We start from the raw sequence: 115,343 nt of genomic DNA on the forward strand, positions 1-115,343 counted from the left end.
TCTGTAGCATTGGTCGGCGCGCCGTGGGTGCGTCTTTGCTTTATCAGATGGAGAGCGCTATGGCTTGGAATGAGCCGGGTGGCAACTCGAATAATCAGGATCCTTGGGGTGGCAAGCGCCGCAATAACGGCGACCGCAAGGGACCACCGGATCTCGACGAGGCCTTCCGAAAGCTGCAGGAAAGCCTGAACGGGTTGTTCGGTGGTGGTAAGAAACGCGGTGATGACGGTGGCGGTTCGGGCAGGAGCAGCGGCTTCGGCGGTCTGCTCGGCATCGGCCTGGTCGTGTTGGCGGCCGTATGGCTGTACAGCGCGGTCTATGTAGTCGACGAACAGGAGCAAGCCGTGGTGCTGCGCTTCGGCAAGTACTACGAAACCGTTGGCCCGGGCCTGAACATCTATTTCCCGCCGATCGATCGCAAGTACCTGGAAAACGTCACGCGTGAGCGTGCCTATACCAAGCAGGGTCAAATGCTGACTGAAGACGAGAACATCGTCGAAGTGCCGTTGACCGTGCAGTACAAGATCAGCAACCTGCAGGACTTCGTGCTGAGCGTTGATCAGCCGGAAATCAGCCTGCAGCACGCGACCGAAAGTGCCTTGCGCCACGTGGTGGGTTCCACCGCTATGGATCAGGTGCTGACCGAAGGTCGTGAATTGATGGCCAGCGAAATCAAGGAGCGTCTGCAACGCTTCATGGATACCTATCGCACCGGTATCACCGTTACTCAGGTCAACGTACAGAGCGCAGCCGCACCGCGTGAAGTGCAGGAAGCCTTTGATGACGTGATCCGCGCCCGTGAAGACGAGCAGCGTTCGCGTAACCAGGCTGAAACCTACGCCAACGGCGTCGTGCCGGAAGCCCGTGGTCAGGCCCAGCGCATCATCGAAGATGCCAATGGTTACCGTGACGAAACCGTCTCGCGCGCCAAGGGTGAGGCTGATCGCTTCACCAAGCTGGTGAGCGAGTATCGCAAGGCACCTGAAGTGACCCGTCAGCGTCTGTACCTGGACACCATGCAGGAAGTCTTCAGCAATACCAGCAAGGTTCTCGTGACCGGCAACAAGAATGGCCAGAGCAATCTGCTGTACTTGCCGCTGGACAAGATGGTCGAAGGTGGTCGCAACCCCAGCACTCCTGTGACCGGCGCTGCAGCCACCAGCAATGAAGCGAATGTGCGTGCAGCCGATCTGCAGCAACAGCAAGCACGTACCAGGGAGAGTCGCTGATGAGCAATAAATCGCTGATCGCCCTTATTGTCGGCGTCGTCGTGGCGATCGCTGCCTGGAACTGCTTCTACATCGTGGCTCAGACCGAGCGTGCGGTGCTGCTGCAGTTCGGTCGTGTGGTCCAGACTGATGTTCAGCCAGGCCTGCATGTGAAAGTGCCTTACGTTAACCAGGTGCGTAAATTCGACGCACGCCTGATGACGCTGGATGCACCGACACAACGTTTCCTGACGCTGGAAAAGAAAGCCGTCATGGTCGATGCCTACGCCAAGTGGCGCGTGAAAGATGCCGAGCGCTTCTACACCGCGACTTCCGGCCTCAAGCAGATTGCTGACGAGCGTCTTTCCCGTCGTCTGGAGTCGGGCCTGCGTGACCAGTTCGGTAAGCGCACGCTGCACGAAGTGGTTTCCGGTGAGCGCGATGCGCTGATGACCGATATCACGGCTTCGCTGAACAAGATGGCGGAAAAAGAGCTGGGCATCGAAGTTGTCGATGTTCGGGTCAAGGCCATCGATCTGCCGAAAGAAGTGAACCGCAGCGTTTTCGAGCGCATGAGTTCCGAGCGTGAGCGTGAAGCTCGCGAGCACCGCGCCAAGGGTAACGAACTGTCAGAAGGCATCCGTGCCGACGCCGATCGTCAACGCCGCGTGTTGCTGGCTGAAGCCTATCGTGAATCTGAAGAGGTTCGCGGTGACGGTGACGCCCAGGCCGCTGCGATCTACTCCAAGGCCTACGGCCAGGATCAGGAGTTCTACGGTTTCTACCGTAGCCTGCGTGCCTACCGTGAAAGCTTCGCGAACAAATCCGACGTCATGGTCCTGGACCCAAGCAGCGACTTCTTCCGTTACCTGGAAAAAGCCAAGCCTTGATACGACGTTGACCTGAATCATCCCCCGCCTGGCGGCTAACACCTCGGGCGGGGTGATCCTTTGGGAAAACGTGTGTATGATGCGGCAGCCGGGAAATTCCCGGCTTTTTTGCGTCTGCACGTTTGATTGCTGTTTTTTATGCAGGCGCCCGAGTTGAATGACTCGACAGGTTTTTCGAGGAAAGTGGTTGGCGAAGCCGATTTCAGGCTTTTCGCCGCGTTGTTCATGCGCGTGGTTTGTGCGCATGAACCGATCATTTTCTGCTTCACTCAAGGCTCGCCCAAAGGCTTGCCGCCCGGATCATAGGGGAATGGCGTAATGGCAACGGTAGACCGCTGGCTGCTGCCAGATGGCATCGAAGAAGTACTGCCACCAGAAGCGGCGCGCATTGAAGTCGCGCGTCGTCAGGTGTTGGATCTGTTCCAGAGCTGGGGTTACGAGTTTGTCGTAACTCCCCATATCGAGTACCTGGAATCCCTGCTGACCGGCGCGGGCCAGGACCTCGATCTGCGTACCTTCAAGGTCATCGACCCGCAATCGGGCCGGCAGATGGGTTTCCGTGCTGACATCACGCCGCAAGTGGCGCGCATCGATGCGCACACCTTGCGTCGCGAAGGCCCGAGCCGTCTGTGCTATGCCGGTAGCGTGCTGCACGCTCAGCCGCGCGCCTTGTCGTCCTCGCGCAGCCCGATCCAGCTGGGTGCCGAGTTGTACGGCGATGCCAGTCCGAGCAGCGACGTGGAAGTCATCAGCCTGATGTTGGCTATGCTGCAACTGGCCGATGTGCCGGATGTGCACATGGACCTCGGTCATGTTGGTATCTACCGCGGCCTGGCTCGCGCCGCCGGTTTGTCCGGTGAGGTCGAGCAGCAGTTGTTCGATGCGTTGCAGCGTAAAGCCATCGACGAGGTCATTACCTTGACCGAAGGCTTGCCTGCCGATCTGTCGGGCATGTTGCGGGCGCTGGTCGACCTGTGTGGCGGCCGTGAAGTATTGAGTGCTGCCCGCGAGCGTCTGGCGAATGCGCCGGCGCCGGTACTGGCAGCTCTGGACGACTTGCTGGCGATTGCCGAGCGTCTGTCCACGCGTTTCCCTGAGTTGCCGTTGTATTTCGACCTGGGTGAGTTGCGCGGCTACCACTACCACACTGGTGTGGTGTTCGCGGTGTTCGTACCGGGTGTTGGCCAGTCCATTGCTCAGGGCGGTCGTTACGACGACATTGGTGCCGACTTCGGTCGTGCCCGTCCGGCAACCGGCTTCTCTACCGATTTGAAAACCCTAGTGACCCTGGGGCGTGCTGAGATCGAGTTACCGTCTGGCGGTATCTGGATGCCTGACAGTACGGATGCGGCACTCTGGCAGCAGGTTTGCCAGTTGCGCAGTGAGGGTCAGCGTGTCGTTCAGGCGTTGCCTGGGCAACCTTTGGCCGCCGCCCGTGAAGCGGACTGCGACCGGCAATTGATTCAGCAGAACGGGCTTTGGCAAGTATCGCCACTGGCTTCTTGAGTTTTCCTGTCGGCCGCGGCCGGCACCAAGTTTGCGCGAATGAGGACAAGTGTTATGGGTAAGAATGTCGTAGTCCTGGGCACCCAATGGGGTGATGAGGGCAAAGGCAAGATCGTTGATCTGCTGACCGAACATGCTGCCGCCGTAGTGCGCTACCAAGGTGGCCACAACGCAGGCCACACCCTGGTGATCGACGGCGAAAAAACCGTCTTGCACCTGATCCCGTCGGGCGTGCTGCGCGAAGGCGTGCAGTGCCTGATCGGCAACGGCGTGGTGGTTGCACCGGACGCCTTGCTGCGCGAGATCGTCAAGCTGGAAGAGAAAGGCGTACCGGTGCGTGAGCGCCTGCGTATCAGCCCGTCCTGCCCGCTGATCCTGTCCTTCCACGTTGCGCTGGACCAGGCCCGTGAAAAGGCCCGTGGCGAGCTGAAGATCGGTACGACCGGTCGCGGCATCGGCCCGGCCTACGAAGACAAGGTTGCGCGTCGTGGCCTGCGTGTTGGCGACCTGCTCAATATGCCGCGCTTTGAAGACAAGCTGCGTGAACTGGTGGATTACCACAACTTCATGCTGGTGGGTTACTACAAAGAGCCGGCTATCGAGTTCGAAAAGACCCTGGCTGAGTGCAAGGAATACGCTGAGCTGCTCAAGCCGCTGATGCTGGACGTGACGGCCGAGCTGCACGACCTGCGTCGCGCCGGCAAAGACATCATGTTCGAAGGCGCCCAGGGCTCCCTGCTGGACATCGACCACGGTACCTACCCGTACGTGACCAGCTCTAACACCACCGCTGGCGGCGTTGCTACCGGTTCGGGTGTTGGCCCGATGTTCCTGGACTACATCCTGGGCATCACCAAGGCTTACACCACGCGTGTAGGTTCGGGTCCATTCCCGACTGAACTGTTCGACGAAGTCGGTGCACACCTGGCCAAACAAGGTCACGAGTTCGGCGCAACGACTGGCCGTGCCCGTCGTTGTGGCTGGTTCGACGCCGTTATCCTGCGTCGCGCTATCGATGTGAACAGCATCTCGGGCATCTGCCTGACCAAGCTGGACGTACTCGACGGTCTGGAAACCATCAACATCTGCGTCGGCTACAAAGATGCCGAAGGTAACGATGTTGCCCCGACTGACGCTGACAGCTACGTGGGCCTGCAGCCTGTGTACGAAGAAGTGCCGGGCTGGACCGAGTCGACCGTGGGTGCCAAAACCCTGGAAGAGCTGCCAGCCAACGCGCGCGCCTACATCAAACGCGTCGAAGCGCTGATCGGTGCGCCGATTGACATTATTTCGACGGGCCCGGACCGCAACGAAACCATCGTTCTGCGTCACCCGTTCGCCTAATAAGTCGTTGATGTAAAACACAAAGGCCCCTCATTTGGGGCCTTTGTCGTTTCTGTCTGTCGGACGGCACGACCCTTGCTGTGAACTTCATTAAGCGCATCGCTTCTAGCGTGCCATCAATTTAATGGCGTTAAAGCAGAGGGATTCTAAGTGTCGGCCGTTCTCTCATTGTTACAAAGCCGTTTATTGCGGCCCGTGTTCGTTACCCTTGGTATCGCACTGTTGGTGCAGGTGCTGGTGGCCGTTGCCCTGACTCGGAGCACAGTGACCGCACTGGAAGCCGACCTGGGTGTGCGCCTGGGTGCCGATAGTCAAAAACTCTCCGGGGAACTTGAGCAGGCAGGGCGTGAAGTCACGTCGAGCCTCGACAACCTCTCCACCAGCACGCGTCAGCGTCTTACGGCGGGCTTGTCCTCGCGATTGAAGGACGAGCAGGCACAGCTGCGTGCGACGCTGGAGAAGGATCTGAAGGACTCCGCCAATGATATGGCGCAGCTTCTGGCTTCGGTCGCACCCCGCGCCATGTGGGACAGCGACGTTCCAACCCTGTCCGAATTCGCCCGCCGGGCCCAGCGCAATCCCAACGTGCTGTTCGTGATCTACGACGACGCTACCGGGCAGCACCTGACGCGCTATTTGAATCGCGAGAACCCGATCAACAAAGCGCTGCTGGAGAAAGGCCAGGGCGAGCGCGCATTGGACAAAGTGCTGGATGCGGCGAAGAACGATCCATCGGTCTACTACCTCGAAGCCTCAATCAGCCCCAATGGCGTGGAAATCGGCAAGGTCTTGATGGGTGTCTCCACCGCTTCCGTGGAAGTCGATCTGGCAGCCCTCGACAAGCGCTTTTCGGCGCTGATCGCCAGCAGTGATCAACTGGTCGGCGACAGCCTCAAAGGCGCGGCGGCTGATAGTGCAGCAGCGATGGGCGCGCGCCTGAAGTCGGCGCAGTCCACGGCTTCAGAGATGCAGGCCAACACCACCAGCACCGTTCAGGAAGCGGCGGGTACTTTGCGCTGGCGCATCGGCATGGGTCTGGCGGTGGTGGGCTTCGGTGTGTTGCTGTTGCTGGCCGTAGTCCTGGGTCGTCGAGTGGTCAATCGCTTGAAATTGCTGATTGCGGCCATGGACGACCTGGCTGCGGGCGAGGGCGATCTGACCAAGCGCGTGCAGATCAACAGCAAGGACGAAATCGGCGACATGGCCTCGGCGGTCAATCGCTTTGTGGATAAGTTGCAGCCGATCGTGCGCGAAGCGGGCGATGTGGCTCAACGCACTGGCGTGGAAATCGGCGCCATGACTTTACGCAATGCCGGGGCCGATAAAGCGGCGGGCATGCAGCGTGATGAAGTGGCGGAGAGCCTGCGTGCGTTGTCGCAGATGGCGGATGACGCTCAGTCTGAAAGCCACGCTATGCAGGCGGCCTTGCAGCAAGTGGTGGATATTCGTTCGGCCACGGATGAAAACACGCGGACCTCCGCAAAAGTCGGCAGCCTGATCGAGGCGTTGGCCGGGCAGGTCGATACCGGAGCGAAAGTCATCGAGCGGCTGGCGCAGCAGAGTGAGCAGATTGAAGTGGTGCTGACGGTGATTCACGGGATCGCCGAGCAAACCAACCTGCTGGCGCTGAACGCCGCCATCGAAGCGGCGCGTGCGGGCGAGACCGGTCGCGGGTTTGCTGTGGTGGCCGATGAAGTGCGGGCACTGGCGAGCAAGACGCAAAGCTCTACAGGCGACATTCAGGCGCACATCGTTGCCTTGCAGCAAGGTGCGCGTGAGGCGGTGGCCGCGATCGGTCAGGCTGGGCGTCAGGCCAGCGAAGGTTTGCTGGTGCTGCGCGACAGTGCGCGGTTGCAGCAATCGGTGCAGGCGTCGGTCGAGCAAGTGCATGCGGCGATAGGTCTGGCAACGCAGGCAGCGGCGCATCAGGCGCAAGGCGCACAGGCGGTGCGCGGTCGGGTTGAAACCATTCATGTGCAGGCTGAGAAGGCGGCTCAAGCGGTGGTGGAAACCACGGCCAGCGGCAAGGTGCTGGATGGATTGGCGGCGCAGTTGAAGGCGAGCCTGGGGCAGTTCAGGGCTTGATGTGTTGTCTGAGCTTCCGCTATCGCGAGCAAGCTCGCTCCCACAGTGATTGTTGGTGGACACAAATTTTGTGAGCGCCTCGGATCAAATGTGGGAGCGAGCTTGCTCGCGATGGCGATCTCAGCGACTCAGATACATCCGCGTCGTAAGAAGATAGACGGGCAACCCCGACACCAAAATCAACAACGCCGCATAAGGCGCCGCCGCCGCAAACTCCACATTCGCGGTATGCGCCCACACTTCAGTAGCCAAGGTATTGAGCCCGGTCGGACTCAGCAGCAACGTCGCCGTCAATTCCTTCATCGCATCCAGAAACACCAGCGCAAACGCCGCGCCCAATGCGGGGAAGATGATCGGCAATGTCACCCGGCAAAACGCACTGAAAGACGATGCCCCCAGCGTGCGTGCAGCCTCTTCCAGTTGCGGCGCAGCCTTGTTCAATGCCGTACGAATCGGCGCCTGTGCCAGCGGCAAAAACAACAGCGCATAAGCAATCAGCAACAATGCCGAAGTCTGGTACAGCGCCGGCACATAGTGCAGGGCGAAATACACCAGCGTCAGCGCGATCACCAGTCCTGGCAGCGCATGCAGCAGATACGGCAAGCGTTCGGCCCAGATCGCCAATTGGCCCTTGTGGCGCACCACCAGCAATCCCACCGGCACTGCCAGCACCAGGCACAGCGCCGCGCCGCCCAGTGACAACGCCAGTGAGGAGAGCAGCGCCTCGCTGATCGCAGCTACCGGGAACGCAGCCGACGAACCCACTGCCAGCCAGTACGCCAGCATCCCGAGCGGAATACCGCTACCGATAATCGCCAGCGCCAGGCAATAAAGTTGTCCGGCAGCAGCCCAAGGTCCCAGCCGAACCTGTTCCGCATGCCGCGCCGCGCCCTGACCGGTACGCACGTGTCGGCCCTTGCCGCGCACTCGCAGCTCCAGCCACAACAGCATCAGACACAGCGCAAGCAATACGGCGGAAAGCATCGCAGCATTCGCGTTACTGAATTCCAGTTCGAACTGTTGGTAGATCGCGGTGGTAAAGGTTTGCAGTCCGATGATCGACAGCGCACCGAATTCCACCAGCATGTGCAGTGCGATCAGCAGCGAACCGGCGAGCAGTGACGGCCAGAGCAGCGGCAGAGTAATTCTGAAAAACACGCCCCAGCGATTCTGCCCCAGTGTGCGGGCGGACTCTTCGAGGGAGGGATCGAGATTGCGCAGGGTCGCCGCGACCGGCAGAAAGATCAGCGGATACTTGGACAGGGTCATCACCAGGATCGCCCCGCCCAAGCCTTCGAAATGAGCGCTCAGCGAGACCCAGGTAAAGCTGCTGACAAATGCCGGTACCGCGAACGGCAGGCACAGAACCACGCCCCACAAGCGCCGCCCCGGCAAGTTGCTGCGCTCAAGCAGCCAAGCCAGCGACAGGCCGATCACGCCACAGGCGAGCGTCACACCGACCATCAGCGCCAGGGTGTTGCGCAGCAGGCCAAGCACATAAGGACGCCACAACAAATGCAGCGCCTCGGCCCAACCGGCCTGCCAGGTTTTGAGCCCGACATACGCCAGCGGCAGCAGGCTGAGCACTACCAGCAGCAAAACCGGTAGCAACAGCCAGATAGATGGACGCTTGCGCCGTGGCACATAACCCCCGCGCGGGGCGGGGGCGGATAACGATGCGCTCATCAGTTCAAGCCAACGTCACGTTCCAGGTCCAGGGCTTCTTCGGCATTGCCGAGATCGGCGGGCGTGACCTTCGGTGCCTCAAGTTCGCTGAACGGCTTGAGTCCGCGATCCGACGCCATGCCTTTGTGCAGCGGGTACTCGGCGGTGGTCTGGGTGATCACGCGCTGACCTTCTTCGCTGGCCATGTAAGCGAGGAATTGCTGGGCTTCTTTTGGATGTTTGCTGGATTTCAGCACGGCCGCACTGGAAACAGTGATCAGCCCGCCGACGTCGCCGCCGGTGAAATAATGAAGTTTCGAATCGAGCTGGCCTTTTTCACGCTGCAAGGCGAACCAGTAATAGTTGTTCACCAGCACGGTAGCGACTTCGCCGTTTTCCACCGCCTTCAGTGCAACCATGTTGTTGCTGTAGGTCTTGCCGAAAGCACGCAGACCGGTCAGCCATTCTTCGGCCGCGTCCATGCCGTGCACTTTGATGATTGCCACGGCTTGTTCCTGAAACGCGCCGCTGGTGGGCACGAAGCCGACCTTGCCTTGCCATTTCGGATCGGAAAATTCCATCACAGACTTTGGCAGGTCTTTTTCATCGATCAGTTTCGGGTTGAAGGCGACCACGCGGACTCGCGCGGTGATGCCGATCCAGGTGCCGTTGCCGGCGACGTAGTCTTTCGGCAGAACGGCCAGGGTGGCGGCATCGGTCTGTGCCAGCAGGCCTTGTTCGCCGAGCTTGTTCAGTGGTGGCGATTCTTCGGTGTAGATCACGTCGGCAGGGGAGCGATCACCTTCTTCGACGACCTGGCTGGCGAGCTGGTTGCTGCTGCCTTTACGCACATTGACGTGAATCCCGGTCTTGGCTTCGAAGGCTTTGGCGATAGCGTCGCCGACTTCTTTGTGTTGACCGTTATAGAGTGTCAGGGAAACCGGTTCGGCGGCTTGGGTGAGGGGAGTGGCGAGTGCCAGGCCGAGCAGGGTAAAGGTCAGGCCGCGGCGCAGGGTATTTCGAAACATCATTCGCAGGGTTCCTCACTGTTGCATTGCAATAACTTGCAACAATGATAAACGATATTGTTTCTCAAGTGCGCCTTGCAGGGCTGACGGTGTTTGCTAGAGGGGCCGGTGCCGAACTCTGTGGCGAGGGAGCTTGCTCCCGCTCGGCTGCGAAGCAGTCGCAAGTCTGACAATGGTGTTGCCAGGAAGATTGAAGAGGGCTGCTTCGCACCCCAGCGGGAGCAAGCTCCCTCGCCACAGGGTGCGATGTATGTTTGAGGTTTTTGAAAGCCAGAAACGCAAAAACCCGCTTTCGCGGGTTTTTGTGAAATTTCAGATCGACTCTGAAATTTGAATTGGTGCCCAGAAGAAGACTCGAACTTCCACGACCTTGCGGTCACCAGCACCTGAAGCTGGCGTGTCTACCAATTTCACCATCTGGGCATTATCTTCAGCGTTGCCGCTGTTGATGTGGCGCACTATACGGAGAGCTTTTTGATCTGTAAACCCCTGATTTAGTTTTAATAAATCGGAGGCTTAGAATGCAAAAAACCCGCTTTCGCGGGTTTTTGTGTGAGCCTTGAAATTGAACTAATCTCAAGCTCGAAATTGGTGCCCAGAAGAAGACTCGAACTTCCACGACCTTGCGGTCACCAGCACCTGAAGCTGGCGTGTCTACCAATTTCACCATCTGGGCATTATCGGCAATGCGTCTGCGTCGTCGATGGCGCGCACTATACGGAGCGTCTTTTTAACTGTAAACCCCTGAGGTCGAAAAAACCTGGAAAATTTTACCAGTGGCATTTAATTCAGCTTCGCGCTGTCGATAAAGGGCTTTAGATGGGCTGTCATAGCCTGAAATTTCCCGTTTCATTACGCCTATGCCAAACTAACCCGCATATAGACAAGGTGAAAACTCTCTAATGGCCGATTGGCAGTCCCTCGATCCCGAGGCCGCTCGTGAAGCGGAAAAATATGAAAACCCTATTCCTAGCCGCGAACTGATCCTTCAGCACCTTGCTGATCGAGGTTCGCCTGCTAATCGCGAGCAGCTGGTCGAGGAGTTTGGTCTTACCACAGAAGACCAGATCGAAGCCCTGCGTCGCCGCCTGCGCGCCATGGAGCGCGACGCTCAACTCATCTATACCCGTCGCGGCACGTATGCGCCGGTGGACAAGCTCGACCTGATACTGGGCCGCATCAGCGGTCACCGTGACGGCTTCGGCTTCCTGGTTCCGGACGACGGCAGTGACGACCTGTTCATGAGCCCTGCGCAAATGCGTCTGGTGTTCGATGGCGACCGTGCGCTGGCCCGTGTTGCCGGCCTCGACCGTCGCGGTCGCCGCGAAGGCATGATCGTCGAAGTGGTGTCCCGTGCCCACGAGACCATCGTCGGTCGCTACTTCGAAGAAGGCGGTATCGGCTTCGTCGTCGCGGATAACCCGAAGATCCAGCAAGAAGTGCTGGTCACCCCGGGCCGCAACGCCAACGCGCAGATCGGTCAGTTCGTCGAAGTGAAGATCACTCACTGGCCGACGCCACGCTTCCAGCCGCAAGGCGACGTGGTCGAAGTCGTGGGTAACTACATGGCGCCGGGCATGGAAATCGATGTCGCCCTGCGCGCGTACGATATCCCCCACGTATGGCCTGAGGCGGTGTTGAAAGAAGCCGCCAAGCTCAAGCCTGAAGTCGAAGAGAAAGACAAAGAGAAGCGCATCGACCTGCGCCATCTGCCGTTCGTGACCATCGACGGTGAAGATGCGCGCGACTTCGATGACGCGGTTTACTGCGAATCCAAACCAGGCAAGCTGCGCCTGTTCTCCGGTGGCTGGAAGTTGTACGTGGCGATCGCCGACGTTTCCAGCTACGTGAAAATCGGTTCGGCGCTGGACAACGAGTCCCAGGTTCGTGGCAACTCGGTGTACTTCCCAGAGCGCGTCGTGCCGATGTTGCCTGAGCAATTGTCCAATGGCCTGTGCTCGCTGAACCCGCACGTCGATCGCCTGGCCATGGTTTGCGAGATGACCATCTCCAAATCCGGCGAGATGACCGACTACTGCTTCTACGAAGCGGTGATTCACTCCCATGCTCGCCTGACCTACAACAAAGTCAGCGCGATGCTCGAAACGCCGAAACTCACCGAAGCACGTCAGCTTCGCGGCGAGTACACCGACGTTCTGCCACACCTCAAGCAGCTTTACGCACTGTACAAAGTGCTGCTGGGCGCTCGTCACGTACGTGGCGCGATCGATTTCGAAACCCAGGAAACCCGGATCATCTTCGGCACCGAGCGCAAGATTGCTGAAATCCGTCCGACCGTGCGTAACGATGCGCACAAGCTGATCGAGGAATGCATGCTGGCGGCCAACGTGGCCACTGCTGAATTCCTGAAGAAGCACGAAATTCCTGCGCTGTATCGCGTGCACAACGGTCCGCCACCGGAGCGTCTGGAAAAACTGCGCGCCTTCCTGGGCGAGCTCGGCCTGTCCCTGCACAAAGGCAAGGACGGCCCGTCGCCGAAGGACTACCAGGCATTGCTGGCGAGCATCAAGGACCGTCCGGATTTCCATCTGATCCAGACCGTTATGCTGCGTTCGTTGAGCCAAGCGGTGTATAGCGCTGATAACCAGGGCCACTTCGGCCTGAACTACGAAGCCTATACCCACTTCACTTCGCCGATCCGCCGCTACCCGGACTTGCTCACGCACCGGGCGATTCGCAGCGTCATCCATTCGAAAATGGACACCCCGCACGTTCGCCGTGCTGGCGCGATGACCATTCCGAAAGCGCGCATCTATCCGTACGACGAGGCGATCCTTGAGCAGCTCGGCGAGCAGTGCTCGATGAGCGAGCGCCGTGCCGACGAAGCGACCCGCGACGTCGTGAACTGGCTCAAGTGCGAGTTCATGAAAGATCGTGTGGGCGAGTCGTTCCCGGGTGTGATCACTGCCGTGACCGGTTTTGGTCTGTTCGTCGAGCTGACCGATATCTACGTCGAAGGCCTGGTGCATGTCACCGCGCTGCCGGGCGATTACTACCACTTCGATCCTGTGCACCACCGCCTGGCCGGTGAGCGTACCGGTCGCAGCTTCCGTCTTGGCGATACCGTAGAAGTGCGGGTCATGCGCGTCGATCTCGACGAGCGCAAGATCGACTTCGAGATGGCTGAAAAAACCATCAGCGCGCCGATCGGCCGCAAGAAGCGCGGAACTGAAACCGCTGCACCAGCTACCAAAACGGCTGCAGAGCCGGCCCCGGCGAAAACCGGTCGTCGTCCTGCCAAGGAAAAAGCCGTAGAAGCCTATCGCCCGAGCGATGCCGCGGCGAAAAATGCCGAATTGCGCAAAAGTCGTGAGATGAAGCAGGCGTTGCTGTCTGAAGCGAAAAGCGGCGGTAAAGCGGCGTCTGGGGGAAAGACCGGACGGTCGGCGCCTGACAAGGCTCCCGGCGGCAAACCAGCCAAACCGAGCAAACACCGTAAAGGCCCGCCAAAAGCGGGTTCTGCTCCAGCCGCCAAAAGCGGCGGGGCGCGTAAACCGAAGGCCAAGTCATGAGTCAGTTGGAAAAGATCTACGGCGTGCATGCGGTAGAAGCGTTGCTGCGTCACCACCCGAAACGCGTCAAGCAGATCTGGCTGGCTGAAGGTCGCAGCGATCCGCGGGTTCAGACGCTGATCGCGTTGGCAGCCGAAAATCGCGTCGCCGTCGGCAACGCTGAGCGTCGTGAGCTCGACGCCTGGGTTGATGGCGTGCACCAGGGCGTGGTGGCGGACGTGAGTCCGAGCCAGGTCTGGGGCGAGGCAATGCTCGACGAACTGCTCGATCGATCTGAAGGCGCACCGCTGTTGCTGGTGCTCGACGGCGTTACCGACCCGCACAACCTCGGCGCTTGCCTGCGTTCGGCTGATGCGGCCGGTGCGCTGGCTGTGATCGTTCCGAAGGACAAGTCAGCCACGCTGACCCCGACGGTCCGTAAAGTGGCCTGCGGCGCGGCGGAAGTGATTCCGTTGGTTGCGGTGACCAACCTGGCGCGCACGCTTGAGAAACTCAAGCAGCGCGGCTTGTGGGTCGTCGGTACGGCGGGCGAGGCTGAGCAGAGTCTGTATCAGCAAGACATGACCGGCCCGACCATCCTGATCATGGGTGCTGAAGGCAGCGGCATGCGTCGCCTGACTCGCGATCTTTGCGATTATCTGGTGCACCTGCCGATGACCGGTAGCGTCAGCAGCCTCAACGTGTCTGTGGCGACTGGCGTTTGCCTGTTCGAAGCCCAGCGCCAGCGTAGCGTCAAGGCTGCCGGAACCGCCAAGAAGTCCTAAGCCAGTTGTAATCCCTGTGGGAGCGAGCTTGCTCGCGATAGCGGAGTAACATTCAGCATTAATGTTGAATGTTGCACCCTCATCGCGAGCAAGCTCGCTCCCACAGTAGTTTGTGGTGAGGCAAAATTTGGCGTGTGAACGAACTGTTCAAATAATCACCAATTGCCTTGCACCTCTTCTGTCCCTTCTCTACAATTGCGCCCCTTGCTGTGACGGCAGGCACGCATGTGTCTATCGCAAGCAAGTCCATAAGTGTCATTCACTCCTTGTCTGACCGCTTTTGAGCGGCAGGCTACAACCCGTAAGGAGCATTCATGCGTCATTACGAAATCATCTTTTTGGTCCACCCGGATCAAAGCGAGCAAGTCGGCGGCATGGTAGAGCGTTACACCAAGCTGATCGAAGAAGACGGCGGCAAAATCCACCGTCTGGAAGATTGGGGCCGTCGTCAACTGGCCTACGCAATCAACAATGTTCACAAGGCTCACTACGTGATGCTGAACGTTGAGTGCACTGGCAAGGCCCTGGCCGAGCTGGAAGACAACTTCCGCTACAACGATGCAGTGATCCGTAACCTGGTCATCCGTCGCGAAGAAGCCGTTACCGGCCAATCCGAGATGCTCAAGGCTGAAGAAAACCGCAGTGAGCGCCGTGAGCGTCGCGACCGTCCTGAGCACGAAGGCGCTGAAAGCGCTGATAGTGATGACAGCGACAACAGCGATAACGCTGACGAGTAATCCACGGACCTTTTGAGGAGCCTATTACATGGCACGTTTCTTCCGTCGTCGTAAATTCTGCCGCTTCACCGCTGAAGACGTGAAAGAGATCGATTACAAAGATCTCAACACTCTGAAAGCTTATGTATCCGAGACCGGCAAAATCGTTCCAAGCCGCATCACCGGTACCAAAGCACGTTATCAGCGTCAGCTGGCCACCGCTATCAAGCGCGCCCGCTTCCTGGCCCTGCTGGCCTACACCGACAGCCACGGCCGCTGAGACCGGGCAGTCGACACGTAGCAAAGGATTGAAAGCATGCGTGCCATAGCTGAGTTCATCATGCGCGGCCGTATGCAGGCCACTCTCGTAGTGGCCGGATGCGCAATATTGCCGTTGTTGTATTGGTTGGGCGCTGCCGCTGGTTGCCTTGTGCTCCTGCGGCGCGGATTGAAGGACGCCCTGGGCGTTCTTGCTCTGGGACTGCTGCCGGCGTTGATCTGGTGGCTTTACTCCGATGACCCACGGGCACTTCTGGTGCTGCTGGGTTCTTGGGGCCTTGCGTTGGTTTTACGCGCAAGCGAGTCCTGGAACCGCGTGCTGCTGGTCAGCATAGCGATGGGAGTGGTGTTTTCAGTGGTGCTGGGGACGGCTTTTGGTCCCCAAATCGAGATGCTGGCGCAGGCTTTGATAAAAGTCATGCCGTCGCTACTCGGTGATGTCTACCAGAAGTTGTCGGTAGACGAGCAAGCGCATTTTGCGTCCCTGATCGCACCGGTCCTGACCGGCCTGATTGCGGCTTTGTTGCAAATCGTCAGTGTGCTGAGCCTGCTTGTCGGGCGCTACTGGCAGGCGTTGTTGTACAACCCGGGTGGTTTTGGTCGCGAGTTTCGCGCCATCCGATTCCCGCTGGGGCTGGCGATGTTACTGCTGGCGTTCATGCTTCTGGGGCCGAACATCGGTCCGCAGATGGCCATGTTGACGCCGTTGTGCAGTGTACCGCTGGTGTTCGCCGGGCTGGCCCTGATTCATGGGCTGGTGGCGCAAAAGCGACTGGCCAGGTTTTGGCTGGTGGGGTTGTACGTCACGCTGTTGCTGTTCATGCAGCTGATCTATCCGTTGCTGGTGGTCTTGGCCATCGTCGACAGCCTGATTGATTTTCGCGGTCGTTCGACGCCGAAAGACGTCGATAGCGCGAACGGTGAAGGTTAAAAGTTAAGAGGATTTTCACATGCAACTGATCCTTCTGGAAAAAGTCACCAACCTGGGCAACCTGGGTGACAAAGTGAACGTTAAGGCTGGTTACGGCCGTAACTACCTGCTGCCTTACGGCAAAGCTACCGCTGCGACCGCTGCCAACCTGGCTGCGTTCGAAGAGCGTCGCGCTGAGCTGGAAAAAGCCGCAGCAGATCGTAAAATTTCGGCTGAAAGCCGCGCTGCCCAACTGGCTGAGCTGGAAGTGACTATCACTGCCACCGCTGGCGACGAAGGCAAGCTGTTCGGTTCGATCGGTACTCACGACATCGCTGATGCACTGACCGCCTCTGGCGTTGAAGTTGCAAAAAGCGAAGTTCGTCTGCCGAACGGCACTATCCGCAACGTAGGCGAATTCGACGTAGCCGTGCACCTGCACGCCGAAGTTGAAGCCACCGTACGCGTTGTCGTGGTAGCAGCTTAAGCAGCACTTGTCGGCTGGCACCCTCGGGTGCTTGCCGGTAACATCGGGCACGATCCTGTTTACAGGTCGTGCCCTTTGTCTTTCTGCAGTTCCTGATTTTCACAACTATTCAAGTGGCCATGAACGATATCTCCGCACCCGAGCAATACGATCTGCAAACCGCTGCCTTGAAGGTGCCGCCGCATTCCATCGAGGCCGAACAGGCCGTGCTCGGTGGTTTGATGCTGGACAACAACGCCTGGGAACGCGTGTTGGATCAGGTCTCGGACGGCGATTTCTATCGACATGACCACCGCCTGATCTTCCGTGCGATCGCCAAGCTCGCCGACCAGAACTCGCCGATCGACGTCGTGACCCTTGCCGAGCAACTGGACAAGGAAGGTCAGACCTCGCAAGTCGGCGGCCTCGGATACCTTGGCGAACTGGCAAAAAACACGCCGTCCGTCGCCAACATCAAGGCGTATGCCCAGATTGTCCGCGCGCGGGCGACCTTGCGCCAACTGATTGGCATTGCCTCCGAGATTGCCGACAGCGCCTTCAACCCGGAAGGCCGCTCGGCTGAAGAGATTCTCGACGAAGCCGAACGCCAAATCTTCCAGATCGCCGAGGCCCGGCCAAAAACCGGCGGCCCGGTGAGCGTGAATGACCTGTTGACCAAGGCCATCGACCGCATCGACACCTTGTTCAACACTGACAACGCCATTACCGGCCTGTCCACCGGTTATACCGATCTCGACGGTATGACCAGCGGACTGCAACCGTCTGACCTGATCATCGTCGCCGGTCGTCCATCCATGGGTAAAACCACCTTTGCGATGAACCTGGTGGAAAACGCCGTGCTGCGCAGCGACAAATGCGTATTGGTCTACTCGCTGGAGATGCCAGGCGAATCGCTGATCATGCGTATGTTGTCGTCCCTCGGCCGTATCGACCAGACCAAGGTCCGTGCCGGTCGCCTGGAAGACGACGATTGGCCGCGCCTGACATCGGCGGTCAACTTGCTCAACGATCGCAAGCTGTTTATTGACGATACGGCCGGTATCAGCCCGTCGGAAATGCGCGCACGGACCCGGCGTCTGGTGCGTGAACACGGCGATATCGCCCTGATCATGATCGACTACCTGCAATTGATGCAGATCCCGGGTTCTGGCGGTGACAACCGGACCAACGAGATTTCCGAGATCTCCCGTTCCTTGAAAGCCCTGGCCAAGGAATTCAACTGCCCGGTGGTGGCGTTGTCCCAGCTCAACCGCTCCCTGGAGCAGCGACCGAACAAACGCCCGATCAACTCCGACCTCCGGGAATCCGGAGCGATCGAGCAGGATGCCGACGTCATCATGTTCGTGTACCGGGACGAGGTGTATCACCCGGAAACCGAACACAAAGGCATCGCCGAGATCATCATCGGCAAGCAGCGGAACGGCCCGATCGGCACGTCACGACTGGCGTTCATCGGTAAGTACACCCGCTTCGAAAACCTGGCGCCGGGCAGCTACAACTTCGACGACGAGTAACGTCGAGGGTGTCGACGGTTGATAGCTGTGTTTCAGGCGAACAGGGCTCTGATCGCTTGCTCGGTGTAGCCATAGTTCCAACGTAGCTCGTTGTCGACGGGAATGTCGTCGATGGCAAAAAATGCATACAGCAGGTATTTTTGCCTGCCCCCGCCTTGGGCTTGAGCCTCCACATCAAACGGCACGGCTTCGACGTTGTAACCCGTTGTTGCCTGTCGTGCCGGCTTGCCCTGTTCGTACTCGAAGATGGTATTCATTCGGGACAGCACATTGTCTCCGGACAACAGAACGGTAGTAGACCTGGCGTGGGTGAACAGCTTCCCAGGCAGTACATCGATGAGGAACGGGTCCTTTCTTGCGATACCGACATAGCCGGGTATCAATCCTCCACCATAGACCCCAAGAATCTCCCCTTTAACCAGCGGCTTTTTGCTGCTCACCATGTCTTGCCCGATCAAGGCCCGTTCCTCAGGCACCTTGCAGTCGGCGGCAGTGAATGTGCGTAGCGCCAGTTTTTCTTCGTACAGGTTGGCAACGCCTTCCAGGCCCTCCCATTGAATGTAAGGTTTGATTGCCTCGGCCTCATAGCGGGTACCGCCATCAGCAGATTTGACCTTCTGCTGAATTTTTTTGATGCGTAACGGTTGCCCTTTCAGGTCCCTGAGGGGGTAGCGGCCGTTGTTGGCACGATCATAGTTACCGCGTGTGTTGGGGGCCTGTTGAAAGGATCTGATGCTGGACATGCGTTCGCGTTCGGCGGCAGTGAATGGCACCGGCATGACGTATTCGGTGGCGCTGTGATAGGTGCCGCTTGCCTCCTCCGGGATATCGAGGTGTGTTGACGAGCCAGCGCCCGGCGTACCTCCCGGTAACCCGCTATCGGTATCGATCTCCCAACCACCTCCAGTCTTTTGCCGCACGTAGGGCTTGTACGCTCGATAGGGGGTGCGCGCATCAATGACTTGCCAACCCGGTTTGGCGTATTGCACTTGATAGTACAGGCGGTTTTCCAGCACGTAATACATGTACGTGCCACCTTGTAGGGGGCGCTGTTCATAAACGCCGTCTGCGCGCAAAGACAGGTTCGTCGGTGTTTCTTGCCGGGCAAAATGGGTATCAAGGGGGAAGCCTGAGGTTACGGGCTCGCTAGCCCATGACGCACCAGCTACCCGAATAGCCAGAGGTTGTTTGTGCAAACGCTCTATGACGCTGTTGAGCGCGGTTTTTACACGGTCAGACCAACTATTGGCCACGGCAAAACGCTCGGCGTCAGGCAGGACCGCTTTGATCGAGGTGTAGAGGTCGGCCGGTCCATTAAGCGAATTTCCCGCTGTATCGTAAGCCCTGTACTGCGCGCCTTCTCGAACCAGAACTCTGCGATGAACGGCAGTGTCACTGCCAACGCTGCTCAGCAATGTGCCGTTGAGCGTTGCATCACGCATTTCGATGCGCGCCGAGTCGGCCCAGTTGGGCAAGTGCCTGAGGTTCGTGAGGATGAGTTGGTCGGTGTCAAGAGGGCGGGCGGAATCAAGATAAAGCCCCTCATAAGTACGTGCTGTTTCAACTTCTTTGGAATATTCGGCTGCTTCCTTTTCCATGAGTGGCAGCAACTGCTTTTCCCGCACGATTTGCCGTTTTTCCAGTGCGCTGAGGCTGAGTGTCAACTGCTGCAGATAGCTTTTTGGCAGCGTTGGATACTTCGTGCGAATGTGTTCCTCTATCGGGTTTTCCGGTTGATCGGTCAGCGCATAAATTTTTGGGAACAACAGGTCTTTTGTGGCCGCAAGGTGGGTCTCAAGACGCTGCGCCAGGCGCACTGCGATAGAGGCAGTGGATGGCACCAGCCCTTTGAACAGCTCACTGAGCTCTTCAGCTCTCAACTTCTCGACAACAGCGTCTGTCAGTTCACCGTTTCTGAGTTGGGCGTAGGTCAATCTAAGTTCGGGCAGTGCTGCATTGGCGGAGTCACCAAAAGCAAAGAGCGTTTCAGGCCCATCGACGACGGTCAGGCGTCGAGTGGTTGGCCAGCCGCTCAGTGTGGTGAGCAGGTGCGGCAAGATGAACGGTGAGTAAGGGCCGGTTTTAGTGCCTTTGCTACGTTCTATCTTGAAATCTTTTATTTCCTGCCTCAAATCAAAGCGCTTCAATACATCGGTCAGCAGGGCCGGCGGACGTTGGGTGCTCACATGAAGTTCAATGAGAGCCGATCTGTCTAATCCGCTGACCAGCAGAATAGGCTCGACGGCTTCTTGGCGGATATTGCGTGCGACAGGGCCAAGACGCCTGATCAGTTTCAACCCATCCCAAGTGCTTGGGTCCTCGTGCAGGTGGCGCCATCCTCCGACATTGTTTTGTAGCATCTGTGGGGCATACCCGTTTGGGTCAGAAGGGTGTTGCAGCTCCCACTGCTGGGTGGCGATGTCGACCTTTACTTCATAGAAATGGTCTTCCAGTGCTACATAGGTTTTTGCGTTGTGGTTATACAACCCTTGAGCGTTGGGGTGGATATTTTCAGGGAGTTGAAGTGCCTTCCGATAGGGCGTCAGATCGGGGTGCCAGAGTCGTTCGCTATTGTCGCGCAACCTGATTTTCACCAGGTTGGTGGCGATCCCGGTGGTTTTTATTGCGCCGGCCGTGATGATGCCCAGGGCAGCGACGTCTGCAACATCCAGCAGATCGTTCAGAGCTTCATCGGTATCGCCACGACTCCAGGCGGCAACGCCGTGATAGACCGAGTGGAGTAACTGCAAGGCTGTTGCCGCCAGCATCACTTCACCGATGATCGGTATGAAGGACGTGGCGAAAAATAATAGCGACTCTCCTGTTGCCTCGAGCTCCTGACGTTTTTTCAAACTGCCGGCGGTGTTGGCATCTGCCGTGGGGACCGCCAGCAAACGTGCGTCAGCCTTCAGGTGGGCAATGCGTTGCTTGAAGACCGTTTCATAGAAGTCACCGGCAATTTCCACACGCACCAAGGGTTTGGCAAAAGACGGATTACTAAGGCGGTTTGCGCCTGACCACAAAGTGCCTGTGGTCAGCGGCGTTCCCTGGCGCTCAAACGGAATGAAGCGATTGAAGAATTTCCGGTAGGAGGGTGTGTCCAGCTTAATTGCCAAGGCTGTTTGAAGATCGTTATACGAGTCATATCGTTTGATCGCGTCATCGGGATCATCGGGAATGTAAAGAACGTGTTTAATCTGAGGCCATTTATCCCGAAGTGCCATGATGCCCGGAAGGGCTATGCCGTCCAGGGTCAGGTGTGAACAGATCAAGTCCTTGTGGCTGCCGGCGTGGCTCAGTTCGAGTAATAGTGCGTAAAGATCTGTGCTGATGGATTTCTTCATCAGGGCGATGTGGATCGCCGTCTCAAAGGTATTTTGGTCGTCGTTCCTGATCAGGGCTTTTATCTGGTTTGCCGAGCGAGTGGCGGTTGTTCCCGCAGTCGCAGACGGTTCCAGTATTTCGCTGATGTGTCTCTGGTACTGCATGCCGATGTCCAACTCGCGACAAACCCCGGCGAAGCGCTCTGGGCTGACAGCGCTTTTTTTCTTTTCGTCGTACCCGGACAAATAGATGGCCGATCCCGCTTCAAAACCACCGCTCAGGGCTTCGGAAGGTTCGAAGTTCTGCAGCGCGGCGTCTACAAGCGTTTGTTCGGTGGTTTTATGGTGTGTTTTGATCAGCCCCAAGAGGTGGGAGTTCTTCCACTCGCGTAGCAGTGTGGATTTTTCAGCGTCCAGCGATCCCAGGTCTCCTGTGAGCTTTTCGCTCAACAAGGTTCGGGCAACGTTCAAGGGGTTTTCCATATCTTCGAAGACAGGGGCCAACGCCTGCCTGGCTGCATTGCTTTTGAGCAGGCAGGCGCGAAACGTTTTGCGCTGTTCAGGTGATCCCTTGACTAGCCAGCCAGGCAGCTTGCTCTGGATGAAGCTTGCATGAGCAGATAGGGGCGGCGGGGGCGGGGGCGGGGGCGGTGCGGGGACTGTATTGAGTAAAGTCGAATCGTTCAAGGGAGCTCCGTGGCTCTGGATAAGCCAGTCTGGTAGTTGAAGCACCAGACTACTCGCGGGTTTTTTTCTTGAAGAATATCTATGTAGTGACCTGTGCTCAGCGAAATGTGATGTATCGGTCGGGGGCAGAGCTGATGGTAAAAGCCGACCGCTGTTGTCGGAATTGGTTAATTTTTGTGCTATATTCCGCGCCCGCGATTTTTCATCTCAACACCGGTCATCGTCATGCAAACAGCCAAGCCGTTATTTGACTATCCCAAGTACTGGGCCGAATGTTTCGGTCCTGCGCCATTCCTGCCGATGAGCAGGGAGGAGATGGATCAGCTTGGCTGGGATTCATGCGACATCATCATCGTCACCGGTGATGCGTACGTTGACCATCCGTCGTTCGGCATGGCAATTATCGGCCGGCTGCTGGAGTCGCAAGGCTTCCGCGTCGGGATCATTGCCCAGCCAAACTGGCAGTCCAAAGACGACTTCATGAAGCTCGGCGAGCCGAACCTGTTCTTCGGCGTCGCGGCCGGCAACATGGACTCGATGATCAACCGCTACACCGCCGACAAAAAAATCCGTTCCGATGACGCCTACACCCCCGGTGGCATGGCGGGCAAACGTCCGGACCGCGCGAGCCTGGTTTACAGCCAGCGTTGCAAGGAAGCCTACAAGAACGTGCCGATCGTTCTCGGTGGCATCGAAGCCTCCCTGCGCCGCATCGCCCACTACGATTACTGGCAGGACCGGGTTCGCAACTCGATCCTGATCGACGCCTGCGCCGACATCCTGCTCTACGGCAACGCCGAGCGTGCGATCGTCGAAGTCGCCCAGCGTCTGTCCTACGGTCACAAGATCGAAGACATTACCGATGTGCGCGGCACCGCGTTCATCCGTCGCGACACCCCGAAAGACTGGTACGAAGTCGATTCCACGCGCATCGACCGTCCGGGCAAGGTCGACAAGATCATCAACCCGTACGTGAACACTCAGGACACCCAGGCTTGCGCTATCGAGCAGGAAAAGGGTCCGGTGGAAGATCCGAGCGAAGCCAAGGTCGTGCAGATCCTGGCCAGCCCGAAGATGACTCGCGACAAGACCGTGATTCGTCTGCCGTCGGTTGAAAAGGTCCGTGGTGACGCGGTTCTTTATGCTCACGCCAACCGCGTCCTGCATTTGGAAACCAACCCGGGCAACGCCCGTGCGCTGGTGCAGAAGCACGGCGAAGTCGATGTCTGGTTCAACCCGCCTCCGATTCCGATGACCACCGAAGAAATGGACTACGTGTTCGGCATGCCCTATGCGCGCATTCCGCACCCGGCGTACGGCAAGGAAAAGATCCCTGCCTACGACATGATCCGCTTCTCGGTGAACATCATGCGTGGCTGCTTCGGCGGCTGCACCTTCTGCTCGATCACCGAGCACGAAGGCCGGATCATCCAGAACCGTTCCGAAGAGTCGATCATTCGCGAAATCGAAGAGATCCGCGACAAGGTGCCAGGCTTCACCGGCGTCATTTCCGACCTCGGCGGCCCGACCGCGAACATGTACCGCATCGCCTGCAAGACCCCGGAAATCGAATCCGCGTGCCGCAAGCCTTCGTGCGTGTTCCCGGGCATTTGCCCGAACCTGAACACCGATCACTCGTCGCTGATTCAGCTGTACCGCAGCGCCCGTGCCTTGCCGGGTGTGAAGAAGATCCTGATCGCTTCCGGTCTGCGCTACGACCTCGCGGTCGAGTCGCCGGAGTACGTCAAAGAGCTGGTGACTCACCACGTCGGTGGTTACCTGAAGATCGCCCCGGAACACACCGAGGAAGGTCCGCTCAATCAGATGATGAAACCGGGCATCGGCAGCTATGACAAGTTCAAGCGCATGTTCGAGAAGTACTCCAAGGAAGCCGGGAAAGAGCAGTACCTGATTCCTTATTTCATCGCCGCCCACCCGGGCACCACCGACGAAGACATGATGAACCTGGCCTTGTGGCTCAAGGGCAACGGCTTCCGTGCCGACCAGGTGCAAGCGTTCTACCCGTCGCCGATGGCCACCGCCACCGCGATGTACCACTCGGGCAAGAACCCGCTGCGTAAGGTCACTTACAAGAGCGACGCCGTGACCATCGTCAAGAGCGAAGAGCAGCGTCGTCTGCACAAGGCGTTCTTGCGTTATCACGACCCGAAAGGCTGGCCAATGCTGCGTGAAGCACTGACCCGCATGGGCCGCGCCGACCTGATCGGGCCGGGAAAAACCCAGTTGATCCCGCTGCACCAGCCAGCGACCGACAGCTACCAGAGCGCCCGTCGCAAGAACTCGACACCGGCTGGCAGCCACAAAGTCGCGGGTGAGAAGACCACCAAAATCCTGACCCAACACACCGGCCTGCCACCGCGCGCCAGTGATGGCGGTAACCCGTGGGACAAGCGTGAACAGGCCAAGGCAGCGGCGTTCGCCCGCAACCAGCAGGCGGCCAAGGATCGCAAGGACGCGGCCAAAGGCAAGGGGCCCAAGCCTACGCGTAAGCCGGTAGTGCCGCGCTAAACGCTGACCGCTGATAACAGAACGCCAACCTTCGGGTTGGCGTTTTGCGTTTCTGGCAGAGCAAAAACGTGTATCGAAGTCAGAAGGTGGGTTGTGGCGACTGGCCCCATCGCGAGCAAGCTCGCTCCCACAGTTTGTCCGGGTCGTCCGCTAAATGTGTATTCGGCAACGGTCCCCTGTGGGAGCGAGCTTGCTCGCGATGAGGCCAGTGCAGCCGCAGCAAAGTCAGGCTATCGCAACATTTCCGTGCAACTCCCCCTAACCAAATTCCCGCGTCGCCCGATTTTGGTGCTGTACTGCCTCAAGCAACCGGAGAAAGCGCCAGCGCTGCTGGATGGCATAAGTCTTGCGCGCTTTCCAATACGCTTAAGGCTCGCAGGAGGCACGCCGTGTCGATTCATGTCGCATTGCACCACGTCACGCATTACCGCTATGACCGCGCTGTCGAGCTCGGTCCGCAGATCGTTCGCCTGCGCCCGGCTGCCCACAGTCGCACGCGGATACTGTCCTACGCGCTGAAAGTGTCGCCCGAGCAGCACTTCATCAACTGGCAGCAAGACCCCCAGGGCAATTACCTGGCGCGGTTGGTGTTTCCGGAGAAAACCGATGAGCTGCGGATCGAAGTCGATTTGCTGGCAGAGATGGCGGTCTTCAATCCGTTCGACTTCTTCCTTGAGCCCTACGCGGAAAAAATCCCGTTCGCCTACGCCGCGGATGAGCGCAAGGAACTGGCGCCGTACCTGGAAACCTTGCCCCTGACGCCGAAATTCAAGGCGTACCTGGAAGGCATCGACCGCACGCCGCTGCCTAGCGTCGATTTCCTCGTCGCACTCAATCAGCGCCTGAGCGAAGACATTGGCTACCTGATTCGCATGGAGCCGGGCGTGCAAACGCCCGAACACACTTTGGAACATGCCTCCGGTTCCTGCCGCGACTCTGCGTGGTTGCTGGTGCAGCTGTTGCGCAACCTCGGTCTGGCGGCGCGTTTCGTCTCCGGCTACCTGATTCAACTGACCGCCGACGTCAAAAGCCTCGACGGCCCGTCGGGCACTGACGTGGACTTCACTGATCTGCACGCCTGGTGCGAGGTCTATTTGCCCGGTGCAGGCTGGATCGGCCTGGACGCGACGTCAGGGCTGTTTGCCGGTGAAGGACACATTCCGTTGGCGTGTAGTCCCGATCCGGGCTCTGCGGCACCGATCAGTGGCTTGGTTGAACCGTGCGAGTGTGAATTCACCCATGAAATGTCCGTGGAGCGAATTTGGGAGGCGCCACGGGTAACGAAGCCCTACACCGAAGACCAATGGCTGGCGATCCAGGCGTTGGGTCGGCAGATCGATGCCGACCTGTTGGAGGGGGACGTACGCCTGACCATGGGCGGCGAACCGACCTTCGTATCCATCGATGATCCGGACGGCGCCGAATGGAACACCGCAGCGCTCGGGCCAGACAAGCGACGTCTGTCCGCCGAACTGTTCCAGCGCATGCGCAAGCACTACGCGCCCCAAGGCCTGGTGCATTTCGGTCAGGGCAAGTGGTACCCCGGCGAGCAATTGCCGCGCTGGTCGCTGAACTGCTACTGGCGCCGCGACGATGTGCCGATCTGGCACAACAGCGCGCTGATTGCCGATGAGCAGGAAGACTACGGTGCCAATGGCGAGCTGGCCGGACGTTTTCTGGCGAGTGTCGCCGAACGCCTGAAAATTCCGACACGCTTTGTATTTCCGGCCTACGAAGACAATTTCTATTACCTCTGGCGCGAAGGCACTTTGCCGCAGAACGTCAGCGCCGAAGACTCGCGTCTTGAAGAACCTCTGGAGCGTGCGCGCCTGCGCAAAGTCTTCAGCCAGGGCTTGGACAAAGTCATCGGTCAGGTCCTGCCGCTGGCGCGCACCGCCAAGGGTGATCAGTGGCAAAGCGGCCGCTGGTATCTGCGCGATGAGCATTGCCGACTGGTGCCGGGGGATTCGCCGCTGGGCTATCGCTTGCCGCTCGGCTCGCAGCCTTGGGTGAAAGCGGCGGAGTACCCGTTTATTCACCCTGTGGACCCGAATCAGGATTTCCCTGCACTGCCCGACACAGCACAACTTCGGAGCCAAGGCGAACCTGCGGTTGCTGATGAACGCGCGCCAAAGATCGACGAATCCGCCGACTGGCTGACCCGCACGGCGTTCTGCGCCGAAGCGCGAGAAGGGCGGTTGTACCTGTTCATGCCGCCGCTGGAGCGGGTCGAGGATTATCTGGAACTGGTCAGCGCCATCGAAGCCACCGCCGAGGAATTGCATTGCCCGGTGTTGCTGGAAGGCTATGAGCCGCCGAGCGATCCGCGCCTGAGCAACTTCCGCATCACGCCCGATCCGGGTGTGATCGAGGTCAACGTGCAGCCGTCCGCCACGTGGGATGAACTGGTCGAACGCACCGAGTTTCTTTACGAAGAGGCACGCCAGACTCGACTGACCACCGAGAAATTCATGATCGACGGCCGGCATACCGGCACCGGCGGCGGTAACCATTTCGTACTGGGTGGCGCGACACCGGCTGACTCACCGTTTCTACGCCGCCCCGATCTGCTGCGCAGCCTGATCAGCTACTGGCATAACCACCCGTCCTTGTCCTACCTGTTTTCCGGATTGTTCATCGGCCCGACGTCTCAGGCGCCACGGGTCGACGAAGCACGCAACGATGCCTTGTATGAACTGGAAATCGCCTTCGCCCAGATGCCTGAGCCGGGCGAGGAGTGCGCGCCGTGGCTGGTGGATCGGCTGCTGCGCAACTTGCTGATCGACGTGACCGGCAACACTCACCGTGCCGAATTTTGCATCGACAAACTGTATTCACCGGACGGTGCTACCGGTCGCCTTGGATTGCTCGAATTGCGCGCCTTCGAAATGCCGCCCCATGCGCGCATGAGCCTGGCGCAGCAATTGTTGCTGCGGGCGCTGGTGGCTCGGTTCTGGCGCGAGCCTTATGCGCCGCCGAAACTGGCACGCTGGGGCACAGAGCTGCACGATCGTTTCCTGTTGCCGCACTTTATCGAACAGGATTTCGCCGACGTCATCGTCGACCTGAATGCCGCCGGTTATCCCGTGCGCGCCGAGTGGTTCGCGGCGCATCTGGAATTCCGTTTTCCCAAGGTCGGCGATTACGCCGTCAGCGGGATCGAGCTGGAATTGCGTCAGGCGCTGGAGCCCTGGCATGTGCTGGGCGAGGAGGGCGCAGTCGGTGGCACGGTGCGTTATGTGGATTCGTCGCTGGAACGCTTGCAGGTCAAACTCACGGGCTTGCCGCCGCAGCGTTATCTGCTGACGTGCAATGGCATTCCGGTGCCATTGCAACCCACCGGGCGAGTCGGCGAGTTTGTCGCTGGCGTGCGTTTCCGCGCCTGGCAACCGGCCAACTGCCTGCAGCCGACCATCCCGGTCCACGCGCCGTTGGTGTTCGACCTGCTCGACACCTGGATGCAACGTTCTCTGGGTGGCTGTCAGTACCACGTCGCCCACCCGGGCGGGCGCAACTACGACAGCTTGCCGGTGAACGCCAATGAGGCAGAGAGCCGGCGCATGGCGCGTTTTTTCCGCATCGGACATACGCCGGGGAAACTTCCTATACCCAATATGGAAATTAACGACGAGCTACCGATGACTCTCGATTTACGACGCTTCTAAACCGTACGCGACGCTCGGACTTTTCGTATATCCGGGCGTCATGAGCCTGCGTTAGTCTGACCGTTCTTTGCTGTCTGCCGAGCTTTCCATGCCTGACCTGCTTGACCGCTACCCGCTGACGGCGGGCACTTATCACGAACTGCTCGACGACAGTGGCGCTGTACGCCCGCACTGGCGTCGGTTGTTCGACCAATTGCAACGCAGCACGCCAACGCAATTGGTGCAGCGTCAGGCGCTGCTGACCCGGCAGATCCAGGAAAACGGCGTGACGTACAACGTCTACGCCGACCCCAAGGGTGCCGATCGGCCGTGGGAACTCGATCTGCTACCGCATGTGATTGCTGCTGATGAATGGCAGCAGTTATCGGCCGGGATCGCTCAGCGGGCACGTTTGCTCAATGCTGTGCTGGCGGATCTGTACGGCCCGCAACGCTTGATCGCCGAGGGCCTGCTGCCTGCTGAGCTGGTCTTCGGTCACAACAACTTCCTCTGGCCCTGTCAGGGCATCACACCGCCCGACGGGGCTTTTCTGCATCTGTACGCCGTGGATCTGGCGCGTACACCCGACGGTCGCTGGTGGGTGACGGCGGATCGGACTCAAGCACCGTCCGGTGCCGGTTATGCGCTGGAAAACCGCACCATCGTGTCCCGGGCCTTTCCCGAGCTGTACCGCGATTTGAAAGTGCAGCACCTGGCCGGATTCTTCCGCACGCTTCAGGAAACCCTGGCCCGTCAGGCGCCGAGTGATGACGAAGCGCCGCTGATCGTGCTGCTCACACCGGGACGTTTCAACGAAAGCTATTTCGAACACCTCTATCTGGCGCGTCAGCTCGGTTATCCACTGGTAGAGGGCGGCGACCTGACCGTCCGGGATGCCACGGTCTACCTGAAAACCTTGAGCGGACTGCGCCGGGTCCACGCGATCATGCGGCGGCTCGACGATGACTTCTGCGATCCGCTGGAGCTGCGCACTGACTCGGCCCTTGGCGTGCCGGGATTGCTGGAAGCGGTGCGCCAGGGGCGAGTGCTGGTGGCTAATGCCCTCGGCAGCGGCGTACTGGAGTCGCCGGGATTGTTGGGCTTCCTGCCGAGGATCAATCAATTCCTGTTTGGCGAAGATTTGATCCTGCCATCCATCGCAACCTGGTGGTGCGGTGAAGCACCGGTGCTGGCTCAGGCCCTGGAAAAATTGCCGGAGTTGTTGATCAAACCGGCTTTCCCGTCACAGAGCTTCACGCCAGTATTTGGCCGTGATTTGAGTGAAAAACAGCGTCAGGAGCTGGCCGAGCGCATGCAGGCCCGGCCTTACGCCTATGTCGCGCAAGAATTGGCTCAGCTCTCTCAAGCCCCGATCTGGCAGGCTGAAGACGGTCATCTGCAACCCCGGGCAATTGGCATGCGCGTGTACGCCGTGGCCAGCCGTGAGGGTTATCGGGTTCTGCCCGGCGGCCTTACCCGGGTTGCCGCCGAGGCTGACGCCGAAGTGGTGTCGATGCAGCGCGGTGGCGCGAGCAAAGATACCTGGGTGTTGGGCGATCGCCCGCCGAGCGGTGAGCAATGGAAAACCCAGCGTACGATCGGTGTGCACGACCTGGTAAGACGCGATCCGTATCTGCCGTCGCGGGTGGTGGAAAACCTGTTCTGGTTCGGGCGCTATTGCGAGCGCTGCGATGACAGTGCGCGGCTGCTGCGAATCATGCTGGCGCGGTATGTCGATGGCGATGACCCGCAAGCCCTGGAGGCGGCGGTCGATCTGGGCGAACGGTTGATGTTGTTGCCCGATGAAGGCGAGTTGCCGGAGCGTTTGCTGGCGGCATTGCTCGGCGATGACTGGTCGTTCAGTCTGCGCTCCAACCTGCAGCGTTTGCAGTGGGCGGCATCGCAAGTGCGTGGCAAGCTCTCGCGGGAAAACTGGCAAGCGCTGGTGGAGCTGCAGCGCGAAGCCATGGAGCTGGAAGCCGAAGAGCCGGATTTCGGCGAATTGCTGGATTTCCTCAACCGTCTGGTGATGTCCCTGGCGGCGTTATCCGGTTTCGCCCTCGACGACATGACCCGGGACGAAGGCTGGCGCTTCCTGATGATCGGCCGCCGGATCGAACGCCTGCAGTTTCTCAGCGCCAGCTTGGCGGCATTTCTGCGCGGTGCCGGTGCTTTCGATCAGGCCGGACTGGAGTGGCTGCTGGAGCTGGGCAACAGCAGCATCACTTACCGTTCGCGGTATCTGGCGGTGGCGCAACTGATCCCGGTGCTTGACCTGCTGCTGCTCGACGAGCAGAACCCCCACGCCGTGCTGTTCCAGTTGAAACTGGTAACTCGTACCTTGAAACGCTTGAATGACGACTTCGGTGTGCCTCGCGAAGCGGGCTTGCCGCAGTTGGTGGAACGCTTGGCACAGTTCGATCTGGGATGCCTGGAGAACTCGCTGTTCGGCGAAGCCAGCGTTCGGGCAGCCATTGAGGGGTTGGCCGACCTGTTGCAGGAAATCGCCGATGCCAGCGGGCAAGTGTCGGATCGTCTGGCCTTGCGCCATTTCGCCCACGTCGATGACGTCAGCCAGCGCACGGTGTCCGTCTGATGAGCGCCCACTACCAGATTCTCCACGACACCCATTATCACTACGACAGCCCGGTGTCCCTGGCTCAGCAGCTCGCGCACCTGTGGCCGCGGGCGTGTGCCTGGCAGCGCTGCACCGAGCAGCAACTGCAGATCAGTCCCGACCCGACTTCGCGCCGCGATGAACTGGATGTGTTCGGTAATCCGCTGACCCGGTTGGCGTTCGAGCGGCCGCACGATGAATTGCTGGTCAACGCCCGACTCACCGTCGAAGTGCTGGCCCGGCCTGCACTGGATTTCAGTCAGTCCCCCGCGTGGGAAGAAACCCGCAACGCGCTGACCTACAGCAGTCAGCCGCTTTCCCCCGAATTGCTGGAAGCGTGTCGTTACCGGTTCGAATCGCCCTACGTGCATTTGAAGCGCAACTTCGTCGAGTTTTCCGAAAGCTGTTTTCCACCGGGCCGGCCGCTGCTGTTGGGTGTTCAGGCACTGATGGAGAAGATTTTCAGCGAATTCACCTTCGACGCTGAAGCGACCCAAGTGGCGACGCCGCTGGTGGAAGTGCTGGAGCGCCGGCGCGGTGTTTGTCAGGACTTCGCTCACCTGATGCTCGCCTGCGTACGCTCCCGTGGGTTGGCGGCGCGGTACATCAGTGGCTACCTGCTGACCCAGCCACCGCCCGGGCAGCCTCGATTGATCGGCGCGGACGCGTCTCACGCCTGGGTCTCGGTGTTTTGCCCTGTGCTGGGCTGGGTCGATTTTGACCCGACCAACAACGTACAACCGGCACTCGAACACATAACCCTGGCCTGGGGTCGGGATTTTTCCGATGTCTCGCCGTTGCGTGGGGTGATTTTGGGCGGCGGCAACCATGATCCCGAGGTTCGGGTGACGGTGATGCCCTTGGAGTAATGCAGAATCAATGTGGGAGCGAGCTTGCTCGCGATGGCGGCGGCACATCCAACATTAATGTGACTGGGAGTTTGCTATCGTCGGAACGCCGCCCGGAGCAAGCTCGCTCCCACAGGGGAATGTGCATAAATTCGGGAGGGGTATTTCAGATGGGGCTGTGAGGGTCAGCAAAGTAACTGCTGACCCTGGACACAGATCCGGTGGGCCTGATCAGATCATCGGGCCCTGAGGGTCTCAGGCGTCGGGCGCCTGATCTTTCGGTGCTTCAACATCATCTTCTGCGGCCACTTCACCTTCTGCATCCGGGTTCAGTGCGGCGGCTTCTTCTTCAGCTGTAGCTTTCTTGCGCTGAAGCTTTTCCTCTTTCTTCTGCTCCTTGGCCAAGTCTCTCTGACGTTTGGCGAAGGAATAATTGGGTTTAGCCATGGGCGATCCTCTGGGGTCGAAGGTGAGGTTGAGCGGCGCGTATTCTGCCCTGTATCGATGCCCAGCCGTTAGCTGGGTTTTTGCTCGATCCACTTTGGCACCACTGTCGGCTGCCAGGCGTCCAGCGCATCAATCAGGGTTTGCGGCGATTCGCTCACTTGCAGCATGTCACGGTGCGGTTCACGAACGAAGCCTTCGCCGACGATATGATCGAGAAAAGACGTCAATTTGCTGTAGAAACCGTTCACTTCCAGCAGCCCGAGCGGTTTGCCATGGTAGCCGAGCTGGCCCCAGGTCCAGACTTCGAACAGTTCTTCCAGCGTGCCCAGGCCGCCGGGCAGGGCGATAAAGGCGTCACTGAGCTCGGCCATCCGCGCCTTGCGCGCATGCATGCCGTCGACCACTTCCAGACGAGTCAGGCCGCTGTGGCCGATTTCCTTGTCTTTGAGGCTTTGCGGGATGATCCCGATCACTTCACCGCCGGCCGCCAGCGCAGCATCGGCGACGATGCCCATCAGCCCGACGGCGCCGCCGCCATAGACGAGGGTCAGCTTACGCTCGGCCAATGCTCGCCCCAAGGCGACAGCCGCTTCACGATAAGCCGGGTTGGTGCCAGTGCTGGCACCGCAAAATACACAAACGGACGCTAAAGACATGCCTTACTCCATGGTCAGGATAGCCACAGAGTAAAGGCAGGCACGCGGCGTTCCAAGGTCTACACTTCGCGTTCAGGTGTTTCAAAGGTTCCGCTGGCGCCACAGGCGTAGGCGGCGAACAAACTGCGCAACAGGCTGTTAAGGGACATGACTGACGCTCCAGATGAGTGAGTACGACCTGATGATAGGGCCGCCCCAGACGTCTGGCTGGTAGATTGTTTCGATAGGTGTCATAGCCCGAAAGTTGTATACAATTTTTGATTCAGGTCATAGGAACTTGCGAAGTTTTCAGGCAGTCTTCTGTCCATTCGCACTTTTGTTAACCCTGCCTTGGAGATTCACCATGTTTGCCAAACTTGTTGCGGTATCCCTGCTGACGCTGGCCAGCAGCCAATTGATGGCTGCCGAGTGCAAGGTCACTGTCGACTCGACTGACCAGATGTCCTTCGATACCAAGGAAATCAGCATCGACAAGAGCTGCAAGACGTTCACCGTGGAGCTGAAGCACTCCGGCAACCTGCCGAAAAACGTCATGGGTCATAACTGGGTGCTGAGTAAAGAGGCTGATATGCAGCCGATCGCCACCGCAGGCCTGGCCGCAGGCATCGAAAAGAACTACCTGCCGGAAGGTGACGCGCGCATCATCGCCCACACCAAAATCATCGGCGCCAAGGAAACCGACTCGGTGACCTTCGACGTGTCGAAGCTCGATGCTGCCGAGAAGTACGGTTTCTTCTGCTCGTTCCCTGGCCATATCTCGATGATGAAAGGCACTGTTGTCCTGAAGTAATCGAATCGAACGCATAAAAAAAGCGTCCACTAGGGACGCTTTTTTTTTGCTCATTTTTGGGCCCGCCCGAACCCTTGTAGGAGCTGTCGAGTGAAACGAGGCTGCGATCTTTTGATCTTGCTTTTAAGATCACAATCAAAGATCGCAGCCTCGTTTTACTCGACAGCTCCTACAACTTTCTACAGGGGCAGAGTCAAGGCGCGAACGGCATCACTCGCTTGTGATGAGTCTTTTTATACGTGTCACAAATGATCTTGAACGCTTCCTCACGCACCGGCTCGCCGTGCAAGAACGCGTCGATCTCGGCATAGGTCACGCCGTGGGACGCTTCGTCCGGTTTGCCGGGCGACAGGTCTTCAAGGTCGGCCGTCGGGATTTTTTCCACCAGCGACTCCGGCGCGCCAAAGCTGCGGGCGATGTCCCGGACCTGGTTTTTCACCAGGCCGCTCAGTGGCGCCAGATCGCACGCGCCATCACCGAATTTGGTGAAGAAACCCATTACCGCTTCCGCCGCGTGGTCGGTACCGATCACCAGCCCTTGGGCCGCGCCGGCGATGGTGTACTGGGCGACCATGCGCATCCGCGCCTTGGTGTTGCCGAGTACGAAATCCACCGAGACTGCGTGCTTGCCTTCAAAGGCCGCTACTTCACTGGCCAGGGCTTTGACCGCCGGGCCGATGTTCACGGTGTGGCGCTCGTCCGGGGCGATGAAATCCACCGAGGCTTGGGCGTCGTGTTCGTCGAACTGGGTTTCGTATGGCAGGCGCACGGCGATGAACTTGTAGCTGTTGTCGCCTGTGTGTGTGCGCAGTTCGCGCATCGCACGCTGGGCCAGCAGGCCGGCGGTCAGGGAATCGACGCCGCCGCTGATGCCGAGTACCAGGGTCTTGAGCCCGGAATTGACCAGGCAGTCCTGGATGAAGGTAATCCGCCGGGCGACTTCAGCCTCGAGGGCGGCCTGGTCAGCGAACGGCGGCTGGACCTTGAGCTGTTCAGCAATCTCACGCTGTTCGGCTTGCATGAATTCACTCCTTGCTAGATGTGCTTGATGTACTGGAAGGGGCGGCAGGTACTTTGAAAACGTGTCGCAAGTAGGCGACAAAATTCGGGTCTTTGCAGTGAGTCTTGCCAGGCTCATCGGAAATCTTTGCCACGGGCTGGCCGTTGCAGGCGGCCATTTTAAGCACGATGCTCATCGGTTCAACACCCGGAATATCGCACGTCAGGTTGGTGCCGATGCCAAAGCTGACATTGATCCGACCGCGCAACGCCCGGAATATTTCCAGAGACTTGGGCAGCGTCAGGCTGTCGGAGAACACCAGCGTCTTGCTCATCGGGTCGATGCCGAGCTTGTGGTAATGGGCAATGGCCTTTTCCGCCCAGAGCACCGGATCACCGGAATCATGGCGCAGGCCGTCAAACAGCTTGGCGAAGTACAGGTCGAAATCGCTGAGAAAGGCATCGGTGGTGATGCAGTCGGTGAGGGCGATCCCCAACAGGCCGCGGTACTCGCGGACCCAGCAATCGAGGGCGGCAATCTGACTGTCGATCAGCCGCGGGCCGAGTTGTTGGTGGGCCATGATCCATTCGTGGGCCATGGTACCCAACGGCTTCATATCCAGCTCACGTGAAAGGTGCACGTTGCTGGTGCCGACAAAACGACCGGGGAAATCGTGCTTGAGCACGTTCACTACTTCTTCCTGAACGCGGTACGAGAAGCGACGGCGAGTGCCGAAATCGGCGACCTGCAATTCGGACAATTCCTCCGCGCTTGCGTTGGCGGTGAGCCAGTCGAACTTGCGGTAGAGCTGCTCGCGCGCCTGTTCCAGGACGATCTCACGGTAGCGATAGCGATTGCGCACTTCGCTGACGATGGACAGCAGCGGCACTTCGAACAGGATCACGTGCAGCCATGGCCCGCGCAGGCGGATGAACAGCTCGCCGTTTTCGATGCCGGTGTGGACGTAGCGCAGATTGAAGCGGAACAACCCGAGAAAGCGCAGGAAATCCGGTTTCATGAAGCTGATGCGCTCCATGAAACTCAATTGGTCGGCGCTCAGGCTCAATTCGGCAAGGCGCTCGATCTGGAAGCGGATTTCCGCCAGGTACGGGCGCAAATCTTCACTGTTACGGCAACGAAACTCCCATTCGACTTCCACATTCGGGTAGTTGTGCAGCACCGCCTGCATCATCGTCAGTTTGTAGAAGTCGGTGTCGAGCAGGTTCTGCACGATGCGATCGCCAAACACGCTCTCGCTCATAACGGGGTTCTCCAGGCTGGCCGCGGCCCGTGGCAGCGACGTTGCAGCTGTTTCAATGAATGGGGCTAGTGGCGCATATCAATGGCCCGGTTTGCCAGCCTTTTTTGCAGTAGCATCGATTTCTGGCGGATTTCATGGGCTGTCGAAGGCTGCGATCTTTTCGGGTGCATCGTAATGCCTTCCGTTCACGTGGAACAAAAATTGAAGAGTGGCAGCCCTCGACAGCACTTGTTTGAACAATTCGGAGGGGGCTCAACTATCGGGGTAGCGTCAACCGCGGCTTGGACGACCAACGCAAGGCTTTCCCAGCTTCTTAAATATCCAAGGTGCGAGTAACTAGGGATAAGGCCGGTTTCAATTGCTTTTCTCATTGCAGCCTTAAGCATTTCATTAGTTGCAGGGGTAGCCATGATCTCACTCCACCTTTAAGGTGATTTGTTCCAGTGTGTCGACACCATCCTGCAGTAATACATAAGCTGGAAGTATTAGCCGGTATAGATCAATGTCAGCGGTATGCTTTATGGTTACTGATGTGAGTGTTTCTAAAAGACTAGTAGCTGTTCGAATCCTGAAGCAGGCATTTTCAAAGAGGTGATTTGGGGTTATGTGTGTATCTATACAAAGTACCGGAACTTCGGAAGTGTTGGATTTAAGATGGCGATAACGATTCATTAACAATCTCCTTAAGAATTTTTAATCGTGTTTGAATAGTGAGATCTATTGTTTGTAGATAGCCAATAAATGTTGCTAAGTTTCGCTGCTGAGCCGTTGCGGGTTCGCAATGGCTCAGAGTTTTTTCATTTATGCCGATTGCGGATATGTGCAGTTACGAGAAAGGTGGGCAGGATGCTTTAACGTGTTCTGGTCATTCTCTATCGCTGGCCAGGCCCTAAAATCGAGATCCAGATCCTTGAACTTGCTGGAGTCGAACACTGGGTTCTTGACTCCTGCGCGACGTTGCTCGTCATAGTCGTACAAGATGCGCATGCCAATGTTAAACAGCAAGGCCATGGCTATAAGGTTGACGAAGGCAAGCAGTGTCATGGTGATGTCGGCAAATGCGAGTACGGTGGAGAGGTCTTCAATCGAGCCCCAGAACACCAGCGCCAATACCAGTGCGCGGTAGATGAGCAAGGTTTTTCGGGGTTCACCGAACATGAACCGCAAGCTGTTTTCGCCCAAGTAGTAGTTATAGAGCATTGCGGTAAATACAAATAATGTCAGCGCCACGCTAATAAACATTCGACCCCACTCGCCAACGATGGCTGCCAGCGAGTTTTGCGCAAGAGCAATGCCGTTGCCTTCGAAACCGGGTGTATAGAAACCGGATAACAGGATGACCAATGCTGTGCAGGTGCAGATGACGAAGGTATCGATGAAGACACTCAGTGCTTGCACCACGCCTTGGCTTATCGGATGTTCGACTTTGGCCACCGAAGCAACGTTGGGGGCGCTGCCCAGGCCCGCTTCATTGGAAAACACACCGCGCCTCACACCCATGATTATTGCAGTGCCGAGCAGTCCGCCGAACGCTTGGTCCAGGCCGAACGCGCTCTTGACGATGGTCATTAACACCGAGGGCACCTGCTCCGATTGCAGGACAATTACATAGAGCGTGACCCCGACGTAGGCGAGAACTTTAAGCGGTACCAGCAGGTCGGCGACAGCTGCTATTCGTTTGATCCCACCCACAAATACAACAGCCAGCATCACTGACAATGCCAATCCCGACCAAGTGGTCGAAATGTCGAAAGCATCCTTAAGCGAGTGCGATACGGCATGAGCCTCCAGGCCATTGATTGCAAAACCGAAGGTCACCAACAACAGGAGGGCGGCAATCATCCCTAGCCAGCGTTTACCCAGACCATGCTGGATGTACCAGGATGGACCACCACGATAAAGACCGTTTCCGTCGCTACGTTTGTAGAGTTGTCCAAGAGCGCATTCGAAAAAACTGCTCGACATGCCCAGGAACGCGGTCATCCACATCCAGAACACGGCCCCTGGCCCGCCCATGCTCACGGCGATGCCGACACCAACGATGTTGCCCGTCCCGACTCGACCTGCGAGGCTGAGGGTTAACGCCTGTAACGAGCTCAGATGATGATTGCCTGTGCGCCAACTGCCGCGCAATACCGATAGCATGTGAAAAAAATACCTGAACTGGACAAATCTTGATCGGATGGTGAAGTAGCCACCCAACCCAAGGACCAATGGGATAAGGATTTTTCCGGAGAGAAAGTCATTGATGACTTCAAGCATTGAGTGCTCCCTGCTGTTTTTAGAGTAGTGGCGATTTGTCGTCTTTTGCTGACTGTCTTGAGAAAACCTCAAGGCTCGTAATATCCGGTTATCGTATCGCTGAGTGCAATTTCGCGAGTTGCTTAAAAATGATGCGAGTTGCTGCTATGTTCGAGCCTTCTAGCACTATTGTGATGAGCTGATATGCGTGAGTTTTTTCCGGCTAACTTAAGGCAGCTATGCAGTCACTACCGATCTATCGCGGAGGTTTGTAGGAAACTTCTTATTAATCGTGGGCAATTCAATAAGTACTTGAGTGGGAATAGTCTTCCTACGCCGTTTAACCTCAAACGGATCTGTGATTTTTTTGGGGTTGAAGAATACGAAATTCATTTGCCCACAGAGCAGTTCATCACGCTCATTGGCGTTAAATCCAAGAAAATCAAACCCTCGGACGAGGTGGCAGCGCCTCAGCGCATGCTTGATCACCTTCGCAGACAGTCTTCGTCGCAGCTCAAGGCCTATTGTGGTTATTACTACGAGTACTACTACGCGATGACAGAGCCTGGTTGCATTCTGTGTTCATTGGTGCACATAAGGGAGGAGGGCCAACATTTCGTGTATGAACGAAATGAGCGGATACAGATTGCTGGGGCAGAGGGGACATTTGAGCGGTATCGATACATTGGGGTTGCCTACTATCTACAGGATCGCTTGTTCCTGCTCGACTATGAGTCGCTGACGTCCAACGAGATCAGTCAGACCATTCTTATTCCAAACTACAAAAGCCGGATTATTCGACTCAATGGCTTGAAGATGGGTGTTTCAGCGGCCGACCATCGCACTCCGGCATGTTCGCGGGTGGTTTGGGAGTATTTGGGGCGGGAGATCAATCGAATCAATGCGTATCGCAAGGTGCGGCTGTACAGAATGGATGATCCCTCTATCGATGAGGACCTGCGCGGGCGCCTCGCTCAAACCAAAATCGTCGACGGCCTCTTTGGTATCGCGTGACGCCACTATGAGCCTGACAACCCGGGTTGTTGGCTCATAGGGTCGACTCAGCGGGGCCAGCCTTTCACCACAGAGATGGTGCGAAGCTTCAATGCTGCGAGGCATCCGGGCTATCAATCTGCTCCAGCATCCACTTCACAAAATCCCGCACTTTCGGTACTTCCGCCGAATGCTCCGGATACGCCAGGTAATAGGCATCGGTGCTGGGCATCGCGTGCTGCCAGGGTATGACCAGTTTGCCGTCGGCCAATTCCTCTTCCACCAGAAACCGCGGCAACAGCGCCACACCGCAGCCGACCTGGGCTGCGCGGATGCACATGTAAAAGGTTTCGAAACGCGGGCCGTGGTAGCTGTGTTCGGTGTGGTAGCCCTGACTGTCGAACCAGTCGTGCCAGGCCTGGGGCCGGGAGGCGTTTTGCAGCAGGACCAGGTCGGTGAGTTGCGTAGGATCGGTGAACGGCGTGTCCGGCAGACTGCCCGGTGCGCAGACCGGCACCAGCTCTTCGCCGAACAGCTTCAGGCATTCAGTACCGGGGCGTGAGCCCTGGCCGAAGTAGAACGCCAGGTCGCTGCGACCTTGCAGCAGATCGTCGGCTTCCTGTTCGCTGCACAGGTCCAGATGGATCGAGGGATGGCGAAGACGCCAGCCTTTCAAGCGTGGCACCAGCCAGCGCGCGCCGAAGGTCGGAGGCGTCGAGACGCGCAGGACTTCGGTTTCACCGCCGTAGGAGCGCAAGTAGTGGGTCGACATCTCGACCTGCGTGAGGATTTTTCGTACCTCCACCAGGTACAAATCACCGGCCGGGGTCATTTGCAGGCGACGGCGTACCCGGCGGAACAACAGGTGTTGCAGCAATTCTTCGAGTTGCGCAACCTGTTTGCTGACAGCGCTCTGGGTCAGGTTCAGCTCTTCAGCCGCCCGGGTGAAGCTCAAATGCCGGGTCACGGCCTCAAAACACTGCAGCGCGGTGATCGACGGCAAGTAGCGTTTATTCAGCATTGGTTGTCCTTTTTCTTGTTTCTTTCTTACCAGCAATTCGCAGCATGAATAAACGGAATGATATCTCTCTTAAAGGTCGTTTGTTGGGTAACGTCGGGAGCGCTAAAACTACAGGTCTCACCAGCCGAATTAATCCGGCTGCACGTTTTCTGTTTTTCGCTTGAGGAGTGACCCATGGTTGCCGCATTGCTTGATCGTCTTGGTGTGAACCCGGCCCTGTACCAGAACGGCAAAGTGCCGGTGCATTCGCCGATCGATGGCAGCCAGATCGCCGCCGTGAACTGGGAAGGCGCCGCTGAAGTCGAGCAGCACATCAGTCGTGCAGATCATGCGTTCGAATTGTGGCGCAAGGTCCCGGCGCCGCGCCGTGGCGAACTGGTCCGCCAGCTGGGCGATATCCTGCGTGAATACAAGGCCGACCTCGGCGAGCTGGTGTCCTGGGAAGCCGGCAAGATCACTCAGGAAGGCCTGGGTGAAGTTCAGGAAATGATCGACATCTGCGATTTCGCCGTCGGCCTGTCTCGTCAGCTGTACGGTTTGACCATCGCTTCCGAGCGTCCTGGCCACCACATGCGCGAAACCTGGCACCCGCTGGGCGTCGTCGGCGTCATCAGTGCGTTCAACTTCCCGGTTGCGGTCTGGGCCTGGAACACCGCGCTGGCGCTGGTCTGCGGCAACCCGGTGATCTGGAAACCGTCGGAAAAAACTCCATTGACCGCACTGGCCTGCCAGGCGCTGTTCGACCGTGTACTGAAGAACTTCAGCGACGCGCCGCCGCACCTGAGCCAAGTCATCATCGGCGGTCGCGATGCCGGCGAAGCCCTGGTCGATGACCCGCGTGTCGCGCTGATCAGCGCCACCGGCAGCACCCGCATGGGCCGCGAAGTGGCACCGAAAATCGCCGCACGTTTCGCTCGCAGCATTCTGGAACTGGGCGGCAACAACGCAATGATCCTCGGCCCAAGCGCCGACCTGGACATGGCCGTACGAGCCATCCTGTTCAGCGCCGTCGGCACTGCCGGTCAGCGTTGCACCACGTTGCGTCGCCTGATTGCCCATGAATCGGTGAAAGAAGAAATCGTCACCCGCCTGAAAGCCGCTTACTCCAAGGTGCGCATCGGCAACCCGCTGGAAGGTAACCTGATCGGTCCGCTGATCGACAAGCACAGCTTCGAAAACATGCAGGACGCGCTTGAGCAGGCCTTGAGCGAAGGCGGCCGGGTGTTCGGCGGCAAGCGCCAACTGGAAGACAAATTCCCTAACGCTTATTACGTCTCGCCGGCGATCGTTGAAATGCCGGAGCAGAGCGATGTGGTTTGCCACGAAACCTTCGCGCCGATTCTGTATGTGGTCGGTTACAAGGATTTCGACGAAGCGCTGCGCCTGAACAACGCCGTGCCACAAGGTCTGTCGTCGTGCATCTTCACCACTGACGTGCGTGAAGCCGAGCAGTTCATGTCGGCGGTGGGCAGCGACTGCGGCATCGCCAACGTCAACATCGGCCCGAGCGGCGCGGAAATCGGCGGGGCGTTTGGTGGTGAGAAAGAAACCGGCGGTGGTCGTGAATCCGGTTCCGATGCATGGCGCGGCTACATGCGCCGTCAGACCAACACCGTGAACTATTCGCTGGAGTTGCCGTTGGCTCAGGGCATTACGTTCGATTAAACACAGTTCTTGAACCCATGAAGAACCCTGTGGGAGCGAGCTTGCTCGCGATGAGGGCCTGTCAGCCGACATCAATGTCGACTGACAGGTAGCAATCGCGAGCAAGCTCGCTCCCACAATGAATGGTGTGTTGGTTAGGTTTCTGTTGGAGTCTGGCAATGCCGTTACGCGAAGAGTGTCTGTGGGAAAAACTGACGCCGCAAAGGCCTGATAACGCGGCGCTCAAGGGCGAGGTGACGGTGGATGTCTGCGTTATCGGCGCCGGTTTCACCGGTCTGTCGGCGGCGGTGCATCTGCTGGAAAAAGGCAAAAGCGTCTGTGTACTGGAAGCCCATCGCGCTGGTCATGGCGGATCGGGGCGCAACGTCGGGCTGGTCAATGCCGGGATGTGGATTCCACCGGACGAGATCGAAGCCGGTTTCGGCGAGGCGGTCGGCAGTCAGCTCAATCGCATGCTCGGTGCGGCACCGTCCCTGGTGTTCAGCCTTGTGGATAAGTACAACATCGATTGCCAGTTACGCCGTGAAGGCACGCTGCACATGGCGCACAACGCCCGTGGCGAAGCGGACTTGCGCAGTCGTGAAGAACAATGGAAACGTCGCGGCGCGCCGGTGGAACTGCTGACCGGTCAAGCCTGCGAACAAGCGACGGGTACCAAAAAGATTGCCGCTGCGCTGCTCGATCGACGTGCTGGCACGATCAACCCAATGGCTTACACGACGGGGCTGGCCAAAGCGGCCATCGGTCTTGGCGGTCAGTTGTTTGATCATTCGCCGGTGACCCGACTCGAACGTCAGGGCCAACGCTGGTCGGTACAAACCGCTCAGGGTTCGGTGCTTGCCGAGCAAGTCGTGATTGCCTCGAATGCTTACACCGAAGGTGACTGGACGGAATTGCGGCGCAACTTCTTCCCCGGTTATTACTACCAAGTGGCGTCGGTCCCGCTGACCGAAGAGGCTGCGCAGCAAATTCTCCCCGGTGGACAGGGTTCCTGGGACACCCGCCAGGTCCTCAGCAGTGTTCGTCGCGATAAGGATGGCCGTCTGCTGCTCGGCAGTCTCGGTAATGGCAATCAGAAACCGACCTGGTTCCTTAAAGCCTGGGCCGACCGGGTTCAACAGCACTACTTTCCTTATCTCAAACCGGTGGAATGGGAGTGCACCTGGACCGGTTGCATCGCCTTCACCCCCGATCATTTGATGCGTTTGTTCGAACCGGCGCCCGGTTTAGTGGCAGTCACCGGTTACAACGGCCGGGGCGTCACTACTGGCACTGTCGTCGGCAAAGCCTTTGCCGATTATCTGTGTAACGGAAATCCTCAAGCGCTGCCGATTCCCTTTGCGCCCATGCAGCCATTGGCGGGCGTGGGATTGCGCAGCTGTCTGTACGAGGCCGGATTCTCGCTGTATCACGCAGGCCAGTGCCTGCGGATCGTTATTTGATTGTTGAAATTTGTTGCTGGAAGCGGCGCTTTTTCGCGCAGCGACTAGCCTGTAAAAGGTGCGGGTTGTAGCAGTTCCGCACCAGCAGTGTGCACTTCGGTGACGCACGTTGTTACAGGCTGGTTGCACGTCGTTTGGCGCCGCGGTTGCAATGATGGCGCGCTCGGGTTGCGCCTTTAAAAATAAATGGTTTCACCTTCCGCGGTTTAGACGGTTGCACGCCCAATGAAAATGGGATCGAAACAGTCGAAATAACAATAAAGCAGCGACTTTTCTCAGAATAAAAAACCGATGGCACGGCCCTTGCTCTGAGCATTCAGGAAGTCGCAGTGCCAACTAAAAAAAAACCTTGGAGCACCACCTCATGTCCCAGACGTTTTACAAAAAAGGCTTTTTGGCCCTCGCAGTGGCAACTGCGTTGGGTGTTTCTGCGTTTGCACAGGCTGATGTGAAAATCGGCGTGGCGGGACCGATGACAGGCGCCAACGCGGCATTTGGCGAGCAGTACATGAAGGGTGCACAGGCTGCGGCCGATGCGGTCAACGCAGCGGGCGGCGTAAACGGGGAAAAAATCGTACTGGTCAAAGGCGATGACGCCTGCGAACCGAAACAGGCTGTGACGGTCGCCAAGGACCTGACCAACCAGAAAGTCGCTGGCGTAGTCGGTCACTTCTGCTCCTCCTCGACGATCCCGGCTTCGGAGATCTACGACGAAGCGGGCATCATCGCGATCACTCCAGGCTCCACCAACCCACAGGTTACCGAACGCGGCCTGGCTGCCATGTTCCGTATGTGCGGTCGTGACGACCAGCAAGGCATCGTTGCCGGCGACTACATCGTCGACGTGCTCAAAGGCAAGAAAGTCGTGGTCCTGCACGACAAAGACACCTACGGCCAAGGTCTGGCGGACGCCACCAAGGCACAACTGGTCAAGCGCGGCGTAACGCCGGTGCTGTACGAAGGCCTGACCCGCGGCGAGAAAGACTTCAGCGCCGTGGTAACCAAGATCCGTGCGGCCGGTGCCGACGTGGTCTACTTCGGCGGCTTGCACCCGGAAGCCGGCCCACTGGTTCGCCAACTGCGTGAACAAGGCCTCAAAGACGTCAAGTTCATGTCCGATGACGGCATCGTGACCGACGAGCTGGTGACCACCGCCGGTGGCCCGCAGAACGTTGACGGCGTGTACATGACCTTCGGCGCCGACCCGCGTCTGCTGCCAGACAGCAAGACGGTAGTGGATGAGTTCCGCAAAAAAGGCACCGAGCCTGAAGGCTACACCTTGTACGCCTACGCTTCGGTCCAGACCCTGGCAGCTGCCTTCAATGGCGCCAAGTCCAACAAGGGCGACGACGCTGCCAAATGGCTGAAAGCCAACAAGGTTCAAACCGTGATGGGCGAGAAGACCTGGGACGCCAAGGGCGACCTGAAAGTCTCCGACTACGTGGTTTACCAGTGGGACAAGGACGGCAAATACCACCAACTGGAAAAACAGAAGTGATATGAACTGCTGATCTGCCCGGTGCCTTGTGCGCCGGGCAGATCAATCAACATGTCCGTGCAGTACCTGTCTTTTCTCGTAGAGCTGCACACAACCGTGTTGCACTGGCGGCTGAACCCCGGTCCGTTGTAACCCGCTTTTGTGCAGTCTCTCAAATGCGTGAGATTGCGTTATGGATGGTATTTTCCTGCAGCAACTGGTCAACGGTCTGACCCTCGGGTCGGTCTATGGCCTGATCGCCATCGGCTACACAATGGTCTATGGCATCATCGGCATGATCAACTTCGCCCACGGCGAGGTTTACATGATTTCCGCTTACCTCGCGGCAATCAGTCTGGCTCTGCTGGCTTACTTCGGTATTGAATCCTTCCCTCTGCTGATGCTCGGCACACTGGTATTCACCATCATCGTCACGGCGGTGTATGGCTGGGTCATCGAGCGCGTCGCCTACAAACCGTTGCGCAACTCCACACGACTGGCACCGCTGATCAGCGCCATCGGTATTTCGCTGATCCTGCAAAACTATGCACAGATCGCCCAGGGCGCCCGCCAACAGGGTGTACCCACGCTGCTGACCGGTGCATGGCGAGTTGAAGTCGGGACCGGCTTCGTTCAGCTCACCTACACCAAGATCTTCATTCTGATCGCCGCATTTGCCGGGATGGCCCTGCTGACCTACGTCATCAAGTACACCAAGCTCGGCCGCATGTGCCGCGCCACCCAGCAAGACCGCAAGATGGCTTCGATCCTGGGGATCAACACCGACCGTGTAATTTCCTATGTGTTCATCATTGGTGCAGCGATGGCGGCCCTGGCCGGCGTGCTGATCACCATGAACTACGGCACGTTCGACTTCTACGCAGGCTTCGTCATCGGGATCAAAGCGTTCACTGCCGCGGTACTCGGCGGGATCGGTTCGCTGCCTGGCGCCATGCTCGGCGGGATTATTCTGGGGATCTCCGAATCACTGTTCTCAGGTCTGGTGAACTCGGACTACAAAGACGTTTTCAGCTTCTCGCTGCTCGTTCTTGTTCTGGTCTTTCGGCCTCAAGGCCTGCTCGGCCGTCCTCTTGTGTCGAAGGTGTAAGCGATGTCTTCAACCACTAAAAAAACCATTGATCTCAAAAGAAGCCTGGTTGACGCGATTCTTGCCGGCCTGGTGGCCCTGATTGTGTTCGGCCCGATTGTTGGCGTGGTCCTCGACGGCTACGGCTTCAACCTGGAAACGACCCGGGTGGCGTGGATTGTCGCCATCGTCATGGCTGGCCGCTTTGCCTTGAGCCTGTTCCTGCAAACCCCCAAGGGCCTGAAAATTCTTGAAGGTTTTGAAAGCACCGGCTCCGGGGTTCATGTACTGCCGCCTGATTACAAATCCCGGTTGCGCTGGATCATCCCGCTGTTGATCGTCGTTGCCGTGGTGTTCCCGTTTTTCTCCAACTCCTACCTGCTGGGCGTGGTCATCCTCGGGCTGATCTACGTGCTGCTGGGCCTGGGGCTGAACATCGTGGTCGGCCTGGCCGGTCTGCTCGACCTGGGTTACGTGGCGTTCTACGCCATCGGTGCCTACGGGTTGGCGCTCGGTTACCAATACCTCGGTCTGGGCTTCTGGACGGTGCTGCCGCTGGCGGCGATCACCGCTGGCCTTGCCGGGTGCATCCTCGGTTTCCCGGTACTGCGCCTGCACGGTGACTACCTGGCGATCGTGACCCTGGGCTTCGGTGAAATCATCCGGTTGATCCTAAATAACTGGTTGTCCCTGACCGGCGGCCCGAATGGTATGGCCGCTCCGTTGCCAACCTTCTTCGGCATCGAGTTCGGCAAGAGGGCGAAAGAGGGCGGGGTGCCGTTCCATGAGTTCTTTGGCATCGCCTATAACCCGGACGTGAAGTACTACTTCATCTACGCGGTGTTGTTCCTGGTGGTATTGGCCGTATTGCACATCAAGCACCGCTTGACCCGCATGCCAGTCGGTCGCGCCTGGGAAGCCTTGCGTGAAGACGAAATCGCTTGCCGCTCCATGGGTCTGAACCACGTACTGGTCAAACTCTCGGCGTTCACCATCGGTGCATCGACGGCCGGTCTGGCCGGCGTGTTCTTCGCCACCTACCAAGGCTTCGTCAACCCGACCTCGTTCACCTTTTTCGAATCGGCATTGATCCTGGCCATCGTGGTACTTGGCGGGATGGGCTCGACCATTGGCGTGGTGATTGCGGCGTTCGTACTGACCGTCGCCCCGGAACTGCTGCGTGGGTTCGCGGAGTATCGCGTGCTGCTGTTCGGTATCCTGATGGTGTTGATGATGATCTGGCGACCGCGCGGCCTGATTCGGATCAGCCGTACCGGTGTGACCCCGCGTAAAGGAGTAGCGCCATGAGCGAAGTCGTACTCTCGGTCGAGAAGCTGATGATGCACTTCGGCGGCATCAAGGCGTTGAACGATGTCAGCCTGAAGGTCAAACGCAACTCTATCTTCGCCCTGATCGGCCCCAATGGCGCCGGCAAGACCACCGTGTTCAACTGCCTGACCGGGTTCTACAAGGCCTCGGGCGGCAAGATCGAACTCAATGTGCGTGGCGAGCAAACCAACGTTATCAAGCTGCTGGGCGAATCGTTCAAACCAACCGATTTCGTCTCGCCGAAAGCGTTTGCCAGCCGGATGTTCTACAAGATGTTCGGCGGCACTCACTTGGTGAACCGTGCCGGCCTGGCGCGGACGTTCCAGAACATCCGCCTGTTCAAGGAAATGTCGGTGCTGGAAAACCTGCTGGTGGCCCAACACATGTGGGTCAACCGCAACATGCTGGCCGGCATCCTCAACACCAAGGGTTATCGCAAAGCCGAAAGCGATGCGCTGGACCACGCGTTCTACTGGCTGGAAGTGGTGGACCTGGTGGACTGCGCCAACCGTCTGGCCGGTGAGCTGTCCTATGGTCAGCAACGCCGTCTGGAAATCGCCAGGGCCATGTGCACCCGGCCGCAGATCATCTGCCTCGACGAACCGGCTGCCGGCCTCAACCCTCAGGAAACCGAAGCGCTGAGCGCGATGATCCGGCTGCTGCGCGACGAGCACGATCTGACCGTGGTGCTGATCGAACACGACATGGGCATGGTAATGAGCATTTCCGACCACATCGTGGTGCTGGACCACGGCATCGTCATCGCCGAGGGCGGGCCTGATGCGATTCGTAACGATCCGAAAGTGATTGCGGCCTACCTGGGCGCCGATGAAGAGGAAGTGGTGCTATGAGCCAACCCATCCTCGAACTGAAGGATTTGGATGTGTTTTACGGGCCGATTCAGGCCCTGAAAAAAGTCTCGCTGCACATCAATGAAGGTGAAACGGTCAGCCTGATCGGCTCCAACGGTGCCGGTAAATCGACCTTGCTGATGTCGATTTTTGGTCAGCCGCGGGCGGCGGATGGGCAGATCATCTATCAGGGTGTGGATATCACCCATAAGTCGTCCCACTACATCGCGTCCAACGGCATCGCTCAATCGCCGGAAGGCCGGCGGGTGTTCCCCGACATGACCGTCGAGGAAAACCTGCTGATGGGCACGATTCCTATCGGTGACAAGTACGCCAAGGAAGACATGCAACGCATGTTCGAGTTGTTCCCGCGACTCGAAGAGCGGCGCACCCAGCGGGCGATGACCATGTCCGGCGGCGAGCAGCAAATGCTCGCCATCGCACGTGCGCTGATGAGCCGGCCGAAACTGCTGTTGCTTGACGAGCCGAGCCTGGGTCTGGCGCCGATTGTGGTGAAACAGATCTTCGCGACTCTGCGGGAACTGGCCAAAACCGGCATGACCATCTTCCTGGTGGAGCAGAACGCCAACCACGCCCTCAAGCTGTCGGACCGGGCGTACGTGATGGTCAACGGCGAGATCCGCCTCACGGGCACCGGCAAGGAGCTGCTGGTTAACGAGGAAGTGCGTAACGCTTATCTCGGCGGCCACTAAACAGCTGAGCGCATAAAAAACGCCCTGACGAATCCACGTCAGGGCGTTTTTTTATGCCGGTCGTAAAGCTTTTTTGAAATTGTGGAAAACAATATTCACAAGCTCTTAAAGCGCGACATAAAGCCGCTGCAAATAGTTGTTTTGTCACGGTTTTGACTTGTCCCCGTTTGCTGTGGAGCTGGCTGTGAATAACGTGGGAGTAGCTGGCTGAAAGCCTTTGAAACCGTGGCTTGCAGAGTTGTGGTTGTTTTTTGATCAGGCGTTTTTGCTGGACCGCGAGCGGGCTTTGTCAACCTTTTTGTTGGTGGCGAAAACGGGTCGAAATAAGGTGGAGCTGCCTGTGGATAAGTCTGTGGTTAAACTCTGGAAAGACTCGGCTGAAGGCCGTAGTTACTGGCTTGGCGCCATCGTCGGTATGACCGGTCAATCGTGCAAAATGCCATGGGCTACACAGCCGGCGTTCCAGGGTCAAGCAAAAAAATTTCCAATTCGCCCGCAAAGCCTTATGCACAGCGGCTTACAGCTTTTCCACTTGCCCCCGGAAACTGTGGACCGGCCTGTGGATAAGGTGCGCGCACATGGCTGAAAGCCACGGCAGGCAAGGCGTGGCAACGTTTGATCGTTTTTTGTACAGCTTCGGCGGTAGTTGCCGCTGTGGGCAAGGCCGGGCATGCTGGCTGCTGATTTTCTATTCCAGTGGCTGTCGATCAGCCGAAGCAAGGAGAACACGATGTCCAACACCCTGTTTATTACCGGCGCGACCTCCGGTTTTGGTGAAGCCTGCGCCCGTCGTTTTGCCGAAGCCGGCTGGAAACTGGTGCTGACCGGCCGTCGTGAAGAGCGCCTCAATGCGCTGTGCGCCGAGTTGTCGAAGCAGACCGAGGTCCATGGCCTGGTGCTCGACGTGCGTGATCGCAAGGCCATGGAGGAGGCGATTGCCAACCTGCCGCCGTCCTTCGCCAAACTGCGCGGGCTGATCAACAACGCCGGGCTGGCCCTGGGTGTTGATCCGGCGCCCAAGTGCGACCTCGATGATTGGGACACCATGGTCGACACCAACATCAAAGGCCTGATGTACAGCACTCGTCTGTTGTTGCCCCGCCTGATTGCTCACGGTCGTGGCGCCGGCATCGTCAACCTCGGCTCCATCGCCGGCAACTACCCGTACCCGGGCAGCCATGTGTATGGCGCGAGCAAGGCGTTCGTCAAACAGTTCTCCCTGAACCTGCGCTGCGACCTGCAAGGTACGGGCGTGCGGGTCAGCAATATCGAGCCGGGCCTGTGCGAAAGCGAGTTCTCACTGGTGCGTTTCGCTGGTGACCAGGAACGTTACAACGCGACCTACGCCGGTGCCGAGCCGATCCAGCCGCAAGACATCGCCGACACCATTTTCTGGGTGCTCAATGCCCCGGCGCACATCAACATCAACAGCCTGGAGCTGATGCCGGTGAGCCAGACGTGGAGCGGGTTTGCGATTGAGCGTAATGGTGGCAAAGCCTAATTGTGGCGAGGGAGCTTGCTCCCGCTGGGCCGCGAAGCGGCCCTAAAAGGGACTGCTGCGCAGTCCAGCGGGAGCAAGCTCCCTCGCCACAGAGGACTTAGCCGAGATAATCGGCCAACCCGCGATAACACGTCGCCAAGTGATAAGGCGTGGTCGACGGCATGTCCCGGCGTGTCACATCACCGTTCTCATCACGACACTCATACCAGCCCCCCGCATGCAGGGAACGCTGCTGCAGCGCCTGCAATTGGCGCAGCACCACCGCCTCGCTGTCTGGCCGCAAGGTCAGGGCGCGCAGGTATTCAGCCTGAGCCCAGATTCGCTGCGTAGCGTCCCGAGGTGGGCCGTTCGGTTCCAGGTCGAGCATGGCCCGCACAGCGCCGGTCTGTTGATCGACACCCAGTTGTTCGGTGAACGCAAAAGCGCGCTCCAGAGAAGCGTGCAGTGTCGAACCGCGCAGCAACGAAGACGATTCCAGCAGGAAATACCACTCGAACTGATGCCCCGGTTCAAACCAGTTATCCACAGCGCCCAGCGGTTTTTCCATCAACACACCGTGTTGCGGGTCGATAAAACGCTTCTGCATCGCTGTGCATAACTCGACGAGCGCGTCGTGCACGGCGACGTCTTTGCGCACCGACAGCGTGGCGAGGAAGGCTTCGGCCAAGTGCATCAGGGGATTTTGCAGCGGCCCGGACTCGAGCGAGGACCAGTCACGGTCGAGGCTGGCTTCGTACAGGCCGTCGCCCGTGGCAAAGCGCTGCGCGACCACTTCCAGTACGGCGTTGAGCACCGATTCCACCAGCGGCTCGCGGACCTTGTCCCAGTAATGGGCGCAGGCGAACAGGATGAAAGCGTGGGTGTAGAGGTCTTTGCGCTGATCCAGGGGCGCGCCCTGTGGGTCGACGCTGTAGAACCAGCCGCCATGCTCGGCATCGTGGAAATGCTGCTGCAAGGAACGGAACAGCGCTGCGGCGCGCTCTTCGGCGGCCGGTACCTGGCCGATCAGGCTGGAAAACAGGTAAAGCTGCCGTGCGCAGGCCATGGCCCGGTAGCGTTGGGGCGGCAGCGGTTGGCGCTCGGCGTCCAGCGCCTCATAGGGCAGCGCCATGTCGGCATTCCAGCCGGGGCCTTGCCAGAGTGGCACGATCACGTCCTGGAAGTGCTGTTGCACCGAAGCAAACAGAGCGGTCAATTCAGGCGGGGAGGCGGAGCGGGAAACAGGCGGCATTGGCTGGCGTCGTCACGGCAGGGTTGATTGCGCGACATGTTAGCAGAGAGGCCGGCTGGAGAGATGCGGTGTCTGTCAGACCGCTATCGCGAGCAAGCTCGGCTCCCACAGGGGTACGCATTCCAATATGGGAGAGGCTGGCTGGAGAGATGCGGTGCCTGTCAGACCGCTATCGCGAGCAAGCTCGGCTCCCACAGGAGTACGCCTTCCAATATGGGAGAGGCTGGCCGGAGAGATGCGGTGTCTTGCAGACCGCTATCGCGAGCAAGCTCGGCTCCCACAGGGGTACGCATTCCAATATGGGAGAGGCTGGCTGGAGAGATGCGGTGTCTGTCAGACCGCTATCGCGAGCAAGCTCGGCTCCCACAGGGGTACGCATTCCAATATGGGAGAGGCTGGCCGGAGAGATGCGGTGTCTGTCAGACCGCTATCGCGAGCAAGCTCGGCTCCCACAGGAGTACGCCTTCCAATATGGGAGAGGCTGGCCGGAGAGATGCGGTGCCTGTCAGACCGCTATCGCGAGCAAGCTCGGCTCCCACAGGAGTACGCATTCCAATATGGGAGAGGCTGGCCGGAGAGATGCGGTGCCTGTCAGACCGCTATCGCGAGCAAGCTCGGCTCCCACAGGAGTACGCCTTCCAATATGGGAGAGGCTGGCCGGAGAGATGCGGTGCCTGTCAGACCGCTATCGCGAGCAAGCTCGGCTCCCACAGGGGTACGCATTCCAATATGGGAGAGGCTGGCTGGAGAGATGCGGTGTCTGTCAGACCGCTATCGCGAGCAAGCTCGGCTCCCACAGGAGTACGCATTCCAATATGGGAGAGGCTGGCTGGAGAGATGCGGTGTCTTGCAGACCGCTATCGCGAGCAAGCTCGGCTCCCACAGGGGTACGCATTCCAATATGGGAGAGGCTGGCTGGAGAGATGCGGTGTCTATCAGACCGCTATCGCGAGCAAGCTCGGCTCCCACAGGAGTACGCATTCCAATATGGGAGAGGCTGGCTGGAGAGATGCGGTGTCTATCAGACCGCTATCGCGAGCAAGCTCGGTTCCCACAGGGGTACGCATTCCAATATGGGAGAGGCTGGCTGGAGAGATGCGGTGTCTGTCAGACCGCTATCGCGAGCAAGCTCGGCTCCCACAGGAGTACGCATTCCACTGTGGGAGCCGAGCTTGCTCGCGATGAGGCCATCACTGGCGATAAAGAAATCAGCCCGCCAACAACCACACGCCAGTCGCCGCCGAAGCTGCACCCGCCAGTCGAACCAGCGGCGCCGCCGCTTGCGGCAACAAACGCACTGCCGCATAACCCAATCCATGCAACGCAGCCGTCGCCGCCACAAAACCCGCCGCATACGCCCAAGGGCTCGACATCTGCGGCAACTCCAAGCCGTGCGCCACCCCATGGAACAGCGCAAACAGCGCGGTTGCCGCAACGGCGAGGCTCAACGGCGGACGCACTGCCAAAGCCACCGCCACACCCAACGCCAGCACCGACGCCGCTATCCCGCCCTCCAGCGCCGGCAGGTTCAGCCCTTCAAACCCCAGCAACCCGCCGATCAGCATGATGCCGACGAATGTGCACGGCAGCGTCCAGCGTGCAGCGCCTTTCTGTTGTGCCGCCCACAAACCGACCGCAACCATTGCCAACAAGTGATCGAGGCCTCCGACCGGGTGGCTGATGCCGGCGATCAAACCGTTGTCGCCATGCCCCGGGTGGGCGAAGGCGATGGCCGGGGTCAGCAGCAGGGCCATGGCGCCCAGAATGCGTGAAAGTGTCATGGATAAGCTTCCTTGTTGATAAAAGTTGATCGTGTTCACGCCGCTGTCAGCAGGCCCTGGCGTTCGATGAAGGCGATGATTTCTTCCAGGCCCAGACCGGTTTTCTGGTTGCTGAAAACGAACGGTTTGCCGTTGCGCATGCGCTTGGTGTCGCTGTCCATCAATTCCAGCGACGCACCCACCAATGGCGCGAGGTCGATTTTGTTGATCACCAGCAGATCCGATTTGCAGATCCCCGGCCCGCCCTTGCGCGGCAGTTTGTCGCCGGCCGAGACGTCGATCACGTAGATGGTCAGGTCGGACAGTTCCGGGCTGAAGGTGGCAGACAGGTTGTCGCCACCGGATTCCACAAGGATCAGGTCCAGCCCCGGAAAGCGGCGGTTCAGTTGGTCCACGGCTTCGAGGTTGATCGAAGCGTCTTCGCGAATTGCTGTATGCGGGCAGCCGCCGGTTTCCACACCGATGATCCGCTCCGGCGCCAATGCTTCGTTGCGCACCAGAAAGTCGGCGTCTTCACGGGTGTAGATGTCGTTGGTGACCACCGCCAGGTTGTAGCGGTCGCGCAGCGCCAGGCACAGGGCCAAAGTCAAAGCGGTTTTTCCGGAACCGACCGGGCCGCCGATGCCGACGCGCAGAGGTTGTGAGTTCATGTGATTCTCCAAAATAAAGGCCCTAGGAACGGAACAGACGGCTGTACTGGCGCTCATGGGCCATGCACGCCAGGGACAGGCCGAAAGCGGCGCTGCCATAGTGTTCGGGGTTGATTCGGGTGGCGCTCTGTTGGGCTTGTTGCAGCAGCGGCAGCAGTTCGCTGGTCAGGCGTTGCGCGGCTTGCTGACCCAGTGGCAGAGTTTTCATCAGCACCGCCAGTTGGTTTTCCAGCCAACTCCAGAGCCACGCCGCCAGTGCGTCCTGCGGGCTGATATTCCAGGCGCGAGCGGCCAGTGCCCAGCCGAGGGCCAGGTGCGGCTCGGGACGTTGTTCAAGAAAGGCGCGGGCCGGGGCATCGAGTTCCGGCAAACCGTTGAGCAGTTGCTGCAACGAATAACCCATCTGCCGACTTTCCTGATGCAGCTCGCGGGTTTCCCGGCTGGCGCGATGCTCTTCGCAGCGTTGCAGTAACTCTCCCCAGTTTTCATCAAAGGCGGCCACGCAATGGGCGAGCAGCAACGGCGCTTCGAAACGCGCCAGGTTCAGCAGCAACTGATCACTGATCCAGCGCCGGGCGCTTTGAGGATCATTCACCCGACCGTTATCCACAGCCATTTCCAGGCCTTGGGAATAGCTGTAACCGCCAATCGGCAACTGCGGACTGGCCAGGCGCAGCAGCGCCCAGGCTGGGTTCATAGCCGCACGCCAAATTGGTGCAGTTTCGGCGGGTAATTGAAGTCTTCGTCGCCGTGACGCGAATGGTGGTGGCCGCCACCGTAGGCGCCGTGTTCCGGCTGGAACGGCGCTTCGATGTTTTCGACCTTGGCATCAAGCTGTTCGAGCATGGCCTTGAGCACGTAGTCGTCGAGCAGGCGCAACCAGCCATCACCGACTTGCAGGGCGACGTGGCGGTTGCCGAGGTGATAGGCCGCGCGAGTCAGTTCGAAAGCATTGGCGCAGGTGACGTGCAGCAGTTGTTCGGCGCGGGCGCAGACGCGGACGATGCGTCCGTCTTCGGCTTGCAGGCACTCGCCGTCGTACAGCGGTGGCTGACCGCGCTCCAAAAACAGCCCGACGTCTTCACCCTCGGCACTGAAACAGCGCAAACGGCTTTTGCTCCGGGCTTCGAAGGTCAGGTGCAACTCGGCGGCCCAGACGGGTTGAGGGTCGATTCTGCGATGAATCACCAGCATCGGAAGGCTTCCAGCAATGGACAATGCTTAGGCTAGAGCAAGGGGCTTGCCAATCGGGTGATACGTAGGAAATGCCTGTCGGAGCTCAGCAAGTGTGCCAAGGCATTGCGGCAGTTTGGATGAATTTGGTGCGGTGCAGAGCTGCGCGCACCAAATTGCGGCGCACAAAAAAAGATCGCAGCCTTCGGCAGCTCCTACAGAGAAATGCGATCCATGTAGGAGCTGCCGGAGGCTGCGATCTTTTAGAGGGTCACTCGGTGCTGCCCAGGCCTTGCCAGTGCTTGAGGCCGATAAAGATGAAGCGCAACTGCTGAGTGATTTTCGCCTGCGGCGTCAGATGCTCGGGCAGCGCCTGCGCCGGCGGATCAATGATGTCCGGCAAGGTCGCGAACACGCTTTTAACAATCAGATCAGCCATGACGCTCAGGCCGGCGATGTCCAGGTGTTGCAGTTTCGGCATCAAGGACAAGTCGGCCGCCAGGTCCGAACTGATGTCTTCGCGCAAACGGCCGATGGCCAGCCGCACCGGCAGCGAACCGCCGTACTGCTCGCGAGCGAGAAACAGGAACTGCGAGCGATTGGCCGTGACCACGTCGAGAAAGATCCGCACCGAGGCGTCGATGATGCCGCCCATGACGAACTCGTTGTGGCGCACCAGGCGAATGGTTTCGCGGAAGGTCTGACCGACTTCACTCACCAGCACCAGGCCCAGTTCATCCATATCGGCGAAATGCCGGTAGAAACCGGTAGGCACGATCCCGGCGGTTCTGGCGACTTCGCGCAGGCTCAGGCTGCCGAATCCTCGGCCGCATTCCATCAAGTGGCGGGCAGCGTCCATCAGGGCGTTGCGGGTCTGTTGTTTCTGTTCGGCGCGGGGCAGCATCGCAAGGGTGTTTTCTGGATAAGACAGCGACGCACTCTAGCAAATCGGCTTTGCCGGCGTCGAATGACTATCGGGGGATCAAGCGGGGAAGTGAGGCATCTATAACGTCAAAAGCCCAATCCGGGGATTGGGCTTTTTTTCAGGGCCGCCATGGGCTCAGCTCAAAGCGCTGTTGCGTTCGATGACACGGTCACCACCACCTTCAGCGAGGGTTTGACCTTGTGGAGTGCGGTCGGAACCATCAGCAGCCAGGGTTTGACCTTGTGGAGTGCGATCGGAACCATCAGCAGCCAGGGTTTGACCTTGTGGAGTGCGATCGGAACCATCGGCAGCCAGGGTTTGACCTTGTGGAGTGCGATCGGAACCGTCAGCAGCCAGGGTTTGGCCTTGTGGAGTGCGATCGGAACCATCAGCAGCCAGGGTTTGGCCTTGTGGAGTGCGGTCGGAACCGTCAGCAGCCAGGGTTTGACCTTGTGGAGTGCGATCGGAACCATCAGCAGCCAGGGTTTGACCTTGTGGAGTGCGATCGGAACCATCAGCAGCCAAGGTTTGACCTTGTGGAGTACGGTCCGAACCATCCTGGGTGATCAGGCCTTTTTCTTTCAGGCGATCATTACCACCTTCGGCAACGGTTTGGCTGAACACCGAGTGGGTGGATTTGACTTGTGGGGTCGCCTGGTCAGCAGCTGGCAGGGCAAAAGCTGTGCTGGCCAGCATCGAGAGGGTAAGGCTAAACAGTAATTGGCGTTTCATGATTGGGTGCTCCGTAGGAGGGCGATAAAGTGGGTACGAGGGCAATGCTACTCTCGATAAGTCGATATAAAAGTTCATAAACGCAATGGTAATAATCAACGGAATTGATTGTTCCGTGAAACGGCTCTAAATCGGGCGTTTCCGGCGGATGTTTTTGCGCTGAGATGGGTATTTTCCACTCACTTGCGCCTTGCAAAAGTGCGGGTCCGGTAACGCTGGATTGAGGGGGCATCCTGTCGCCGACCGATTATTTGAGCGTTAAGCGGTATTTCGGTTAAACCTGCGCGCCATTTTCCAGTCCTAGACTCCATGGCAGGCCGGTTCTGGCCTAACGTTTCAAACGTGCGTCGCAGTCAGGACGCTCAGTCGTATCAGGAGCCCTGTGCAATGACGCGCACTCGTAAAATTTTTACCTGGACCCTCGCCAGCCTTGTTGTCCTGCTGGTCGTACTGGTTCTGATCATCGCGTTCTTCGATTGGAACCGGATCAAACCACCGCTTAACGCCAAAGTTTCCGAAGAGCTGCACCGCCCGTTCGCCATCAACGGCAACCTCGCGGTGGTCTGGCGACGTGAATCCGACGAGGGCGGCTGGCGCGCGTGGGTGCCGTGGCCGCATGTCGTGGCGGAGGACTTGAGCCTGGGCAACCCGGACTGGTCGAAGAAGCCGCAGATGGTCACCCTCAAACGCGTCGAGTTGCGCCTCTCGCCCCTGGCCTTGCTGGCGCAGCGCGTGGTGATCCCGCGTATTGACCTGACCGAGCCGAATGCTGATCTCCAGCGCCTTGCCGATGGTCGCGCTAACTGGACCTTCAAGTTCGACCCCAAAGACCCGAACGCCGAGCCTTCAAGCTGGGTGGTGGACATCGGTGCGATCGGCTTCGACAAAGGCCACGTCACCCTCGACGACCAAAACTTGAAAACTCAGCTCGACTTGATCATCGACCCGCTGGGCAAACCGATTCCGTTCAGTGACATCGTCGGTGACAAAGCGGCGAAAACCGCATCGGAGAAGGGCGCTGCGCCGCAGGATTACGCGTTCGCGCTGAAGGTCAAAGGCCAATACCACGACCAGAAACTCGCGGGCGAAGGCAAGATCGGCGGCCTGCTGGCGTTGCAGGACGCGGCCAGACCGTTCCCGCTTCAAGCAAAAGTGAAAATCGCCGACACCAGCGTCGAACTGGCCGGCACCCTCACCGATCCACTGAACCTCGGCGCCCTGGATTTGCGCCTGAAACTGGCCGGCACCAGCCTGGGCAATCTCTACCCGCTGACCGGCGTAACCCTGCCGGACACACCGCCGTACGAGACTGACGGGCACCTGATCGCCAAGCTGCATGAAGCGGACGGTGCAGTGTTCCGTTACGAAGAATTCAACGGCAAGATCGGTCAGAGCGACATCCATGGCAGCCTGGCCTATGTCGCCAGCCAGCCGCGCCCGAAGCTGAGCGGATCGCTGGTTTCCAATCAACTGCTGTTTGCCGACCTGGCTCCGCTGATCGGTGCCGATTCCAACGCCAAACAAAAGGCCCGTGGCGGCGAAAGCAAGCAGCCGACGGACAAGGTCTTGCCGGTCGAAGAGTTCAAAACCGAGCGCTGGCGCGATATGGACGCTGACGTCGAGTTCACTGGCAAGCGCATCGTCCACAGCGAAAAACTGCCGTTCAAGGATCTCTACACCCACCTGATACTCACCGACGGCGTGCTCAGCCTTGAACCTCTGCGCTTCGGTGTGGCCGGTGGCAACCTGGATGCTCAGATTCGCCTCAATGGCCGAACCGAACCGCTGGAAGGCCGGGCCAAACTCACCGCACGCAAGTTCAAACTCAAGCAGTTGTTCCCGACCTTTGAACCGATGAAAACCAGTTTCGGCGAACTGAATGGCGATGCCGACATCACCGGTCGTGGCAACTCGGTGGCCAAACTGCTGGGCAGCGCCAATGGCAATCTGAAAATGCTGATCAACGACGGCGCCATCAGCCGCGAGTTGATGGAGCTGGCCGGGCTCAATGTCGGCAACTTTGTGGTTGGCAGGATCTTTGGCGACAAGGAAGTGAAGATCAACTGCGCCGCCGCCGACTTCGATATCAAGACTGGTCTGGCGACTACGCGCCTGTTCGTCTTCGATACCGAAAACGCGATCATCTACATCGATGGCACCGCCAACATGGCGACTGAGCAACTGGACCTGACCATCACCCCGGAATCCAAGGGCTGGCGGTTGATCTCGCTGCGTTCGCCGTTGTACGTGCGGGGCAAGTTCATCAAGCCTGATGCGGGTGTGAAGGCTGTGCCGCTGATTTTGCGTGGGGCGGGGATGGTGGCGTTGGGTGTGATTGCGGCGCCGGCGGCTGGGTTGCTGGCGCTGGTGGCGCCGAGCGGTGGCGAACCGAATCAGTGCGCGCCGTTGCTGGAGCAGATGAAGGCCGGCAAGGCGCCCGTGACCGTTAAACCCACCAAGTAATCCGTTGGTGTCTGGTATGACGCCATCGCGGGCAAGCCATGCTCCTACAGGTCCCGAGCCCGACACGAAACCTGTAGGAGCATGGCTTGCCCGCGATGGCGATTAACAGGCATTACAAATCTTTCAGAATGTCCGCCATGTCATCCGCGCCGTTCTCTACGTTCTTCATCTCGATCTCCCGCAGGCACTGCCGAAGGCCGCGATCTTGGCAATAGCCCCGACAACGCCGCTTCCTCCTGCAACCACGCAAAAAACGCCCGGACCGGCGGATGCCGTTCGCGCCCCGGCACACACAGTGCAGCGTAACCGGCACCATCGACCTGAACCTCACCCTTGTAAGCCACCAGCAAACCACTGGCCACGCTCTCGGACACCAGAATGTTGCTCGCCAACACCAGGCCTTGCCCGGCAATCGCCGCTTGCAGGGCGTAATGCTCTTCGTCGTATTCGCGGACCGCTGGCTTCCCCGCAAGCCAGTTCTCGCCGGATTGTGCGCACCATGCCTCCCAACCGTGGGCGTACAGTTTGGAGTTGTGCCAGCGCACGCTGATCAACGTCGGTGCTCGGCTGGCGGCCAGGGCGACTTGCTCCGGCGAGCCATAAACACCGAAGGATTCGTCGAACAGACACAGGCCATAAAGGTTCGGGTAATCACCGAGGCTATAGCGCAGCACCAGATCGACGCTGGCGTCCTGATGCAAATCGATGACTTCGCAATGAGTATCGAGCCGCAGGCTGATATTCGGGTGCCGGGCGTAGAACCGGCCCAGTCGGGGCACCAGCCACAACGCAGCGAAAGCGGCGGTCGTGGAGATCGTCAGGCTCGCGCCGCTGCGTTGTGGGCGCAAGGTATCGACACTTTGCGCCACTTCAAGCAAGGCACCGTGCAAGCTGTGGAACAGCCGTTCACCGCAGTCCGTCAGGCGAACTTGCCGTGGCAACCGCTCGAATAACGGCACACCGAGCCAGGTCTCCAGCGAACGAATCTGATGGGAAACCGCGGTCGGCGTCACCGAGAGTTCTTCGGCGGCTGCCTTGAAGCTCAGCAGGCGCGAGGCGGATTCAAAGGCGCGCAGGGCGGTCAGCGGCAGCGAGGCAAACATTGAAAGCTCCATGGATGAAATAAATTCATCCAAACTGATTTTTGCTCATTTGAAAAGGGTGGGCTACGCGCTTCAAGCTGCAAGCCACAAGCAGTTTGAGTTTAGTCCTTCAGGAGATTCAGATGAGCACAATTCTTGCCGTACATGCCAGCCCCCGTGGCGAACGTTCTCACTCCCGATGCTTGGCCGAGGTGTTTCTTTCAGCCTGGCAGGCGGCCAATCCTCAGTCGCACCTGACCCGTCGCGAAGTCGGTCGAGCGTTGATTCCGCCGGTCAACGAGGCTTTTGTGGCCGCCGCGTTTTACCCCGAACCCGATGCGCGACCGCTGTCGATGCAGGCCGACCTGGCGTTCAGCGATGAACTGGTGGGCGAGTTACTCGGTCACGATTTGTTGGTGATTTCCACGCCGATGCACAACTTCAGCGTGCCCAGCGGCCTCAAGGCCTGGATCGATCAGATTGTGCGGTTGGGGCTGACCTTCAATCACACCCTGGACAATGGCGTCGCCCAATACGAGCCGCTGGTGCAGGGCAAGAAGGCATTGATCGTCACCAGTCGCGGTGGATTCGGTTTCGGGCCCGGTGGAGAACTTGAGGCGATGAACCATGCCGATCCGTTGCTGCGAACGGCGTTGGGGTTCATCGGCATCACCGACATCACGGTCGTGGCCGCCGAAGGCGAAGAATCCGAGGCGCGCACCTTCCAGATCTCCGCCGCCGAGGCCGAGCAGCGTTTGCGGGCGCTGGCCAGGGAGTTCTAGATGGCCTGGCTGTTTTTGCTGATCGCCGCCGGCTTCGAAGTCACCTTTGCCATGGGCATGAAGTACGCCGAGGGCTTCACCCGGCTCTGGCCGTCGATGATCACCGTGGTGGCCGCGGTGGGCGGGATCTACTTTCTGACCCTGGCCATGCGCGAGTTGCCGGTGAGCATTGCTTACCCGATCTGGACCGCCATCGGCTCACTGGGTACGGTGTTTCTCGGGTTCGCGTTGCTCGGTGAAAGCCTGACGGCGGTCAAACTGGTGTCGGTCGGATTGATCGTGGCGGGGGTGGTGGGGCTGAAGTAGGGCGGGATGTCATAGACTGGTCGTCGAGTTGTCATCTTCGATGCCGATGCTTGGCTGATGTCTTGCATTCAGCCTTGCGTCACCTCACCGATCACAAGGACGTTCGCCCATGTCGCAAGGTTCCGCCACGCGTTATCCGTTGGTGCTGGTCCCGGGAATGCTCGGGTTTATCCGTCTGCTGATCTATCCGTATTGGTACGGGATTATCTCGGCGTTGCGCCGGGGTGGGGCGACGGTGATTGCGGTGCAGGTTTCTCCGCTCAATTCCAGCGAGGTACGTGGCGAGCAGTTGCTGGCGCGGATCGAGGAGATTCTGCGGGAAACCGGGGCCGAGAAGGTCAACCTGATCGGCCATAGCCAGGGCTCGCTCACCGCCCGTTACGCCGCCGCCAAACGCCCGGATCGGGTGGCGTCGGTGACGTCGGTGGCAGGGCCCAATCACGGTTCGGAGCTGGCGGATTACCTGCACAAACACTATCCGGGAGACAGCGCCATGGGGCGTTTGCTCAGCGTTTTGCTGCGCTGGATCAGTGCGCTGATGAGCCTGTTGGATACCGGTTATCGCGGACCGAAATTGCCGGTGGATATCCATGCCTCCCATCATTCTCTGACGACGGAAGGCGTGGCGCTGTTCAACCAGCGTTATCCACAGGGCTTGCCTGAAACCTGGGGCGGGCATGGGCCGGAAGAGGTCAACGGCGTGCGGTATTACTCCTGGTCCGGGACCTTGCAGCCGGGCAAGACCGATCGCGGGCGAAACCTGTTTGATGGGACCAACCGCAGTTGTCGGTTGTTTGCCAGGACCTTCGTTCGAGAGGTCGGGCATTGCGACGGAATGGTCGGGCGTTACAGCTCGCATCTGGGGACAGTGATTGGTGATGAGTATCCGATGGATCACTTCGACATCGTCAATCAGTCGTTGGGTTTGGTGGGCAAGGGCGCGGAGCCGGTCCGGTTGTTTGTCGAGCATGCTGCCCGGCTGAAAGCCGCGGGTCTATAAGATCAAAAGATCGCAGGCTTCGCCAGCTCCTACGTTGGAATGCGTTCTCCCGTAGGAGCTGCCGAAGGCTGCGATCTTTTTCTATCAGGCAACGCTAACCTTACGGCCCAACACGGTGGTCCAGCGCTCCGAAAGAATCACTCCACCCAGCGTCAACATCCCGCCGACCAGGTGATACATCGCCAACTGTTCATGCAGCACCACCGCCGCAATCAGCGCAGTAATCAGCGGCAGCAGATTGAAAAACAGCGTGGTCCGACTCGGCCCCAGGCGGATCACAGCCTGCATCCACGCCAATGGCGCAACCATCGAGGCCAGTAGGCAGGCGTAAAGCACCAGCGGAATGTTCTGCAGCGTCGGGCCGATCTTCGGTGACGCGAGGAACAGCGGAAACAGCACCACCACCGCGACCCATACCTGCATGTACAGCAACACCAGCGGCGGCAAACGCAGCTGCCATTTTTTCAGCAGCGTGCTGTAGATCGCGTAGGCCAGGGTGGCGATCAGCATCATCGCGTCACCCAGGTTCACCCCGTGTTCGAGCAGCGCACCAAGGCTGCCGGATGAGACGACCACCAAAACCCCCGCGAACGACAGCACCGCACCGGCCAGGGCCCCGATGGTCAGGCGCTGGCCGAGGCTAATGATCGCCATGGCCAGCGACATCAACGGCATCAGCGACAGGATGATCCCCATGTTGGTGGCCGAGGTCAGGCTCGCCGCGAAGTACGCCAGGCTTTGGTAAACAGCCATGCCGAGCACGCCCAGCACAAAGATCTTGCCCAGGTTCGGACGGATCGCTGGCCAATGGGCGATCACCGGTTTGAGCATGAAAGGTGTGAACAGCAGTCCGGCAAGTAGCCAGCGGTAAAAGCCGATCTCGGCGGGGAAGATCGCCCCGGCCGACATCTTGGTGATCACGGTGTTGCCGGCCCAAATGAAAATGGCCAGCAGGGGATAAGCGTATTGCATCGATAAAAACCAGAACGTTAATGAGGGGTGATTATCGCCTGTCTGGATACAAGCCTATACTTCGATCCAGACAACCTGCCCCTGATGACGGACAGCATGAACAGTAAACACATCGATCTGCTGGATTTCAGCGAACTGCCTGCCCCGGTGTACTTCCGTTATGCCGACTTCGATGCGCATCGTTATGCCTCGGCGCATCGTCATCCATGGGGCACGCTGGAGTATTCGGCCCACGGCGTATTGCACATGGATATCGGCGGCAGCCGCTTCATGTCACCGCCGCAATATGCGGTGTGGGTGCCGCCGCAGACCGAGCACAGCTTCTACAGCCATCAGCCGATCAACTATCGCGCGGTCTGCCTGGCTCCGCTGATGTGCCAGGATCTGCCGCAACAGGCCTGCACCCTGGCCATCAGCGACATCCTCAAAGCGATCCTCAAAGACTTCGCCACCCGGGATGTGAAGATTCCCGAGCAAGACGCTGACAAACGTCTGGCTCAGGTGTTGGTGGATCAGCTGCAGCAGGCGCCGGTGCATGAGTGTTACCTGCCTTACGCCAGCAGCCCCGGCTTGCTCGGGATACTCGAAGCCTTGCAGGCCGAGCCCGGTGATAACCGGCCCTTGGCGGAATGGGCCGCGCAGATCCATGTCAGCGAACGCACCCTGGCGCGGCGGTTCGTGCGTGAGTTGGGCATGAGTTTTGGTGAGTGGCGGCAGCGGTTGCGGTTTCTGGCAGCGATCGAAGCGCTGGACAGTCACCGCAGCATTCAGGAGATCGCCTTCGATATGGGCTATAGCACCGGCTCAGCGTTTATCGCGATGTTTCAACGCCAGGCGGAGTGCACGCCGGAACAGTATCGGCGCAGCCACCTTGAGGCCAGGAAGGTGTAACAGGTGTTGTCTACACTCCAGAGCGAGGCCGTGCTCGTCGGTGCGGCAACAAGGAGAAAACTCCATGAAGATGTTGCGTGTCCCTTTGTTGATGATCGGTTTGCTGCTCTGCGCCCAGGGCTTTGCCGCCACCGAGCAACAGAACAAGATGACCACCTGCAATGCTGACGCTACCGCGAAAACCCTCAAGGGAGACGAACGCAAAGCCTTCATGAGCAATTGCCTCAAAGCTGCACCCGCCGCAGATGCCGCCAAACCCCTGACGCCTCAGCAAGAAAAAATGAAAACCTGCAACGCCGATGCTGCTACTAAGGCGCTCAAGGGCGATGCGCGCAAAACCTTCATGAGCGATTGCCTGAAGAAAAAATAACAACATGCTCGGGTGTGGGGGCGGGAAGTTTGTGGTGGTTTTTAGTGCCCCATCGCGAGCAAGCTCGCTCCCACAGTGGAACTGTGTACGCAGGACAAATGTGGGAGCGAGCTTGCTCGCGATGGGGCCAATAAGCTCACTGCAAAAAGTCGCCAGCGCCCCCACTAAGGTCGACCTACACAATCCCTAGTGCTGGCATCGGAACGCTGGCAGACTGCCAATCCTTTTACGCCGTTCGTTTTGAGGCTGTATGCCAACGTTTTCTCAACGTCACGTCTTGCTAATCATCAGTTGGGTCATCATTTTCGGCGGTTTGTTGCTGGTGATACCGCTGCGGTTGCTGCCCAGTCTGCTAGCTGGGCTGCTGGTGTTCGAACTGGTCAACATGCTCACCCCGCAATTGCAGCGCCTGATCGAAGGTCGGCGTGCGCGCTGGCTGGCAGTGGCGTTGTTGGGAACGCTAGTGGTCAGTGTGTTGACGCTGATCTTTGCCGGTGCCTTCAGCTTTCTGCTGCACGAAGCGGAAAACCCCGGCGCTTCTCTCGACAAATTCATGGGTGTGGTTGATCGGGCGCGCGGGCAACTGCCGCCGTTCATCGACGCCTATCTGCCTGCCAGCGCCGCCGAGTTCCGCGTGGCGATTGGCGAGTGGGTGAGCAAGCACCTCAGCGACTTGCAGCTGGTGGGCAAGGACGCGGCGCACATGTTTGTGACGCTGCTGATCGGCATGGTGCTGGGGGCGATCATTGCCTTGCAGCGCGTGCCGGACGTGACCAAGCGCAAGCCCTTGGCCGCCGCGCTGTTCGACCGCTTGCACCTGTTGGTCCAGGCGTTTCGCAACATCGTGTTCGCCCAGATCAAGATTTCCCTGCTCAACACCTTCTTCACCGGGATTTTCCTGGCGGTGGTCCTGCCGATGTTCGGGATCAAGCTGCCGCTGACCAAAACCCTGATCGTGCTGACCTTCCTGCTCGGCCTGCTGCCGGTGATCGGCAACCTGATGTCGAACACCCTGATCACCATCGTCGGTTTGTCGCTGTCGATCTGGGTGGCCGTGGCGGCGCTGGGTTATCTGATTTTTATCCACAAGCTCGAATACTTTCTCAACGCGCGCATCGTTGGCGGGCAGATCAGTGCCAAGTCGTGGGAGTTGCTGCTGGCAATGCTGGTGTTCGAGGCCGCGTTCGGCCTGCCGGGGGTGGTGGCGGGGCCGATTTATTACGCGTATTTGAAGAGTGAGTTGAAGCAGGTGGGGATGGTGTAACCCGGCGATGATCTAATTGTGGCGAGGGAGCTTGCTCCCGTTGGACTGCGTAGCAGTCCCCTGCTTTTGGGGATAAGAAGGGGGCCGCTTCGCGGCCCAGCGGGAGCAAGCTCCCTCGCCACAGGGTTTCGGATCAATCCATGTTGCCGTAGCGCTTCATCGCTTCAATCGCCAAGCCACTGCCGATACTGCCGAAGATGTTCCCTTCCACATGCCGCGCATTCGGCAACATCGCCGAGACGCTGTTACGCAGTGCCGGAATCCCGCTCGAACCGCCCGTGAAAAACACCGTATCCACCTGATCGACTCGCACATTGGCGTCGTTCAGCAGCTGGGTGACACTGTTGCGCACGCGCTCCAGCAAGTTGTCGATGGCCGATTCGAACAGTGCCCGGCTCAACTCCACGCTCAAACCCGGTTCGATGCGGTCCAGCGGCACATGGCGGCTGTCTGCGTGGGTCAGCTGGATCTTGGTTTCTTCCACTTCCATGGCCAGCCAGTGGCCGGCGCGCTGGTCGATCAGCTTGAACAGGCGATCGATGCCGCCGGTGTCTTCGATGTCGTAACGCATGCTGCCCAGCGCCAAGGTCGACTTCTGCGAGTACACCGAGTTGATGGTGTGCCAGGTCGCCAGGTTCATGTGATGGCTGGTCGGCATGTAAGCGCCGCTCTTCATCCGGCTGCCATAGCCGAACAGCGGCATCAGGCCTTGCAGGCTCAGCTGCTTGTCGAAATCGGTCCCGCCGATGTGCACACCGCCGGTGGCGAGGATGTCGTCGTGACGGTTGTCGTGGGTCCGGCGCTCAGGGGACAGGCGCACCAGCGAGAAGTCGGACGTACCACCGCCGATGTCGACGATCAGTACCAACTCTTCTTTTTCGATGGTCGACTCATAGTCGAATGCCGCCGCAATCGGTTCGTACTGGAACGAAACGTCCTTGAAACCGATGGCGCGGGCCACGTCCACCAGAGTGTTTTCGGCTTCCTGGTCGGCCATTTCATCGTCATCGACGAAGAACACCGGGCGACCGAGCACCACTTCATCGAACTCGCGACCGGCGGCGGTTTCGGCGCGCTTCTTCAGCTGACCGATAAACAGCCCGAGCAAGTCCTTGAACGGCATTGCCGTGCCGAGGACGCTGGTGTCGTGCTTGATCAGCTTGGAACCGAGCAGGCTCTTGAGCGAGCGCATCAGCCGGCCTTCATAACCTTCCAGGTACTCGTGCAGCGCCAGTCGGCCGTACACCGGGCGGCGTTCTTCCATGTTGAAGAAGACCACCGAAGGCAGGGTGATCTTGTCGTCCTCCAGCGCGATCAGCGTTTCCATGCCGGGGCGCAGCCAGCCGACGGTGGAGTTGGACGTGCCGAAGTCGATACCACAGGCACGGGCTGGAGATGCGTTTTTCATGTCTTTCGAGTTCCGGTTAAAAAACGGCCGCGCAGTGTATGTCAGTGCGGCGCAGATTCGAAGGCCGACTATCCGCTAAATCTCGTTGATTGGCGCCTTGTAAAGACGGCGATATGCCCCAAACTTGTCTGCATTGCGCCTGGCAGCCCCAGGACGGTCGCAAGAACCGTCCACCGCTGCCGATAAACTTCTGATGCGCGCCCCGGTCACAACCTTGAGATCGGTCAACCTCGCGGCTGCCAATGAGCGCATGCTGCCGATGGTGGCGCGATTTTGATAACGGATGGTGATCCTTAGATGGACTTCAAAGACTATTACAAGATTCTCGGTGTGGAACCGACTGCGGACGATAAGACGATCAAGGCCGCCTATCGCAAGCTGGCGCGCAAGTATCACCCGGACGTCAGCAAGGAAAAGGACGCCGAGTCCAAATTCAAAGACGCCTCGGAAGCCTATGAAGCGCTGAAAAGCGCCGACAAGCGCGCCGAATACGACGACTTGCGCAAATACGGCCAGCACGGCCAACCGTTCCAGGGCCCGCCGGGTTGGCAGGGTCGTGGCGCAGGCGGTTTCGGCGGTGGTCAGGACACAGGCGATTTTTCGGACTTCTTCAGTTCGATTTTCGGCAACCGTGGTCCTGGTTTTGGTGGTGGACAGTCGGGCCGTAGCGCCGGGCGTCGAGGGCAAGACGTGGAAATGGAACTCGGGATTTTTCTGGAAGAAACCCTCTCGAACGAATCGAAGAAGGTCACCTTCCAGGTGCCGCAGTACAACGCTGCCGGCCAGCATGTCAGCAACACCAGCAAAAGCCTGAACGTGAAGATCCCGGCCGGCGTGGCCGACGGCGAGCGCATCCGCCTCAAGGGCCAGGGTGCACCGGGCACTGGTGGCGGGGCCAATGGCGACTTGTTCCTGATCATTCGCTTTGCGCCGCACCCCAAGTTCGACGTCGAAGGCGAGAACCTGATCATTACCTTGCCGTTGGCCCCGTGGGAATTGGCGTTGGGCGCCGAAGTTGCCGTGCCGACCCTGACAGGCAAGATCAACCTCAAGATTCCCGCCGGCAGTCAGAACGGCCAGCGCATGCGTGCCAAGGGCCATGGATTGTTGAACAAGGCCGGTCATCGCGGTTATCTGTTTGTACAACTCAAGGCCGTCATGCCTAAAGCCTCGGACGACGAGGTCAAGGCGTTGTGGCAGGAACTGGCGAAAAAAGCGGCTTTCAACCCCAGAGAAAACTTCTGATCCAAGAGACGGAGTAGCCCATCATGAGCAACCCCCTGATCGTTCAACTGGACATGGCAGAATTCTGTGAGGCGACCGACCTGTCGGACGTCTACGTGATCGAAATCGTCGAACACGGCATCCTCGAACCTCAGGGCAACCAGCCCAAGGATTGGCGTTTCAACGATTATGAGTTGGCACTGGCCAAACGTGCCGCCAAGCTGCGGCACGATCTGGAGCTGGAATGGGAAGGCGTCGCCCTGGCGCTGGACCTGCTTGAAGAGGTCCAGCAACTGCGGGCCGAGAACCGCATGCTCAAGCAGCGGTTGGCTCGGTTAGTGGTTGAGTAGCGTTGAGCACTGAACCTGTGGCGAGGGAGCTTGCTCCCGCTGGGCTGCACAGCAGCCCCAACACTTGCAGCCGGAGTTCGTCAGACATACCGCGTCGCTGGGTTTGCGACCGCTTCGCGCTCGAGCGGGAGCAAGCTCCCTCGCCACAAAAGACTTTTCCCCGCAACAACCCTAGATGTTCCTGGGCAACACCACGGTAAACAGCGTGCCATCAGCCTCATTGGAACTGACCTCGATCGTCCCGGAATGAGCGTTGACCACTTCCTTGACGATAAACAGGCCCAAACCGAGGCTGGTGGATGGCTGGCCGAGTTCTTCGTCGGCGCTGCGCACCAGTGGATCGAAGATCGTGCCAATAGCGTCCTCGGGAATCGGTGCTCCGTAGTTATGCACCGTGAGGCGAACCGTGTCGGGTTCGCCGATGAGGGTGACTGTCACGTCACGCTTGTTCAAACCATGTTGCAACGCATTGCCGATCAGGTTCTGCAGCAGTTGATCAAGCCGCCCGGCATCCCATACACCTCGGGTGTCTCCCTGCACGTTCACTGTCGGATCGCACTCCGGGTTGCCGGCGCACGCTTCGGCAATTGCTGCATGCACCGCATCGGCCAGGTCCATGGGTGCCGGTTCGATCGGCAGGCTCTTGCCCAGGCGACTGCGTACCAGTTCCAGCAGATCGCTGACCATCACCGCCATGTGTCGCGCACCGCGCTTGATATTCATCGCGAAGGTCAGCGCATCGCCTTCGAGCGCGGTTTTTCGCATTAGCATTTCAGTGGACATGCTCACCGCTTGCAGGGGGGCGCGCAGGTCATGGCCGAGGATCGCCAGAAAGATGTCCCGCGAGCGATTGACCTGCTCGGCATAGGCCGCGGTGGACTCGGCCAGGGCTTCGTCGATGGCTTCATTGAAACGAATCATGTCTTGAAAGTATTGAAGTTCCGGCGACTCAAGGCTGTCGACCCACAGGCGAATCACGCAGGCCCGCAAGTGGCGGAACTCGGAGGTCATTTGCACCAGGTCGAAGCCAGCGGTGTGGCGAAGTTCACCATGGCTGGCGGCAGCCATGTTCAGGCTCGGGGTTTTCTCCGGACCTTCCCCCTTGGCCTTGGCCGCTTGCTCGCTGGCGGTCTGGGCCTTGCGCATATCGGATGCCGAGGCCAGCAGAATTGACTTCGCGTGATCGCGCAATGTCGCGCGGTCCAGTGAAGAGTCGGTACTGATGCTTTCGGCGAATTTTTCCCATTCATCAACGATGCGATCTACATGCTGCACGATGAATTCAGATAAACGCATAGCCGGACACCTGGCAGGAGCAATGAGAGCCAGGAAGTGTGGTGCATCTCGAGGCCTTTGGGTAGGCGGTCGTGCAAGGCCTGGATCGTTTGCGCAAGTGTTCGTACATAACAAACGTAATTGATGTGCGGTATATAGTTATTTTTACCCCTCAAATAGTTGGGTGGTTATTATGTTTTTTACTATTTTGTGAACAGGAATTTGATTTTTGTTTTTTAATTTGAGTCAGTAATCTGAAGACCTATTTAATAAATTCAGGTTGTCATGACGATGTCGATTACACCCTCAACTCCGTCCCCGAGCCACGCTTTAGCCGAATATAAAGGTGTTCACTATGAAAAGATCAAGGCGCTCATTCCGGACGCTATAAAAAACGCGCCGCCCCATAGACTGGAGTCCTTGAAAGAAAACGTGGCAGTGCCGAAAAACTATCAAGCACTAAGGCCTATGGGTCGACAGAAACTGAAAGAACTATTGCAACAGCACGGGTATCAACAAGGCGAACTGGACTCGATGTTGAAGTTGCTCCAGCAGAACATTCAAGACTTTGCAAAACCGCTGCTGACGGAAGCTATCAAGACGAATTTCGATGTTGATCTGGACGTCGAGAAAACAACCCTTCGGCTTTACGTGCCCGACAAAATCATATTTGGGATCGACAGTGGCGGCACCCACTCCAGGCATTCTTCATTGCTGGATGCCGCGCTGCACAATTTCGAAGAGCCTGAGACCAAGGCAGGAGCCTTTCGCAGTGGCTCCGGCGTCTATACCGCCGACAACACTGGCTCGCCGATGCTGCATCCGATCACCGTCGAGCAATTTACCGCGCTCTGTCGGACGCTGGATATCGGTACGCAGTACCAAAATCATATCAAGTCGCTGCTGATGCCCACCGGCTCCAAGGAACAGGTGGCGCTGTGCAAACAGGCTGTTGCCGTTGAAAAGTCAGCGTTGGAAGTGGTGGCATTGACCGCTCTCATGTCGTCGGATATCGGGCACTACAGTTGGACAAAAATTCAGGAGTTGGGGCGCGGTAACAACGATATCCAATACCATGGAAAACCCTTGCAAGTTCACCGATTAAGGATAATGGGCTTTGAGTTGTCAGGTGTTGTACTGTTTAGTGCCGTTGCGGAAAAAAGCGTCATAGAAGAAGCTCTGGGAAGTTTTCTGCCCGAGGAACTTCTATTTTTACATGAGTGGTCCAGGCGTATTCCGGGGTTAACTGATAATGCGTATGAAAGATTCAAATTGGTCAGCGACGTATTCGCCAATGGGCCAGAGGCTTTAACGCAGGAGTACAGGCGCAGGGCGGACTTTTATGATCAAAGTCGATTGGCCGGACCGCTCATTGCCTATGTACCTGATGACCCGATTCATCCCTTGAAAGAATACCCGTCACTGACAGCGTTCATGACGGAGTTGGTCACCCAACTGAAAGACACACAGTATCAGCAGTTCTTCAGTCGGTTTGTTGCCCAAAGGGACAAGCCGAAATTCTTCAAACGGGTTAACGAGCGACTCAAGGAAATTACATGGCATCAGCGCGAGCCGCTCAGCATGGGGCCCTGGTGGCGGGAAACGCCGATCGAAAACCCTGACGTCGAACCGATCACTGTCCCGATCCCGGGTAACCTCTGGGATTACCTGTACCGCGAGAAGCGCGACAAGGCCATCGCCGATGCCCGGCTCATTGCGGTGCCTACGGGTGACGAAGACGCCAAAACCCGCTGGAACAGGTTGATCAGCTATCTGGATATCGGCTGGAACGTCTTGAGCTTCGCGGCAATGCTGGTGCCGGGAATGGGGGAGGTCGTACTGGGGGTAATGGTCGCCCAACTGATGGCGGAGTTCGCCGAGGGGATTGAGGACTGGAGCAACGGTGACAAGGACGAAGCCTCTGCCCACATCAACAGCGTCATCATCAACTTTGCCCAACTGGCGCTGATAGGTGCAGGCCATGTGTTGCCCTCCGGCGCTGCAGCGGTCAAGCCATCGTCATTTGTCGATAACCTCAAGCCTGTTTCAATGCCTGATGGTTCTACACGAATGTGGAACCCCGATCTTGCACCTTACGAGCACAAGATCGCGTTGCCCAAGGGTTCCAGACCCGACGACGTGGGTTTGCATCAACACAACGGGCGCGATGTACTTCAGTTGGAAGACAAGCAATACGTGGTCAAAAAGGATCCTCAAACCGGTAAACATCGCGTGCAACATCCGACACGGACTGGCGCCTATGCGCCGCAGGTCGAGCACAACGCGGCAGGCGCCTGGAAGACCGAACTCGACCGCCCCGTCGAATGGGACAAGATTCGGGTCCTGCGTCGACTCAACCCGTTAGCCAGTACCTTCAGCGATACGACACTGGAGCAGCTTCTCAACGTCAGCGGTGTTGACGAAAATGCACTGCGCCGGCTCCACGTCGAGCATGAACTGCCGCCGCCGCTGTTGACCGATGCCGTTGAGCGCTTCGATATACAGGCCCGGGTAGGCAAACTCGGCGAGCAGATTCGCAGCGGCCTGATTAGCGAAGGGCTGGCCGGATACCTGCCCGATCTGATGACGGACCTACCGCGATGGCCGGAAGCCAGAGCCATCACTTTGACCGACCCGCTACCGGTCGGCGGCCAGGCAGTTACCTTTGGCAACGCCAATGCGTCAGCTTCCGACACACTGAAATTGACCTTGGCTGAACTCAAGGCCGGCGGGCTGGAGAGGCGGGTGATCGAATCTTTGGACGAGCCTGAAATAGAAGGGTTACTCGGCAGGGCGATCTCCACCGACAAGGCCGTGCGCATCAACGCACTGCGTGAGGAACTGGCGAAACGGGCCAACAAGCGCCAGGCGCGAATTTTTGAGTCCCAGTACAAAGGTACGCAGGCTTCGACCGATGCTCGGGTGGCCAGGCTGCAAGGCGACTACCCTGATCTGCCGCGCGGTGTGATTGAAAAGTTGCTGGAGGATGCGGACCCGGAAGACCTGCGCTTTCTCAAAGAAAAAAACCGCACCCCGTTGGGGCTGCGCCAGCAAATCCGCGCCGCACACAACAAAGTGCGTGTGGCTCGCGCCTATGAAGGCCTCTACCTTGAGCCACTTGAAAATATCGATACCCTTCGGCTGAAGCTGTGCTCGGTTCAGAAGCTGCCGGGCTGGTCGCCGAACGTGCGCATCGAAATCCGTGAGTTGTCCTTCAGCGGTATGCTGCAGGCCAGCGCTGGGGAGCAGGCGGCACCGATCCGCAAGGTCTTGATCTTTGATAAGGACGGCCGCTACCACACCCGCGATGAAAGCAATCGACACCTGCATGGCGCCGACGACTTCTACAGTTCACTGCTGCATGCCCTGCCCGACACAGAGCGCAAGGCATTGGGCTACGAGATCTTTCAGGGCGACAAGCTGAGGGACGCGATACAGCGTTCACCACTTCGTCACGATCAATTCGAGCAGGTCCTGTTAGACCACCCGGTGCGCAAGCCGGCCTATGATCCGGAAAAAATGCGCCTGCGCGGCGGTATGCAAGGCTATCCCATACGCCAGCCCGGCTGGAGCGCTCTTCGGGGACGAGTCCATACGTTGTATCCCGCGTTCACCGAGGCAGAGGTTGAGTCCATGCTCCGCGGATGGGGTGACGGCGCGGCTGAACGGCGAGTGCGGGTTCTGGAGAATGAGTTCAATGCATTGAATCATTCGTTTCAGAGCTGGATGAATTCACCAACCCAAGCGTTCCGTTACAGTCCGGCAGGAGTGGCAGAGTGGACTTCCAGGAAAAGCGTGTATGAAGCGATCCGGCAATGTTGGCAGCGAACCGGACCTCGAGGTATTGAAGCTCCGGGGATTATCCAGCCGCAGGCGCTGATTCTGGATGGTTTGCCTCTGGATCAACACCTCCCCGGAATGCCATTGCTGACCGCCAATTTTGACCATGTCACGCTGTTGAGCTTGCTCAACGCCAAATTGCTCCCCCTTCAACAATCCTTTCTGGCGCCGTTTCGCCAGTTGCGCCAGTTGAGCATGGTCGGAAACCGTTTGAACACTTTTCCCAAGGTGATCAGCGACATGCGACATCTGCACGACCTGTTTCTTTCCAACAATCAGATCTCGTTGACGGAAGAGAGCGTCGCAAGGCTGCGCACCATGACCCGGTTGAGAGTGTTGAAGCTCGATGGCAATCCACTCGGACGGGTGCCGGATATCAGCCAGATGCCGAACCTGATGATACTGGCCCTGGACGACACCGGAATTGACTCATGGCCGATTGGGCTGTTCGCAAAACAGCGAGCGCGCAATATGTTCCTGGACCTGCGTTACAACCGCATCAGCCAGCTTCCGACGGTGGCCCCCGGTTCAGTCAGCGCCGAACTGATCGCCCGTACAAACGTGAGTCGCGAACCGCAATGGCTGTCCGCCGAGAACCTGGAGCAGCTCAAACAATATATTGAGTCGGTCGGGCTGGACCCTGACCGTCCCTATCCACCACGGGGGACGGTGGACAGTTCGTTTTGGGATGAGGGAATTACCCTGGACGAGTGGAATGCCCGCCAGCCCATCTGGGATGCCGTCGAGGATGAGTTCGGCTCCGAGCCCTTTTTCAAGGAGCTTGGAAAGTTGACGGAGTCGGCCGACTTCAGGGGCTCTAATACGAGTTACAAAGCTGATCTCACTGCCAAGGTCTGGCGCATGCTGACAGCCATGGAAGAAAACACCGAACTGCGGGAAAAGATATTTTCTGAAGCTGTAGCGTCAACCGTGTGCGCTGACGGCGGAACTCAGTTTTTCAACGCCATGGGTGTCGAGGTGCTGGTTCATGAAGCGAATTCCCTGGCGAATACAGACCTTGTGGAGGCCGAGCTGGCGTCGCTGGCCCGTGGCAAGTCAAGGCTTGATGAGTTGGGTGCCATAGCCCGACGTCGAGTGGCGGACCGGTTGGCCGCAGGAGAGGCATTCCGCCGCCAAGAGGGGGGCGTTGTCACTGGCACCATCGATGAAGTGGAAGTTCACCTGGCCTACATGACTGACCTCGCAGAGCGTTTGAACCTGCCGTGGCAATCGCGGGGCATGTTGTTCAGGAATATAGCCGGTGTGACCCAGGGGATGATCGAGGATGCTTATCAGCGAGTCCTCGCGCTGGAAGAGGGCGAGCTGCTTGCGCAGCGGATTCTCGAACAGCCATTTTGGGAACGCTATCTCGAAGAAACCTACAGCAAGGAATACAACGATTTGCAAAACGACCTCAAGGATGCGGATGAGGTCACGCAATTCAACGCCATGAAGAAGCTGTCCACAACCTTGACTCAACAAGCCATTGATCGGGCGAAACTACAAAGGGTTGAAGTCCCTTTTACCGTCAAGCCTTAAACACGCTTCGTGCCGGGATAATGAGAGGGGGTCGGGTAATCAATGCTTTAGATCTTTTTTAAGCGATGAACAAAGGCCTGGATTTGCGCAAGCATCCAGGCCTTTTCTTTGTCCCGCTTAACCGATCAAAACAGGAAATAGCGCTGAGCCATCGGCAGCACATCCGCTGGTTCACACCACAGCAAAACGCCGTCAGCCTTGACCTGATAGGTCTGCGGATCGACGTCGATACTTGGCAGATAATCGTTGTGAATGAGGTCGGTTTTCTGCACGTCGCGGCAACCTTTGACCACGGCGATTTTCTTTTTCAAACCCAGTGCTTCAGCAAGCCCGGCCTCCTGCGCCGCCTGGCTGATGAAGGTCAGGCTGGTGGCATGCAGCGAACCACCGTAGCTGGCAAACATCGGACGGTAATGCACCGGTTGCGGCGTCGGGATCGACGCGTTGGCATCGCCCATCAGGCTGGCCGCGATGGCACCGCCCTTGAGAATAAGCGTCGGTTTGACCCCGAAAAACGCCGGGCGCCAGAGCACCAGATCGGCCCATTTACCGACTTCGACCGAGCCCACTTCATGGCTGATGCCGTGGGTGATTGCCGGGTTGATCGTGTACTTGGCGATGTAGCGTTTGGCGCGGAAATTGTCGTTGCCTTCGCCGTCACCGGGCAATGGGCCACGCTGTTTTTTCATCTTGTCGGCGGTCTGCCAGGTGCGCGTGATGACTTCGCCAACGCGGCCCATGGCCTGGCTGTCGGAGCTGATCATCGAGAACGCACCGAGATCGTGGAGGATGTCTTCGGCGGCGATGGTTTCACGACGGATGCGGCTTTCGGCGAAGGCCACGTCTTCGGCAATGCTTGGGTCCAGGTGATGGCAGACCATCAGCATGTCGAGGTGTTCGTCGATGGTGTTGCGGGTAAACGGCCGGGTCGGGTTGGTGGAGCTCGGCAGCACGTTGGCAAAACCGCAGGCCTTGATGATGTCCGGCGCGTGACCGCCACCCGCACCTTCGGTGTGATAGGTGTGGATAGTGCGGCCCTTGAAGGCGGCAAGGGTGGTTTCGACGAAACCGGATTCGTTGAGTGTGTCGGTGTGGATCGCCACTTGTACGTCGTACTGGTCGGCGACGTTCAGGCAGTTGTCGATACTCGCCGGGGTGGTGCCCCAGTCTTCGTGCAACTTCAGCCCGATGGCGCCGGCCTTGACCTGCTCGATCAACGGCTCCGGCAGGCTGGCGTTGCCCTTGCCGGTGAAGCCAATGTTCATCGGGAACGCATCGGCGGCCTGGAGCATGCGCGCCAGGTGCCATGGTCCGGACGTGCAGGTGGTTGCATTGGTGCCCGTGGCCGGGCCGGTGCCGCCGCCGATCATGGTGGTGACGCCGCTCATCAATGCTTCTTCAATCTGCTGCGGGCAGATGAAGTGGATGTGGGTATCGATGCCGCCCGCGGTGAGGATCATGCCTTCACCGGCGATGACTTCGGTGCTGGCGCCGACTGCGATGGTTACGTTCGGCTGGATGTCCGGGTTGCCGGCCTTGCCGATGGCGGCGATGCGGCCGTCCTTGAGGCCGACGTCGGCCTTGACGATGCCCCAGTGGTCGATGATCAGCGCGTTGGTGATCAGGGTATCGACGACCTCTGCGGCGAGTAATTGGCTTTGGCCCTGGCCGTCGCGGATGACTTTGCCGCCGCCGAATTTCACTTCTTCGCCGTAGGTGGTGAAGTCTTTCTCGACTTCGATCCATAGCTCGGTGTCGGCCAGACGGACCTTGTCACCGACGGTGGGGCCGAACATGTCGGCGTAGGCCTGACGGGAAATCTTCATTCGTTCGCCTTGAGATTCAATTGAATTTGAGACCGCTCGCATAGCTCGCTAATCGCGAGCAAGCTCGCTCCCACAGTTGACCGCGTTCCCCTGTGGGAGCGAGCTTGCTCGCGATGGGGCCAGAGCCGGCACTGCATTACTTACAGGTCACCCATGATCCTGCCGGCAAACCCGAACACCCGGCGATGTCCGGCCAGGTCGACCAACTCGACCTCGCGGCTCTGTCCCGGCTCGAAGCGCACGGCGGTGCCGGCGGGAATGTTCAGGCGCATGCCGCGGCTGGCGGCGCGGTCGAACGTCAGCGCATCGTTGGTTTCGAAGAAGTGGTAATGCGAACCGACCTGGATCGGCCGGTCACCGCTGTTGGCCACCTTCAGGCTGAGGGTGCGACGGCCAACGTTGAGTTCGATGTCGCCGGGCTGGATCTGGTATTCACCGGGAATCATCAATGGGCTCCCTGGAGGATCTTGTAGTAGAGGGCGGTCGGCTTGTAGCGACCGCTCGGGTCGCAGGCATAGTCGGGGATTACGCCGGCGCGGGTGTAACCCAGCGCCTTGTAGAAGTCTTCGGCAGGGGAGCCGGCCTCGGTGTCGAGGTAGAGCATGCCGCGCTTGTGCTGGAGGGCGGCCGTTTCCAGTGCACTCATCAACTGTTGGCCCAGACCCCGGCGACGCGCATGTTCACGCACCAGCAGTTTTTGCACTTCGGCGCGGTTCAGGCCATTGGCTTTCTGGCACAGGGTCAGTTGCACACTGGCCTGCACTTGCTCGTCCTTGACCACCACCCACAGCAGCACGTTGCCCTTGTTCAGGTTCTCCTGAACATCATCGAAATAGGCTCGGGCCTGGGCGGCGTCCAGATTGGCCATGAACCCGACGCTGGCGCCATAGCCGACGGCGTCGAGCAGCAGATCAATCAAACCCTGACGATAGTGCGCAAAGCTTTCAACATTGACGCGGCGCAGTTGGGCGGCGTTCATGGCAAATTACTCCTTGTTGGCGGTCGGCGGTTCCGCGCCAGGATTGAGGGTCAGTTGCATGAAGGTCAGGTCCAGCCAGCGACCGAACTTGGTGCCCACCTGGGGCATCTGGCCGGTCGTCACGAAACCGGCTCGTTCATGCAGGCGAATAGAAGCGGCGTTACCGCTTTCGATGGCGGCGACCATCACATGTTTGTCACAGCCTTTGGCGCGTTCGATCAGCACTTCCATCAGCCGCGGGCCGAGGCCATTGCCGCGCTGGTCGCTGCGCACGTAAACCGAGTGCTCGACGGTGTGGCGGAAACCGTCAAACGGTCTCCAGTCACCAAATGAAGCGTAGCCCAGCACAGTGTTGTCGCCGTCGACGATCACCAGAATCGGATAACCCTGGGATTGCCGGGCGCTGAACCAGGCCTGGCGGTTGCCCAGGTCCACGGCCTGTTCGTTCCAGATCGCCGTGGTGTTGAGCACGGCGTCGTTGTAAATGTCGCGGATCGCCGGCAAGTCGGCATGCGCTGCATCGCGGATGTGGTAAGTCATGGCGCGGCCTCAGGCGATCGGTTGGTGAACGGTGACCAGTTTGGTGCCGTCGGGAAAGGTCGCTTCGACCTGGATCTCCGGGATCATTTCCGGGATGCCTTCCATCACTTGTTCGCGGCTGAGCAGGGTGGTGCCGAAGTGCATCAGCTCGGCCACGGTCCGGCCGTCACGCGCGCCTTCGAGCAGCGCTGCGGAAATGTAGGCCATGGCTTCCGGGTAGTTGAGTTTCACGCCGCGCGCCAAACGTCGCTCGGCCACGAGGCCGGCGGTGAAGATCAGCAGCTTGTCTTTTTCGCGTGGGGTCAGGTCCATCGTTTGGAATCCATATCGGCAGATAAAAAAGTATTTAAGGCTGTAAACACAAAACCCCTGTGGGAGCGAGCTTGCTCGCGATAGCGGTGTGTCTGGTGACGTCAATGTTGTGTGTGCTTACGCCATCGCGAGCAAGCTCGCTCCCACATTGATCGTGTTTCAGGTGCTCCATATTCGTGGTGGGACGGCTTCTCGGCCGAGCAACGCAGGCCTGAGCAACCGCCACAAATCAATCAGCCAGCCCCGCGCCAACAGCGCTTCACTGGCCAGGCAACGTGCGACTAACAGTCCCGGCAACTGGGTCAGATCTCCGCGCACGTCATGGGGCAGCGAGCGACAACGCTCCAGCAAATCACTATCGATCTCTCCGGTCACCAGCAGGGTGGCAAACACCGGCTGCCCATCCAGCCCAATCGGCGAATCAAGCAAACCATCACCTCCGACAATGCGCTGGCGTTCATGCCAGAGCAACTGACCGTCGCGGCGGATGTCCAGCTGCGCCTGAAAATGCCCGAGGTCGAAACGCTCGCCACTGGCCGGGCGGCCCAGCGCCACGACGTCCCAATAGAACAGTCGGGCATCGCCCTCAAGGTCGATGGAGGTGCTGAGTTCAGCCTGCGCTGCACTGAAAATGATCGTCTCCTGTGGCAGCCATTCCAGTGTCGCACCGGCGGCCACGCGCAAGTCGAGTTGTTGATAAGCCGGCCCTGCCGCGCGGTACCACTTGGCCGCGCCAGGGCTGGTGATTTGCGCCCAGGCATCGCGGCCGACGCTGGCCGAGATATCCAGCCGATCACCGCCGGCAATTCCGCCCGGCGGGTGAACGATGATGTGCTGGCACACTTGCGGCCCTTCGGCATACAGATGCTTCTGCACCCGCAGCGGGCCCAGGTGGCGGCGCTGAACCGGCCGGGTACTGTCGCCGAATCGGGCATAGCCTAACTCCAGTTCGGCATGCCAACTGGGGGTAAACAAGGCGCCAGAAGCTGGAAGAGTCATAGTCAGTGCTTATCGTGAGGTCGTCAGGATCTGTGCAAAGGCTGTGCCGGCAGATATGGCAGGCAGGAAGCGGCTGTTCATCGTCGCTGTGCACCGATACGAGGCGTCGTATCGAGCGCGGTGCGATAAATTGGTGCTTGGCGCAGATGTGAGACATATATACCGCCTTGCGTGGTTGCAAAGAATCCAGGATGCAAGCGCACGCCCCCTCCTCCAGCGGGGCGGCTTAACTTCCTGGAGTCTCTTGATGACCACTTCTACTGATTCTGTACAACCAACAGCTTCGACCGCGCCGGTGTTGCCACCCGTGAGCCAACCTTTCATTTGCGTGGACGATGCGGCGTATTGGCTTCACCAGCATGCACGCACGAACGACAGAGAATACGGTGCGCTCATATTGCAGTGCCCCGACGGCAAGTTTGTCGCGACAACACCTATAAAAGGTGAGACGACTTCAGTTGATTTTGAGCGTTTGCTACCGTTCGACCAACAGACCCAGACGATCAGTCACCCAGCGGGATACCGTTGCATGGGCCTTTATCACACCCATCCGGAATATGAAGAACAGATTGCCAGGAAGTACCCCTCCTACAACGAGGACCAGGTCAAGTTGTATATCGCGCTCCCTTCGATAGGCGATATCGCTTTAACTTTCAAGCATGTGGATTTCTTTAAACATAATTATGTTTCAAGTCCCTATGGCTCTCTGGTGGCGTACTCCATCAATCCGCAAAACGCATCCGGCAATCCTAAATTCCGAATGGGCTCGACACCCGAGAGCCGGATCCGGCGGATGGTGAGCATCGGCCAGTTGCGTGTCCTCGATCCAGGCACCATCTGGGTTGGATATCGCGGCCCGGTCACGGCGGATTGGGTTCCCTATACGCTGGCACGCCGCACGCCCCCGGTGTCTCAATGACAGTTGACAGTACACCGCTCAGATCGTAACCAGACCGCGTACACCCTCGGCCTCCATATTTTCTCCGCGACCCTGTTGCACGATTTCGCCCCGGGACATCACCAGGTACTGATCGGCCAGTTCGGCGGCGAAATCGTAGAACTGCTCTACCAGCAGAATTGCCATGTCGCCACGGGCTGCGAGCTTTTTGATCACCGCGCCGATTTCCTTGATCACAGATGGCTGGATGCCTTCGGTGGGCTCGTCGAGAATCAGCAGGCGTGGACGGCTGGCCAATGCGCGGCCGATCGCCAATTGCTGCTGCTGGCCACCGGACAAGTCGCCGCCGCGCCGTTGCTTCATCTGCAGCAGCACCGGAAACAGTTCGTAGATGAACGCCGGGACTTCCTTGGCTTCAGCACCGGGAAATCGCGACAGGCCCATCAACAGGTTTTCTTCCACGGTCAGCCGGCCGAAAATTTCCCGACCCTGAGGCACGTAAGCGATCCCGGCGTGAACCCGCTGGTGTGGTTTGAACGTGGTAATCGGTTTGCCTTCCCAGTTCACCGCGCCTTCTTTGGCCGGCAGCAAACCCATGAGGCACTTGAGTAGGGTGGTCTTGCCGACGCCGTTACGGCCGAGCAGGCAGGTGACTTCGCCGACCTTCACCTCAAACGTCAGGCCCCGCAGGATGTGGCTACCGCCGTAATACTGGTGCAGCTTGTCGACTTGCAGCATTTCAAATTCCTTCTGTTCCATCCCGCCCTGTAGATCTCTGTAGGAGCTGTCGAGTGAAACGAGGCTGCGATCTTTTGATCTTCAGCAATTCCATGAAAGATCAAGATCAAAAGATCGCAGCCTCGTTTCACTCGACAGCTCCTACAGTCCTAGGGCTAGCGACCGAGATAAACCTCGATCACGCGCTCGTTGTCCTGCACCTGCTCCAGCGACCCTTCGGCCAGCACGCTGCCCTGGTGCAACACGGTGACGTGGTCGGCGATGGAGCCGACGAAGCCCATGTCGTGTTCCACCACCATCAGCGAATGTTTGCCTGCCAGGCTCTTGAACAGTTCGGCGGTGAATTCGGTTTCGGCGTCGGTCATGCCCGCCACCGGCTCGTCGAGCAGCAGCAGTTGCGGGTCCTGCATCAGCAACATGCCGATTTCCAGAAACTGCTTCTGACCGTGGGACAACAAACCCGCCGGACGATTGACCGACGTGGTCAGGCGAATGGTCTCCAGCACTTCGCTGATGCGATCTTTCTGTTCGCCACTCAGGCGAGCCCGCAGGCTGGCCCACACCGACTTGTCGGTTTTTTGCGCCAGCTCCAGGTTTTCAAAAACGCTCAAGGCTTCGAACACTGTCGGCTTCTGGAACTTGCGACCGATGCCGGCCTGGGCGATTTGCACTTCGCTCATCTGCGTCAGGTCGAGCGTTTCACCGAACCAGGCTTTGCCGTGACTGGGGCGGGTCTTGCCGGTGATCACGTCCATCAGCGTGGTCTTGCCCGCGCCGTTGGGGCCGATGATGCAGCGCAGTTCGCCGGCGCCGATGTACAGGTTCAGATCGTTCAGCGCCTTGAAACCATCGAAGCTGACGCTGATGTCTTCCAGGGTCAGGATCGTGCCGTGGCGAGTATTCAGGCCGGGGCCGACGCGTTGGCCGAGGCCGATGGCGTCGCGGCTGCTGCCGGCGTCCCTGTTGGGCTCCAGTGGCGGAAAAAACGCTGGTTCGAGCATGAATTCAGCCGTCGCAGTCACTCTCATTGCTCACCCCTTTTTTTAAGCAGACCGATCACGCCTTTGGGCAGGTACAAGGTCACGACGATGAACAGCGCGCCGAGGAAGAACAGCCAGTATTCCGGGAAGGCCACGGTGAACCAGCTCTTCATTCCGTTGACCACGCCGGCACCGAGCAACGGGCCGATCAGCGTGCCGCGACCACCCAGCGCCACCCAAACCGCGGCTTCAATGGAGTTGGTCGGTGACATTTCGCTCGGGTTGATGATCCCGACTTGCGGCACGTACAACGCACCGGCCAGGCCGCACAACACTGCGCTCAACACCCAGACGAACAGCTTGAAACCGCGCGGATCGTAACCGCAGAACATCAGGCGGTTTTCCGCATCCCGCAGCGCGGTCAACACCCGGCCGAACTTGCTTTGCGCCAGCCGCCAACCGATGAACAGGCTCGCCACCAGCAACACCACCGTGGCAAAAAACAACACTGCGCGAGTCCCCGGTTCAGTAATGCCAAACCCGAGAATCGTGCGGAAATTGGTGAAGCCGTTGTTGCCGCCAAACCCGGTTTCGTTTCGAAAGAACAGCAGCATTCCGGCGAAGGTCAGGGCCTGGGTCATGATCGAGAAATACACGCCCTTGATCCGCGAGCGGAAGGCGAAGAAGCCGAACACTAGCGCTAGCAACCCCGGCGCCAACACCACCAGACACATCGACCAGAGGAAACTGCTGGTGCCGGTCCAGTACCACGGTAATTCGGTCCACGACAGAAAGGTCATGAACGCCGGCAAGCCATCGCCCGACGCCTGGCGCATCAGGTACATGCCCATCGCATAACCACCGAGGGCGAAGAACAAGCCGTGACCAAGGGACAGCAGACCGGCGTATCCCCAGACCAGATCCAGCGCGAGGGCAACGATGGCATAGCAAAGGATTTTGCCCACCAGCGTCAGTGTGTAGGCCGAGATATGAAACGCGCTGTCCGGCGACAACAACGACAACAGCGGCAACGCCATCAACAGAACGAGGATCACCGTGCCAACGGCGATCGTGACTTTGGGGCCGGCCTTTTGCGTGGCCGTGAGCATCAGGGGCTGGTTCATCAGTCGATCACCCGTCCTTTCAGTGCGAAGAGGCCTTGCGGACGTTTCTGTATGAACAGAATGATCAGCGCGAGGATCAGGATCTTTCCGAGCACGGCACCGATCTGCGGTTCGAGAATTTTGTTGGCGATACCGAGGCCGAACGCGGCGAGCACACTACCGGCCAATTGGCCGACACCACCGAGCACCACCACCAAAAACGAATCAATGATGTAGCTCTGGCCAAGGTCCGGACCGACGTTGCCGATCTGGCTGAGGGCTACGCCACCGAGTCCGGCAATGCCCGAGCCGAGGCCGAAGGCGAGCATGTCGACACGCCCGGTTGGTACGCCGCAGCAGGCGGCCATGTTGCGGTTCTGGGTGACGGCTCGCACGTTCAAACCGAGGCGAGTCTTGTTCAGCAGCAACCAGGTCAGCACCACCACAAACAGCGCGAACGCGATGATCACGATGCGGTTGTACGGCAGCATCAGATTCGGCAAAACCTGAATCCCGCCCGACAACCACGCCGGGTTGGCCACTTCGACGTTCTGCGCGCCGAACACCAACCGAACAAGCTGAATCAGCATCAGGCTGATGCCCCACGTGGCGAGCAGGGTTTCCAATGGGCGGCCATAGAGGTGGCGTATCACCGTACGTTCCAGCGCCATGCCGATGGCGGCGGTAACGAAAAACGCCACCGGCAACGCGATCAGCGGATAGAACTCGATGGCTTGCGGGGCGAAGCGCTGGAACATCAGCTGCACCACGTACGTCGAGTACGCGCCGAGCATCAGCATCTCGCCATGGGCCATGTTGATCACGCCGAGCAGGCCGAAGGTGATCGCCAGACCGAGTGCGGCAAGCAACAGAATCGAACCCAGCGACATGCCGCTGAAGGCTTGGCCGAGGATCTCGCCGATCAGCAATTTGCGTTTGACCTGAGCGAGGCTGGTTTCGGCCGCGGTGCGTACGCCGGCGTCGGCTTCGACAGCGGGTTGCAGCAGGCTTTCGAGGCGAGTGCGGGCCAGCGGGTCGCCGGTTTCACCGAGCAGACGCACAGCAGCAAGGCGCACGGCCGGGTCGGTGTCCACCAGTTGCAGATTGGCCAGCGCCAGGCTCAAAGCGGCATGGACACTTTCATCTTTTTCGCCAGCCAGTTGCTGGTCGAGGAATTTCAACTGCGCCGGTTTGGCGCTTTTCTGCAATTGCTGCGCGGCGGCCAGACGGGTTTTGGCGTCGGTGGCGAGCAATTGGTGGCTGGCCATAGCGGTGTCGATCAGACCCCGCAGGCGGTTGTTCAGGCGCAGGGTTTTCGGTTGGCCGTCGACGGTCAACTCGCCTTGTTGCAGGGCGTTGATCAGCTCGCTACGGGCCGGATCGGGCTGCGCGGCCCAGGCCTCCAGAAGCTTGGCTTGCTGCACGGGATTGGCCGCGACGAAGTCTTCGGCGTCGCCAGAATGTGCGGCCATCGGCAATAAAAATGCGATGGCGAGAATAAAGCGGTAAAGGGCAGTGGGCATAGAGAGTCGCCTTGCGCGGACAATGTGGGAGCGAGCTTGCTCGCGATAGCGGTCTATCAATTAACAGGGATGTTGTCTGACCCACCGCCATCGCGAGCAAGCTCGCTCCCACAGGGATTTGTGTCGGGCCCGAGCGTGGTGCACGGTGCCCGACATCCAGTGGCTTAGTTGCTCTTCACCGCATAATCCGGCTTCTTGTCGTTACCCGAGATGAACGGGCTCCACGGTTCAGCACGGATCGGCCCTTCGGTCTGCCACACCACGTTGAACTGACCGTCCGCCTGAATCTCGCCGATCATCACTGGCTTGTGCAGGTGGTGGTTGGTCTTGTCCATGGTCAGCGTGTAACCGGACGGCGCGGCAAAGGTCTGGCCGGCGAGGGCTTCGCGGACTTTGTTGACGTCGGTGGACTTGGCCTTCTCAGCCGCTTGCGCCCACATGTGAATGCCCACGTACGTGGCTTCCATCGGGTCGTTGGTCACCGCTTTGTCGGCGCCCGGCAAGTTGTGTTTCTTGGCGTAGGCTTTCCAGTCGGCGACGAATTTCTTGTTCGCCGGATTCTCGACCGATTCGAAGTAGTTCCATGCCGCGAGGTTGCCCACCAGCGGCTTGGTGTCGATACCGCGCAGTTCTTCTTCGCCGACCGAGAACGCCACGACCGGAACGTCAGTGGCTTTCAAACCCTGGTTGGCCAGCTCTTTATAGAACGGCACGTTGGAGTCACCGTTGACGGTGGAGATGACTGCTGTCTTGCCACCGGCCGAGAATTTTTTGATGTTGGCCACGATGGTTTGGTAATCGCTGTGGCCGAACGGGGTGTAGACCTCTTCGATGTCCTTGTCCGCCACACCTTTGGAGTGCAGGAACGAGCGCAGGATTTTGTTGGTGGTGCGCGGGTAGACGTAGTCGGTGCCCAACAGGAAGTAACGCTTGGCGCTGCCGCCTTCTTCGCTCATCAGGTACTCCACCGCGGGGATCGCTTGCTGGTTCGGTGCGGCGCCGGTGTAGAACACGTTCGGCGACATTTCTTCGCCTTCGTATTGCACCGGGTAGAACAGCAGGCCGTTGAGCTCTTCGAACACCGGCAACACCGATTTACGCGACACCGACGTCCAGCAACCGAACACCACGGCGACCTTGTCCTGAGTCAGCAACTGACGGCCCTTTTCAGCGAATAATGGCCAGTTCGATGCCGGGTCGACGACCACAGGTTCGAGCATCTTGCCGTTCACGCCGCCCTTGGCGTTGATCTCGTCGATGGTCATCAATGCCATGTCTTTGAGCGACGTTTCGGAGATCGCCATGGTGCCGGACAACGAATGCAGAATACCAACCTTGATGGTCTCGGCGGCCTGGATGCTCCAGGTCATGCCCATCGCGGCAATCGATGCCGATAGTGTGAAAGCCTTGATCAAGCTGCGACGCTTCATTGTGCGATCTCCATGAACTTATGAATTTTCTTGGTTGGCAGATGCGGACTACTGAAGGCTCTTTAGCAAGGGCTGTGCCTGGTCGGCAAAAGGCAGGGAAATGCCGTATTAGAGCGGTTGCGCGGTTTGGGCGACGCACCATGAAGGATCGCGTCTGGCGCGCTGGTGCGAAGAGGTGCGCCACATTGGGGCGCAGACATTGCAGGCCACACAAAACAAATGTGGGAGCGAGCTTGCTCGCGATAGCGGTGGGTCAGTCACAGTGATGCTGAATGTGATGCCTTCATCGCGAGCAAGCTCGCTCCCACAAGGGATTAGCGTCGGCGCATCAGTCCGATGAAAAACAAGCCACCGATGGCGGCGGTAGCAACGCCGATGGGCAAGTCTTCGGGGGCGATCAGGGTGCGGGCGGCGACGTCGACCCAGACGAGAAAGATGCTGCCCAACAACACGCACACCGGCAGCAATCGCCGATGTTCCGCCCCGACCAAACGCCGCGCAATGTGCGGCACCATCAGCCCGACAAAACCGATGGAGCCGCTGATCGACACCAGCACCCCGGTCATCAGCGAAGCAACCAAAAACACCCGCAGTCGCACGGTGCGAGCATTGAGGCCGAGGGTCACGGCCGTCTGCTCGCCCGTCATCAACGCATTCAGTGGCCGAGCCATTCCCAGCAACAACACCAACCCGAGCAACACGCTGGCCGCCGGCACCGCCAGCAATTCCCAGCGTGCCAACCCAAGCCCGCCAAGCATCCAGAACATCACCGCCGAACTCGCGCGGTGATCGCCGAGAAACAGCAGCAGATTGGCGATCGCCATCATCACGAACGACACCGCCACGCCACACAACAGCAGCCGATCACTGTCCAGCCGCCCGTTGCGGTTGGCGATCATCAGCACGATCAGCATGCTCAGCAACGCACCGATAAACGCCGCGATAGGCAAGGTCAGCAAGCCAACGATTTCACCCACATGCAGCACCACGATCACGGCGCCGAGGGTCGCGCCGGAGGTGACTCCAAGCAGGTGCGGGTCGGCAAGCGGATTGCGCGTCACCGCTTGCAACACCGCACCGATCAGGGCCAGCCCGGCGCCGACCAACGCACCCAATAGCATGCGCGGCACGCGGATCAGCCAGACGATATGTTCCTGCCCGGCGGCCCAGTCCGGCACGCCGAAACCGAAAATCTTGTGCAACAGAATCCGCCACACCACGTCCACCGGCACCCGCGCCGGACCGAAGCCCAGCGACACCACGCACGACACCAGCAACAACGCGCCGAGGGCAACCAGCAACAAGGCGTAGCGACGATTGATCATTCGCCGTGGAAACCCTTGGCCAGGGTTTCAACCGCCAGCACGTTGTCGATCCCAGGCGTGGCCTGTACATACGGAATCACGATGAAGCGCTGATGCTTGATCGCGTCCACCGATTGCAGCGCCTTGTTGTTGAGCAGGAATTGCTCTTTCTGTTCGGCGGTGACTTCGCCGTAGTCGACGATCACGATCACCTGCGGATTGCGCTCGACCACGTTCTCCCAGTTGACCCGGGTCCAACTTGCTTCGACGTCGTCGAGAATATTGCGCCCGCCAGCGGCGTCGATCAGCGCTTGCGGCATACCGAGGCGGCCGGAAGTCATGGCGCGGTCTTCACCGCTGTCATAGAGGAACACGCGAGGTTTGTCTGCCGGCAGCTCCTTGCGCACTTCGGCGACTTGCGCCTGCATCTGGGCGATCAAGGCATTGGCGCGATCCTGCACGTCAAAGATTTTGCCGAGGTTGTGCAGGTCGTTGTAGGTGTCTTCCAGGCTGGCCGGCGGACGCTTCATCACGAATGCGCAGGACTCGGTCAGCTCGTAGACATTGATGCCCAGCGGCTGCAACGTTTGCGGCGTGAGGTCACCGCCCACGCGCATGCCGTAATCCCAACCGGCGAAGAAGAAATCGACGTTGGCGTTGAGCAGGGTTTCCACCGACGGGTACTTGGCTGCCAGCTCCGGCAAGCCATCGAGGATGTTCTGCATCTGGGGCGTGACCGACTTCCAGCCAGTGACGCCGCTGTAGCCGGCCATGTTTGGTTTCAGGCCAAGGGCGAGCATCATCTGGGTCATGTTGATGTCGTGGCTGACCGCGTGTTTCGGCGCTTGCTTGAAGGTCACTTCGCGGTTGCAGCTCTGCACGGTCAACGGGTAGTGAGTGGCCTCGGCAAATGCTTGGGCATTGCCCAGCAACAAAGCGACGCAAAGCAGGGAACGCAAAGTCATGATTGGGTTATCCAGGTGATTCGTGGGTAGCCGTGCAAGGGATGTTCATCGATCAGCGCTTCGACGCCGAACACGTCGCGCAGCAGTGGGGCGGTCAGTACTTCTTTGGGCGTGCCGCTGGCGACGATGCGCCCGTGATTGATCACGTACAGCCGATCACAGAAAGCCGCCGCCAGATTCAGGTCGTGGATGCTCGCCAGGGTGCCGATCTTCAGGCGTTTGACCAGTTGCAGCAGTTCGAGCTGATAGCGCGGGTCGAGGTGATTGGTCGGCTCGTCGAGGATCAGCATTTGCGGTTGCTGCGCCAGGGCACGGGCGAGGATCACGCGCTGTTTTTCACCGCCGGAGAGGGTGGCGAAGGCGTGGTCTTCGAAGCCTTTGAGGCCGACTGATTTCAGGGCCTGGGTCGCGAGATTTCTGTCTTCGAGGGTATCGCCGTCGAACAGGCCTTTGTGCGGTGTGCGGCCCATGGCGACGACTTCATCGACGGTCAGGCCGAAGGCATCAGGGAACTCCTGCAGGACCACGGCGATGCGTTGCGCGGACCAGCGCGAGGATTGCTTCCAGACGTTGTGGTGGTCGAGCTGAACCTCGCCGCTCTCGGGTTTGCTGAAGCGCCAGGCACAGCGCAGCAGGCTGGTTTTGCCGCTGCCGTTGGGGCCGATCAGACCGACGAACTCGCCGGGGAGCACGTGCAAGGTTGCATCACGCAGTTGGAACTGGTGATGGCAATGGCCGTGACCCAGGGGTGTCCAGGCGAGGTTTGTGAGGTTCAGCGAGGTCATTGCGTGCTCGAAGTGCGGGTTGTTGCAGCGGGCCGGCATTGTAAGGTCAACCGCGCTGCAACAGGCATCTCGCTGTATTCAGGATGAAGATGAGGCGGATTCAGACTGGCCGCTCAAGCGCGACAGCAGCACCCGATCGAGCAGCCAAACCACCACCAGCGAAGCGCCCACCAACGGAAACGCCACCGCCAATGCGAACATGATGACCATCGCGGTTTTCCATTTCGGCAGGTCGTGGCGCAGCGGCGGAACACCGAATTTTCCTTGTGGACGGCGCTTCCACCAGATCACCACGCCGCTGACGGCGCTGAGGATAATCATCAGGCAGATCAGCAGGATGATGATCTGATTGAGCGGGCCAAACATTTTGCCTTCGTGCAGCATCACGCCGATTTCCGTTGCGCGGGCGACGGTGCCGTATTGCTCGTAGCGCACGTCGGCGAGGACGTCGCCGGTGTACTGATCCACATGCAAGGTGGCGTCGTTGCGCGGGTCGTCGGCGAACACCGCGATGGTGAACACGCCGGTGGCGGTCGTCGGCAAGGTGATGCTGTAGCCCGGTTCGACCTTGCGTTGCGCAGCGATGTTCTGCACGTCCTGCAAGCTGATGGTCGGCGCGGCGGGGCCAGCTTGCGCGCTACCGTGGGCCATGTGTTCGGCGTGGTCGCCGGACATTGGCATCGGTGTATTTTCCATCGCCCAAGGCACGGTCTGGCGGGTAGCTGTGTTGAGGCTGCGAGCCTCGACATCGGACTTGGGCACGTCGTCCCACATCGCTGCCGGAAAGACATTCCACACTTCGGCGTATTGCTTGCCCCAGAACCCGGTCCAGGTCATGCCGCTGAGCAGCATCACCAGCAGCAACGACGCGCCCCAGAATCCGGTCACCGCGTGCAGGTCACGCCAGAGCACGCGACCGCGGCTGCTCAAACGTGGCCACAGGATGCCGGCCGCCTGGCCACGCGGCCACCACAGAAAGACGCCGGAGACCACCAACACCACGCCCCAACCGGCGGCCAGTTCGATCAGTCGATCACCGACGGTGCCGATCATCAACTCGCCGTGAATCGATCGCGCAACGGCTTGCAGATTCTTTTTGGCGTCTTGCTCGCCGAGGATGTCGCCGTGGTAGGGATCGACGAATACGTTGAGCTCGTTACCGCCATTGATCACGACAAATTGCGCGCTGCGTTCGGCGTTGACCGGTGGCAAATACTGCTTGATCGTGGCTTGTGGGTAAGCCTCTTTCACCCGCTTGAGCAGGTCATCGGCCGGGACGCTGTGATGCCCGGCCGGGACGTTCAGCAGGCTGCCGTACATCAGCGGATCGAGTTGCGGCTTGAACAGGTAAATGATGCCGGTCAGGGCCAGCATCACCATGAAAGGCGCGACGAACAGACCGGCATAGAAATGCCAACGCCAGGCCAGGTTGTAGAAATTCACTTTGGGCTGTTTCATCACGTGTGCTCCGCTTTGGCGATTCAATTGTCTGTAAAAGATCGCAGCCTCGTTTCACTCGACAGCTCCTACAGGGGTATGCGTTCCAATGTAGGAGCTGGCGTAGCCTGCGATCTTTTGACTTTTTCTTGTTAGAAACTCATGTCCACTTTGGTCCAGAGCGTTCGCCCCGGTTCTTTGATGGCTTGCGGGTCATTGGCCGGGTAGCCGAAACCGGCATTGCCGGCCAGGTTCAAATGCTCGGCGTACGCCTTGCCGAACAAGTTGTCGACGCCGCTGCTGACCTTCCAGTTTTTGTTGATCCGGTACGCACCGTTGAGCGAGAACACGCCAAACCCCGGGGTCTTGTCGAAGTCCTTGCCGACGACGTTGCCCTTGTTCTGGTCGATGCGGTTTTGCGCCGCGACCACCCGCCACAAGGCTCCGGCGCTCCAGTTGTCTTCGCTGTAGGTCAGGCCGAAACGTGCGTCCAGCGGCGGCATCTGCGGCAATGCGTTGCCATCACTGCTGTTCTTGCCCCAGGCGTAGGCCAGGGTCGCGTCGGCTTTCCAGTTGCTGGTCAGCTTGTAGGCCGCACCCAATTCACCGCCCATGATCCGCGCGTCGATGTTCTGTGCTTGCGAGGTCATGCCCATCATTGTTGGCGTGTAGTTGAACAGGATGTAGTCGCGCACCTGCCCGACGTAACCCGAGGCCCAGGCTTCGAGGTCTTCGGTCTTGTATTGCAGGCCGAAGTCGAGCTGGGTGGTTTTTTCAGGCTTGATCGAATCGAAGGCATTCACCGAGCCGGCGGGGCCGGACTTGGGTGAAAACAGCTCCCAGTAATCCGGGAAACGCTGGGTATGACCGAGGCCGGCATACAGCGTGGTCGGACTGTCAGCCAGGTCATGCTCGTAACGGACGAAACCGCTCGGCAAGGTGTCGGCGCGGGTGTCGTCGGCGGTCGGGTTGGGGCGCGCCATCATCCCGGAGCCAGTGGTCTGCCGGAAATCCTTGGCCGAAGCACGGTCCAGTCGCGCGCCGGTAATCAGCCGGTCACGGTCGGCGGCGTACCAGGTCAATTCGCTGAACACGCCGTAGTTGTGGAAGTCGGCGTCCTTGTTGCGCGGCAGATCCTTGTAGACGTCGATGCCCATGGCGCTGCGTTGGCGATGTTCGCTGGTCTGCGCATCGATGCCGCTGATCAACTGCACATCGGCCCAGCGCCAGGTGGCTTTGATCCGTGCGCCGAGGGTTCGACGGTCGACGTTGGAGGCCATCGGGCCGGCCATCATGCCGGTGCCGGACGGGGTGCGCAGGGTGTAGTTGTCCATCACGTGGTCGGCGTAGTTGTAGTAGATCTGCGCCTCGACCTTATCCAGCACGTCGCCGATGTTCGACTGCTCGAAACGCAGGCCCAGGCTTTCGCGCTTGAACTGCGAGCCGTCCATGCCGCGTCCGGCGTAACGCGCTTCGCCATCGCCCTTGCCGGCGGTGAGTTCCAGCAGGGTGTCGGCGTCCGGTGTCCAGCCCACTGCGACGTCGCCATTCCACTTGTCGTAGCGCGACGGCACGGTGTCGTTGTTACCGTCCTGGTAGTCGTCGGCATGCGCGGTGTTGCCGATCACTCGCACGTAACCCAGCGGCCCGCCCGCCGCGGCGTCCACCACTTTGTCGAAACGGCCGTTGGAGCCAGCCAGCACGCTGGCGTTCACCCGCGTGCCGAGTTCGCCGAAGCTCTCTGGCTCACGGTCGAAGAGGATGGTCCCGGCCGACGCGCCCGGTCCCCAGAGCACGGTTTGCGGGCCTTTGATCACGGTCAGTTTGTCGTAGGTTTCCGGCGAGATGTACGAGGTCGGTGCGTCCATTCGGCCGGGGCAGGCGCCGAGCAACTGGCCGCCGTTGGTGAGGATGTTCAACCGCGAGCCGAACATGCCGCGCAGCACCGGGTCGCCGTTGGTGCCGCCATTGCGCACCAGGGCGAAGCCGGGAATGGTTTTCAGGTAGTCGCCACCGTCGCTGGCCGGCACCGGTTGGCGCGGGTCCTTGGGGTTGGTGACGATGGTCAGTGGCGAGCTCGGCGCGATGGCGGTGATCACCGTCGGGCTCAGTTCTTCGCTGTGACCGGCGTGTTCATCGGCCAGCACCATGGGTGTCAGCATTGCACCGCAAAGGAAGGCGGTGGCGTGCCTGAAACGAATACTGGATTCGTTCGGGGCAAAAGAAGCTTGGGCAGCGCTCAAGCGTGTGTCAGCAGAAAACCTGGACATGACAATTTCCATCGAACAGTCGTAAACGACACGGCCGGAAACCGGAGCAATCCCTGAGGGCGCGAGCTTTTGTGGCGAGCGAGCTTGCTCGCGCTGGGCTGCGTAGCGGCCCCATTTATGAGTGCTGCGCACTCAAGCGGGAGCAAGCTCCCTCGCCACACTGGCTCACTGCCACAGGTTGCTTTGGTTGTCTTCTAAACCGTGTGAGATCGGAGGTGGGTGTTTACGCGGCGATGGGTGGGGCGCGGGTGCGGGCGCCGGGGAAGAAGGTTTGCCGGGCGTGGCCCAGGCGAGGGGAGGGTGTGGTGAAGGTGGTGGCTGTTGGCGTGTCGAATGCGACGAAGGACTGGCCGCCGGTCAGCGCCGGGCAATTGAACAGCAGGCTGCAATAGCCGCATTTCTCCCAGAGCGCGTGATGTGAGGCTTTTGGTGGGCAGTGTTCGGCGGTGGTTTGCGCGTCGTGGTCGGCGTGCTCCATTGCCGACATGTCCATGCTCATGTCCATCGACATGCTCATGGTCATCGAGGAGGCGCGTTGATCCATCGGCATCGACTGAGAAATCAGCGGGCCGATAAAGATCATCAACATGGCGAACAGGCTGATCCAGCTGCCGCGCGTCAGGCTTAACGGCTGACGACGGTGTGCGGATGACCTGGCGCTAAGCGGGCGCATGGGCGTTTTTGCTCAGTCGCTTACTGGGCGTGGGCGTGTATCTGCATGCCTTCCGGCGGCTTCTTCTGCACCGAGATGTCGACCGTCACGTCGCCGGACTTTTCGAAGTGCATCGTCAGCGGGAAGCGTTTTCCGTCGCTCAGCAGGCTGCGGTCTTTCAGTTCCAGCAGCATCACGTGGTAGGCCATCGGCGCAAAAGTGACTTCGCCGCCGGCCGGAATTTCAACGCTCGGTACTTGCTGCATTTTCATCAGATCGTTCTGCATCACATGCTCGTGCAGCTGGGCTTCGCCTGCAATCGGCGAGTCGACGCTGAGCAGCCGGTCGGCCATTTTACCGCTGTTGTGAATCACGAAATACGCCGCGACCGTTGGCGCGTTTGGCGGCAACTCTTGCGACCACGGATGAGCGATCTCCAGCTCTTCGGCCTTGTATTCGTGAGCATTGGCAAAACAGGCAGGCAGCAGCAATACAGCCAGGACGATGAGTTTGTTCAACATGGCAGTTCTCCAGAGCGATTCAAAACGCAGGTCAATTGCGAGAAGGAATCACACCAGAGGGGAAGCGCGGGGGTTGAGGCTCGGCCATTGCTGGCGCGGTGTCGGTGTATCGAGAGAGGCGTCAGGCAGGCTTCGATTGGTATCGTAATTCGCGAAATACAGTTGCGGCACATGCCCGGGCAGCGCAACCAGTGGCGCGGAACCTGAACAGCACCAGCAATGTTGCATGCTGGAGTGATCGTCACTCTGCGGGGCTTTCTGTTCGATATCGCCCAGGGAAATCGCCACCATCTTCGTGCCGCTGGACGAACAGAAACTGCCCCACAACAACTGCTCGGCGGGTGATTTCGCCGTCTGTGCCATCGCTCCCGTCATCGGCATGGCGAGCATGTTGAACAGCACTGCGAAGCAGGCGATCCAGGCAAATGCGAGCCGTTGTCGGGACATGGGAAAAATCCGGTTGGGTGGGCGATCAGGCGGGGCTATTTAGCCTGATCAGGGCCGATAAGTAAAAAAGCGGCGTGCGGTGTGGTGTCGCAGCGCCTGGGTTAATAGGTGCAGCATCTTATGAGCCATTATGAAAGAGTGTAGCGACTTCGTTTCGCAATGCCTGAGCAAATTGTGGGTCACTTTGGATTCGTGCGCGGATGGTGTGTTTGACGTCTCTGAACGCCAAACGAATGAAGCGACCGTCTCCCGAATCTTCCTCCTCACTGGCCTTGAGGTAATTCCACATCTCGGCAGGTGTCAGGAGAAACTCGGCGATATCGAAACGAGTGAATTTTTCGGTCATTCGGCACTCCGAGCACTACATTCGTGGGACTCGGAAATATAGGGGCGGGGTTGCGACCCGACTAGTCAGCCGCTTTGGATGATGTTGTGGGTGAGGTCCGATAGATAGGTAGGGCATTGCGCATTTTTTTGTAGCAGCTGGCGAAGCCTGCGTTCGGCTGCGAAGCAGTCGTAAATCCTGCATCCACGATTAACCTGAAAGACCGAGGCGTTTGATTTTACGACTGCTACGCAGCCGAACGCAGGCTTCGCCAGCTGCTACAGGTTTTGTGCTGATTCTGGTATCAGGGCTGCCAATACGTCTGTTACCGACCCAAACTCCCGATCACCCCCCGGCAACACCGGCCGCTGCAAAACTATCACCGGCACCCCACGCTCCCGTGCCACTTCCAGTTTCGGCTCGGTCGCGGTGCTGCCGCTGTTCTTGCTGATCAGTACATCAATCTGCCGACGTTCAAACAGCGCACGTTCATCTTCAATCAGAAACGGCCCACGCGCGCCGATGACTTCGCAGCTTTCGTTACCGGGGTAAACGTCCAGTGCACGCAAGGTCCAGAATTGCTCTGGCGGGATTTCATGCAGATGCTGCAACGGTTCGCGGCCGAGGGTGAACAGCGGTCGCCGGAACGGTTTCAGCGCTTCGATCAACTCGGCCCAGTCGCTGACATCTCTCCAGTCATCGCCGGCCTGTGGTTGCCAGGCCGGGCGCCTTAACGCCCAGCATGCAATACCACTTAACTGTGCGGCAGTGGCGGCGTTCTGGCTGATTTGTGCGGCGTAGGGGTGGGTGGCGTCCAGCAGCAGATCGATCCCTTCATCCCGAATGAACTGCGCCAAGCCCTCGGCACCGCCGTAGCCGCCAACGCGAACCTGGCAGATCAGATCTGTCGGCACGCGCCCGACACCCGCCAGGCTATAGATGTGTTCTGGCCCGAGGGTCCGGGCGATGGCCAAGGCTTCCGTCACGCCGCCGAGCAGCAATATGCGTTTCATTGAAAAGCTCCCGCATGGCCGACAATCCCACCCTGGCGATCGATGGCAAATACTTCAACCTGAACCTGCGCCGGCACCACGCTGCGAGCAAAGTCCAGGGCGTGCTGACACACCGCATCACCCAGGGCGATCCCGGCAACGCTGGCCATCGCCAGGGCTTGCTGGCTGGTGTTGGCGTCGCGAATCCCTTGTTGCAACGCCTCATCGGCGCCAATCGCCGCCGCCCATTCGGCCAATTGCGGCAGGTCGATGCTCGAATGTCGACTGTGCAAATCCATGTGCCCGGCCGCCAGTTTACTGATCTTGCCGAAGCCGCCGCAGAGGCTGAGTTTATCCACAGGCACTTTGCGCAGGTGTTTGAGCACGGCGCCGACGAAGTCGCCCATTTCGATCAGGGCGATTTCCGGCAGGTCGTAGACCCGGCGCATGGTGTCTTCACTGGCGTTGCCGGTGCATGCGGCGATGTGCAGGTAGCCGTTGGTTTTTGCGACGTCGATGCCTTGATGAATCGAAGCAATGTACGCCGCGCAGGAAAACGGCCGGACGATGCCGCTGGTGCCGAGAATCGACAAACCGCCGAGAATCCCCAAGCGCGGATTCATGGTTTTCAAGGCCAGCGCTTCACCGCCCTCGACATTCACCGTGACGTCGAAACCGCCGCGGTAATCGAGTTCCTCGGCCAGCAGGGTCAAGTGATCGCTGATCATCTTGCGTGGTACCGGGTTGATCGCGGGTTCGCCGACGCCCAGCACCAACCCCGGCCGGGTCACCGTGCCGACGCCGCGACCGGCATTGAAGCGAATGCCCGGCGCCGTGTTCAGTCGCACCTGGGAATAGAGCAGAGCACCGTGGGTCACGTCCGGATCGTCGCCGGCGTCCTTGATGGTTCCGGCTTCGGCGCCATCATCCAGCAACCGGCAGAACTCCAGACGCATCTGTACCTGCTTGCCTTTGGGCAGGACGATGTCCACCGCGTCCGAATGCGTGCCTTCCAGCAACAAACGTGCAGCCGCCAGACTGGTCGCGGTCGCGCAGCTGCCTGTCGTCAAACCGCTGCGTAGCGGTGCGGGTTGTTCGGCGGTTTCGTCACGCATCGAAAGGCTTCGTCACTTCCAGCAAGGTAATCGGCAACGCCTGACGCCACGTATCAAAGTCCCCCAGCGGTTGCGCTTGAGCGATATGAATCCGCGTCAGCTCACCGCCGTGCTGCTCGCGCCAAGCCATCAAGGTCATTTCACTTTGCAACGTGACGGCGTTGGCGATCAGTCGACCGCCGGGCTTGAGTGCAGCCCAGCACGTGTTGAGCACACCCTCGCGGGTGACACCGCCACCGATGAAAATGGCGTCTGGATCCTCGAGCCCGGCCAAGGCCAGCGGGGCACTGCCGCGAATCAATTGCAGACCGGGCACGCCGAGGGCATCGCGGTTGTGCTCGATCAACCCTTGTCGCCCTTCGTCAGCTTCGATGGCCAGCGCCCGGCAACTTGGATGAGCGCGCATCCATTCGATGCCGATCGAGCCGCTGCCGGCGCCGACGTCCCACAGCAGTTCGCCGGGGATCGGGGCAAGACGCGCGAGCGTGATGGCGCGCACGTCGCGTTTGGTCAGTTGGCCGTCGTGCTTGAAGGCTGAGTCCGGCAGGCCGGCCAGTCGCGACAGGCGCGGCGTATTGGGCTCGGCGATGCACTCGATGGCGATCAGATTCAGATCGGCGATCAGAGGATCGTTCCAGTCATTGGCGACACCCTCGATGCGTCGTTCGGCTGCACCGCCCAGATGTTCCAGCACGGTGAGGCGACTCGCCCCGAAACCGCGTTCACTTAGCAACGCAGCGATCGCGGCCGGGCTCTGACCGTCGTTGCTCAACACCAGCAAACGAACACCGCTGAACAACTGCGCATTGAGTGCGGCGAGGGGACGGGCAACCACCGAAAGCGTGACCACCTCCTGCAACGGCCAGCCCATTCGCGCCGCCGCCAGCGAGCAAGAGGAGGGCGCCGGCAGTATCAGCATTTCATCACCGGACAGCTGCCGGGCAAGGCTTGCGCCCACGCCAAAGAACATCGGATCGCCGCTGGCCAGCACGCAGACCGGCTCCCCGCGTAGCGCCAAAACCGGCTCAAGGGAGAAAGGGCTGGGCCACAACTGCCGCTCGCCACGGATGCACACCGGCAGCAAATCCAGTTGCCGCTGACCGCCAATGATCCGCGAAGCGCGCAGCAGAGCGTGCCGGGCGTTTTTGCCCAGGCCCTTGAAGCCGTCTTCGCCGATTCCCACTACTGTCAGCCAGGGGGCCATGTTGTTCCTTAATCCAATATTCATCGTCAAGGCGACATGATAACGCGGCTTCTGTCATCTGACGCAGGTCTATGGCCGGGAAAGGGTACTTCGGGTTGCAGACACTTAATGTTGACGAAAAATTGTCTGTCGTAATGATAGTTTTGGTAGTTTTGTTTTTGTTCAGGTTACGCAATCTTATATGTATTAAATATTTGGCCTATCGTTGATGTTGGCCGCGACACTATCAAGGATGAAAGAAACTTATATGGATAACGTGTTAGCTGAAAGTGTCATCGAGCATGATGCGCTGATGATGAACAATGTGCTGCTGACCGGCATTGCCGGCCAGACTATCGCCGACAATGGGTTTGTCAAAAATTGCATTTATCTGGCCCAGCATGGCGCGGATAAAGTCGCAAAGAGCGAGACGCAGCCGGGGCCTTGGTTTGATCATTACGCCGGTATGTTTTGGTCAATGGATTGGAAGCTTGCCGAGCCTGTCGAGTACATCAATCCGCAGTTCTCGGGCAGTTTGAAACAGGCCTGGTTGAAAGTGGCACGTCCCTACCTCACGAGCGCTCAAATAGCACAGGTCGAAGCAGTACTTGGAAAGCTGGAGAGTGACGGCAAGTTGCTGGCCAAATTTGCGGGCTTAAGTGGGAAAATAGGCGGATTCAACATCGTACCGGTCAGTTATAAACCCAACGGAGATCTGGAAATGGTGGTCAGTCATGTCAGGTTGATCAAGTTGGGCATCACTACACCCTATCTGTTCTGGACGATAGACCAGAGTCTGTCCCAATTGGATATCCGGATTCGGCGGTTGGAGATCAAGCGTCGAGACATGGACGCCATTCGACAACGCGTGGAAGAAGCCACGCGAGCCCTTGCGCTCGAGTTCAGCGAGTACGAGCTCTAATCCACGCAGGCCGAAGCATTCTTTTGCTTGATTGATACTTCGGCAGCGTTTCCGACCGGCAGACTTTTCATGCGCTCGGGCAAAGCAGGCATAATGGCAGCCCTTCGCCCTTCACGTGCATCCAGTCAGCCGGCCACTCATTGAACGAACGCCCCCCGATGTCCACCGCTTTACGCCCCTCGGCCTGCCCGGGGTTGCTGCGTATTGTCCAGGCGCTGGATGGCGGTATCTGCCGGATCAAGTTGAACGGCGGTTCGATCAGTGCGGCTCAGGCCGATGCGGTCGCCAGTGCAGCTGAGCAGTTCGCCGGCGGCGTGATCGAGGCGACCAACCGTGCCAATCTGCAGATTCGCGGGATCGGCAGTGAACATGGCGCCTTGATCGATGGCCTGATGGCTGCCGGGTTGGGCCCAAGCACTGCCGCTGGCGACGATGTGCGTAATCTGATGCTTAGCCCGAGCGCCGGGATCGATCAGCAGATGCTGTTCGACACGCGTCCGCTGGCCGAAAAGATCCTCGCCACGCTGCAAAGCCATGAACGCTTCCACGACCTCAGCGCCAAGTTCGCCGTGCAACTGGATGGCGGCGAAGGCTTGGCGATGCTCGAACATCCTCATGATCTGTGGCTGTCCGCCACTGAGCGAGACGGCGAACTGGTTTTTGCATTTGGCCTGGCAGGTTGCCCTGTGGATTCGCCTGCGGGCGCGGTGTCATTGGAGCAGGGCCATGCGCTGGTGGTTGCGGTGCTTGAATTGTTTCTTGACCTGGCGCGTCCCGATCAAACGCGCATGCGCCATCTGCTCGCCATCTGCTCGCTCGACGGGTTTCTCGCTCGTCTGGCCGAGCGTGTGCCGCTGATGCCCATCACGGGTTGGCAACGCAAGGTTAGTCCGAGTGTCTTGCACATCGGCGTTCATCCACAGCGTGAGGCCGAGCGTGTGTGTATCGGCGCGGTGCCGCCTCTGGGTCGCCTCAATCCCGCGATGCTTAATGGCGTCGCACAATTGGCACGCGACCAAGGCGACGGCAGCCTGCGTTTCACGCCTTGGCAAAGCCTGTTGTTACCCGGTGTCCATGTCGACGATGCGCCGCAAGTTATCCACAGCCTTGAACAACTCGGTCTGCATTGCTCGGCCGACGATGCCTTGGCGCACCTGATCGCCTGCACCGGCTCGACGGGTTGCGGCAAAGGCCTGGCCGACACCAAGGGCGATGCCCGACAACTGGCAGCGCTGCTGCAACGTCACGGCCAGACACTGAACGTGCACCTGTCCGGCTGCCAGCGTTCCTGCGCGGCCGCGCACAGTGCACCGATCACATTGCTGGCGGTTTCTCCCGGTCATTACGACCTCTATTTTCGCGACGCAGCGCAGCCGGGTTTCGGCGCGCTGCACGCACACAACCTTACTATTGAAGCGGTCGCAGCCTTGCTCGACGCCCGCTCACGGAGCCCCCTTGATGCTTGATTACATCCGCGACGGTCAGGAGATCTATCGCAATTCCTTCGCGATCATTCGTGCCGAGGCCAACCTCGAGCGTATTCCGGCCGACCTGGAAAAACTCGCGGTCCGTGTGATCCACGCCTGCGGCATGGTCGATGCCATCGACGGACTGCAATTCTCCGAAGGCGCGGGCAAGGCCGGGCGCGATGCGTTGGCCGCCGGTGCGCCAATTCTGTGCGACGCGCGGATGGTCAGTGAAGGCGTGACCCGCACGCGTTTGCCTGCGAACAACGAAGTCATCTGCACCCTTCGTGATGAAAGCGTTCCGGAGCTTGCCCGCGAGCTGGGCAACACCCGCTCCGCCGCCGCGCTGGAACTGTGGCGCCCGCACCTGGAAGGCAGCGTGGTGGTGATCGGCAACGCGCCGACCGCACTGTTTTATCTGTTGGAAATGCTCGACGCCGGCGCACCGAAACCGGCGCTGATTCTCGGCTTCCCGGTAGGCTTCGTCGGCGCCGCCGAATCCAAGGCTATGCTTGCGGCAGACAGTCGCGGCGTGCCCTTCGTCATCATGCAAGGCCGCCTGGGCGGCAGCGCCATGGCCGCCGCCGCCGTCAATGCCCTCGCTACGGAGATCGAATGATGCAGCAACCTGGACGTTTGATCGGCCTGGGCGTCGGCCCCGGTGATCCGGAACTGATTACCGTCAAAGCCCTGCGCCTGCTGCGCGAATCGCCGGTGGTGGCGTACTTCGTCGCCAAGGGCAAAAAAGGCAACGCGTTCGGCATCATCGAGGCGCATTTGCAGGACGCGCAAACGCTGCTGCCGCTGGTGTATCCGGTGACCACAGAAGCGTTGCCGGCGCCGCTGTCATACGAACAAGTCATCAGCGATTTCTACGATGCGGCCGGCGAAGAGCTAGCCGCGCACCTGGACGCTGGCCGTGACGTGGCGGTGATCTGTGAAGGCGATCCGTTCTTCTACGGCTCCTACATGTACCTGCACGATCGTCTGGCCGAACGTTATGAAGCCGAAGTTGTGCCGGGTGTCTGCTCGATGCTCGGCGGTGCCTCGGTGCTGGGCGCGCCGCTGGTGTATCGCAATCAGAGTTTGTCGGTCCTGTCGGGCGTATTGCCTGCCGAGGATCTCAAGCGTCGTCTGGCCGATGCCGATGCCGCCGTGATCATGAAGCTGGGGCGTAACTTTCCCAAGGTCCGTCAGGTGCTCGAAGAACTCGGGCTGGCGGAGCGTGCGCTGTACGTTGAGCGCGCGACCATGGCCAACCAGAAAATCGTCCCGCTGGTTCAGGTCGAGCCGATGTCCTCGCCGTACTTCTCGCTGATCATTGTGCCCGGCGAAAGGTGGCAAGGCTGATGACCCGTCCAGTTCCGGCGATTGTCATTCTGGGCAATGGCAGCCTCGCGACCGCGCGCAAGATTGCGCAGCTATACCCTGGCGCATTGATCCATGGTCTGGCCGAACGGGTGGAAGGCGCGGACCGCGTCTATCACGAATTCGGCGCCACCTTGCGTGAGTTCTATCAGCAGGACACGCCGATTATCGCTTTGTGTGCGGCCGGCATTGTGATCCGCACCCTGGCGCCGTTACTGCTGGAAAAAGGTGCCGAGCCGCCAGTGCTGGCCGTGGCTGAAGACGGCAGCGCCGTGGTGCCGCTGCTCGGTGGCCTCGGTGGCGTGAACGTCATGGCGCGCGAGATTGCTGCTGGTCTCGAGGTGGCTGCGGCGATCACCACCAGCGGTGAATTGCGCTTCGGCACCTGCCTGCTCAATCCACCCAGCGGTTACGCCCTCGGCGATCTGGAACTGGGCAAACGCTTCGTCTCGGATTTGCTCGCCGGCCAAAGCGTACGCGTCGAAGGGGCTGCGCCGTGGTTGGCGCAAGCGCAGTTGCCGGAAGATCCTCAAGCGCATCTGTCGATCCATGTCGGCCATGCCGAGCGTGCGCCTGCGGCCAATGAATTGATGATCTACCCGCGCAATGTGTTGGTGGCGGTGAGCACCGAGGTCGCGGATCTGCCAGGCGCGATTCGCTCAGCCTTGCATCAAGCGAAAATCGCCGTGCAATCGGTGGCGTGCCTGTTGGCCAGCGATCTGAACATGGCCAGCACGCCATTGCGCGAAGCGGCACTTGAACTGGGTGTGCCTCTGCGGTTTGCGTCGGTCAGCGGCGACGTTAGCGAGTTGTCCCGCCACACCGTGCCGAACGCTACCATCGTGTCAGCGGATACCGGCATTGCCATCGCGGTGGCCACTCGGCCGCTGAACCCTGCGCAGATCGGCCGTGCACGCGGTCGTCTGGCGGTGATCGGCCTGGGCCCTGGCGCCGCCGAACTGATGGTGCCAGCGGTCAAGGCCGAACTGGCCAGGGCCACCGACGTGCTCGGTTACGAAACCTACGTGCGCATGGCCGGGCCGTTCCGTGAAGACCAAGTGCTGCACTGCACCGACAACCGCGAAGAGATGCAGCGTGCCCGTCACGCCTTCGAGCTGGCGGCGCAAGGCCGTTCGGTGATTGTGGTTTCGTCCGGTGATCCCGGCGTGTTCGCCATGGCGGCGGCAGTGCTTGAAGCGTTGCATGAGTCGAGTGAGCCGAGCTGGCACAGCGTCGATCTGGAAATCCTGCCGGGTGTTTCCGCGTCACTGGCGACGGCTGCTCAAGCAGGTGCGCCGTTGGGGCATGACTTCTGCGTGATGTCGCTGTCGGACAACCTCAAGCCTTGGGCGATCATCGAGAAGCGCCTGGACCTGGCCGCCGAAGCCGATCTGGCGTTGGCGTTCTACAACCCGATATCCCGTGCGCGGCCGTGGCAACTGGGCCACGCGTTGGAAATCGTCGGCCGGCATCGCACACCGGAAACAGTGGTGGTGCTGGGTCGCGACATTGGCCGTCCTGGTCAGACGCTACGGGTTACCACGCTCGGCGAACTGACCCCCGACCAGGTCGACATGCGCACCATGGTGCTGATCGGTTCCTCCACCACCTGCGTGTTCCCTCGTGCCGAGGGTGGCGAGTGGGTGTATACGCCTCGTTGGTACGGCGACAAGCCAACTTCGTGAGTGTCGGCGGCCTCGTCCTGGGGCCGCTTTTATACCTGTCTGTGGTTAGTGAATACGTAGTGCTTGCGGCCGACAGTTCGATGTCTTGATGTAAGTTAATGTTTGGTTTGGGCGTAAGGTCGCTATCGCATTTGTTGATGGTCGACCATTTTGTTGTCTTTTTTTTGTTGTTTGGGTGGGTGTTTAAGTTTCTGGATGTTCGGTTGGTCATTAATTGTTTGTTTTCTGTTTTGAAGCGGGAAGTGCGTTCGGCTAGTGTTGTTTGAAGTTGGATGATTTAAGCATCTTAGTGGGTTGCCAGCATTTAATTTTTACAGGGAAGTACTTTATGGGTGAGCCAACAGTTGGTCGTGTGAACGGCTACGTCAATTTTATTGATCTTTTTAAATTGTCTGATCTTGAGCAGGCATTGCAGGGATATAAAGGTACCGACAAGTACGACGCGGTATTTCGGTATTACTTCGCGTGTATCGGCTTGCTCGATTTTCCGAGAATGCTTCCACCGCTGGGTTTGCTGCGCGAGGCGCTTGAGTCTTTTGTTGAATCCACGAGCCGGCGTCGACGTGCCGCGGGAATGGAACCGCAAACAGCGCCGGAGGGCTCTGCGACTCCGGGCCTGGCTGAAATCAGCAACAGGATCGAAGGCTTTCATGCACGCCTGTCCAACAGCATCGAACAGCTGACTGCCGAGGCAACCGAAGTACCGAAAAATCTGCACTTTGTTTGGTTGGGAGGTGGCCTCGGTAACATCCAGCGCGACTACATTAATGTGTGGAAGCAGGTCATGGTCAATGAAGGCTATGAGCTGAATGTCTGGTATGACAGCGATGGAATGCTGGTTCACGAAACCAACCGAATCATCGTCGAGGCCGCCAAGGCTGATGTGTTGTCTGGCGAAGGGCAGCGAGTTGTGTCCGGTGATGCGTTGGCCGATCTCTATGAAGAACGAGCCACAGCGTTGAAGCGGCAGATGTACTTGCACATCAATCAGTGGACCGAACTGGGCAAGAGTGCCGATCAGGCACGTATAGACTTGCTGGTTCGCGGCTATGGTCAGGACGAGGAAAGCTTGCGCGCATTGCGTAATAAAAACGTTCAAATCATGAACGGCCTCAATGACGAACAGATTCGATTGCGTGATGTTCATGAATTGTCGGCATTTTCTCGATTGGGAGATTTCTATAACCGTGAAATGTCTTTGCGCGGCAATCTCGCGGCGGCCTCGGATATTGTGCGGGTACTGGTGGAATATGGCGAAGGTGGGATCTATAGCGACGTGGACTTCTTGCCTCCGCTTGCTCAGGAACTGGCGGGCATCGAAGTTAACAAACTGGAGTTCGACGCACGGCTGGGTGTTTTGCAACTGTTGCTCGACCACAATCCTCATTGGATGCCGAACCGCCAGTCCCTGCGCAGTCGTTATACCGACTACACCGGGAGAATTCCTGCGGTGCATCGCGATGCCCTGGAGCGGTTTGCCAAAAGTTCGCCTGCGTTAGAACAGGTGTTTGTTCCGCTCAAGGACCTTTCTGTTCGGCCCGACAGTTTGCGCTTGGCGATGATCGACAACGGCGAGTCCAATGCACTGATTGTTAGCCATCCCGGGTCACCTGCGCTGGACGCTATTATCGAGCGCTTGGAAATCCACCGGCGTGTACTGCTGGAAGTTGAGCACCAGGCCAACAAGCGCGCAGTCAAATTTCAAGATAGCGACGCCATTTTTAGACTCTCGGAAGAAGTACTGAGGGAGGCGTTCGATATCTTCGATCAACAAGCCGGCGCCGATGATTTTCGGGCCAGCGACCTGTGCAGGGGGATCGGTGACTACTTCAGTGACGGCATCCGTCCCCAAGCCCAAGGCTCGATATTTTTGACAGGGCCGGGGGCAGTGCGTGCCGGTTTGGTGGACTTCGAAAGCAAGGTGCTGACACCTCAGGCAACCAAGGCGTTTAGGGATGCCGTGCGAATGCACACCGGGTTCAACAACGCTACGGAAGAGGATAGGGATCATTCCTGGAAAGAAAATGCCGAGGACATTCATGCTTGGCTCAATGCCGAAAAGCAACGCTGGACCGACGGTGCACTGAAAGCGCGTTACACCGCAAACATGGCACAGCTGTTAAAGCATCAGAGCATTGATTTCGAGGAAGGCTGGCCAGTGATTGAAGGTCGGCACGTGTTGCTGACCGATGTGCTGCAGCGCCTGGCAGACGGCCTCGGCGAGCCATTCCTGCAGGCAATGAGCCGGCGCCACAACGGGACCGTGACGTTTGAAAAGTCTTTGTCCCTGAGCTTCGATGACCGGCAAGCGATCATTGCTCAGGAGACCAGCATCCGTCCCCCGGCCTCCCTTCCTGACCCGGCGATACAAAACCTGTCGATGGATGAACTGCTGAGCCGGATTGCCAGGGACTCACTGCTCACCGTGAAATTGAGCCCCCTGCAACGCCTGTTACTCGGTGCATTATTGGGGGCGAAATCGCTGGATAACCAGCATTTCGACGCAGTCGGTGCAACGCTTGAAAACCTCGCCAACACCGTGTCCGAGTTGGGCGTATCCCACCGTTACAGCGCCATAGAACGGGAGCTGTTCAAGCAGAATCATCCCGCTTTCGTGGCTGGGTTGACCCGTGCTTCAAACCCGCAGATATCCCTTTCTGAAACCAGTGTCGAACTCAAGAAGCAGGCGCTTGCACGCCCGCTGACGTTGGTTGAATGGGGGCATATGGTCTCCAAAATTCAGCATGTGGCGAAACTCGAATACCGCGATGGGATTAGCGAGCGAATCGGTGAAGTACTGGAAAGCTTCGATCACGGCAGTTTCAAACTGGTGCCGCAGGACTTGCTGCTTCAGGGCTCCGGCGACCGGATCGCCGGGCGTTGCTACCCGTTGGCACTGGCCATGGCGACTGCGATCAGCAGGGGGAACGAGGCGACCAACATTCTGCGTGAGCGGTTTTACCTGGCGGTCATTGAACCCGACACCAGCGACTCGAAGGCGTTTGTGAGCATTGTCGAGGAGCTACGCGATACCGACATCCATGACCTGGGCGGGGCGGTGGTGCGTTCCGATCTGACGCAAGTCATTGCGACGCTCGAAGGAAAAAACGGCACCAGCACGCTGATGCTCAACTCTGACAACCACTCCATGCTGGTGGCCAGAACGTTCAATGGCGGGCGCAGCACGTACCACTTCTACGATCCGAATTTTGGTGTTTTCGAATTTGATACCGCCAAAGCGTTCAGCGAAGCGTTGACACATTTTTTCGTTAAACAAGAGATGGCCAGGCATTACGCAGCTTATGGAGAGCCTGCGCGTCCAACGTTTGATTTGATTGAACTCGACGCTACCCGGCTGAATAAAAGGGTGCTGTCTTCGGGTGTCCAGGTGTTCAGTCTTTCCGAGTCGGGCGGCCTGCCTGAGCAGGTGCCGCGGGTAAGACAACGGCTGGCGAGTGCCCGGGGGCAGTCGCTGGTCAACAATGCGGTGCTGGGCAGTTCATTGCTGGAACTGGACGCGCACTGGTGGGGTGGGCAGATCGCGCAGGCGACTCGGCAGTTGCAGGAGCAACACGGGCTGTCGCCGCACGCTGTTGCGTTGTTCGAGACGCTGGAGATAACCCCGGCAGGGGAATACAAAATCAGTCTGGTCAACATCGATGCCGCGAAGACCATTGTGCGTGTGACCACCGATGATCATCGACTCCTGAGGATTAAAAATTTCCTCTCGGAAACCTTCCATTCGTTAGCCGGTCGCCCGCGTGCACCGGTCAATTCGCCTGATCCGACGGACGCCGGCAGCGTTCATACGCTCAATGCCGGTTTCACCATACAGGCCCTGATGAATGCGCTGCGACATCACGAGGGCGCGGCCAGCGGTGGTGACAAGGCCCTGACCACCGCTATTCGCCTGCATGCCTACGTCAACTATGCCCAACTGGCCCATGGCAACGTAGTGGATTTGATTGGCGTTGTGAAACTGGTGCGTCAGGCACTGGACGATGAAAAGCTGATCGCCCGCACCAGCGCACCGTTGGTGCAAAAGGCCTTGGGGCATATCGCCAATGAAGGCGTCGGTACTGTGCTGGGGCTGGTGAATGTCGGGTTTGATATTTATCAGTTAAGCCATGCCACCAATGAGATTGAAAAGGCGCAGTTCGGAACGCAGTTGGCCTTTGACTCCGCGAGTGCGTTGGTAGGCGCAGCCGGTCTGGGTGCGGCACTGGCTGGCGCGGGCACGGTGGCCGGGGTGCTTGGGGGTGTCGGGGTGATTCTTGGCGGGTTGGCCGTGGGCGTTACTGCGCTGGCCGAAGGTTTTGCGACGATTGCAGAGGAAGCCAAGGAGGTCGCGCTGTTTTTTGATGGGCTTGAAAAGGCGTATCAACAAGGCGGCTATTACCTGGACAAGGCGTCGAATGCCTGGATTGCGCATCCCTTGCTGGTGTTTGCCGATTTGGATTTGCGCGCATCCACCGTCAATTTCGACAGCCCGAAACTGTTCCCGCTTCGGGACCATTTCGGGGTCCCGGATTACGATGTGGATTACAACCGCGCCATCGATATTCGTCAGGGCCTTGAGTTGCCGGACTCGGCGCGTTTCTCACCACAGGCAGGACAGACCATCGTTCTGCCCTGCAGACCCAAGACCTGGTACGGCTACCAATACAAGTTGCTGCCGTTTGTCACGTTTCGTCATGCCGGCGGGTACGACACGGCACGTCGACTGGAGAAAAAGAACGAGCAGGGGCAATGGCAGTTTCTGTTTTCGTTCTATTCGTTTCCCGGTGAGTACGTGGTCAACCGGTTGAACCCGGTCTACAAACCAACGGTATTCAGTGTACGTCTCGATAGCGTCGAGCGTTCACTGGCGGTACCTGCGCTGCCGAAGGCGTGGCATGGCCTGGTGTCCTACCGGGTAGAAGGTGCAGGTGCTCATTGTTCCGTGCTGCTCAATCCCGGGGTGAGCCTTGAACTCGTCGCACCCGGTCACATCGCCATGCAATGGGTGCTGCTGACTCCATGGCTGGCGGAGACAGACATCCGGATAGAAGCGGGGGGACACCTTGTTTCGGGGACGCTGGATGTGAAGTTCAGTGGCGGTGGCGTTCACCATGTATTGCTCAAGCTGGCGGGTAACAAAATCGTGCTTGTAGATCTTGCTGCCCGGCGGCTGGAGGTTGTCGAAGAAGAGGCCAATCCGGCCCTCGGGGAACAAGCGTTGCTGGATCACTTCAAGACACTGACCCATGAACATCGCCTGGCCACGTCTTACACTCCCGTTCGCAACTTCGTGGTGCCGTTCGAAAAGCCGGACGAACCCAGGACGGTAGTCGCGTATTACGACTCGGCACAGGATCGTTTTCTGTACATCCGCGACCCGGATGAGCTGTTGGCCGATGAGGCCGTGTTAGGGGCAGTGGTGGAGGGTTCGGCTTACTTCTATCACCCCGAGACTTTCTATGTCTGGCAGGTCGATGCGAACACCGGCACGCTGGTTCAGCGTTATCGTTTGCTTATTAGAGATGGCCTGGCGATTGTCCGCTGTGAGGCCGTGACCAATGGCGGCATTCAGATCGTGCAGCAGCTCACTGGAAAGGACGGCCAGCGCGATGAACTGACCTATGTGATCCATGACCGGGCCATGTTGCTTAGTTCGATCACCCGCGGTCAGGATCCTGCGCTGCAGGTTGTTTTGGAGGCTGACACGCTGACTGACTGGAAGCAGGTACTGGGCGACTACTACTTGCTGGCAGAGTCCGCCGATACAACTAACTGGCGCCCCGGTGCACTGGTTTCGATTTGTTGGCAGATCGATGACAAGTGGCGGGATCTGGTCTGGGTGCGCAGCAGTGACGGGATGATTATTCGTGCACCTGCCAGGCGTCACCATGCTCGGGGATGGGCAGACTCGATCAAGGCTTTGAATGATCTTCTGCTAATCGCCCCTGCCGGTGCCGAGGGCGAAGTATTCGTTACCTACGACAAGGCTCACGGAAGGCTCGTGCGACAGCAAAGGTCGATGGTGGAGGGTCGCGCACAATGGTCGTCCAGAGAAATCGCCCCCCCAGGGCTGAAAAATGTTATCGCCGTTGAACGGGACTATCTCGCCCTGACCGACTCTGGTCTGTTCTTTGACATTACGCCGGACGGGAATCTGAGATTCGGCGGGCTGACCGAGCACTGGTTCAAGGATAAAACCCAGTGGTGGTCGGCGCTGGCAACAGTTGCGTTGCAATACCCGGTGCCGGGTTTTGCCATCCTGGGTTTGACCGGTTTCAACGGACATGCCGGTTTGTGCGCCTGGTACCTGGATGGTCGGCTGCTGCTCGCTGAAATGGGGCACGGCAAAGAAGTACGGTTGCTGAGTATTACTCCAGACAATCAGGCCACCTGGCTGTTTGATCTTTCAACCGGCAAGGTTGTCCGTCAGGGTTTTATCGATCCAGATCACTTGAGCACGGCATTTGCCCAGGGAACGAAACTGTTACTGGCTGAGGCATTGCCAGCCCCGATGCAGGAGTGGGCGAACTGGACCTTTAGCGACGTAACAGTGGAAGGCTCTGGCTTGAGGGCAACGACGCTTGACGGTGTGGAGGTGGATTTACAGCACAACGAACCGGTACGGATTACCGGCGTTGACAGCCATTGGGTCGCTGCACTGGAAGGTGCATTGAGTGAGGGCCTGGCTGCGCTGGCGAACGAACACCGATGCGCCGATTTTCTGTCCGTCAAAGACCCCGACTACCAACAGTGGTACGTGGTCCGGACCGGACGGTTGATCCGCATTCCGAAGACCGCTATTGCTGCGCAATTCACGCTCGTCGGCACCCAGCATCAAACCAATGTGATGCTGCATGACCGCGGGGATGGTTTTTTGCACACCTATCCGCAGAACAACAAGGTCGGGCCGCTCGGCTATGTCGAGCGAAACGCCGAAGTACTGGTGGTCGAGGGGGCGAAAACGAGTACGGAGCTGCTCCCGTTGATTGCCGATGATGTCAGCATCCTGGTGCTCAAACTGGGTCAAGGTTCAACGACCTGTCGGCTTACCAGAGCCTCGTGGTTGAAACTTGAATCGGTCATTGTCGATTGCCGCCATTCGCTCGACCACTCGCCCTCGGTTCCGGGAAAACTGATCTGGGATATCGTGGTTGCGGATCAGTTGTGGGCGAGCCGGGTCGATGAGCACTTGGTGATTGTGGATGTGGACAGCGGACACAGTTTGATCTTTCGCGACGTGTTCTCGACCGATGTCGTTTTGCAACGGAACGTATTTCTGGCGATGAGCGGCTATCAGTCCTTCGCGGTGTCAACACTGGTGAGTGCCCTGGTTGCCAGGAATAGCAGCACGAGCAGTGTGTTACTCAAAGACATTGTGCCCACCGTAATAGTTGAAAAAATAGAAGATTGAGTTCTGACAGCCACTGACACATTGAGCCTGTTCGATGTGTGAGTGGCTGTCGGCTTTTTTCATATGGATATGAAAATGAAAAGTACACCTGCCGGAACGCTGAATCAGACTGACACTTTTTCCACGCCGTTTGATCGCAGCGAGTTGGAGTTTGCGTTGAGCGGTTTCAAAGAAATGCCGGAGCACGCAGCGGCCTTGCGTTACTTCGACGGTGCTATCGAGGCGTCGAGTCTGGACGCCCAACTGACGCCGATAAGTCTGTTGAAGGAAACGCTCGAATCAATAAACCCGAAAGGTTCGGCTGCCACACTGCAAAAAGTCCGGGATAAATTGACGGACTATTTTCTGCGTTTGAGTACAACTGTCGAACTGCTGAATACTGCCAAACCCGTCCCCAAAAAGTTGCACTTTGTCTGGGTGGGCGGTGGCATTGGCGCTATTCAGGGAGACTACATCAATGTCTGGCGGCAAATGCTTGCCCCGCAGGGTTACAGCCTCAACCTGTGGTATGACAGCGATGCTTTGCTGGCCCATGAGACCAATCGCATTATCGTCGAGTCAGCCAAAGCACTGGGGACGATTTCTGCTCCACAAGGAACAGTCGAAACGCCTGCTGTGCTGGCTCGTCGTTACATCGAGCGAACTCGAGTGTTGCGGCAGCAGATGTTCGAGCATATCCAGACTGTCACCCAGGCGGGCGGGAGCGCCGATCAGGCGCGAATCGATCTTTTAGTCAGCGCCTATGGTCAGGATGAAGGTGCACTCAAGGCGCTCAAGGCCCGCAATCTTCAATCTCTGCAACGCGTGGAAGTTGCCCATCGAGACATTCACGTAGAGCTTATCAATCAACCGTTGTTCGATATTTATGAGCGTGAAATCTCTTTTCGTACCAACCTGGCGGCTGCGTCCGATATCACGCGTTTACAGGCTGTGAATCTCGAGAGTGGAACCTATCTTGACGCTGACTTACTGCCGTCTCTGCATAAAGTGCTCGGTGGTGTGGATCTCGCCGCCTTCAGTGCCGAAGAGCGTATAGGCGTGATGCAGATATTGTTTGATCACAACCCGACAATCCTTCCGAATCGGGGGCAGGCCTATGCGGACTTTCGCCCCAAGGTGCCTGAACAACACAGAGAGGCGATAACAGCATTTGCCAAAAGCATGCCGTCCCTCAGCGATATTTTTGCCCCGTTCAATGACGTCATGGTTGCGTCGAACGGGCTGCGCGTCGGGAACAAAAACACGCCTGATTCGATGCCGGATCAAATCAAGACGCCATTCAACGGATTATCCAATGCCCTGTTGAGTGGTCATGCGGGTTCTGCGCAACTCGCCGCCGTCATGGAAAAAATTCGCAGCAACTATCAGTTCCTGGACCGGGTGGTTGCGCAGGCCTTGAGCAGCAATGTATCGCTTCAGGATCGCAAGGCATTTCCCGAACTGATTATCCGGGAGCTGGAGAAACAACACGGTCCGATTTCAAGCTGGGAGGCGAATATGCAAAGCCTCACCAGGTTTTCGCTGGCGATCAATGACTATGATGCCGACGGCATCAAATTCGGCGCCCAATCGGCCATTGCGATGAGCGGGCCGACGGCGGTATCCAGCGGTTTGAGTGACTTTGTCGAAGACCATGCGGTGCTTGAAAGCCGCCAACTGATCAGCGACAAGGTTGACCTGTTCGACGGCTTTAACCTCGCCACCGAAGAAGAAACCCATCACAGCTGGAAAGACAATGCCAGGACTGAGGCGGCCTGGTTCGAGCTTGAAACAACAAAAGCGAGCCAGAGCGGTTACAAGGCCCATTTCAAAGGCAACATCACTGAGCTGCTTAAAGGTCAGCTCATGACGTTTAAAAAGGGTTGGCCTGTGATTGAAGGCCGCCCGGTTTTACAGACCGACATCTTGCAAAAACTGGTGGATGACCTGGGAGCCCCCTTCATCCGGGCCATGAACGAAAAACTCAGCGGTGACCTGAGCTTCGATAAACCTTGGTCCCTGAGCTTCGATGAGCGTCAGCGGATCCTGGCGCAAGCCCGTGTCGAACTTCCGGTCTCACACGGTTTTGAGCCGATCGGCAACTTGAACGAAATGATTGCCCGTATTGGCCACGGTTCTCTGCCGCTTGATCAGTTGAGCCCGGTGCATCGGGTTTTGCTCGGTGGGCTGTTCGGTGCGCAGACGCTGGATAATGCCGGATTCGACGATGCCTGGCAGCGCACCCGAACCCTCGCGCAGAGCACCGCTGACCTGGGTTTCGCCCAGCGTTATCTCGCCATCGAGCAGGCCTTGCTCGCGCGCAGGCATCCTGCATTCGAAGCCGGGTTTGCAGCTGCCCAGGCAACGGTTGAGCCATCGAAGAACAGCGCTCAGGTGCTCAAGGCCCTTGCGTTCGAGAAGCCGTTGACCTTGCGCCAATGGGGCGAGCACATGGCCCGCATCAGGTTTCAGGCCCAATACGAGCTGCGTCACCACATCTTCCAGCGCAGCGCCTCGGTGCTCGAAACCTTCATCGCGCAAGGTGCTTCGACGGGGAGGTTGATGCCTCAAGGATTATTGGTCAGGGGTGAAGGCGATCCCGGAAGGCGCTGTTATCCACTGGTGTTGGCCATGGCGGCGGCCATCGAAAAAGGCTCCTCGGCCGTGGACGCTTTGAGCGGCAGGCTGGCCAATGCCAACCTTGCCCCCGACACCAATGAAACCCATGCTTTTCTGCGGGCCCTTGATGAGTTGCGGACGGTGCCAATGGCACGGTCGGGCACTTTATCAGGAGCGTCGCGGCTGGATCAGGTCATGCAGACACTGGATACCAGGACTTCCACCAGCACCTTGATGCTCAACACCGAAAGCCATTCCCTGCTGGTGGCAAAAATCGTCAATGGCGAGTCGAGTGCCTACCGCTTCTACGATCCGAATTTCGGTGTCTTCGGATTTGAGCAGGCGCAGGACCTGCACCGTGCTCTTGAGCAGTTTCTGAGCAGCCCTGAGCTGGCCAAGCTGTATGAGATCAGTCACCGGACGGAAGCGACGTTCAACGTCGTCGACCTCAATGGCCCACGTATCGCCGATCTGACACTGCCGTCGCAGATCAATGTGTCGGGTTTGCTGAGCCATGATCCGATCAGCACCGGTGTGACGGTGGCGCCATGGGAACACCATGCTGAGTTACGGGCCCGTTCATTGGCGGAAAATGCCCGACTGGGGCGTGGGCTGAACGAACTGGACGCTCGTCACTGGGCGCAGCAGATTCAGCACAGCGCTGATCGCCTCCACACGGAAAGTAACCTTGGGCGAGACTTTGTTCCGGTGTTCGACAGTGTGCGAGAGGTGTCTGGCGGACACTATGAAATCAGCCTGGTCAATCTCAAGGACCCCACGCGCACCGTCAGGGTCTCAAGCACCGACGGAGTTCTGCCGCGGATCCGCTCCTACCTGACGGAGACCTTCCAGACTCTGTCGGTCAAGCCGTCCGTACCGGGCAAGATTGACCCGACCGATGTCAGCGCCGTGCATACCTTGAATGCGGCTTTTACGATTCAGGCGCTGCTGGTGGCGCTCCAGTCCCATGAGCAAATCAGCAACATCAATGAAGACCGGAGCCTGACGACTGCCGTGCGAATGCACGGTTACCTCAGTTACGCGCAACTGGCCCATGGCAATCTGCTCGACATCGTGGATCTGGTCAAACTGTTCAGGGTGGCGTTGAACGACGCACCGCTGGTGGCCCGGACCACCTCCTCGGTCGTGGTCAGTGCGCTGGGACATATTGCCAGGGATGGTTTGGCCACGGTGATGCAACTAGCCACGTTGGGTTTCGATATCTATCTGCTGGCCAATGCCAGGGACGATCTGCAACAG

88 protein-coding genes and 2 tRNA genes (1 of these 90 only partly in view) are annotated in these 115,343 nt (G+C 58.9%); 45 read left to right on the top strand and 45 right to left on the bottom strand.

All coding sequences use genetic code 11. From position 1 onward, the window contains the following. The first annotated feature begins 59 nt into the window (after positions 1 to 59). The 5 genes from hflK to ACA079_RS02535 all read left to right on the top strand — a co-directional run bounded on the left by hflK (position 60) and on the right by ACA079_RS02535 (position 7,033). On the top strand, positions 60 to 1,229 hold the full coding sequence (gene hflK, locus ACA079_RS02515; protein WP_497702462.1) for an FtsH protease activity modulator HflK: 1,170 nt from the start codon (positions 60 to 62) through the stop codon (positions 1,227 to 1,229). Beyond that, on the top strand, positions 1,229 to 2,098 hold the full coding sequence (hflC, locus tag ACA079_RS02520) for a protease modulator HflC (RefSeq protein WP_008156983.1): 870 nt from the start codon (positions 1,229 to 1,231) through the stop codon (positions 2,096 to 2,098). The genes hflK and hflC overlap by 1 nt, the downstream gene beginning before the upstream one ends. A 318-nt stretch (positions 2,099 to 2,416) precedes the next feature. Continuing rightward, complete coding sequence (locus tag ACA079_RS02525; RefSeq protein WP_007939588.1) at positions 2,417 to 3,604, top strand: ATP phosphoribosyltransferase regulatory subunit; 1,188 nt, start codon at positions 2,417 to 2,419, stop codon at positions 3,602 to 3,604. Positions 3,605 to 3,658: 54 nt separating this feature from the next. Beyond that, positions 3,659 to 4,948 carry an adenylosuccinate synthase gene (locus ACA079_RS02530; protein ID WP_497702463.1) on the top strand — a complete coding sequence of 430 codons (1,290 nt, stop codon included), beginning with the start codon at positions 3,659 to 3,661 and terminating at the stop codon, positions 4,946 to 4,948. 150 nt (positions 4,949 to 5,098) lie between these two features. After that, positions 5,099 to 7,033, top strand: coding sequence for a methyl-accepting chemotaxis protein (locus ACA079_RS02535; protein WP_497702464.1), 1,935 nt, complete (start codon positions 5,099 to 5,101; stop codon positions 7,031 to 7,033). 120 nt (positions 7,034 to 7,153) lie between these two features. On the opposite strand, the gene ACA079_RS02540 is transcribed toward ACA079_RS02535, so the two are convergent. The 4 genes from ACA079_RS02540 to ACA079_RS02555 all read right to left on the bottom strand — a co-directional run bounded on the left by ACA079_RS02540 (position 7,154) and on the right by ACA079_RS02555 (position 10,402). Then, entirely contained in the window at positions 7,154 to 8,719 is a 1,566-nt protein-coding gene (locus tag ACA079_RS02540; protein ID WP_497702465.1) for an ABC transporter permease, read from the bottom strand. Next, positions 8,719 to 9,729 carry an iron ABC transporter substrate-binding protein gene (locus tag ACA079_RS02545; protein ID WP_497702466.1) on the bottom strand — a complete coding sequence of 337 codons (1,011 nt, stop codon included), beginning with the start codon at positions 9,727 to 9,729 and terminating at the stop codon, positions 8,719 to 8,721. Before ACA079_RS02545 ends, ACA079_RS02540 begins: the two co-directional genes overlap by 1 nt. Before the next feature lie 333 nt (positions 9,730 to 10,062). Continuing rightward, positions 10,063 to 10,149, bottom strand: a tRNA-Leu gene (locus ACA079_RS02550). Positions 10,150 to 10,315: 166 nt separating this feature from the next. Next, positions 10,316 to 10,402 (bottom strand) — tRNA-Leu (locus ACA079_RS02555). 226 nt (positions 10,403 to 10,628) lie between these two features. Here ACA079_RS02555 and rnr point away from each other — a divergent pair. From rnr to dnaB, 7 genes are all read left to right on the top strand, one after another. Continuing rightward, complete coding sequence (rnr, locus tag ACA079_RS02560; protein WP_497702467.1) at positions 10,629 to 13,259, top strand: ribonuclease R; 2,631 nt, start codon at positions 10,629 to 10,631, stop codon at positions 13,257 to 13,259. Beyond that, positions 13,256 to 14,023 carry a 23S rRNA (guanosine(2251)-2'-O)-methyltransferase RlmB gene (gene rlmB / locus ACA079_RS02565; protein WP_415773033.1) on the top strand — a complete coding sequence of 256 codons (768 nt, stop codon included), beginning with the start codon at positions 13,256 to 13,258 and terminating at the stop codon, positions 14,021 to 14,023. Before rnr ends, rlmB begins: the two co-directional genes overlap by 4 nt. 314 nt (positions 14,024 to 14,337) lie before the next feature. Further along, on the top strand, positions 14,338 to 14,760 hold the full coding sequence (rpsF, locus tag ACA079_RS02570; protein WP_003217491.1) for a 30S ribosomal protein S6: 423 nt from the start codon (positions 14,338 to 14,340) through the stop codon (positions 14,758 to 14,760). A 28-nt stretch (positions 14,761 to 14,788) separates the two neighbouring features. Continuing rightward, positions 14,789 to 15,019 (top strand): 30S ribosomal protein S18, encoded by a 231-nt coding sequence (gene rpsR / locus ACA079_RS02575; RefSeq protein WP_002551829.1) that lies wholly within the window; start codon positions 14,789 to 14,791, stop codon positions 15,017 to 15,019. 36 nt (positions 15,020 to 15,055) lie between these two features. Further along, positions 15,056 to 15,949: a hypothetical protein gene (locus ACA079_RS02580; RefSeq protein WP_497702468.1), complete on the top strand. Its 894-nt coding sequence runs from the start codon at positions 15,056 to 15,058 to the stop codon at positions 15,947 to 15,949. 19 nt (positions 15,950 to 15,968) lie between these two features. Continuing rightward, complete coding sequence (gene rplI, locus ACA079_RS02585) at positions 15,969 to 16,415, top strand: 50S ribosomal protein L9 (protein ID WP_033055552.1); 447 nt, start codon at positions 15,969 to 15,971, stop codon at positions 16,413 to 16,415. A gap of 119 nt (positions 16,416 to 16,534) precedes the next feature. Further along, positions 16,535 to 17,929 (top strand): replicative DNA helicase, encoded by a 1,395-nt coding sequence (dnaB, locus tag ACA079_RS02590; RefSeq protein WP_046056862.1) that lies wholly within the window; start codon positions 16,535 to 16,537, stop codon positions 17,927 to 17,929. A gap of 32 nt (positions 17,930 to 17,961) precedes the next feature. On the opposite strand, the gene ACA079_RS02595 is transcribed toward dnaB, so the two are convergent. Beyond that, positions 17,962 to 21,939, bottom strand: a complete 3,978-nt coding sequence (locus ACA079_RS02595; RefSeq protein ID WP_497702469.1) for a dermonecrotic toxin domain-containing protein — start codon at positions 21,937 to 21,939, stop codon at positions 17,962 to 17,964. A 225-nt stretch (positions 21,940 to 22,164) separates the two neighbouring features. Here ACA079_RS02595 and ACA079_RS02600 point away from each other — a divergent pair, with 225 nt between their 5' ends. From ACA079_RS02600 to ACA079_RS02615, 4 genes are all read left to right on the top strand, one after another. Then, positions 22,165 to 24,468, top strand: a complete 2,304-nt coding sequence (locus ACA079_RS02600; protein ID WP_497702470.1) for a YgiQ family radical SAM protein — start codon at positions 22,165 to 22,167, stop codon at positions 24,466 to 24,468. A gap of 389 nt (positions 24,469 to 24,857) precedes the next feature. After that, positions 24,858 to 28,133 carry a transglutaminase family protein gene (locus ACA079_RS02605; RefSeq protein ID WP_497702471.1) on the top strand — a complete coding sequence of 1,092 codons (3,276 nt, stop codon included), beginning with the start codon at positions 24,858 to 24,860 and terminating at the stop codon, positions 28,131 to 28,133. Between the two features lie 88 nt (positions 28,134 to 28,221). Continuing rightward, positions 28,222 to 30,708: a circularly permuted type 2 ATP-grasp protein gene (locus ACA079_RS02610; RefSeq protein ID WP_497702472.1), complete on the top strand. Its 2,487-nt coding sequence runs from the start codon at positions 28,222 to 28,224 to the stop codon at positions 30,706 to 30,708. Continuing rightward, positions 30,708 to 31,598 (top strand): transglutaminase family protein, encoded by an 891-nt coding sequence (locus ACA079_RS02615; RefSeq protein WP_497702473.1) that lies wholly within the window; start codon positions 30,708 to 30,710, stop codon positions 31,596 to 31,598. Before ACA079_RS02610 ends, ACA079_RS02615 begins: the two co-directional genes overlap by 1 nt. Before the next feature lie 234 nt (positions 31,599 to 31,832). Here ACA079_RS02615 and ACA079_RS02620 read toward each other — a convergent pair whose 3' ends face one another. Next, positions 31,833 to 32,024 carry a hypothetical protein gene (locus ACA079_RS02620; RefSeq protein ID WP_018928487.1) on the bottom strand — a complete coding sequence of 64 codons (192 nt, stop codon included), beginning with the start codon at positions 32,022 to 32,024 and terminating at the stop codon, positions 31,833 to 31,835. Positions 32,025 to 32,092: 68 nt separating this feature from the next. After that, positions 32,093 to 32,680, bottom strand: a complete 588-nt coding sequence (locus ACA079_RS02625; protein ID WP_497702474.1) for a cytokinin riboside 5'-monophosphate phosphoribohydrolase — start codon at positions 32,678 to 32,680, stop codon at positions 32,093 to 32,095. Between the two features lie 343 nt (positions 32,681 to 33,023). Here ACA079_RS02625 and azu point away from each other — a divergent pair, with 343 nt between their 5' ends. Further along, positions 33,024 to 33,470: an azurin gene (gene azu, locus ACA079_RS02630; RefSeq protein WP_046054918.1), complete on the top strand. Its 447-nt coding sequence runs from the start codon at positions 33,024 to 33,026 to the stop codon at positions 33,468 to 33,470. A 193-nt stretch (positions 33,471 to 33,663) separates the two neighbouring features. On the opposite strand, the gene nadE is transcribed toward azu, so the two are convergent. From nadE to ACA079_RS02645, 3 genes are all read right to left on the bottom strand, one after another. Beyond that, positions 33,664 to 34,491 carry an NAD(+) synthase gene (gene nadE / locus ACA079_RS02635; protein WP_497702475.1) on the bottom strand — a complete coding sequence of 276 codons (828 nt, stop codon included), beginning with the start codon at positions 34,489 to 34,491 and terminating at the stop codon, positions 33,664 to 33,666. Positions 34,492 to 34,495: 4 nt separating this feature from the next. After that, positions 34,496 to 35,731, bottom strand: coding sequence for a nicotinate phosphoribosyltransferase (gene pncB / locus ACA079_RS02640; RefSeq protein WP_497702476.1), 1,236 nt, complete (start codon positions 35,729 to 35,731; stop codon positions 34,496 to 34,498). Positions 35,732 to 36,532: 801 nt separating this feature from the next. Then, positions 36,533 to 37,993 carry an alanine/glycine:cation symporter family protein gene (locus tag ACA079_RS02645; protein ID WP_497702477.1) on the bottom strand — a complete coding sequence of 487 codons (1,461 nt, stop codon included), beginning with the start codon at positions 37,991 to 37,993 and terminating at the stop codon, positions 36,533 to 36,535. A gap of 183 nt (positions 37,994 to 38,176) precedes the next feature. On the opposite strand from ACA079_RS02645, the gene ACA079_RS02650 reads away from it, so the two are divergent. Then, positions 38,177 to 38,986: a helix-turn-helix domain-containing protein gene (locus ACA079_RS02650; protein ID WP_497702478.1), complete on the top strand. Its 810-nt coding sequence runs from the start codon at positions 38,177 to 38,179 to the stop codon at positions 38,984 to 38,986. Between the two features lie 88 nt (positions 38,987 to 39,074). Here the strand turns inward: ACA079_RS02650 and ACA079_RS02655 are convergent, their stop codons facing one another. Further along, positions 39,075 to 39,986: a LysR family transcriptional regulator gene (locus ACA079_RS02655; RefSeq protein WP_497702479.1), complete on the bottom strand. Its 912-nt coding sequence runs from the start codon at positions 39,984 to 39,986 to the stop codon at positions 39,075 to 39,077. A gap of 174 nt (positions 39,987 to 40,160) precedes the next feature. Between ACA079_RS02655 and amaB the strand changes: the two genes are divergently transcribed. The 9 genes from amaB (at position 40,161) to ACA079_RS02700 (ending at position 50,051) form a co-directional block, all read left to right on the top strand. Further along, positions 40,161 to 41,651 (top strand): L-piperidine-6-carboxylate dehydrogenase, encoded by a 1,491-nt coding sequence (gene amaB, locus ACA079_RS02660; RefSeq protein WP_008153370.1) that lies wholly within the window; start codon positions 40,161 to 40,163, stop codon positions 41,649 to 41,651. A 158-nt stretch (positions 41,652 to 41,809) separates the two neighbouring features. After that, positions 41,810 to 43,093 carry an L-pipecolate oxidase gene (amaA, locus tag ACA079_RS02665; RefSeq protein WP_008153371.1) on the top strand — a complete coding sequence of 428 codons (1,284 nt, stop codon included), beginning with the start codon at positions 41,810 to 41,812 and terminating at the stop codon, positions 43,091 to 43,093. Between the two features lie 364 nt (positions 43,094 to 43,457). Then, on the top strand, positions 43,458 to 44,591 hold the full coding sequence (locus tag ACA079_RS02670) for a branched-chain amino acid ABC transporter substrate-binding protein (protein WP_033055567.1): 1,134 nt from the start codon (positions 43,458 to 43,460) through the stop codon (positions 44,589 to 44,591). A 172-nt stretch (positions 44,592 to 44,763) separates the two neighbouring features. Further along, positions 44,764 to 45,678, top strand: a complete 915-nt coding sequence (locus tag ACA079_RS02675) for an ABC transporter permease subunit (protein ID WP_309674883.1) — start codon at positions 44,764 to 44,766, stop codon at positions 45,676 to 45,678. A gap of 3 nt (positions 45,679 to 45,681) precedes the next feature. Next, positions 45,682 to 46,965: a high-affinity branched-chain amino acid ABC transporter permease LivM gene (livM, locus tag ACA079_RS02680; protein WP_497702480.1), complete on the top strand. Its 1,284-nt coding sequence runs from the start codon at positions 45,682 to 45,684 to the stop codon at positions 46,963 to 46,965. Next, on the top strand, positions 46,962 to 47,837 hold the full coding sequence (locus tag ACA079_RS02685; RefSeq protein WP_497702481.1) for an ATP-binding cassette domain-containing protein: 876 nt from the start codon (positions 46,962 to 46,964) through the stop codon (positions 47,835 to 47,837). Before livM ends, ACA079_RS02685 begins: the two co-directional genes overlap by 4 nt. After that, positions 47,834 to 48,550, top strand: coding sequence for an ABC transporter ATP-binding protein (locus ACA079_RS02690; protein ID WP_497702482.1), 717 nt, complete (start codon positions 47,834 to 47,836; stop codon positions 48,548 to 48,550). Before ACA079_RS02685 ends, ACA079_RS02690 begins: the two co-directional genes overlap by 4 nt. 217 nt (positions 48,551 to 48,767) lie before the next feature. Next, entirely contained in the window at positions 48,768 to 49,136 is a 369-nt protein-coding gene (locus tag ACA079_RS02695) for a hypothetical protein (RefSeq protein WP_497702483.1), read from the top strand. A gap of 144 nt (positions 49,137 to 49,280) precedes the next feature. Next, entirely contained in the window at positions 49,281 to 50,051 is a 771-nt protein-coding gene (locus ACA079_RS02700) for an SDR family oxidoreductase (protein ID WP_008153379.1), read from the top strand. Between the two features lie 97 nt (positions 50,052 to 50,148). On the opposite strand, the gene ACA079_RS02705 is transcribed toward ACA079_RS02700, so the two are convergent. The 7 genes from ACA079_RS02705 to ACA079_RS02735 form a co-directional block, all read right to left on the bottom strand. Beyond that, on the bottom strand, positions 50,149 to 51,282 hold the full coding sequence (locus tag ACA079_RS02705; protein ID WP_497702484.1) for an AGE family epimerase/isomerase: 1,134 nt from the start codon (positions 51,280 to 51,282) through the stop codon (positions 50,149 to 50,151). A gap of 1,208 nt (positions 51,283 to 52,490) precedes the next feature. Next, a complete protein-coding gene (locus ACA079_RS02710; RefSeq protein WP_497702485.1) occupies positions 52,491 to 53,063 on the bottom strand; it encodes a HupE/UreJ family protein in 573 nt (190 codons plus the stop codon). Between the two features lie 35 nt (positions 53,064 to 53,098). Continuing rightward, positions 53,099 to 53,713, bottom strand: coding sequence for an urease accessory protein UreG (ureG, locus tag ACA079_RS02715; protein ID WP_497702486.1), 615 nt, complete (start codon positions 53,711 to 53,713; stop codon positions 53,099 to 53,101). A 22-nt stretch (positions 53,714 to 53,735) separates the two neighbouring features. Then, entirely contained in the window at positions 53,736 to 54,410 is a 675-nt protein-coding gene (locus ACA079_RS02720) for an urease accessory protein UreF (protein ID WP_497702487.1), read from the bottom strand. Then, complete coding sequence (gene ureE, locus ACA079_RS02725) at positions 54,407 to 54,907, bottom strand: urease accessory protein UreE (RefSeq protein WP_033055578.1); 501 nt, start codon at positions 54,905 to 54,907, stop codon at positions 54,407 to 54,409. The genes ACA079_RS02720 and ureE overlap by 4 nt, the downstream gene beginning before the upstream one ends. A gap of 250 nt (positions 54,908 to 55,157) precedes the next feature. Continuing rightward, complete coding sequence (locus tag ACA079_RS02730) at positions 55,158 to 55,790, bottom strand: TetR family transcriptional regulator (protein ID WP_046044801.1); 633 nt, start codon at positions 55,788 to 55,790, stop codon at positions 55,158 to 55,160. Positions 55,791 to 55,946: 156 nt separating this feature from the next. Next, positions 55,947 to 56,543 (bottom strand): hypothetical protein, encoded by a 597-nt coding sequence (locus ACA079_RS02735; protein ID WP_497702488.1) that lies wholly within the window; start codon positions 56,541 to 56,543, stop codon positions 55,947 to 55,949. Positions 56,544 to 56,930: 387 nt separating this feature from the next. Here ACA079_RS02735 and ACA079_RS02740 point away from each other — a divergent pair, with 387 nt between their 5' ends. After that, complete coding sequence (locus ACA079_RS02740) at positions 56,931 to 59,006, top strand: AsmA family protein (RefSeq protein ID WP_497702489.1); 2,076 nt, start codon at positions 56,931 to 56,933, stop codon at positions 59,004 to 59,006. A gap of 140 nt (positions 59,007 to 59,146) precedes the next feature. On the opposite strand, the gene ACA079_RS02745 is transcribed toward ACA079_RS02740, so the two are convergent. Next, on the bottom strand, positions 59,147 to 60,121 hold the full coding sequence (locus tag ACA079_RS02745) for a LysR substrate-binding domain-containing protein (RefSeq protein ID WP_497702490.1): 975 nt from the start codon (positions 60,119 to 60,121) through the stop codon (positions 59,147 to 59,149). A gap of 110 nt (positions 60,122 to 60,231) precedes the next feature. Here ACA079_RS02745 and ACA079_RS02750 point away from each other — a divergent pair, with 110 nt between their 5' ends. From ACA079_RS02750 to ACA079_RS02760, 3 genes are all read left to right on the top strand, one after another. Beyond that, positions 60,232 to 60,870: an FMN-dependent NADH-azoreductase gene (locus ACA079_RS02750; RefSeq protein WP_497702491.1), complete on the top strand. Its 639-nt coding sequence runs from the start codon at positions 60,232 to 60,234 to the stop codon at positions 60,868 to 60,870. Further along, positions 60,871 to 61,176, top strand: coding sequence for a DMT family transporter (locus tag ACA079_RS02755; RefSeq protein ID WP_008157366.1), 306 nt, complete (start codon positions 60,871 to 60,873; stop codon positions 61,174 to 61,176). Between the two features lie 109 nt (positions 61,177 to 61,285). Beyond that, positions 61,286 to 62,176, top strand: coding sequence for an esterase/lipase family protein (locus ACA079_RS02760; RefSeq protein ID WP_497702492.1), 891 nt, complete (start codon positions 61,286 to 61,288; stop codon positions 62,174 to 62,176). Between the two features lie 84 nt (positions 62,177 to 62,260). Here the strand turns inward: ACA079_RS02760 and ACA079_RS02765 are convergent, their stop codons facing one another. Continuing rightward, positions 62,261 to 63,148 (bottom strand): DMT family transporter, encoded by an 888-nt coding sequence (locus tag ACA079_RS02765; RefSeq protein ID WP_497702493.1) that lies wholly within the window; start codon positions 63,146 to 63,148, stop codon positions 62,261 to 62,263. Positions 63,149 to 63,244: 96 nt separating this feature from the next. Between ACA079_RS02765 and ACA079_RS02770 the strand changes: the two genes are divergently transcribed. The 3 genes from ACA079_RS02770 (at position 63,245) to ACA079_RS02780 (ending at position 65,673) form a co-directional block, all read left to right on the top strand. Then, positions 63,245 to 64,039 carry an AraC family transcriptional regulator gene (locus tag ACA079_RS02770; protein WP_497702494.1) on the top strand — a complete coding sequence of 265 codons (795 nt, stop codon included), beginning with the start codon at positions 63,245 to 63,247 and terminating at the stop codon, positions 64,037 to 64,039. Between the two features lie 64 nt (positions 64,040 to 64,103). Next, complete coding sequence (locus ACA079_RS02775; RefSeq protein ID WP_033055593.1) at positions 64,104 to 64,409, top strand: PsiF family protein; 306 nt, start codon at positions 64,104 to 64,106, stop codon at positions 64,407 to 64,409. Positions 64,410 to 64,659: 250 nt separating this feature from the next. Continuing rightward, positions 64,660 to 65,673, top strand: a complete 1,014-nt coding sequence (locus ACA079_RS02780; protein ID WP_497702495.1) for an AI-2E family transporter — start codon at positions 64,660 to 64,662, stop codon at positions 65,671 to 65,673. Between the two features lie 133 nt (positions 65,674 to 65,806). On the opposite strand, the gene ACA079_RS02785 is transcribed toward ACA079_RS02780, so the two are convergent. After that, a complete protein-coding gene (locus ACA079_RS02785; RefSeq protein WP_111449224.1) occupies positions 65,807 to 67,081 on the bottom strand; it encodes an Hsp70 family protein in 1,275 nt (424 codons plus the stop codon). Positions 67,082 to 67,378: 297 nt separating this feature from the next. Between ACA079_RS02785 and ACA079_RS02790 the strand changes: the two genes are divergently transcribed. Together ACA079_RS02790 and ACA079_RS02795 are read left to right on the top strand one after the other, a co-directional pair. Next, positions 67,379 to 68,326 (top strand): DnaJ C-terminal domain-containing protein, encoded by a 948-nt coding sequence (locus ACA079_RS02790; RefSeq protein WP_497702496.1) that lies wholly within the window; start codon positions 67,379 to 67,381, stop codon positions 68,324 to 68,326. A 23-nt stretch (positions 68,327 to 68,349) separates the two neighbouring features. Beyond that, positions 68,350 to 68,655: a chaperone modulator CbpM gene (locus ACA079_RS02795; protein WP_046044790.1), complete on the top strand. Its 306-nt coding sequence runs from the start codon at positions 68,350 to 68,352 to the stop codon at positions 68,653 to 68,655. Positions 68,656 to 68,826: 171 nt separating this feature from the next. Here ACA079_RS02795 and ACA079_RS02800 read toward each other — a convergent pair whose 3' ends face one another. Then, positions 68,827 to 69,951, bottom strand: coding sequence for a sensor histidine kinase (locus tag ACA079_RS02800; RefSeq protein ID WP_497702497.1), 1,125 nt, complete (start codon positions 69,949 to 69,951; stop codon positions 68,827 to 68,829). 270 nt (positions 69,952 to 70,221) lie between these two features. On the opposite strand from ACA079_RS02800, the gene ACA079_RS02805 reads away from it, so the two are divergent. Further along, positions 70,222 to 75,309 (top strand): NEL-type E3 ubiquitin ligase domain-containing protein, encoded by a 5,088-nt coding sequence (locus ACA079_RS02805; RefSeq protein WP_497702498.1) that lies wholly within the window; start codon positions 70,222 to 70,224, stop codon positions 75,307 to 75,309. Between the two features lie 125 nt (positions 75,310 to 75,434). On the opposite strand, the gene ureC is transcribed toward ACA079_RS02805, so the two are convergent. The 6 genes from ureC to ACA079_RS02835 all read right to left on the bottom strand — a co-directional run bounded on the left by ureC (position 75,435) and on the right by ACA079_RS02835 (position 79,965). Further along, positions 75,435 to 77,135 carry an urease subunit alpha gene (ureC, locus tag ACA079_RS02810; protein ID WP_497702499.1) on the bottom strand — a complete coding sequence of 567 codons (1,701 nt, stop codon included), beginning with the start codon at positions 77,133 to 77,135 and terminating at the stop codon, positions 75,435 to 75,437. Between the two features lie 140 nt (positions 77,136 to 77,275). Continuing rightward, positions 77,276 to 77,581, bottom strand: coding sequence for an urease subunit beta (locus ACA079_RS02815; protein WP_030128285.1), 306 nt, complete (start codon positions 77,579 to 77,581; stop codon positions 77,276 to 77,278). Further along, the gene (locus tag ACA079_RS02820) at positions 77,581 to 78,114 is read right to left on the bottom strand and encodes a GNAT family N-acetyltransferase (protein WP_056746283.1); all 534 of its coding nucleotides are present in this window, start codon (positions 78,112 to 78,114) and stop codon (positions 77,581 to 77,583) included. Before ACA079_RS02820 ends, ACA079_RS02815 begins: the two co-directional genes overlap by 1 nt. Positions 78,115 to 78,120: 6 nt before the next feature. Then, positions 78,121 to 78,654 (bottom strand): GNAT family N-acetyltransferase, encoded by a 534-nt coding sequence (locus ACA079_RS02825; protein ID WP_497702500.1) that lies wholly within the window; start codon positions 78,652 to 78,654, stop codon positions 78,121 to 78,123. A 9-nt stretch (positions 78,655 to 78,663) separates the two neighbouring features. Beyond that, entirely contained in the window at positions 78,664 to 78,966 is a 303-nt protein-coding gene (gene ureA, locus ACA079_RS02830) for an urease subunit gamma (RefSeq protein ID WP_033055605.1), read from the bottom strand. Positions 78,967 to 79,125: 159 nt separating this feature from the next. Further along, positions 79,126 to 79,965 (bottom strand): urease accessory protein UreD, encoded by an 840-nt coding sequence (locus tag ACA079_RS02835; protein WP_497702501.1) that lies wholly within the window; start codon positions 79,963 to 79,965, stop codon positions 79,126 to 79,128. A 247-nt stretch (positions 79,966 to 80,212) separates the two neighbouring features. Here ACA079_RS02835 and ACA079_RS02840 point away from each other — a divergent pair, with 247 nt between their 5' ends. Further along, positions 80,213 to 80,884, top strand: a complete 672-nt coding sequence (locus ACA079_RS02840; RefSeq protein WP_497702502.1) for a DUF4329 domain-containing protein — start codon at positions 80,213 to 80,215, stop codon at positions 80,882 to 80,884. 18 nt (positions 80,885 to 80,902) lie between these two features. Here the strand turns inward: ACA079_RS02840 and urtE are convergent, their stop codons facing one another. From urtE to cbiE, 17 genes are all read right to left on the bottom strand, one after another. Further along, positions 80,903 to 81,601, bottom strand: coding sequence for an urea ABC transporter ATP-binding subunit UrtE (urtE, locus tag ACA079_RS02845; protein ID WP_123358638.1), 699 nt, complete (start codon positions 81,599 to 81,601; stop codon positions 80,903 to 80,905). A gap of 155 nt (positions 81,602 to 81,756) precedes the next feature. Beyond that, the gene (gene urtD, locus ACA079_RS02850) at positions 81,757 to 82,629 is read right to left on the bottom strand and encodes an urea ABC transporter ATP-binding protein UrtD (protein ID WP_497702503.1); all 873 of its coding nucleotides are present in this window, start codon (positions 82,627 to 82,629) and stop codon (positions 81,757 to 81,759) included. Then, positions 82,626 to 83,705 (bottom strand): urea ABC transporter permease subunit UrtC, encoded by a 1,080-nt coding sequence (urtC, locus tag ACA079_RS02855; protein ID WP_497702504.1) that lies wholly within the window; start codon positions 83,703 to 83,705, stop codon positions 82,626 to 82,628. Before urtC ends, urtD begins: the two co-directional genes overlap by 4 nt. Then, positions 83,705 to 85,207: an urea ABC transporter permease subunit UrtB gene (gene urtB / locus ACA079_RS02860; RefSeq protein ID WP_497702505.1), complete on the bottom strand. Its 1,503-nt coding sequence runs from the start codon at positions 85,205 to 85,207 to the stop codon at positions 83,705 to 83,707. The genes urtC and urtB overlap by 1 nt, the downstream gene beginning before the upstream one ends. Before the next feature lie 164 nt (positions 85,208 to 85,371). Beyond that, the gene (urtA, locus tag ACA079_RS02865) at positions 85,372 to 86,637 is read right to left on the bottom strand and encodes an urea ABC transporter substrate-binding protein (protein ID WP_497702506.1); all 1,266 of its coding nucleotides are present in this window, start codon (positions 86,635 to 86,637) and stop codon (positions 85,372 to 85,374) included. Positions 86,638 to 86,951: 314 nt separating this feature from the next. Continuing rightward, positions 86,952 to 87,962, bottom strand: coding sequence for a FecCD family ABC transporter permease (locus ACA079_RS02870; RefSeq protein ID WP_497702507.1), 1,011 nt, complete (start codon positions 87,960 to 87,962; stop codon positions 86,952 to 86,954). Then, entirely contained in the window at positions 87,959 to 88,906 is a 948-nt protein-coding gene (locus tag ACA079_RS02875) for an ABC transporter substrate-binding protein (RefSeq protein WP_497702508.1), read from the bottom strand. Before ACA079_RS02875 ends, ACA079_RS02870 begins: the two co-directional genes overlap by 4 nt. Continuing rightward, positions 88,903 to 89,691: an ABC transporter ATP-binding protein gene (locus ACA079_RS02880; RefSeq protein ID WP_497704275.1), complete on the bottom strand. Its 789-nt coding sequence runs from the start codon at positions 89,689 to 89,691 to the stop codon at positions 88,903 to 88,905. The genes ACA079_RS02875 and ACA079_RS02880 overlap by 4 nt, the downstream gene beginning before the upstream one ends. Before the next feature lie 78 nt (positions 89,692 to 89,769). Beyond that, the gene (locus tag ACA079_RS02885; protein WP_497702509.1) at positions 89,770 to 91,149 is read right to left on the bottom strand and encodes a PepSY-associated TM helix domain-containing protein; all 1,380 of its coding nucleotides are present in this window, start codon (positions 91,147 to 91,149) and stop codon (positions 89,770 to 89,772) included. 131 nt (positions 91,150 to 91,280) lie between these two features. After that, complete coding sequence (locus tag ACA079_RS02890) at positions 91,281 to 93,398, bottom strand: TonB-dependent copper receptor (protein WP_497702510.1); 2,118 nt, start codon at positions 93,396 to 93,398, stop codon at positions 91,281 to 91,283. Between the two features lie 223 nt (positions 93,399 to 93,621). Then, positions 93,622 to 94,071: a DUF2946 domain-containing protein gene (locus tag ACA079_RS02895; RefSeq protein ID WP_497702511.1), complete on the bottom strand. Its 450-nt coding sequence runs from the start codon at positions 94,069 to 94,071 to the stop codon at positions 93,622 to 93,624. Positions 94,072 to 94,091: 20 nt separating this feature from the next. After that, entirely contained in the window at positions 94,092 to 94,571 is a 480-nt protein-coding gene (locus ACA079_RS02900; protein WP_497702512.1) for a copper chaperone PCu(A)C, read from the bottom strand. Between the two features lie 48 nt (positions 94,572 to 94,619). Beyond that, positions 94,620 to 95,018 carry a DUF2946 domain-containing protein gene (locus tag ACA079_RS02905; RefSeq protein ID WP_497702513.1) on the bottom strand — a complete coding sequence of 133 codons (399 nt, stop codon included), beginning with the start codon at positions 95,016 to 95,018 and terminating at the stop codon, positions 94,620 to 94,622. A 118-nt stretch (positions 95,019 to 95,136) separates the two neighbouring features. Next, on the bottom strand, positions 95,137 to 95,364 hold the full coding sequence (locus ACA079_RS02910) for a helix-turn-helix domain-containing transcriptional regulator (RefSeq protein ID WP_497702514.1): 228 nt from the start codon (positions 95,362 to 95,364) through the stop codon (positions 95,137 to 95,139). 257 nt (positions 95,365 to 95,621) lie between these two features. Continuing rightward, entirely contained in the window at positions 95,622 to 96,356 is a 735-nt protein-coding gene (locus tag ACA079_RS02915) for a cobalt-precorrin-6A reductase (RefSeq protein ID WP_497702515.1), read from the bottom strand. Further along, positions 96,353 to 97,450, bottom strand: coding sequence for a cobalt-precorrin-5B (C(1))-methyltransferase (locus tag ACA079_RS02920; RefSeq protein WP_497702516.1), 1,098 nt, complete (start codon positions 97,448 to 97,450; stop codon positions 96,353 to 96,355). Before ACA079_RS02920 ends, ACA079_RS02915 begins: the two co-directional genes overlap by 4 nt. Further along, complete coding sequence (gene cbiE, locus ACA079_RS02925; RefSeq protein WP_497702517.1) at positions 97,443 to 98,654, bottom strand: precorrin-6y C5,15-methyltransferase (decarboxylating) subunit CbiE; 1,212 nt, start codon at positions 98,652 to 98,654, stop codon at positions 97,443 to 97,445. The genes ACA079_RS02920 and cbiE overlap by 8 nt, the downstream gene beginning before the upstream one ends. A 247-nt stretch (positions 98,655 to 98,901) precedes the next feature. Here cbiE and ACA079_RS02930 point away from each other — a divergent pair, with 247 nt between their 5' ends. The 7 genes from ACA079_RS02930 to ACA079_RS02960 form a co-directional block, all read left to right on the top strand. Then, positions 98,902 to 99,555, top strand: coding sequence for a hypothetical protein (locus ACA079_RS02930; protein ID WP_497702518.1), 654 nt, complete (start codon positions 98,902 to 98,904; stop codon positions 99,553 to 99,555). A 158-nt stretch (positions 99,556 to 99,713) separates the two neighbouring features. Beyond that, positions 99,714 to 101,021 carry a precorrin-3B synthase gene (cobG, locus tag ACA079_RS02935; protein WP_497702519.1) on the top strand — a complete coding sequence of 436 codons (1,308 nt, stop codon included), beginning with the start codon at positions 99,714 to 99,716 and terminating at the stop codon, positions 101,019 to 101,021. Further along, a complete protein-coding gene (locus tag ACA079_RS02940) occupies positions 101,014 to 101,640 on the top strand; it encodes a precorrin-8X methylmutase (RefSeq protein ID WP_497702520.1) in 627 nt (208 codons plus the stop codon). Before cobG ends, ACA079_RS02940 begins: the two co-directional genes overlap by 8 nt. Next, positions 101,640 to 102,371 (top strand): precorrin-2 C(20)-methyltransferase, encoded by a 732-nt coding sequence (locus tag ACA079_RS02945; protein ID WP_497704276.1) that lies wholly within the window; start codon positions 101,640 to 101,642, stop codon positions 102,369 to 102,371. The genes ACA079_RS02940 and ACA079_RS02945 overlap by 1 nt, the downstream gene beginning before the upstream one ends. Further along, positions 102,371 to 104,074 (top strand): precorrin-3B C(17)-methyltransferase, encoded by a 1,704-nt coding sequence (cobJ, locus tag ACA079_RS02950; RefSeq protein WP_497702521.1) that lies wholly within the window; start codon positions 102,371 to 102,373, stop codon positions 104,072 to 104,074. Before ACA079_RS02945 ends, cobJ begins: the two co-directional genes overlap by 1 nt. A gap of 328 nt (positions 104,075 to 104,402) precedes the next feature. Further along, a complete protein-coding gene (locus ACA079_RS02955) occupies positions 104,403 to 111,485 on the top strand; it encodes a TcdA/TcdB pore-forming domain-containing protein (protein WP_497702522.1) in 7,083 nt (2,360 codons plus the stop codon). Between the two features lie 75 nt (positions 111,486 to 111,560). Then, positions 111,561 to 115,343 carry the 5' portion of a TcdA/TcdB pore-forming domain-containing protein gene (locus tag ACA079_RS02960; protein WP_497702523.1) on the top strand. 3,303 nt of this gene lie beyond the right edge of the window, so 3,783 of the gene's 7,086 nt are visible here — the first part of the coding sequence; its start codon is at positions 111,561 to 111,563; the stop codon falls past the right edge of the window.

This window comes from Pseudomonas sp. LBUM1645 (assembly GCF_059716185.1).

Coding starts and splice junctions, on each gene's coding strand:
- hflK (WP_497702462.1), top strand. CDS start 60: ATGGCTTGGAATGAGCCGGGTGGCAACTCGAATAATCAGGATCCTTGG.
- ACA079_RS02775 (WP_033055593.1), top strand. CDS start 64,104: ATGAAGATGTTGCGTGTCCCTTTGTTGATGATCGGTTTGCTGCTCTGC.
- ACA079_RS02945 (WP_497704276.1), top strand. CDS start 101,640: ATGCAGCAACCTGGACGTTTGATCGGCCTGGGCGTCGGCCCCGGTGAT.
- ACA079_RS02800 (WP_497702497.1), bottom strand. CDS start 69,951: ATGCGTTTATCTGAATTCATCGTGCAGCATGTAGATCGCATCGTTGAT.
- ACA079_RS02610 (WP_497702472.1), top strand. CDS start 28,222: ATGCCTGACCTGCTTGACCGCTACCCGCTGACGGCGGGCACTTATCAC.
- cobJ (WP_497702521.1), top strand. CDS start 102,371: ATGACCCGTCCAGTTCCGGCGATTGTCATTCTGGGCAATGGCAGCCTC.
- urtA (WP_497702506.1), bottom strand. CDS start 86,637: ATGAAGCGTCGCAGCTTGATCAAGGCTTTCACACTATCGGCATCGATT.
- ACA079_RS02835 (WP_497702501.1), bottom strand. CDS start 79,965: ATGACTCTTCCAGCTTCTGGCGCCTTGTTTACCCCCAGTTGGCATGCC.
- ACA079_RS02820 (WP_056746283.1), bottom strand. CDS start 78,114: ATGAACGCCGCCCAACTGCGCCGCGTCAATGTTGAAAGCTTTGCGCAC.
- ACA079_RS02885 (WP_497702509.1), bottom strand. CDS start 91,149: ATGAAACAGCCCAAAGTGAATTTCTACAACCTGGCCTGGCGTTGGCAT.
- ACA079_RS02580 (WP_497702468.1), top strand. CDS start 15,056: ATGCGTGCCATAGCTGAGTTCATCATGCGCGGCCGTATGCAGGCCACT.
- cobG (WP_497702519.1), top strand. CDS start 99,714: ATGTCCACCGCTTTACGCCCCTCGGCCTGCCCGGGGTTGCTGCGTATT.
- ACA079_RS02685 (WP_497702481.1), top strand. CDS start 46,962: ATGAGCGAAGTCGTACTCTCGGTCGAGAAGCTGATGATGCACTTCGGC.
- ACA079_RS02690 (WP_497702482.1), top strand. CDS start 47,834: ATGAGCCAACCCATCCTCGAACTGAAGGATTTGGATGTGTTTTACGGG.
- ACA079_RS02540 (WP_497702465.1), bottom strand. CDS start 8,719: ATGAGCGCATCGTTATCCGCCCCCGCCCCGCGCGGGGGTTATGTGCCA.
- pncB (WP_497702476.1), bottom strand. CDS start 35,731: ATGAGCGAGAGCGTGTTTGGCGATCGCATCGTGCAGAACCTGCTCGAC.
- ACA079_RS02720 (WP_497702487.1), bottom strand. CDS start 54,410: ATGAACCCAGCCTGGGCGCTGCTGCGCCTGGCCAGTCCGCAGTTGCCG.
- ACA079_RS02930 (WP_497702518.1), top strand. CDS start 98,902: ATGGATAACGTGTTAGCTGAAAGTGTCATCGAGCATGATGCGCTGATG.
- ACA079_RS02700 (WP_008153379.1), top strand. CDS start 49,281: ATGTCCAACACCCTGTTTATTACCGGCGCGACCTCCGGTTTTGGTGAA.
- ACA079_RS02745 (WP_497702490.1), bottom strand. CDS start 60,121: ATGGAGCTTTCAATGTTTGCCTCGCTGCCGCTGACCGCCCTGCGCGCC.
- urtC (WP_497702504.1), bottom strand. CDS start 83,705: ATGAACCAGCCCCTGATGCTCACGGCCACGCAAAAGGCCGGCCCCAAA.
- ACA079_RS02805 (WP_497702498.1), top strand. CDS start 70,222: ATGTCGATTACACCCTCAACTCCGTCCCCGAGCCACGCTTTAGCCGAA.
- azu (WP_046054918.1), top strand. CDS start 33,024: ATGTTTGCCAAACTTGTTGCGGTATCCCTGCTGACGCTGGCCAGCAGC.
- ACA079_RS02655 (WP_497702479.1), bottom strand. CDS start 39,986: ATGCTGAATAAACGCTACTTGCCGTCGATCACCGCGCTGCAGTGTTTT.
- ACA079_RS02910 (WP_497702514.1), bottom strand. CDS start 95,364: ATGACCGAAAAATTCACTCGTTTCGATATCGCCGAGTTTCTCCTGACA.
- ACA079_RS02710 (WP_497702485.1), bottom strand. CDS start 53,063: ATGACACTTTCACGCATTCTGGGCGCCATGGCCCTGCTGCTGACCCCG.
- ACA079_RS02905 (WP_497702513.1), bottom strand. CDS start 95,018: ATGTCCCGACAACGGCTCGCATTTGCCTGGATCGCCTGCTTCGCAGTG.
- ACA079_RS02600 (WP_497702470.1), top strand. CDS start 22,165: ATGCAAACAGCCAAGCCGTTATTTGACTATCCCAAGTACTGGGCCGAA.
- ACA079_RS02770 (WP_497702494.1), top strand. CDS start 63,245: ATGAACAGTAAACACATCGATCTGCTGGATTTCAGCGAACTGCCTGCC.
- urtB (WP_497702505.1), bottom strand. CDS start 85,207: ATGCCCACTGCCCTTTACCGCTTTATTCTCGCCATCGCATTTTTATTG.
- ACA079_RS02545 (WP_497702466.1), bottom strand. CDS start 9,729: ATGATGTTTCGAAATACCCTGCGCCGCGGCCTGACCTTTACCCTGCTC.
- dnaB (WP_046056862.1), top strand. CDS start 16,535: ATGAACGATATCTCCGCACCCGAGCAATACGATCTGCAAACCGCTGCC.
- ACA079_RS02750 (WP_497702491.1), top strand. CDS start 60,232: ATGAGCACAATTCTTGCCGTACATGCCAGCCCCCGTGGCGAACGTTCT.
- ACA079_RS02880 (WP_497704275.1), bottom strand. CDS start 89,691: ATGACCTCGCTGAACCTCACAAACCTCGCCTGGACACCCCTGGGTCAC.
- ACA079_RS02940 (WP_497702520.1), top strand. CDS start 101,014: ATGCTTGATTACATCCGCGACGGTCAGGAGATCTATCGCAATTCCTTC.
- ureG (WP_497702486.1), bottom strand. CDS start 53,713: ATGAACTCACAACCTCTGCGCGTCGGCATCGGCGGCCCGGTCGGTTCC.
- rlmB (WP_415773033.1), top strand. CDS start 13,256: ATGAGTCAGTTGGAAAAGATCTACGGCGTGCATGCGGTAGAAGCGTTG.
- ACA079_RS02705 (WP_497702484.1), bottom strand. CDS start 51,282: ATGCCGCCTGTTTCCCGCTCCGCCTCCCCGCCTGAATTGACCGCTCTG.
- ACA079_RS02650 (WP_497702478.1), top strand. CDS start 38,177: ATGCGTGAGTTTTTTCCGGCTAACTTAAGGCAGCTATGCAGTCACTAC.
- ACA079_RS02915 (WP_497702515.1), bottom strand. CDS start 96,356: ATGAAACGCATATTGCTGCTCGGCGGCGTGACGGAAGCCTTGGCCATC.
- ACA079_RS02675 (WP_309674883.1), top strand. CDS start 44,764: ATGGATGGTATTTTCCTGCAGCAACTGGTCAACGGTCTGACCCTCGGG.
- ACA079_RS02525 (WP_007939588.1), top strand. CDS start 2,417: ATGGCAACGGTAGACCGCTGGCTGCTGCCAGATGGCATCGAAGAAGTA.
- ACA079_RS02765 (WP_497702493.1), bottom strand. CDS start 63,148: ATGCAATACGCTTATCCCCTGCTGGCCATTTTCATTTGGGCCGGCAAC.
- ACA079_RS02780 (WP_497702495.1), top strand. CDS start 64,660: ATGCCAACGTTTTCTCAACGTCACGTCTTGCTAATCATCAGTTGGGTC.
- amaA (WP_008153371.1), top strand. CDS start 41,810: ATGCCGTTACGCGAAGAGTGTCTGTGGGAAAAACTGACGCCGCAAAGG.
- ACA079_RS02840 (WP_497702502.1), top strand. CDS start 80,213: ATGACCACTTCTACTGATTCTGTACAACCAACAGCTTCGACCGCGCCG.
- ACA079_RS02825 (WP_497702500.1), bottom strand. CDS start 78,654: ATGACTTACCACATCCGCGATGCAGCGCATGCCGACTTGCCGGCGATC.
- ureA (WP_033055605.1), bottom strand. CDS start 78,966: ATGGACCTGACCCCACGCGAAAAAGACAAGCTGCTGATCTTCACCGCC.
- nadE (WP_497702475.1), bottom strand. CDS start 34,491: ATGCAAGCCGAACAGCGTGAGATTGCTGAACAGCTCAAGGTCCAGCCG.
- livM (WP_497702480.1), top strand. CDS start 45,682: ATGTCTTCAACCACTAAAAAAACCATTGATCTCAAAAGAAGCCTGGTT.
- ACA079_RS02785 (WP_111449224.1), bottom strand. CDS start 67,081: ATGAAAAACGCATCTCCAGCCCGTGCCTGTGGTATCGACTTCGGCACG.
- ACA079_RS02755 (WP_008157366.1), top strand. CDS start 60,871: ATGGCCTGGCTGTTTTTGCTGATCGCCGCCGGCTTCGAAGTCACCTTT.
- urtE (WP_123358638.1), bottom strand. CDS start 81,601: ATGCTGCAAGTCGACAAGCTGCACCAGTATTACGGCGGTAGCCACATC.
- ACA079_RS02795 (WP_046044790.1), top strand. CDS start 68,350: ATGAGCAACCCCCTGATCGTTCAACTGGACATGGCAGAATTCTGTGAG.
- ACA079_RS02920 (WP_497702516.1), bottom strand. CDS start 97,450: ATGCGTGACGAAACCGCCGAACAACCCGCACCGCTACGCAGCGGTTTG.
- urtD (WP_497702503.1), bottom strand. CDS start 82,629: ATGAGAGTGACTGCGACGGCTGAATTCATGCTCGAACCAGCGTTTTTT.
- rpsR (WP_002551829.1), top strand. CDS start 14,789: ATGGCACGTTTCTTCCGTCGTCGTAAATTCTGCCGCTTCACCGCTGAA.
- ACA079_RS02735 (WP_497702488.1), bottom strand. CDS start 56,543: ATGAAACGCCAATTACTGTTTAGCCTTACCCTCTCGATGCTGGCCAGC.
- ACA079_RS02870 (WP_497702507.1), bottom strand. CDS start 87,962: ATGATCAATCGTCGCTACGCCTTGTTGCTGGTTGCCCTCGGCGCGTTG.
- ACA079_RS02740 (WP_497702489.1), top strand. CDS start 56,931: ATGACGCGCACTCGTAAAATTTTTACCTGGACCCTCGCCAGCCTTGTT.
- ACA079_RS02955 (WP_497702522.1), top strand. CDS start 104,403: ATGGGTGAGCCAACAGTTGGTCGTGTGAACGGCTACGTCAATTTTATT.
- hflC (WP_008156983.1), top strand. CDS start 1,229: ATGAGCAATAAATCGCTGATCGCCCTTATTGTCGGCGTCGTCGTGGCG.
- rnr (WP_497702467.1), top strand. CDS start 10,629: ATGGCCGATTGGCAGTCCCTCGATCCCGAGGCCGCTCGTGAAGCGGAA.
- ACA079_RS02670 (WP_033055567.1), top strand. CDS start 43,458: ATGTCCCAGACGTTTTACAAAAAAGGCTTTTTGGCCCTCGCAGTGGCA.
- ACA079_RS02730 (WP_046044801.1), bottom strand. CDS start 55,790: ATGCTGCCCCGCGCCGAACAGAAACAACAGACCCGCAACGCCCTGATG.
- ACA079_RS02645 (WP_497702477.1), bottom strand. CDS start 37,993: ATGCTTGAAGTCATCAATGACTTTCTCTCCGGAAAAATCCTTATCCCA.
- ACA079_RS02620 (WP_018928487.1), bottom strand. CDS start 32,024: ATGGCTAAACCCAATTATTCCTTCGCCAAACGTCAGAGAGACTTGGCC.
- ureE (WP_033055578.1), bottom strand. CDS start 54,907: ATGCTGGTGATTCATCGCAGAATCGACCCTCAACCCGTCTGGGCCGCC.
- ACA079_RS02815 (WP_030128285.1), bottom strand. CDS start 77,581: ATGATTCCCGGTGAATACCAGATCCAGCCCGGCGACATCGAACTCAAC.
- rpsF (WP_003217491.1), top strand. CDS start 14,338: ATGCGTCATTACGAAATCATCTTTTTGGTCCACCCGGATCAAAGCGAG.
- ACA079_RS02625 (WP_497702474.1), bottom strand. CDS start 32,680: ATGTCTTTAGCGTCCGTTTGTGTATTTTGCGGTGCCAGCACTGGCACC.
- ACA079_RS02890 (WP_497702510.1), bottom strand. CDS start 93,398: ATGTCCAGGTTTTCTGCTGACACACGCTTGAGCGCTGCCCAAGCTTCT.
- ACA079_RS02790 (WP_497702496.1), top strand. CDS start 67,379: ATGGACTTCAAAGACTATTACAAGATTCTCGGTGTGGAACCGACTGCG.
- ACA079_RS02615 (WP_497702473.1), top strand. CDS start 30,708: ATGAGCGCCCACTACCAGATTCTCCACGACACCCATTATCACTACGAC.
- rplI (WP_033055552.1), top strand. CDS start 15,969: ATGCAACTGATCCTTCTGGAAAAAGTCACCAACCTGGGCAACCTGGGT.
- amaB (WP_008153370.1), top strand. CDS start 40,161: ATGGTTGCCGCATTGCTTGATCGTCTTGGTGTGAACCCGGCCCTGTAC.
- ACA079_RS02900 (WP_497702512.1), bottom strand. CDS start 94,571: ATGTTGAACAAACTCATCGTCCTGGCTGTATTGCTGCTGCCTGCCTGT.
- ureC (WP_497702499.1), bottom strand. CDS start 77,135: ATGAAGATTTCCCGTCAGGCCTACGCCGACATGTTCGGCCCCACCGTC.
- cbiE (WP_497702517.1), bottom strand. CDS start 98,654: ATGGCCCCCTGGCTGACAGTAGTGGGAATCGGCGAAGACGGCTTCAAG.
- ACA079_RS02895 (WP_497702511.1), bottom strand. CDS start 94,071: ATGCGCCCGCTTAGCGCCAGGTCATCCGCACACCGTCGTCAGCCGTTA.
- ACA079_RS02875 (WP_497702508.1), bottom strand. CDS start 88,906: ATGACTTTGCGTTCCCTGCTTTGCGTCGCTTTGTTGCTGGGCAATGCC.
- ACA079_RS02760 (WP_497702492.1), top strand. CDS start 61,286: ATGTCGCAAGGTTCCGCCACGCGTTATCCGTTGGTGCTGGTCCCGGGA.
- ACA079_RS02530 (WP_497702463.1), top strand. CDS start 3,659: ATGGGTAAGAATGTCGTAGTCCTGGGCACCCAATGGGGTGATGAGGGC.